The 109188-nt window shown below is 70.9% G+C and carries 118 protein-coding genes, 1 tRNA gene and 3 pseudogenes (2 of these 122 only partly in view); 73 read left to right on the forward strand and 49 right to left on the reverse strand.

Going from position 1 to position 109188, the window contains the following annotated elements:
* Positions 1-516: the 3' portion of a DNA polymerase III subunit delta gene (holA, locus tag ABFJ78_RS15970; protein WP_436387122.1), read on the forward strand. It extends 459 nt beyond the left edge of the window; 516 of the gene's 975 nt are visible here — the last part of the coding sequence; its start codon lies beyond the left edge, outside the window; the stop codon is at positions 514-516.
* A gap of 57 nt (positions 517-573) precedes the next feature.
* Here holA and rpsT read toward each other — a convergent pair whose 3' ends face one another.
* On the reverse strand, positions 574-834 hold the full coding sequence (gene rpsT / locus ABFJ78_RS15975; RefSeq protein ID WP_013228460.1) for a 30S ribosomal protein S20: 261 nt from the start codon (positions 832-834) through the stop codon (positions 574-576).
* Between the two features lie 340 nt (positions 835-1174).
* Here rpsT and ABFJ78_RS15980 point away from each other — a divergent pair, with 340 nt between their 5' ends.
* Both ABFJ78_RS15980 and ABFJ78_RS15985 read left to right on the forward strand, forming a co-directional pair.
* On the forward strand, positions 1175-2038 hold the full coding sequence (locus tag ABFJ78_RS15980; RefSeq protein ID WP_436387123.1) for a DMT family transporter: 864 nt from the start codon (positions 1175-1177) through the stop codon (positions 2036-2038).
* A 23-nt stretch (positions 2039-2061) separates the two neighbouring features.
* The gene (locus ABFJ78_RS15985; RefSeq protein ID WP_436387124.1) at positions 2062-2436 is read left to right on the forward strand and encodes a VOC family protein; all 375 of its coding nucleotides are present in this window, start codon (positions 2062-2064) and stop codon (positions 2434-2436) included.
* On the opposite strand, the gene ABFJ78_RS15990 is transcribed toward ABFJ78_RS15985, so the two are convergent.
* Positions 2433-3053, reverse strand: coding sequence for a class I SAM-dependent methyltransferase (locus ABFJ78_RS15990; protein WP_436387125.1), 621 nt, complete (start codon positions 3051-3053; stop codon positions 2433-2435). The two genes, ABFJ78_RS15985 and ABFJ78_RS15990, sit on opposite strands and share 4 nt — an antisense overlap.
* A gap of 115 nt (positions 3054-3168) precedes the next feature.
* Here ABFJ78_RS15990 and lepA point away from each other — a divergent pair, with 115 nt between their 5' ends.
* Together lepA and ABFJ78_RS16000 are read left to right on the forward strand one after the other, a co-directional pair.
* Positions 3169-5010, forward strand: coding sequence for a translation elongation factor 4 (lepA, locus tag ABFJ78_RS15995; RefSeq protein ID WP_436387126.1), 1842 nt, complete (start codon positions 3169-3171; stop codon positions 5008-5010).
* 132 nt (positions 5011-5142) lie between these two features.
* Positions 5143-5712: a Uma2 family endonuclease gene (locus ABFJ78_RS16000; RefSeq protein ID WP_436387127.1), complete on the forward strand. Its 570-nt coding sequence runs from the start codon at positions 5143-5145 to the stop codon at positions 5710-5712.
* A 111-nt stretch (positions 5713-5823) separates the two neighbouring features.
* On the opposite strand, the gene ABFJ78_RS16005 is transcribed toward ABFJ78_RS16000, so the two are convergent.
* Both ABFJ78_RS16005 and ABFJ78_RS16010 read right to left on the reverse strand, forming a co-directional pair.
* The gene (locus tag ABFJ78_RS16005) at positions 5824-6399 is read right to left on the reverse strand and encodes a PH domain-containing protein (RefSeq protein WP_436387128.1); all 576 of its coding nucleotides are present in this window, start codon (positions 6397-6399) and stop codon (positions 5824-5826) included.
* A 26-nt stretch (positions 6400-6425) separates the two neighbouring features.
* Positions 6426-6872: a pyridoxamine 5'-phosphate oxidase gene (locus ABFJ78_RS16010; RefSeq protein ID WP_436387129.1), complete on the reverse strand. Its 447-nt coding sequence runs from the start codon at positions 6870-6872 to the stop codon at positions 6426-6428.
* 218 nt (positions 6873-7090) lie between these two features.
* On the opposite strand from ABFJ78_RS16010, the gene ABFJ78_RS16015 reads away from it, so the two are divergent.
* Positions 7091-10204 carry an NACHT domain-containing protein gene (locus ABFJ78_RS16015; RefSeq protein ID WP_436387130.1) on the forward strand — a complete coding sequence of 1038 codons (3114 nt, stop codon included), beginning with the start codon at positions 7091-7093 and terminating at the stop codon, positions 10202-10204.
* A 46-nt stretch (positions 10205-10250) separates the two neighbouring features.
* Here the strand turns inward: ABFJ78_RS16015 and ABFJ78_RS16020 are convergent, their stop codons facing one another.
* Positions 10251-12023 (reverse strand): family 20 glycosylhydrolase, encoded by a 1773-nt coding sequence (locus ABFJ78_RS16020; protein WP_436387131.1) that lies wholly within the window; start codon positions 12021-12023, stop codon positions 10251-10253.
* A gap of 108 nt (positions 12024-12131) precedes the next feature.
* Here ABFJ78_RS16020 and ABFJ78_RS16025 point away from each other — a divergent pair, with 108 nt between their 5' ends.
* From ABFJ78_RS16025 to ABFJ78_RS16035, 3 genes are read left to right on the forward strand one after another with little or no spacing between them, the layout of a single operon-like run.
* On the forward strand, positions 12132-12641 hold the full coding sequence (locus ABFJ78_RS16025; RefSeq protein WP_436387132.1) for a MarR family winged helix-turn-helix transcriptional regulator: 510 nt from the start codon (positions 12132-12134) through the stop codon (positions 12639-12641).
* Between the two features lie 51 nt (positions 12642-12692).
* Positions 12693-13049: a nuclear transport factor 2 family protein gene (locus ABFJ78_RS16030; protein ID WP_436387133.1), complete on the forward strand. Its 357-nt coding sequence runs from the start codon at positions 12693-12695 to the stop codon at positions 13047-13049.
* Between the two features lie 17 nt (positions 13050-13066).
* Positions 13067-14116 (forward strand): nitronate monooxygenase, encoded by a 1050-nt coding sequence (locus tag ABFJ78_RS16035; RefSeq protein WP_436387134.1) that lies wholly within the window; start codon positions 13067-13069, stop codon positions 14114-14116.
* Here the strand turns inward: ABFJ78_RS16035 and ABFJ78_RS16040 are convergent.
* The 3 genes from ABFJ78_RS16040 to ABFJ78_RS16050 form a co-directional block, all read right to left on the reverse strand.
* Positions 14113-15543, reverse strand: a complete 1431-nt coding sequence (locus ABFJ78_RS16040; protein ID WP_436387135.1) for an amino acid permease — start codon at positions 15541-15543, stop codon at positions 14113-14115. The two genes, ABFJ78_RS16035 and ABFJ78_RS16040, sit on opposite strands and share 4 nt — an antisense overlap.
* A 90-nt stretch (positions 15544-15633) precedes the next feature.
* The gene (locus ABFJ78_RS16045) at positions 15634-16677 is read right to left on the reverse strand and encodes an alpha/beta fold hydrolase (protein WP_436387136.1); all 1044 of its coding nucleotides are present in this window, start codon (positions 16675-16677) and stop codon (positions 15634-15636) included.
* 137 nt (positions 16678-16814) lie between these two features.
* A complete protein-coding gene (locus ABFJ78_RS16050; protein WP_436387137.1) occupies positions 16815-17780 on the reverse strand; it encodes a quinone oxidoreductase family protein in 966 nt (321 codons plus the stop codon).
* Between the two features lie 59 nt (positions 17781-17839).
* Between ABFJ78_RS16050 and ABFJ78_RS16055 the strand changes: the two genes are divergently transcribed.
* From ABFJ78_RS16055 to ABFJ78_RS16065, 3 genes are read left to right on the forward strand one after another with little or no spacing between them, the layout of a single operon-like run.
* Positions 17840-18043, forward strand: a complete 204-nt coding sequence (locus tag ABFJ78_RS16055) for a hypothetical protein (protein WP_086676857.1) — start codon at positions 17840-17842, stop codon at positions 18041-18043.
* 11 nt (positions 18044-18054) lie between these two features.
* Positions 18055-18519, forward strand: coding sequence for a ribonuclease domain-containing protein (locus ABFJ78_RS16060; protein ID WP_436387138.1), 465 nt, complete (start codon positions 18055-18057; stop codon positions 18517-18519).
* Positions 18516-18884, forward strand: coding sequence for a barstar family protein (locus tag ABFJ78_RS16065; RefSeq protein WP_436387139.1), 369 nt, complete (start codon positions 18516-18518; stop codon positions 18882-18884). Before ABFJ78_RS16060 ends, ABFJ78_RS16065 begins: the two co-directional genes overlap by 4 nt.
* Here the strand turns inward: ABFJ78_RS16065 and ABFJ78_RS16070 are convergent.
* Positions 18859-19836 (reverse strand): Lrp/AsnC family transcriptional regulator, encoded by a 978-nt coding sequence (locus ABFJ78_RS16070; RefSeq protein WP_436387140.1) that lies wholly within the window; start codon positions 19834-19836, stop codon positions 18859-18861. The two genes, ABFJ78_RS16065 and ABFJ78_RS16070, sit on opposite strands and share 26 nt — an antisense overlap.
* A 102-nt stretch (positions 19837-19938) precedes the next feature.
* Here ABFJ78_RS16070 and ABFJ78_RS16075 point away from each other — a divergent pair, with 102 nt between their 5' ends.
* Entirely contained in the window at positions 19939-21216 is a 1278-nt protein-coding gene (locus ABFJ78_RS16075) for an MFS transporter (protein WP_436387141.1), read from the forward strand.
* 145 nt (positions 21217-21361) lie between these two features.
* On the opposite strand, the gene ABFJ78_RS16080 is transcribed toward ABFJ78_RS16075, so the two are convergent.
* From ABFJ78_RS16080 to ABFJ78_RS16125, 10 genes are all read right to left on the reverse strand, one after another.
* Complete coding sequence (locus ABFJ78_RS16080) at positions 21362-22129, reverse strand: enoyl-CoA hydratase family protein (RefSeq protein WP_436387142.1); 768 nt, start codon at positions 22127-22129, stop codon at positions 21362-21364.
* 85 nt (positions 22130-22214) lie between these two features.
* Positions 22215-22844, reverse strand: coding sequence for a cyclase (locus ABFJ78_RS16085; protein ID WP_436387143.1), 630 nt, complete (start codon positions 22842-22844; stop codon positions 22215-22217).
* Between the two features lie 163 nt (positions 22845-23007).
* Positions 23008-23745, reverse strand: coding sequence for a sirohydrochlorin chelatase (locus ABFJ78_RS16090; RefSeq protein WP_436387144.1), 738 nt, complete (start codon positions 23743-23745; stop codon positions 23008-23010).
* A complete protein-coding gene (locus ABFJ78_RS16095; RefSeq protein ID WP_436387145.1) occupies positions 23742-25004 on the reverse strand; it encodes a sulfate adenylyltransferase subunit 1 in 1263 nt (420 codons plus the stop codon). Before ABFJ78_RS16095 ends, ABFJ78_RS16090 begins: the two co-directional genes overlap by 4 nt.
* On the reverse strand, positions 25004-25924 hold the full coding sequence (cysD, locus tag ABFJ78_RS16100; protein ID WP_436387146.1) for a sulfate adenylyltransferase subunit CysD: 921 nt from the start codon (positions 25922-25924) through the stop codon (positions 25004-25006). The genes ABFJ78_RS16095 and cysD overlap by 1 nt, the downstream gene beginning before the upstream one ends.
* Before the next feature lie 11 nt (positions 25925-25935).
* Positions 25936-26631, reverse strand: coding sequence for a phosphoadenylyl-sulfate reductase (locus ABFJ78_RS16105; protein WP_436387147.1), 696 nt, complete (start codon positions 26629-26631; stop codon positions 25936-25938).
* Positions 26628-26777, reverse strand: a complete 150-nt coding sequence (locus tag ABFJ78_RS16110; RefSeq protein WP_400876472.1) for an Insertion element protein — start codon at positions 26775-26777, stop codon at positions 26628-26630. The genes ABFJ78_RS16105 and ABFJ78_RS16110 overlap by 4 nt, the downstream gene beginning before the upstream one ends.
* A 34-nt stretch (positions 26778-26811) precedes the next feature.
* Complete coding sequence (locus ABFJ78_RS16115; RefSeq protein ID WP_436387148.1) at positions 26812-28506, reverse strand: nitrite/sulfite reductase; 1695 nt, start codon at positions 28504-28506, stop codon at positions 26812-26814.
* Positions 28507-28612: 106 nt separating this feature from the next.
* Positions 28613-28723 carry a putative leader peptide gene (locus ABFJ78_RS16120; protein WP_352252756.1) on the reverse strand — a complete coding sequence of 37 codons (111 nt, stop codon included), beginning with the start codon at positions 28721-28723 and terminating at the stop codon, positions 28613-28615.
* Positions 28724-28760: 37 nt separating this feature from the next.
* The gene (locus tag ABFJ78_RS16125; RefSeq protein ID WP_436387149.1) at positions 28761-29336 is read right to left on the reverse strand and encodes a TetR/AcrR family transcriptional regulator; all 576 of its coding nucleotides are present in this window, start codon (positions 29334-29336) and stop codon (positions 28761-28763) included.
* A 76-nt stretch (positions 29337-29412) separates the two neighbouring features.
* Between ABFJ78_RS16125 and ABFJ78_RS16130 the strand changes: the two genes are divergently transcribed.
* The 3 genes from ABFJ78_RS16130 to ABFJ78_RS16140 all read left to right on the forward strand — a co-directional run bounded on the left by ABFJ78_RS16130 (position 29413) and on the right by ABFJ78_RS16140 (position 32025).
* Positions 29413-29829: a VOC family protein gene (locus ABFJ78_RS16130; protein WP_436387150.1), complete on the forward strand. Its 417-nt coding sequence runs from the start codon at positions 29413-29415 to the stop codon at positions 29827-29829.
* A 14-nt stretch (positions 29830-29843) separates the two neighbouring features.
* A complete protein-coding gene (hemW, locus tag ABFJ78_RS16135) occupies positions 29844-31043 on the forward strand; it encodes a radical SAM family heme chaperone HemW (protein ID WP_436387151.1) in 1200 nt (399 codons plus the stop codon).
* Positions 31044-31104: 61 nt separating this feature from the next.
* On the forward strand, positions 31105-32025 hold the full coding sequence (locus tag ABFJ78_RS16140) for an NADP-dependent oxidoreductase (protein ID WP_436387152.1): 921 nt from the start codon (positions 31105-31107) through the stop codon (positions 32023-32025).
* A gap of 156 nt (positions 32026-32181) precedes the next feature.
* Here the strand turns inward: ABFJ78_RS16140 and ABFJ78_RS16145 are convergent, their stop codons facing one another.
* Complete coding sequence (locus tag ABFJ78_RS16145; protein WP_436387790.1) at positions 32182-32799, reverse strand: TetR/AcrR family transcriptional regulator; 618 nt, start codon at positions 32797-32799, stop codon at positions 32182-32184.
* A gap of 171 nt (positions 32800-32970) precedes the next feature.
* On the opposite strand from ABFJ78_RS16145, the gene ABFJ78_RS16150 reads away from it, so the two are divergent.
* From ABFJ78_RS16150 to ABFJ78_RS16165, 4 genes are all read left to right on the forward strand, one after another.
* Positions 32971-33381, forward strand: coding sequence for an SgcJ/EcaC family oxidoreductase (locus tag ABFJ78_RS16150; protein WP_436387153.1), 411 nt, complete (start codon positions 32971-32973; stop codon positions 33379-33381).
* The gene (locus ABFJ78_RS16155) at positions 33378-33713 is read left to right on the forward strand and encodes a hypothetical protein (RefSeq protein ID WP_436387154.1); all 336 of its coding nucleotides are present in this window, start codon (positions 33378-33380) and stop codon (positions 33711-33713) included. Before ABFJ78_RS16150 ends, ABFJ78_RS16155 begins: the two co-directional genes overlap by 4 nt.
* A gap of 67 nt (positions 33714-33780) precedes the next feature.
* Positions 33781-34593: a siderophore-interacting protein gene (locus ABFJ78_RS16160; RefSeq protein WP_436387155.1), complete on the forward strand. Its 813-nt coding sequence runs from the start codon at positions 33781-33783 to the stop codon at positions 34591-34593.
* A gap of 9 nt (positions 34594-34602) precedes the next feature.
* Entirely contained in the window at positions 34603-35826 is a 1224-nt protein-coding gene (locus tag ABFJ78_RS16165) for a serine hydrolase domain-containing protein (RefSeq protein WP_436387156.1), read from the forward strand.
* 74 nt (positions 35827-35900) lie between these two features.
* Here the strand turns inward: ABFJ78_RS16165 and ABFJ78_RS16170 are convergent, their stop codons facing one another.
* On the reverse strand, positions 35901-36479 hold the full coding sequence (locus tag ABFJ78_RS16170; RefSeq protein ID WP_436387157.1) for an N-acetyltransferase family protein: 579 nt from the start codon (positions 36477-36479) through the stop codon (positions 35901-35903).
* Positions 36480-36567: 88 nt separating this feature from the next.
* Between ABFJ78_RS16170 and ABFJ78_RS16175 the strand changes: the two genes are divergently transcribed.
* Both ABFJ78_RS16175 and ABFJ78_RS16180 read left to right on the forward strand, forming a co-directional pair.
* Complete coding sequence (locus tag ABFJ78_RS16175; RefSeq protein ID WP_436387158.1) at positions 36568-37821, forward strand: styrene monooxygenase/indole monooxygenase family protein; 1254 nt, start codon at positions 36568-36570, stop codon at positions 37819-37821.
* Positions 37818-38105 (forward strand): DUF4342 domain-containing protein, encoded by a 288-nt coding sequence (locus ABFJ78_RS16180; RefSeq protein WP_436387159.1) that lies wholly within the window; start codon positions 37818-37820, stop codon positions 38103-38105. Before ABFJ78_RS16175 ends, ABFJ78_RS16180 begins: the two co-directional genes overlap by 4 nt.
* A gap of 42 nt (positions 38106-38147) precedes the next feature.
* Here ABFJ78_RS16180 and ABFJ78_RS16185 read toward each other — a convergent pair whose 3' ends face one another.
* The 5 genes from ABFJ78_RS16185 to ABFJ78_RS16205 form a co-directional block, all read right to left on the reverse strand.
* Positions 38148-39593 carry an alpha/beta hydrolase gene (locus ABFJ78_RS16185; protein ID WP_436387160.1) on the reverse strand — a complete coding sequence of 482 codons (1446 nt, stop codon included), beginning with the start codon at positions 39591-39593 and terminating at the stop codon, positions 38148-38150.
* A gap of 80 nt (positions 39594-39673) precedes the next feature.
* Positions 39674-40672 (reverse strand): TIGR03842 family LLM class F420-dependent oxidoreductase, encoded by a 999-nt coding sequence (locus ABFJ78_RS16190; RefSeq protein WP_436387161.1) that lies wholly within the window; start codon positions 40670-40672, stop codon positions 39674-39676.
* Positions 40673-40681: 9 nt separating this feature from the next.
* On the reverse strand, positions 40682-42064 hold the full coding sequence (gene hydA, locus ABFJ78_RS16195; protein ID WP_436387162.1) for a dihydropyrimidinase: 1383 nt from the start codon (positions 42062-42064) through the stop codon (positions 40682-40684).
* Positions 42064-42846 carry a nitrilase-related carbon-nitrogen hydrolase gene (locus ABFJ78_RS16200; protein WP_436387791.1) on the reverse strand — a complete coding sequence of 261 codons (783 nt, stop codon included), beginning with the start codon at positions 42844-42846 and terminating at the stop codon, positions 42064-42066. Before ABFJ78_RS16200 ends, hydA begins: the two co-directional genes overlap by 1 nt.
* Positions 42847-42856: 10 nt before the next feature.
* Positions 42857-44410 (reverse strand): NCS1 family nucleobase:cation symporter-1, encoded by a 1554-nt coding sequence (locus ABFJ78_RS16205; protein WP_436387163.1) that lies wholly within the window; start codon positions 44408-44410, stop codon positions 42857-42859.
* 220 nt (positions 44411-44630) lie between these two features.
* Here ABFJ78_RS16205 and ABFJ78_RS16210 point away from each other — a divergent pair, with 220 nt between their 5' ends.
* The 3 genes from ABFJ78_RS16210 to ABFJ78_RS16220 all read left to right on the forward strand — a co-directional run bounded on the left by ABFJ78_RS16210 (position 44631) and on the right by ABFJ78_RS16220 (position 48422).
* The gene (locus ABFJ78_RS16210; protein ID WP_436387164.1) at positions 44631-45323 is read left to right on the forward strand and encodes a response regulator transcription factor; all 693 of its coding nucleotides are present in this window, start codon (positions 44631-44633) and stop codon (positions 45321-45323) included.
* A complete protein-coding gene (locus ABFJ78_RS16215) occupies positions 45320-46300 on the forward strand; it encodes a HAMP domain-containing sensor histidine kinase (RefSeq protein ID WP_436387165.1) in 981 nt (326 codons plus the stop codon). Before ABFJ78_RS16210 ends, ABFJ78_RS16215 begins: the two co-directional genes overlap by 4 nt.
* Before the next feature lie 673 nt (positions 46301-46973).
* On the forward strand, positions 46974-48422 hold the full coding sequence (locus ABFJ78_RS16220; RefSeq protein WP_436387166.1) for a DUF4153 domain-containing protein: 1449 nt from the start codon (positions 46974-46976) through the stop codon (positions 48420-48422).
* 24 nt (positions 48423-48446) lie between these two features.
* Here the strand turns inward: ABFJ78_RS16220 and ABFJ78_RS16225 are convergent, their stop codons facing one another.
* From ABFJ78_RS16225 to ABFJ78_RS16245, 5 genes and pseudogenes are all read right to left on the reverse strand, one after another.
* Positions 48447-48668, reverse strand: coding sequence for a DUF397 domain-containing protein (locus tag ABFJ78_RS16225; protein ID WP_436387167.1), 222 nt, complete (start codon positions 48666-48668; stop codon positions 48447-48449).
* Positions 48669-48920, reverse strand: coding sequence for a Scr1 family TA system antitoxin-like transcriptional regulator (locus ABFJ78_RS16230; RefSeq protein ID WP_436387168.1), 252 nt, complete (start codon positions 48918-48920; stop codon positions 48669-48671). It lies immediately after the preceding gene.
* Positions 48898-49488: pseudogene (locus tag ABFJ78_RS16235) on the reverse strand (helix-turn-helix domain-containing protein); the annotation flags it as partial. The pseudogene ABFJ78_RS16235 and the gene ABFJ78_RS16230, both read right to left, overlap by 23 nt.
* A 69-nt stretch (positions 49489-49557) precedes the next feature.
* Positions 49558-49890: an SSI family serine proteinase inhibitor gene (locus ABFJ78_RS16240; protein WP_436387169.1), complete on the reverse strand. Its 333-nt coding sequence runs from the start codon at positions 49888-49890 to the stop codon at positions 49558-49560.
* Between the two features lie 58 nt (positions 49891-49948).
* On the reverse strand, positions 49949-51583 hold the full coding sequence (locus ABFJ78_RS16245; protein ID WP_436387170.1) for a PucR family transcriptional regulator: 1635 nt from the start codon (positions 51581-51583) through the stop codon (positions 49949-49951).
* 134 nt (positions 51584-51717) lie between these two features.
* On the opposite strand from ABFJ78_RS16245, the gene ABFJ78_RS16250 reads away from it, so the two are divergent.
* Both ABFJ78_RS16250 and ABFJ78_RS16255 read left to right on the forward strand, forming a co-directional pair.
* On the forward strand, positions 51718-53214 hold the full coding sequence (locus ABFJ78_RS16250) for a CoA-acylating methylmalonate-semialdehyde dehydrogenase (protein WP_436387171.1): 1497 nt from the start codon (positions 51718-51720) through the stop codon (positions 53212-53214).
* A gap of 68 nt (positions 53215-53282) precedes the next feature.
* Complete coding sequence (locus tag ABFJ78_RS16255) at positions 53283-54134, forward strand: aldo/keto reductase (RefSeq protein WP_436387172.1); 852 nt, start codon at positions 53283-53285, stop codon at positions 54132-54134.
* Here the strand turns inward: ABFJ78_RS16255 and ABFJ78_RS16260 are convergent.
* Genes ABFJ78_RS16260 through ABFJ78_RS16275 form a run of 4 tightly spaced genes read right to left on the reverse strand, consistent with a single transcriptional unit; the run spans position 54131 to position 56521 of the window.
* On the reverse strand, positions 54131-54625 hold the full coding sequence (locus tag ABFJ78_RS16260; RefSeq protein ID WP_436387173.1) for a hypothetical protein: 495 nt from the start codon (positions 54623-54625) through the stop codon (positions 54131-54133). The genes ABFJ78_RS16255 and ABFJ78_RS16260 overlap by 4 nt on opposite strands.
* Entirely contained in the window at positions 54622-55815 is a 1194-nt protein-coding gene (locus ABFJ78_RS16265) for a hypothetical protein (RefSeq protein ID WP_436387174.1), read from the reverse strand. Before ABFJ78_RS16265 ends, ABFJ78_RS16260 begins: the two co-directional genes overlap by 4 nt.
* Positions 55812-56129 carry a type VII secretion target gene (locus ABFJ78_RS16270; protein ID WP_436387175.1) on the reverse strand — a complete coding sequence of 106 codons (318 nt, stop codon included), beginning with the start codon at positions 56127-56129 and terminating at the stop codon, positions 55812-55814. Before ABFJ78_RS16270 ends, ABFJ78_RS16265 begins: the two co-directional genes overlap by 4 nt.
* A complete protein-coding gene (locus ABFJ78_RS16275; protein ID WP_436387176.1) occupies positions 56129-56521 on the reverse strand; it encodes a YbaB/EbfC family nucleoid-associated protein in 393 nt (130 codons plus the stop codon). The genes ABFJ78_RS16270 and ABFJ78_RS16275 overlap by 1 nt, the downstream gene beginning before the upstream one ends.
* A 368-nt stretch (positions 56522-56889) precedes the next feature.
* On the opposite strand from ABFJ78_RS16275, the gene hrcA reads away from it, so the two are divergent.
* The 19 genes from hrcA to ABFJ78_RS16370 all read left to right on the forward strand — a co-directional run bounded on the left by hrcA (position 56890) and on the right by ABFJ78_RS16370 (position 71837).
* On the forward strand, positions 56890-57915 hold the full coding sequence (gene hrcA / locus ABFJ78_RS16280) for a heat-inducible transcriptional repressor HrcA (protein ID WP_372666713.1): 1026 nt from the start codon (positions 56890-56892) through the stop codon (positions 57913-57915).
* 31 nt (positions 57916-57946) lie between these two features.
* Positions 57947-59110 carry a molecular chaperone DnaJ gene (dnaJ, locus tag ABFJ78_RS16285; protein ID WP_436387177.1) on the forward strand — a complete coding sequence of 388 codons (1164 nt, stop codon included), beginning with the start codon at positions 57947-57949 and terminating at the stop codon, positions 59108-59110.
* A 2-nt stretch (positions 59111-59112) separates the two neighbouring features.
* Positions 59113-59865, forward strand: coding sequence for a 16S rRNA (uracil(1498)-N(3))-methyltransferase (locus tag ABFJ78_RS16290; protein WP_436387178.1), 753 nt, complete (start codon positions 59113-59115; stop codon positions 59863-59865).
* 405 nt (positions 59866-60270) lie between these two features.
* The gene (locus ABFJ78_RS16295; RefSeq protein ID WP_436387179.1) at positions 60271-60633 is read left to right on the forward strand and encodes a histidine triad nucleotide-binding protein; all 363 of its coding nucleotides are present in this window, start codon (positions 60271-60273) and stop codon (positions 60631-60633) included.
* 86 nt (positions 60634-60719) lie between these two features.
* Positions 60720-61793, forward strand: a complete 1074-nt coding sequence (locus ABFJ78_RS16300) for a PhoH family protein (RefSeq protein WP_436387180.1) — start codon at positions 60720-60722, stop codon at positions 61791-61793.
* Positions 61790-62350: an rRNA maturation RNase YbeY gene (ybeY, locus tag ABFJ78_RS16305; RefSeq protein WP_436387181.1), complete on the forward strand. Its 561-nt coding sequence runs from the start codon at positions 61790-61792 to the stop codon at positions 62348-62350. Before ABFJ78_RS16300 ends, ybeY begins: the two co-directional genes overlap by 4 nt.
* Positions 62351-62359: 9 nt before the next feature.
* Complete coding sequence (locus ABFJ78_RS16310; RefSeq protein ID WP_436387182.1) at positions 62360-63706, forward strand: hemolysin family protein; 1347 nt, start codon at positions 62360-62362, stop codon at positions 63704-63706.
* Positions 63699-64037, forward strand: a complete 339-nt coding sequence (locus ABFJ78_RS16315) for a cytidine deaminase (protein ID WP_436387183.1) — start codon at positions 63699-63701, stop codon at positions 64035-64037. Before ABFJ78_RS16310 ends, ABFJ78_RS16315 begins: the two co-directional genes overlap by 8 nt.
* On the forward strand, positions 64034-64930 hold the full coding sequence (gene era / locus ABFJ78_RS16320) for a GTPase Era (protein ID WP_436387184.1): 897 nt from the start codon (positions 64034-64036) through the stop codon (positions 64928-64930). The genes ABFJ78_RS16315 and era overlap by 4 nt, the downstream gene beginning before the upstream one ends.
* Before the next feature lies 1 nt (position 64931).
* Positions 64932-65237, forward strand: coding sequence for a CD225/dispanin family protein (locus ABFJ78_RS16325; protein ID WP_436387185.1), 306 nt, complete (start codon positions 64932-64934; stop codon positions 65235-65237).
* 29 nt (positions 65238-65266) lie between these two features.
* Positions 65267-65581, forward strand: a complete 315-nt coding sequence (locus ABFJ78_RS16330; RefSeq protein WP_436387186.1) for a CD225/dispanin family protein — start codon at positions 65267-65269, stop codon at positions 65579-65581.
* Positions 65578-66027 (forward strand): DUF2752 domain-containing protein, encoded by a 450-nt coding sequence (locus ABFJ78_RS16335; protein ID WP_436387187.1) that lies wholly within the window; start codon positions 65578-65580, stop codon positions 66025-66027. The genes ABFJ78_RS16330 and ABFJ78_RS16335 overlap by 4 nt, the downstream gene beginning before the upstream one ends.
* 184 nt (positions 66028-66211) lie before the next feature.
* On the forward strand, positions 66212-67243 hold the full coding sequence (locus ABFJ78_RS16340) for an RDD family protein (protein ID WP_436387188.1): 1032 nt from the start codon (positions 66212-66214) through the stop codon (positions 67241-67243).
* Positions 67244-67312: 69 nt separating this feature from the next.
* The gene (locus tag ABFJ78_RS16345; protein ID WP_436387189.1) at positions 67313-67777 is read left to right on the forward strand and encodes a CD225/dispanin family protein; all 465 of its coding nucleotides are present in this window, start codon (positions 67313-67315) and stop codon (positions 67775-67777) included.
* A 61-nt stretch (positions 67778-67838) separates the two neighbouring features.
* Positions 67839-68642, forward strand: coding sequence for a DNA repair protein RecO (recO, locus tag ABFJ78_RS16350; RefSeq protein ID WP_436387190.1), 804 nt, complete (start codon positions 67839-67841; stop codon positions 68640-68642).
* 49 nt (positions 68643-68691) lie between these two features.
* Entirely contained in the window at positions 68692-69507 is an 816-nt protein-coding gene (locus tag ABFJ78_RS16355; protein ID WP_436387191.1) for an isoprenyl transferase, read from the forward strand.
* Positions 69504-69929 (forward strand): YbjN domain-containing protein, encoded by a 426-nt coding sequence (locus ABFJ78_RS16360; RefSeq protein WP_436387192.1) that lies wholly within the window; start codon positions 69504-69506, stop codon positions 69927-69929. Before ABFJ78_RS16355 ends, ABFJ78_RS16360 begins: the two co-directional genes overlap by 4 nt.
* Positions 69930-70047: 118 nt before the next feature.
* On the forward strand, positions 70048-71049 hold the full coding sequence (locus tag ABFJ78_RS16365) for a permease (RefSeq protein WP_436387193.1): 1002 nt from the start codon (positions 70048-70050) through the stop codon (positions 71047-71049).
* Positions 71046-71837: a TIGR03943 family putative permease subunit gene (locus ABFJ78_RS16370; protein WP_436387194.1), complete on the forward strand. Its 792-nt coding sequence runs from the start codon at positions 71046-71048 to the stop codon at positions 71835-71837. The genes ABFJ78_RS16365 and ABFJ78_RS16370 overlap by 4 nt, the downstream gene beginning before the upstream one ends.
* Positions 71838-72091: 254 nt before the next feature.
* Here ABFJ78_RS16370 and ABFJ78_RS16375 read toward each other — a convergent pair whose 3' ends face one another.
* Together ABFJ78_RS16375 and ABFJ78_RS16380 are read right to left on the reverse strand one after the other, a co-directional pair.
* On the reverse strand, positions 72092-72505 hold the full coding sequence (locus ABFJ78_RS16375) for a Fur family transcriptional regulator (protein ID WP_364456119.1): 414 nt from the start codon (positions 72503-72505) through the stop codon (positions 72092-72094).
* Positions 72505-72867: an ArsR/SmtB family transcription factor gene (locus tag ABFJ78_RS16380; protein WP_436387195.1), complete on the reverse strand. Its 363-nt coding sequence runs from the start codon at positions 72865-72867 to the stop codon at positions 72505-72507. The genes ABFJ78_RS16375 and ABFJ78_RS16380 overlap by 1 nt, the downstream gene beginning before the upstream one ends.
* A gap of 268 nt (positions 72868-73135) precedes the next feature.
* Here ABFJ78_RS16380 and ABFJ78_RS16385 point away from each other — a divergent pair, with 268 nt between their 5' ends.
* The 12 genes from ABFJ78_RS16385 (at position 73136) to ABFJ78_RS16440 (ending at position 86217) form a co-directional block, all read left to right on the forward strand.
* A complete protein-coding gene (locus tag ABFJ78_RS16385; RefSeq protein WP_436387196.1) occupies positions 73136-74221 on the forward strand; it encodes a hypothetical protein in 1086 nt (361 codons plus the stop codon).
* Positions 74222-74860, forward strand: coding sequence for a class F sortase (locus ABFJ78_RS16390; RefSeq protein WP_436387197.1), 639 nt, complete (start codon positions 74222-74224; stop codon positions 74858-74860).
* A 158-nt stretch (positions 74861-75018) separates the two neighbouring features.
* Positions 75019-75666: a class F sortase gene (locus tag ABFJ78_RS16395; RefSeq protein ID WP_436387198.1), complete on the forward strand. Its 648-nt coding sequence runs from the start codon at positions 75019-75021 to the stop codon at positions 75664-75666.
* An 83-nt stretch (positions 75667-75749) separates the two neighbouring features.
* Positions 75750-77138 (forward strand): glycine--tRNA ligase, encoded by a 1389-nt coding sequence (locus ABFJ78_RS16400; RefSeq protein ID WP_400904644.1) that lies wholly within the window; start codon positions 75750-75752, stop codon positions 77136-77138.
* 94 nt (positions 77139-77232) lie between these two features.
* Complete coding sequence (locus ABFJ78_RS16405) at positions 77233-78165, forward strand: ABC transporter ATP-binding protein (protein ID WP_436387199.1); 933 nt, start codon at positions 77233-77235, stop codon at positions 78163-78165.
* Positions 78162-78902: an ABC transporter permease gene (locus ABFJ78_RS16410; protein ID WP_436387200.1), complete on the forward strand. Its 741-nt coding sequence runs from the start codon at positions 78162-78164 to the stop codon at positions 78900-78902. The genes ABFJ78_RS16405 and ABFJ78_RS16410 overlap by 4 nt, the downstream gene beginning before the upstream one ends.
* A 17-nt stretch (positions 78903-78919) precedes the next feature.
* Positions 78920-80125 (forward strand): sensor histidine kinase, encoded by a 1206-nt coding sequence (locus ABFJ78_RS16415; RefSeq protein ID WP_436387201.1) that lies wholly within the window; start codon positions 78920-78922, stop codon positions 80123-80125.
* Positions 80122-80727, forward strand: coding sequence for a response regulator transcription factor (locus ABFJ78_RS16420; RefSeq protein WP_436387202.1), 606 nt, complete (start codon positions 80122-80124; stop codon positions 80725-80727). Before ABFJ78_RS16415 ends, ABFJ78_RS16420 begins: the two co-directional genes overlap by 4 nt.
* Positions 80728-80751: 24 nt before the next feature.
* Entirely contained in the window at positions 80752-81405 is a 654-nt protein-coding gene (locus ABFJ78_RS16425; RefSeq protein ID WP_436387203.1) for a YdcF family protein, read from the forward strand.
* Between the two features lie 33 nt (positions 81406-81438).
* Entirely contained in the window at positions 81439-82713 is a 1275-nt protein-coding gene (locus tag ABFJ78_RS16430; RefSeq protein WP_436387204.1) for a deoxyguanosinetriphosphate triphosphohydrolase, read from the forward strand.
* A 604-nt stretch (positions 82714-83317) separates the two neighbouring features.
* Positions 83318-84409: a serpin family protein gene (locus ABFJ78_RS16435; protein WP_436387205.1), complete on the forward strand. Its 1092-nt coding sequence runs from the start codon at positions 83318-83320 to the stop codon at positions 84407-84409.
* Positions 84406-86217 carry a glycosyl transferase gene (locus ABFJ78_RS16440; RefSeq protein WP_436387206.1) on the forward strand — a complete coding sequence of 604 codons (1812 nt, stop codon included), beginning with the start codon at positions 84406-84408 and terminating at the stop codon, positions 86215-86217. The genes ABFJ78_RS16435 and ABFJ78_RS16440 overlap by 4 nt, the downstream gene beginning before the upstream one ends.
* Here the strand turns inward: ABFJ78_RS16440 and ABFJ78_RS16445 are convergent, their stop codons facing one another.
* The gene (locus tag ABFJ78_RS16445; protein WP_436387207.1) at positions 86218-86904 is read right to left on the reverse strand and encodes an alpha/beta fold hydrolase; all 687 of its coding nucleotides are present in this window, start codon (positions 86902-86904) and stop codon (positions 86218-86220) included. It lies immediately after the preceding gene.
* 49 nt (positions 86905-86953) lie between these two features.
* Between ABFJ78_RS16445 and ABFJ78_RS16450 the strand changes: the two genes are divergently transcribed.
* Positions 86954-87493, forward strand: coding sequence for a DinB family protein (locus ABFJ78_RS16450; RefSeq protein WP_436387208.1), 540 nt, complete (start codon positions 86954-86956; stop codon positions 87491-87493).
* An 87-nt stretch (positions 87494-87580) separates the two neighbouring features.
* Here the strand turns inward: ABFJ78_RS16450 and ABFJ78_RS16455 are convergent, their stop codons facing one another.
* Genes ABFJ78_RS16455 through ABFJ78_RS16465 form a run of 3 tightly spaced genes read right to left on the reverse strand, consistent with a single transcriptional unit; the run spans position 87581 to position 88938 of the window.
* Positions 87581-87958: a VOC family protein gene (locus tag ABFJ78_RS16455; RefSeq protein WP_436387209.1), complete on the reverse strand. Its 378-nt coding sequence runs from the start codon at positions 87956-87958 to the stop codon at positions 87581-87583.
* 4 nt (positions 87959-87962) lie between these two features.
* Positions 87963-88304, reverse strand: a complete 342-nt coding sequence (locus ABFJ78_RS16460) for a VOC family protein (protein WP_436387210.1) — start codon at positions 88302-88304, stop codon at positions 87963-87965.
* A 31-nt stretch (positions 88305-88335) separates the two neighbouring features.
* Positions 88336-88938, reverse strand: coding sequence for a TetR/AcrR family transcriptional regulator (locus tag ABFJ78_RS16465; protein WP_436387211.1), 603 nt, complete (start codon positions 88936-88938; stop codon positions 88336-88338).
* A 101-nt stretch (positions 88939-89039) separates the two neighbouring features.
* On the opposite strand from ABFJ78_RS16465, the gene ABFJ78_RS16470 reads away from it, so the two are divergent.
* The gene (locus ABFJ78_RS16470; protein WP_436387212.1) at positions 89040-89723 is read left to right on the forward strand and encodes a carboxymuconolactone decarboxylase family protein; all 684 of its coding nucleotides are present in this window, start codon (positions 89040-89042) and stop codon (positions 89721-89723) included.
* On the opposite strand, the gene ABFJ78_RS16475 is transcribed toward ABFJ78_RS16470, so the two are convergent.
* Positions 89720-90172, reverse strand: coding sequence for a MarR family winged helix-turn-helix transcriptional regulator (locus tag ABFJ78_RS16475; RefSeq protein ID WP_436387213.1), 453 nt, complete (start codon positions 90170-90172; stop codon positions 89720-89722). The two genes, ABFJ78_RS16470 and ABFJ78_RS16475, sit on opposite strands and share 4 nt — an antisense overlap.
* 24 nt (positions 90173-90196) lie before the next feature.
* Between ABFJ78_RS16475 and ABFJ78_RS16480 the strand changes: the two genes are divergently transcribed.
* From ABFJ78_RS16480 to ABFJ78_RS16490, 3 genes are all read left to right on the forward strand, one after another.
* Positions 90197-91555 carry an MFS transporter gene (locus tag ABFJ78_RS16480; protein WP_436387214.1) on the forward strand — a complete coding sequence of 453 codons (1359 nt, stop codon included), beginning with the start codon at positions 90197-90199 and terminating at the stop codon, positions 91553-91555.
* A gap of 21 nt (positions 91556-91576) precedes the next feature.
* The gene (locus ABFJ78_RS16485) at positions 91577-92143 is read left to right on the forward strand and encodes a carboxymuconolactone decarboxylase family protein (RefSeq protein WP_436387215.1); all 567 of its coding nucleotides are present in this window, start codon (positions 91577-91579) and stop codon (positions 92141-92143) included.
* Between the two features lie 63 nt (positions 92144-92206).
* A complete protein-coding gene (locus ABFJ78_RS16490) occupies positions 92207-92977 on the forward strand; it encodes a hypothetical protein (RefSeq protein WP_436387216.1) in 771 nt (256 codons plus the stop codon).
* Here the strand turns inward: ABFJ78_RS16490 and ABFJ78_RS16495 are convergent.
* Positions 92949-93902: a sigma-70 family RNA polymerase sigma factor gene (locus tag ABFJ78_RS16495; protein WP_436387217.1), complete on the reverse strand. Its 954-nt coding sequence runs from the start codon at positions 93900-93902 to the stop codon at positions 92949-92951. The two genes, ABFJ78_RS16490 and ABFJ78_RS16495, sit on opposite strands and share 29 nt — an antisense overlap.
* A 32-nt stretch (positions 93903-93934) precedes the next feature.
* On the opposite strand from ABFJ78_RS16495, the gene dnaG reads away from it, so the two are divergent.
* From dnaG to ABFJ78_RS16510, 3 genes are read left to right on the forward strand one after another with little or no spacing between them, the layout of a single operon-like run.
* Positions 93935-95851, forward strand: coding sequence for a DNA primase (gene dnaG, locus ABFJ78_RS16500; RefSeq protein WP_436387218.1), 1917 nt, complete (start codon positions 93935-93937; stop codon positions 95849-95851).
* A 1-nt stretch (position 95852) separates the two neighbouring features.
* Positions 95853-96374 (forward strand): hypothetical protein, encoded by a 522-nt coding sequence (locus ABFJ78_RS16505; protein ID WP_436387219.1) that lies wholly within the window; start codon positions 95853-95855, stop codon positions 96372-96374.
* 48 nt (positions 96375-96422) lie between these two features.
* On the forward strand, positions 96423-97184 hold the full coding sequence (locus ABFJ78_RS16510) for a trans-aconitate 2-methyltransferase (protein WP_436387220.1): 762 nt from the start codon (positions 96423-96425) through the stop codon (positions 97182-97184).
* On the opposite strand, the gene ABFJ78_RS16515 is transcribed toward ABFJ78_RS16510, so the two are convergent.
* Entirely contained in the window at positions 97181-97351 is a 171-nt protein-coding gene (locus tag ABFJ78_RS16515) for a hypothetical protein (protein ID WP_166641722.1), read from the reverse strand. The genes ABFJ78_RS16510 and ABFJ78_RS16515 overlap by 4 nt on opposite strands.
* Positions 97352-97518: 167 nt before the next feature.
* On the opposite strand from ABFJ78_RS16515, the gene ABFJ78_RS16520 reads away from it, so the two are divergent.
* From ABFJ78_RS16520 to ABFJ78_RS16530, 3 genes are all read left to right on the forward strand, one after another.
* Positions 97519-97591 (forward strand) — tRNA-Asn (locus tag ABFJ78_RS16520).
* A gap of 600 nt (positions 97592-98191) precedes the next feature.
* Positions 98192-99016, forward strand: a complete 825-nt coding sequence (locus tag ABFJ78_RS16525) for a hypothetical protein (RefSeq protein ID WP_436387221.1) — start codon at positions 98192-98194, stop codon at positions 99014-99016.
* Positions 99009-100274, forward strand: a complete 1266-nt coding sequence (locus ABFJ78_RS16530; RefSeq protein ID WP_436387222.1) for a helix-turn-helix domain-containing protein — start codon at positions 99009-99011, stop codon at positions 100272-100274. Before ABFJ78_RS16525 ends, ABFJ78_RS16530 begins: the two co-directional genes overlap by 8 nt.
* A gap of 618 nt (positions 100275-100892) precedes the next feature.
* On the opposite strand, the gene ABFJ78_RS16535 is transcribed toward ABFJ78_RS16530, so the two are convergent.
* Both ABFJ78_RS16535 and ABFJ78_RS16540 read right to left on the reverse strand, forming a co-directional pair.
* Positions 100893-102623 (reverse strand): DUF4209 domain-containing protein, encoded by a 1731-nt coding sequence (locus ABFJ78_RS16535; RefSeq protein WP_436387223.1) that lies wholly within the window; start codon positions 102621-102623, stop codon positions 100893-100895.
* A gap of 159 nt (positions 102624-102782) precedes the next feature.
* Positions 102783-103196 (reverse strand): ArsR/SmtB family transcription factor, encoded by a 414-nt coding sequence (locus tag ABFJ78_RS16540; RefSeq protein WP_436387224.1) that lies wholly within the window; start codon positions 103194-103196, stop codon positions 102783-102785.
* Between the two features lie 131 nt (positions 103197-103327).
* Between ABFJ78_RS16540 and ABFJ78_RS16545 the strand changes: the two genes are divergently transcribed.
* Genes ABFJ78_RS16545 through ABFJ78_RS16560 form a run of 4 tightly spaced genes read left to right on the forward strand, consistent with a single transcriptional unit; the run spans position 103328 to position 106578 of the window.
* Complete coding sequence (locus ABFJ78_RS16545; protein ID WP_436387225.1) at positions 103328-103975, forward strand: low molecular weight phosphatase family protein; 648 nt, start codon at positions 103328-103330, stop codon at positions 103973-103975.
* A gap of 20 nt (positions 103976-103995) precedes the next feature.
* Positions 103996-104400, forward strand: coding sequence for an arsenate reductase ArsC (locus ABFJ78_RS16550; RefSeq protein WP_436387226.1), 405 nt, complete (start codon positions 103996-103998; stop codon positions 104398-104400).
* A gap of 34 nt (positions 104401-104434) precedes the next feature.
* Positions 104435-105529 carry an ACR3 family arsenite efflux transporter gene (gene arsB / locus ABFJ78_RS16555; RefSeq protein ID WP_436387227.1) on the forward strand — a complete coding sequence of 365 codons (1095 nt, stop codon included), beginning with the start codon at positions 104435-104437 and terminating at the stop codon, positions 105527-105529.
* Entirely contained in the window at positions 105526-106578 is a 1053-nt protein-coding gene (locus tag ABFJ78_RS16560) for an ArsO family NAD(P)H-dependent flavin-containing monooxygenase (protein WP_436387228.1), read from the forward strand. Before arsB ends, ABFJ78_RS16560 begins: the two co-directional genes overlap by 4 nt.
* 10 nt (positions 106579-106588) lie before the next feature.
* Here the strand turns inward: ABFJ78_RS16560 and ABFJ78_RS16565 are convergent, their stop codons facing one another.
* The 3 genes and pseudogenes from ABFJ78_RS16565 to ABFJ78_RS16575 form a co-directional block, all read right to left on the reverse strand.
* A complete protein-coding gene (locus tag ABFJ78_RS16565) occupies positions 106589-107014 on the reverse strand; it encodes a hypothetical protein (RefSeq protein WP_436387229.1) in 426 nt (141 codons plus the stop codon).
* An 880-nt stretch (positions 107015-107894) separates the two neighbouring features.
* Positions 107895-108104, reverse strand: a pseudogene (locus ABFJ78_RS16570) (NAD(P)-binding domain-containing protein); the annotation flags it as partial.
* A pseudogene (locus tag ABFJ78_RS16575) lies at positions 108101-109188 on the reverse strand (MFS transporter); it runs 132 nt beyond the window's last position. The pseudogenes ABFJ78_RS16575 and ABFJ78_RS16570, both read right to left, overlap by 4 nt.

The following is a 109188-nucleotide window of genomic DNA, read 5'->3' on the forward strand; positions in this document are numbered from 1 at the left end:
GACCCGGCGGGGGTCGCGGCCCTGATCGACGCGGTGGGCTCCGACCTGCGTGAACTCTCCTCGGCGGCGAGCCAGCTGGTCGCCGACACGGGCGGGACGGTCGACGCCGACGCCGTCCGCCGCTACCACCGCGGGCGCGCCGACGTGACGGGTTTCGCGGTCGCGGAGAAGGCGGTGAGCGGCGACCGGTCGGCGGCGCTGGAGTCGCTGCGCTGGGCGATGCAGCTGGGCGTCCCGCACGTCCTGGTGGCGGACGCACTGGCCGACGCCGTCCGCACGATCGCCCGGGTCTCGGGCGCGGGCCGCGGCAACCCGAACCAGCTGGCCGGCGAGCTGGGCATGCCGCCGTGGAAGATTCGCAAGGCCCAGGGCCAGTCGCGAGGCTGGAACCAGGACGGGCTGGCCACGGCGATGCGCGTGGTGGCGCGCCTGAACGCGGAGGTCAAGGGCGTGGCGGCCGATCCGGGCTACGCGCTCGAGCGCGCGGTCCTGGAGGTGGCGGCCGCCAAGGGCTGACCCCGGACATGAGGAAGGCCCCGGCCGAAGCCGGGGCCTTCCCAGAAATCAACCAGCTCAGAGCGCGTTGACGCGCTTCGCGAGCGCCGACTTCTTGTTGGCGGCCTGGTTGGCGTGGATGACGCCCTTCGAGACGGCCTTGTCCAGCTTCTGGGCGGCGTCGCGCTGCAGCTCGACGGCCTTGGCCTTGTCGCCGGCCTCGGCGGCTTCGCGGACCTTGCGGATCGCGGTCTTCACCGAGGACCGGATCGCCTGGTTGCGCTGACGCGCCTTCTCGTTCGTCGTGATGCGCTTGATCTGCGACTTGATGTTGGCCATAGGGCAACTCCTGTTTCACTCGGTGAGATCGCCGCCGCGCTGAAGTGGCCCCGCGGAAAGCGGGTTTCCTCCATGACGGAATGCCGCACGGGCAGCGAGCGACCACTTTAACAGCCGGGCCGCGGGCGGCCGGAGCCGGGAGTACCGTGGGCGGCGGCAGTGCCTAGGGTTCCGTCACCGGTCCGCACTCCGCCCGCGAAAGCGCAGCTCGACACAACCAGGACCGGTGGGCCTGGTCCGAGCGGCACCATCGGCGGGCCCGGACGGCCGGTCGTTCATCTGACGGGGCAAAAGCCTGGAGGACCCGGTTTTCGCGCGCGCGAAAACCCGAAGGGGTCCCATGAACGCCACCGCCCTGTCCCTCGTCCTCGTCGCGGCCGTCGTGCACGCCGTCTGGAACCTGGCCGCCAAGCGGATCTCCTCCGGCGGCACCCAGTTCGTCTGGCTCTACTACACCGTCGGCGCCGTCGTGCTGCTGCCGGTCACGGTCGTCCAGCTCGTCGTCGAACCCGACCGTCCACAGTGGAGCTGGCTGCTCGCCGCGGTCGTCACCTCGGTGCTGCACATCGCCTACGGCATCGTCCTGCAGCGCGGGTACCGCGTCGGCGACCTGTCCGTCGTCTACCCGGTCGCGCGGGGCACCGGGCCGCTGCTGTCGGTGCTGGCCGCCGTGCTGGTGCTCGGCGAACGGCCCGGCTGGCTCGGCCTGCTCGGCGCGTTCCTGGTCGTCGCCGGCGTGCTGGTGATCAGCACCGGCCGCAAGGCGGAAGACCCCCAGGCGGTGAAGGCGGGGATCTTCTACGGCCTGCTGACCGGCGCCGTCATCGCCGGCTACACCCTCTGGGACGCGCACTCGGTGACCGGCCTCGGCGTGCCGCCGGTCGTCTACTTCGGCCTCGGCTCGATCCTGCAGAGCCTGATGCTCGTGCCCAGCGCGCTGGCCGGGCGTGTCGAAGTCGGCCGGGTCTGGCGCGTGCACCGCCGGGAAGTGCTGCTCGTCGGGCTGCTGTCGCCGGTCGCCTACATCCTCGTGCTGTTCGCCCTCACGATGGCGCCGGTCAGCCTGGTCGCGCCGGCGCGGGAGCTGAGCATCGTGCTCGGCGGCCTCGCCGCGTGGCTGGTGCTGGGCGAGAGCGACGCCGTCCGGCGGCTCGCCGGGTCGGTGATCGTGCTGTCCGGCATCGCCGCGATTGCGGCCGCCTGAGCGCGTCCGGTAGGGATGGTCGGATGGAAGTCCTGAAGAGCAGGCTGATCGTCCGTCCGCGCGACGTCGACGCGACGACGGCGTTCTACCGCGACACCCTCGGCCTGGCCGTGGAGCGCGAGTTCCCCGGCGGCACCGTGTTCTTCCTCGGCCACGGCTCGCTGGAGGTTTCCGGCCGGGGCGAGACGGGTACGTCGCCCGACCTGGTGCTCTGGCTGCAGGTCCGGGACCTCGCCGGGACGCTGGCCGATCTGAAGGCGCGGGGCCTGGAGCCGGTGCGGGACGCCCAGCGCGAGCCCTGGGGCCTCGACGAGGCCTGGATCGCCGACCCGGACGGCACGCGCATCGTGCTGGTCGAGGTGCCCGAGGGCCACCCGATCCGCACGGACACCCGCTAGGCGGGCTTGACGGCGCGCAACTGCGCGGCCAGCGCCGCGAAGCCGGGCGGGTCCCAGGTCCAGGTCTGCAGGTCGGCGAAGCCCGCTGCGGCGGCTTCGTCAGCCAGGACGTGCCTGCTGACAGGCAGCCACTTCTCGTGCGCGGACAGCAGCAGCCGCCCGCCGGGGCGCAGCACCCGGAACAGCTCGGCGAACCCGGCCGCGCGGTCGTCCCAGAGCATGACGTTGTTCACGCTCAGCACGACGTCGACGGAGCCATCGGGCTCGCCGGTGCGCGCCGCCGAGCCTTCGCGCAGCTCGGCGCGGTCGCCGCAACGCTCGTGGCACAGCGCGAGCATCTCGGGGGAGGGGTCGACGCCGATGGTGCGCCCGGCCAGCCGCGCGGCGGCGGCCAGGCCGACGCCGGGTCCGGGCCCGACGACCAGGGCGGTCTCGTCCGGCTCGATCTTCGCCAGGTCGACGACACGGTGTTCGGTGGCGGCGTTGCCCCGCGCCATCACCCAGCCGCCGAGGCGGCCGAGCGCGCCGGAGGGGTGACCGAACGTCCGGTCGAGGACGTGGGCGAAGCCGCTGGTCTCCGGCTGGGGAGGGGGTGCCGGCTGGTGCGAAGTGCTCATACTTCGAGGGCACCACGGATCGCGGAAGCCCGCATCGGGGATGACCCCCACCCGCACCCGGAGGGCCATGGGAACATAGAGGTGGCCATCCCCGACTTTCCGAGGACTCATTCGAGTGACGACGTTCGCCGACACCACCTTCACGCCTCCGGAGCTCATCCGGAACTTCTGCATCATCGCGCACATCGACCACGGCAAGTCCACCCTGGCCGACCGCATGCTGCAGCTCACCGGCGTCGTGGAAGAGCGGGCCATGCGCGCTCAGTACCTCGACCGGATGGACATCGAACGCGAGCGCGGCATCACGATCAAGGCGCAGAACGTCCGGCTGCCCTGGCAGGTCGACGGGCAGGACCACGTCCTGCACATGATCGACACCCCCGGCCACGTCGACTTCACCTACGAAGTGTCCCGGGCGCTGGAGGCGTGCGAAGGCGCGATCCTGCTGGTCGACGCCGCGCAGGGGATCGAGGCCCAGACGCTGGCCAACCTCTACCTCGCCCTGGAGAACAACCTCCAGATCATCCCGGTCCTCAACAAGATCGACCTGCCGTCGGCCGACCCCGACAAGTACGCGGGTGAGCTGGCCCACATCATCGGCTGCGAGCCCGACGACGTGCTGCGGGTCTCGGCCAAGACCGGCATGGGCGTCGGCGAGCTGCTCGACGAGGTCGTGAAGACGGTCCCGGCACCGCAGGGCGACGCCGACGCGCCGGCCCGGGCGATGATCTTCGACTCGGTGTACGACACCTACCGCGGCGTCGTCACCTACATCCGTGTCGTCGACGGCAAGATCACGCCGCGCGAGAAGATCAAGATGATGTCGACCGGCGCCACGCACGAACTGCTCGAGGTCGGCATCATCTCGCCGGAACCCAAGCCCAGCAAGGGACTCGGCGTCGGCGAGGTCGGCTACCTGATCACCGGCGTGAAGGACGTCCGGCAGTCGAAGGTCGGCGACACCGTGACGTCCGAGCGCCACGGCGCGAAGGAAGCGCTGGCGGGCTACCGCGAGCCGAAGCCGATGGTCTACTCCGGGCTGTACCCGGTGGACGGCTCCGACTACCCCGAGCTGCGCGAGGCGCTGGACAAGCTCCAGCTCAACGACGCCGCGCTCGACTACGAGCCGGAGACGTCGGTGGCGCTGGGCTTCGGCTTCCGCTGCGGCTTCCTCGGCCTGCTGCACCTGGAGATCACGCGCGACCGGCTCGAGCGCGAGTTCGGCCTCGACCTGATCTCGACGGCGCCGAACGTCATCTACCGGGTGGTGCTCGAAGACCGCAGCGAGGTCGTCGTGACGAACCCGTCGGACTGGCCGACCGGGCTGAAGATCGCCGAGGTGCACGAGCCGGTGTCGAAGGTGAGCATCCTCGCGCCGTCGGAGTTCGTCGGCACGATCATGGAGCTGTGCCAGACGAAGCGCGGCACCTTGCTCGGCATGGACTACCTGTCCGAGGACCGCGTCGAGCTGCGCTACAACATCCCGCTCGCGGAAATCATCTTTGACTTCTTCGACACGCTGAAGTCGCGTACGCGCGGCTACGCGTCCCTCGATTACGAAGAGGCCGGCGAGCAGATCGCGGACCTGGTCAAGGTGGACATCCTGCTGCAGGGCGAAACGGTGGACGCGTTCTCGGCGATCGTCCACAAGGACGCGGCGTACGGCTACGGGAACCGGATGGCGACCCGGCTGCGCGAGCTGATCCCGCGCCAGCAGTTCGAGGTCCCGATCCAGGCGGCGGTCGGTTCCCGGATCATCGCCCGCGAAACGATCCGCGCGATCCGCAAGGACGTTTTGGCCAAGTGCTACGGCGGTGACATCTCGCGGAAGCGCAAGCTGCTGGAGAAGCAGAAGGAGGGCAAGAAGCGGATGAAGACCGTCGGCCGGGTCGAGGTTCCGCAGGAGGCCTTCGTCGCCGCTCTGTCCACTGAGGACTCGGGCAAGAACAAGAAGTAACTGTTCCATTGATGTGACACCGGCGCCCATATTCACGCGGAGGTGTGAATATGGGCGCCGAACCGGTGTTCGAGGCCGTTCTTGTCGGTGCTGTCTGGTTCGCTCTGGTGTGAAGAGCGAAAGGAGGGCACCATGACTCTCATGATGGACTTCCAGTATCCGGCCGGGTCGGGCCCCATGACGGTGCGCGACCTGGAGGGGATGCCGGATGACGGCCGAAGACACGAACTCATCGACGGGGCGCTGCTCGTGACGCCGGCGCCCGGGTTCGGCCACCAGAAGATCGCCTACCGCCTCTACGGCGTGCTGGAAGCGGCTTGCCCACCCGGACTCGATGTCGTCGGGGCGCCGTTCGCGGTGCACCACGGCGACCGGACCGAACTGCAGCCCGACGTCCTGGTCGGGTGCACCGAGGACTTCACCGCGAAGGATCTCCCGGCGGCCCCGGTGCTGGCGGTCGAAGTGCTGTCGCCGAGCACGGCGATCCATGACCTCAACACGAAGAAGGCGGTCTACGAGCGGCTCGGGACGGGAAGCTACTGGGTGATCGACCCGCAGGAACCCGCGCTCACGGTGTTCGAGCTTGATGCAGACGGCTGCTACCAGCAGGTGGCCAAGGCCGCGGGGAACGAGGTCTGCGAACTCGAGCGGCCGTTCCCGGTGCGGATCGTGCCGAGGGAACTGCTGGGCCGGCTCGGCTGAGGTCAGCCTGGTTCAGCCTCGCGTGACGGAGGCGAGTGGCCCGGCCGGCCTCGGCAGCGCTGTTCAGCGTGGGTCGCGGGATCGAGGTCCGGCTGCTCGGCTACCCCTCGGTCAGCGGATCCGAGGCGTCCCTCGCAGCTGGGCGTGCAGTTGCCGGTGCCGCAGCTCCTTCCGGAGCCGCTCGACCACCGCGTCGAACAGGGCTGGGTCGAGGATCGCCGTCTGCTCGAACTGGCGCCTTTGCGGCGGAGCCGGCTGCAGCCGGCCGCGGGGTGCGTAGCGCTGCACCGAACTCTCGATGCCCCCACCGGTGACCAGGTCGAGCCAGAGCGCGTCGCGCAAGTGACCGTCGCCGAAACGGGCCGAGCGGCGGACCGTCACGTCGGCGATCTGTGACCACGGCACCACCCGGGTGCTCAGTGTGCCCGCCGGCAGGCGGAGGCCTTCGTCGCCGATGGTCAGGTCGCGGAGGCTCGCGAAGCCGCGCTTCAGCTCGCGAGCCCGGGACACGCGGAACCCGACGATCGCGAGGAGCACGGACGCCGCGTAAGCGCCGCCGATCAGCCACGGCGACAGACCGCGCAGGACGCCGAAGGCGAGCGCCGCCCCGAAGCCGGCGTCGGCGACGACGAGCAGGCCGATCAGGATCTTGACCGGCGTGCTCACACGGGGCGGGGACTCGGGCAACGGGTCGACTCCTCGGGCCGGGCGGGTCAGGGATTGCCGATTATCCGGTCCGCCGTCACGAAGACCGCGACCCGCCGCTCTTCGGCCATCACGCGGTCGTACTCGTCCCAGTCGTCGTGGGTGCCGGTCGCGGCGATGAAGACGTCGCGCAGGAGCTTCGGCAGGCCCGCCGGGTCGAAGGCGGGGTCGGGATCGTCGGGCCCGATGAGGTGGGTGGCGCCGGTGACGGAGACCCAGTTCCACCCGCGCCGGAAGGTCAGGGTGGCATGCCCGGCCCGCCGCAGCAGCGCGAGCTTGTGTGCCCGCCCGACGGCGACGTACGCGACCCCCGGAGCCCCGGTCACCGGGTCTTCGAGCACACCGGCGTTGACCACGGAGGAATGAACGGTGCCATCACCCCGCGTCGTGGCGACGGTGGCCAGGCCGTTCTCCCGCAGCGACAGCGCGCGCACCTGCTCCAGATCAACGCTCATGCCGCAATCTAACCCGCCGGACGAACCGGGTGTTCCGGATTCACCACACGAAACCGGCTGATCACCCTCCGTGCGAGCCGGCGAGCTCACGCTAAAGGTTGTCGCAAGATCGCATCGCTGAGCCAGGTCCGGTAGTGCCTTCGGGTGAGCGTCGGGCCGGCGCGTTGCGTCGCCCAGCCGGTTGGCGATCTCCTGGTCCGATACCGAGGAGGGGGACCATGGCCCGGGGTTTGTGCTTTCGCGACGCCGTTCGCTTGCTGGGCGGCGCGGACAGCAGAACGGTCGCTGCGCTCGACAGGCTCGCCGGAGGCGCGCTTCTCACCGCGACAGCCGGTGGCGTGGACTTCGCCCTCAGCCTGTTCGACCCCAAAGCCGAGCTCGCTCGCCTGAGCGGTGCTCTAGTCTCGAACCTGCGCGATCGCATGAGCGGACTCGGCCGGGCCGACCGGAGCCATCGGCTGGTGGCCGCGCACTCCGTCGTCGTGCTGGCGTCGTTCTTCGAGGTCTTGTCCGAGATCAAGCTGCCTCCGGAACTGCGTGACCTCCGGCTCGACCGAGCCGACCAGTTGCGTGTGGCACTCGACGAGCCGACCACGTCGCAACGACTGCGGTTCCTGCTCGCCGCGGTCGTCAAGGACGACATCCCGGTGCCCGCGCCGCACCGGCCGTACGAGTCGGTGCTCGAAGGCCTGGCGCACTACTACCGCCAGCTGGGAAGCCGGACGCAGACCTTCCTGGCCGGTCTTGCCGGCTGGGATCGCATGGACGAGACCGAGCGCGCGCGATTCGACCGGAAGCTCGGCGAGCTGGGTGCAGGGGCGGTGGCCCGGTACGAGGCGCACTACCGCCGGCTGGCCGCGGAGTTCCCCGAGTTCGCGTTCTGGGCCGGTCTGCTCGACCACCAGGCGACCCGGGCGGCGGTCCGGGACCTCGGCGCGGGGCTGGTGGGGCTGGAGCGAGCCCTCACCGAGCTCGTGCACGGACCGCCGGTGGCGCACCCGTTGCGGCTGGCACACCGCGACGCCCTCGACCGGCCGATGATCTCGGTCAGGGATGTCCCGGCCGGGTTGCGGATCCCGGAGCTGGGGGACGCGTACGTGACGCCGCGCTTCCGCGTGGCCGAGGTCGGGGTGTCCGATCCGGTGGCCTCCGAGCGCTGGTGGCTGGACCGCGACGTGCGTGCCGACCTGCCGGCATTCCTCGTCGGCCACCTCACCGCGCCTCAGGCGGTCCGGGCGCCTCTGCTCGTGCTGGGCCAGCCGGGCGCCGGGAAGTCGGTGCTCACCCAGGTGCTCGCGGCGCGGCTTGCGACGACTGAATACCTCGTGGTGCGAGTCGTCCTCCGCGAGGTGCGTGTGGAGGCTGACCTGCAGACCCACATCGAAGACGCAGTGCGGGCCGCGACCGGTGAGGACGCCGGCTGGCCTGCCTTGACCCGCGAGGCGGGTGGCGCGCTCCCGGTCGTCCTGCTCGACGGCTTCGACGAACTGCTCCAGGCGACGGGCGCGAGCCAGTCCGACTACCTGGAGCGGGTCGCCGACTTCCAACGTCGCGAGGCCGCGGTCGGTCGACCGGTGGTGGTGATCGTGACCAGCCGGACCGCCGTCGCGGACCGGGCACGCCCCGCCGACGGAATGATCGCCGTACGGCTCGAACCGTTCGACACCGAGCAGGTCGAGCAGTGGCTCGGAGTGTGGAACCGCGGCAATGAGGACTACTTCTCCGCGAACGGGTTGTGCCCTCTCACCGCGGACGTCGTCGCGCCCCACGCCGACCTCGCCGGGCAGCCGCTGATGTTGTTCATGCTGGCGCTCTACGACGCCGACCAGAATTCGCTGCAACACCACGACGTCGCGCTCGGACAGGCCGAGCTGTACGAGCAGCTGCTGGCCCGATTCGCCGCGCGGGAGGTGCTCAAGTCCGGTGGCGGGCTGACCCCCGCCGAGTTCGAGCGGGCCACCGACCGGGAGCTGCTGCGGTTGTCGGTCGCCGCGTTCGCGATGTTCAACCGGACTCGGCAGTGGGTCACCGAAGTGGAGCTGGACGCCGACTTGGCGGCTCTGCTCACGGCGCCGCAGCAGCGCGCGACGGGATTGCGGGCCGAGCTCACCGCGGCCCAGTTGATGTTCGGCCGGTTCTACTTCATCCACGAAACCCAGGCCGTCCAGGACGACCAGCGGTTGCGCACCTACGAATTCCTCCACGCGACCTTCGGCGAGTACCTGGTCGCTCGCCTCGTCACGGAAGAGCTGCGTGACCTGACTGCCGCTGCCCGGACAGTGGGGCACCGCGGCCGCCCCGGGGTGCTGGACGATTCCTTCCTCCACGCGCTGCTTTCGTTCGCTCCCCTGGTCATGCGGGAGACCACGATCTCGTTCATCGGTGAGCGGCTGGCCGCTGTGCCCGAGGTGGATCGCGCGGTTCTGCGCGAATTGCTGCTCTCCTTGGTGCGGCAAGCGCTCCAGTCGCGACACTCCGACGCCTTCGCCGACTACCGGCCGAGGCCGGCGACCCAGCCGGAGCGGCACGCGGCGTATTCGGTGAACCTGACCGTCCTGCTCGTCCTCGCGAGTGGCCGGCTTCCCGTCGACGACTTGTTCCCGGACGCCACCGAGCCGGTCGACGCGTGGCGCCGGCTGACGCTGCTGTGGCGGTCGCAGTTACCGGGGGAGGGCTGGAAGGAGCTCATCCACCTGTTCACGGTGGAGCGTGCGTGGCGGGACGGCCGGCGCACGGCGGACATCGTCCCGATGCGGTCGGCGGATGCCACCTGGCACCCGGACACCTACTGGACGTACGGCCGGTACCCGCCGGGACACCCGATGCGCCCGGTCGAGCAGGCCGACAGGCTGGGCTGGTTCGAGGGCACCTACGGCTACCTCCGCAACCAGGGACGGTTCCACTGCGAGGCCGACGACGACGTCGTCGTGCACGCGCTGGACCCGTTCCACCCGCACCTGCGAGCGGCCGTCTTCACCTTCCACCACATCGCCGGCTGGGCCAGGCCGTTGTCGGGAGCTCGTGCGCTGATCGACTTCTGGATGGCGGCGACGAGTCCCGGCGACACCGCCGCCTTGACCCGGGCTTTCACGGTGGCCTGGGAGTTCGCGAGGCGCGGCTTCGCCCCTAGCGACACCGACCAGCGACACACCTATCGCGTTCACGTGCTGCACCTGCTGGCCCTGATCGCCGACCGAGTCCCAGCCGAATGGCTCGCGGCGCAGCTGCCCGGGATCCGGGAGGCGGCGGCACGGGAGGCGAAGGAAAACGACAGCCGCCTTTCGGCGTTGCTCGACGAGGTGGGTATGGACGACCTCGTCGAGTACGGATGAGGAGCGTCGAGGCCGGGCCCGTCCGTAGCCAGGCCCGGCCCTCACCTCAGCAGGCGCCGTTGTCGGTCCACACTCCCCACTGGCCCGTTGTTCCCGGCTCCTCGCCCTGCGTCCACCACTTCGCCGTCCACTTGTGGCCGTTGTGCGACACCACGTTCCCGCCCGTGTACACCTGCGAAGCACTCCAAGCCGGGTCCGCGCACGTTCCCGGGTTCGTCGTCCCGCCCGTGTCCCACGCGACCTGCGAAGACCGGTAGAAGTTGATCCCCTGGGCCACCCACCGCGGGGCCTGCGCGCCCAGGCGGGTGCGGAATGCCGTCCAGTCGTGGGTCGACCACGGGGACCAGCCCAGCTCCGCGTGTGCTGCCAAGCGGGGGAACGCCAGGTACTCGATGTCCGCCGGCGTGACCACCGTTTCCGTCCACAGCGGGGACTCCACGCCGCGGACCGCCGACTCGCCGACGCCCGACAAGTACGCTCCCGGGTTCCAGCCGTACGCGTCCTGGACCTCGATGTAGCCCGCCCACGACAGGCCGATCGGGGTCGAGCTGTTGTACTTCTGGTCCACGTACGCCTTGTTCGCCGGTGACAGGATCACCTTGCTGCCGCGGGAAACCGCGTTCGCCACCCCCGGATCCGACGTCGACGTCCCCCAGAACTGCGGGGTCGCCGAAGCCGGCAACGTCGCCTTCGCGATGTCGTGCCAGCCCACCACCGACTTGCCCGTCGCCGCCACCAGGGGCAGCACCTTGTTCACGAACGTCAAGTAGTCGGACTGGGGAGTCGCCGATGCCTCGTCGCCGCCGATGTGCAGGTACGGGCCCGGGGTCAGCGCCGCCAGTTCGCGCAGCACGTCCGCGATGAACGTGTACGTGATGTCCTTCGAGATGCACAGCGAGCTGTAGCCGACCGCCGTGTCCGTGCGCAGCGCCGGGGCCACCCCGTTGCAGTTCAGCTCCGCGTACGACGCCAGCGCCGCGTTCACGTGACCCGGCATGTCGATCTCCGGGATCACCGTGATGTGCCGCGAAGCCGCGTAGTTCACGATGTCCGTGTACTGCGCCTTCGTGTAGTAGCCGCCCGCGCCGCCGCCGACCTGGGTGCTGCCGCCGTACGTCGTCAGGCGGGGCCAGCTGTCGATCTGGATGCGCCAGCCCTGGTCGTCGGCCAGGTGCAGGTGCAGGCTGTTGATCTTGTACTGGGCGAGCTCGTCGATGTACCGCTTCACCGTCGACACCGGGTGGAAGTGCCGGGCGACGTCGAGCATCGCGCCGCGGTAGCCGAAGCGCGGGTAGTCCACGATCGTCGCGCCCGGGACGCTCCACGGTCCTGGCTGGGCCGACGAGCTCTCCACGCGGCCCGGCAACATCTGCCGCAGCGTCTGGACGCCGGCGAACAGCCCGTCGGCTGTCGTGGCCCGCACGGTCACCGAAGACGCCGTCGACACCAGCTGATAGCCCTGCGCGCCGACGGACGCGGGCGCGCCGCTGAGCAGCAGCGCCACGCTGTCGGCCGGCACGGACGCCGGGGCGTCGGACACCGGCAGCGCGAACCCGGTCGACGGCCGCAGCACGCCGGCGAGGTAGTCGCCGACCTGCCTGGCCGGTGCCGACCCGGCTTCGGTGACGATCTTCGTCGTCGGCACCAGCGGGAAGGCGACGCCGGCCGCCGGGGTCACCGAGACCGGCACCGGCACGATCGACTGCAGCGCGGGCGTGGCCGCCGCGGCCGGGGTGAGCTGGGCGGCCGTGGCACTGGCGCCGACCAGCGCCACCAAGGCGAGCGCGCGGGCGAGCCGGCGCGCCAAGGGTGTCTTCACCGGGGGACCTCCTGGCGGGAAGGGCGCGACATCGCCGTCGCACCTGCCCGGATCGTCGCATTTCCGGAGGAGATGGTCTAGACCAAGCTGGGTGGTTAAGCTCGCGCGGTGACGCAGGAGTTCGCGCCGGGGTCGCCGTTCGCGCTGCTTTCGAGCGCCGAGACGGCCACCTGGTACGCCTACATGAAGGTCCACCTCCGCCTGGAGTACGAGCTGAACCGGCAACTGCGCGCCGACAGCGGGATCTCGCTCGCGGACTACCACGTGCTGGTCGCGCTGACGAGCGCGTCCGGCGGCCGGATGCGGATCACCGACCTGGCGATCCGCATCGGCTGGGAGCGCAGCCGGCTGTCGCACCACCTGAAGCGGATGCGTGAACGTGGCCTGGTCACGACCGGCGTCAGTCCCGAGGATCGGCGCGCCACCGACGTGGCGCTGTCCGCCGAGGGCTGGGAGGCGTTGCGCCGGGCCGCGCCGGACCACGTCGGCTTCGTGCGCAAGGCGTTCCTCGACGCGCTCGAACCCGGCGAAAAAGCCCAGCTGGCTTCCCTGCTGGAGCGGGTCTACGACGCGCTCGTCGAGCACGGCACCCTGCCCCGGCCGGACGATCACCCCTGACACTTGCGTGACATGTCACGTAATATGGCGCCGGACCTAGGAGGGTGCGGCATGGCGACGGTGGCCGAACTGATGCGGGCGAACCTGCTCGACGTCTTCAACGAGCGCGACGACGAGCGGCGCGCGAAAGCGATCGCGGCGACCTACGCGGCCGACGTCGAGTTCGCCGATCCCGAAGGGACCGTGACCGGGCAGCAAGCCCTGAACGCCAAGGCCAAGGGGCTCCTGGAGCAGTCGCCGGGGTTCGTGTTCGCGCCGGACGGCCCGGTGCTGGTCAACCACGACCTGGGGCACCTCGCCTGGGCGCTGGGCCCGAAAGGCGCGCCGCCGGTGGTGCGGGGGATCGACGTCGCGCTCGTCAAGGACGGGCTCATCACGAAGCTCTACACGATGTTGCTGCCCGCCTGAGTACTACGCTCGGTGGCATGTTCGACGAGCTGACGTTCCCGGTCGTCGCCGCGCCGATGGCGGGCGGTCCCACCACTCCGGAGCTGGTCGCCGCGGTGACCGAGGCCGGCGGCTTCGGCTTCCTCGGCGCCGGGATGCTCACCCCGGCGGCGCTCGCCGCGCAGATCGACCGCACCCGCGAGCTGACCGGCCGGGACTTCGGCGTCAACCTCTTCGTCCCGCAGCCGGACACCGGTGCCGACGTCTCCGCGCACCGCGAACGGCTCGAAGCCTTCGCCCGCGAGTACGACGTCGAGCTCGGCGAACCGAAGTGGGACGACGACGCGTACCCCGCGAAGCTGGACGTCGTCCTCGAGAAGCGGGTCCCGATGGTGTCGTTCACCTTCGGCCCGCCCTCGCCGTCGGACGTGGTGCGCCTGAAGGAGGCCGGCAGCACGGTCGTCGTCACGGTGACCACGCCGGAGGCCGCGCAGCGGGCCGCGGACCTCGGCGCCGACGCGCTCGTCCTGCAGGGCTTCGAAGCGGGCGGGCACCGGAGCCTGTTCACCGACGACCCGCGCCTGCCCGGCGGCGGCGCCGAATACGGCGTCCTCGCGCTGCTGCGCCTGGTCGCCGCCCGCACCGACCTGCCGTTGATCGCCGCCGGCGGCCTGGTGCACGGCGCGGACGTCGCCGCCGTGCTCGCCGCCGGGGCGGTCGCGGCCCAGCTGGGCACCGTCTTCCTGCGCGCCGACGAAGCCGGCACGTCGGAGGCCCACCGCAAGGCCCTGGCCCTCGCCGAGCGCGAGACGGCGTTCACCCGTGCCTTCAGCGGACGCCCGGCGCGGGGGCTGGTCAACAAGTTCATGGACGCGCTGTCCGAGGGCGCGCCCGCGGCGTACCCGCAGCTCAACCACCTCGCGGGCCCGGTGCGCAAGGCGTCGGCGAAAGCCGGTGACCCGGAAGCGATCTCGCTGTGGGCGGGCCAGACCTACCCGCTCGCCTACGACGCCTCGGCCGCCGTCATCCTCGAGCGGCTGAAGGTCGAGGCGCGCGAAGCCGCCGCGCGCCTCGACCGGATCCGCTAGCGGTTCAGGAGCGAGTGCCGCTTGCTGTAGAGGAAGTAGACGGCCAGGCCGATGACGAACCAGACGGCGAACCGCAGCCAGGTCGCCGGCTGCAGGAACGTGATCAGCCAGATCGAGAACACGACGCCGATCGCGGGCACCACCGGCATCCCCGGCGTCTTGAACGTCCGGTTCAGGTTCGGCTGCTTGTAGCGCAGCACGATCACCGCGACGCACACGACGACGAACGCCAGCAGGATGCCGATGTTCGTCAGCTCGGCCGCCTCGCCGATCGGCAGGACGCCGGCGATGACCGCGGACGCGCCGCCGAGGATCCACGTCATCCGGCTCGGCACCTGGCGCTTCTCGTTCGTCTTGCCGAACCACGGCGGCAGCAGGCCGTCCCGGCTCATCGAGTAGCCGACGCGGGTGGCGCCCATCAGGAACGTGAACAGCACGGTGAGGATGCCGATGATCGCGCCGATCGCGATCACCGTGGCCAGCCCGGACAGGCCGACCGACTTGAACGCCGTCGAGAAGCCGCTCTTCGGGTCGATCTCGGTGTACTTCTGCATGCCGGTCAGCACCAGGCAGGCCAGCACGTACAGCACCATCGAAATGGCGAGCGAGTAGATGATCGCCTTCGGCATGTGCCGTTGCGCGTCCTTCGACTCCTCCGCGGCGGTGCTCATGGCGTCGTAACCGAAGACCGCGAAGAAGACCGTCGCCGCGCCGGTCACCGCGCCGCCGAAGCCGGCCGGGGCGAACGGCGTGTAGTTGCCGGTCTTGACGTAGAAGAACCCGACCAGGATGACCACCAGCACGATCAGGACCTTGATCCCGACCATCGCCGTCTCGAACCGGGCGGCGCTGCGGATGCCGCGGTTGAGCAGGTACGCGATCAGCAGGCACAGCAGCGCGGCGAACAGGTCGACCTTGTGGCCCGGCCCGGTGCCGGGCGCGCCGAGCATCCACGCGGGCAGGTCGAGGCCGAGCTGGCCGAGCAGGAAGCTGAAGTAACCGGAGATGCCGATCGCCACCACCGACACGATCGCGGTGTACTCGAGCAGCAGGTCCCAGCCGATGAACCAGCCGACGATCTCGCCGAGCACCGCGTAGCCGTAGGTGTAGGCCGAACCGGCCTTCGGGATCAGGCCCGCGAACTCGGCGTAGGAAAACGCGGCCGCGGCGCTCGCGACGCCGGCGATGAGGAACGAGATCAGCACGGCGGGGCCGACACCGGGGATGCCCGCCGAGTCGTCGCCGTGCGCGACGCTGCCCGCGAGGGCGAAGATCCCGGCGCCGATGATGCCGCCGATGCCGATGGCGGTCAGCTGCCACAGGCCCAGGGTGCGTTTCAGGCCACCGCTTTCCGAGGTGTCCTGGATCTGGTCGATCGGCTTGCGCCGGAAGATGCCGGAGCTGGAGCCCAGGCTTGGAGAGGACATCTTCGTCTCCCGAACGTCGGTGGACGGCCCGGATCACGGACCCAACGGGGGAACCTACCGCCAACTCCGCGTGAAGACAGTGTGAGCCGCTCAGCCCGCCGCGGTGTCCTCGCTCACGGCCGCGGTTGCCGTCGCCGCGGCGCGCTTGGCCTGGGTGGTCCGTACCGCGCTCGCCGCGAAGTAGGTGAGCAGCTCGGCGATCTCCACCGGGTCGTCCAGCTGCGGGCAGTGCCCCCAGTCCTCGCGGACGAGCAGCCTGCTGTGCGGCACCAGCGTGTGCAACTGCCGCCCGGACGCCGCCGTGACGAGCTTGTCCTTGCCGCACGCGACGACCAGCAGCGGCACCTTCACCGACTCGAGGCGGTAGGCGTCGGCGAGCTCGGCGACCAGCTGCCGGGCCTGCTCGAGGCGGCTCTTGGTCGAGCGGTAGTCGGGGAACAGCGCGGTGAAGCGCTGCACCTGCACAGCGTCGGCGACGCTCGAGTCGGCGTACAGCAGCCGCGGGACGACCTGCTCGGCGACCTTGCGCACCAGGAAACCGGGTACCGGGACCGGCAGCGCGGAATACAGCCGCAGCGGCAATGGGTAGCGCGCGACCGTCCGGATCAGCCACGAGTCGACGAACCCGGGCGCCGCGATCGAGACGACACCCGAGATCGGCAGCCGGCTGTTTTGGGCCGCGCGCAGGCTCATCGTGCCGCCGAGGGAGTTCCCGGCCAGCACGACCGAGCCGAGCACGGCCTGTTCGCGCACGACGGCGGTGGTGAACGCGTCGAGCTGGGGCAGCATCGGGCCGGGCCGCAGCGGCTGCGCGTCGCCGAACCCGGGCAGATCGACCGCGACCGCCGGAATCCCGGCGGCCGCGAGCTGCTCCAGGGCGGGGCGCCACGTGTCGGCGCTGTCGCAGTAGCCGTGCAGCAGCACCAACCGCGGTGCCGACGGCTTGACGTGCGGCGTGGCCGCCCGGCGGCGCAGGGAACGACGGGGGAGTTCCGGGTCCGGAGTGGTTTCGCCGACTTCCAGGACGCGGGTGCGGACGCCGGCGTAGCGCCGGAAGGAGACCCGGATCGGGTCCGGGTCGCTGCTGGACCGGCCGCCCGGTCCAGCCGAGGCGGGCCGCTTCGTTGCGGTCATACCTCAAGATTACCTTGCGACCATTGGGTTTTGGTCGAATTCAGGTGCTAACGACCAGATCTCGAACTGAGTACGTTAAAGATTCACCAGATGCCGAGCCGGGCGGAACAAGCCGATCCGCCCAGCTCAGCGGGGGTCTAGCGGGTGAAGACGATCTTGCCGGCGGTGTCGCCGTCGAGCATGGCCTGGAACCCCTTAGGGGCCTCGGCGAAGGGCAGTTCGGCCCCGATCTGCGGCCGCACCCCGGTCAGGTCGAGGTAGGCGAGCAGGTCCGCGAGCTCGTCGCGGGTGCCCATCGTCGAGCCGGAGACGCGCAGCTGGAGGAAGAAGACGCGCTGCAGCTCCGCGCCCGCGTCCGGGCCGCTGGTCGAGCCGGAGACGACGATGATGCCGCCCGGCTTGAGGGATTTGACCGAATGCGACCAGGTTGCCTTGCCCACGGTCTCGAACACGGCGTCGACGCGCTCGGGCAGCCGCGCGCCCGACTCGAACGTCTGGTGCGCGCCGAGGCTCGAAGCGAGCGCGCGCTTCTCCTCGGTACGGCCGGTCACCCAGACCCGGAACCCGGCCGCGCGGCCGAGCTGCACCAGCGCCGTCGAGACGCCGCCGGAGGCCCCCTGCACGAGCATCGTCTGGCCGGGCCGCAGCCCGGACTTCACGAAGAGCATCCGGTAGGCGGTCAGCCAGGCCGTGCCCATGGTCGCGGCTTCGGCGAAGCTGAGCGCCTCGGGCTTCGGGACGACGTTGCGGGCCGGGACGATCACCTGGTCGGCGAAGGTGCCCTGGTGCTTCTCGGTGAGCAGGGTCCGCTTCGGGTCGAGGGTGTCGTCGCCCTGCCAGCCCGGCGCGTTGATCACGGAGTGGATGACGACCTCGGAGCCGTCGTCGAGGGTCCCCGCGCCGTCGCAGCCGAGGATCATCGGGAACTGCTCGGGCTTGATGCCGACCCCCCGCAGCGTCCAGAGGTCGTGCATGTTGAGGCTGGCCGCCTTGACGTGCACGCGGACCCAGCCGTCCGGCACGTCGGGTTCGGGTCGCTCGCCCACGACGAGCGAGTCCAGCGGGCTTTCGGCGTTGGGTTCCTGCGCGTACACGGCGAACATGCCTCGCAACGTACCGCCCCTGAAGCGCGGCGGCAGTAGAGCGCGCGTAGGCTCACACCGTGTTCAACGGGCTTGCCGACTGGTGGGACGGGGTCGAGCTGTGGCTCGCCCAGGCCTGGTTCCCGGTCCAGTTCGTGCTGGTCATGGTGGTCGTCGTGCCGCTGTGCCTGGCCGCCGCGTGGGTGCTCGACAAGCTGGTCGGGCTGTTCGCCCGCCGGCTCGCTCCCGGGCGTGACGACGACCGCTCCGACACCCCGTCCTAGGCTGGCGCACCATGTTCAACCGAAGGCGGATCACCGCCGCCCTGATCGGGCTCCTCGTGCTGGTGCTGGGGGGCTGGCTGGTCAAGGACGTCGTCAGCGACGGCTCCCCGGCGTCCCCGGGCACCTCGTCCAGTCCGTCGGCGAGCGCGCCGGCCAAGGGCGGCGCGGCCGTGCCGGGCGCGGACTCCGGGCTGCCGGTCAAGGGCCTCTCGACGCTGCCGCCGCAGGCTTCCGACACGTGGCAGCTGATCGAAAAGGGCGGGCCGTACCCGTACCCGCGCAACGACGACGTCGTGTTCGAAAACCGCGAGAAGCGGTTGCCCGGCAAGAAGTCCGGCTACTACCACGAGTACACCGTGAAGACGCCCGGCAGCGCCGACCGCGGCGCGCGGCGGCTGATCACGGGGCAGGCGCACGAGTTGTACTACACGGGCGACCACTACGCGTCGTTCGTCGTCGTGGACCCGGCCCGATGAGCGCCTCGGAGCAGGCGAAGGCCGCCGCGGAAGCAGCCTTCGCGAGGGGCGCGTACCCGCACCTGGTGAACTCGCAGCCGACCGTCGACAAGGCGAGCACGCTGACGGCGTTCGCCGAGGCACTGTCCTTTCCGGACTACTTCGGCCACAACCTCGACGCGCTGTACGACTGCCTGACCGACCTGTCCTGGCTGCCGCCGGGGGAGCACGTGCTGATCTGGCCGGGCTCGGAAGCGTTGCGCAAGGCCGAACCCAAGACGTACCTGGCGATCCGCAGCGTGCTTTCGGACGCGCAGCGCGCGCTCGGGCCGAGCGGCCGCAGCGCCGGTTCGTGGCGGCTCACGGTCGTGCTGCCGGACGCCTGAGCGGCGTCCCCGCGCGTTTGACCGTGCGGTTCACCGGCGCGCTTTCGAGGGTCTGCACGCCATGGATTCCGGCGACGCGGTCGGTGAGGTAGCGGTAGAGGTCGCCGCCGTCGCGGCAGTTCACCATCGCTGTCAGGTTGGTGGTGCCGGTGGTGGCGACGGCGAACGACGTCTCCGGGTGGCTCGCCAGCGCCGCGCCCGCCTCGGCCAGGTTCGCCGGCGAGACGGTGAGCCACAGCCGCGTTTCGGACCGGAACCCGAGCCGGGCCGGCGAGACGTCGAGGTGGTAGGTCAGCGTGCCGTGCCGCCGCAGCACGTCCATCCGGCGCCGCACGGTGGAGTCGGACCAGCCGGTCGCCTTCGCCAGCGCGGTGTAGCTCGCCCGGCCGTCGAGGGCCAGCGCGTCGAGGAGTGGCTGGTCTTCCGGTTCCGGGGGGAGGCCGGCGCAGTCGGGCTTCGGCGGCCGCAGCCGGTCGATCTGCCCGGGGGACAGGCAGTGCAGCCCGCTCCAGCCGTCCGGGAGCGCGAACGTGTGCAGCAGTTCGTGCGCGGAGACGGCGGTGACGCGGTTGGCGCGCGGCAGCTTGTGCGGCAGGAGGTCGTCGCGCCCGGCCGTGTCCGGCGCGTGGACGGTGCACGAGATCTCGGTGCCGCCGGAGAGCAGGTGGACCCAGGAGACGTCGGGCCGGTCGGCGAGCGCGTCCGCGACGGCGGCTCCGGCGTCGGGGGTCGTGCGCAGGCGAAGCGTCCAGGTCGTGTAGCCGGCTTCGCCGCCGCTGACCGCGCCGGTGATGCGGAGGACGCCGGCGGTCCGCAGCCGCTGGTAGCGCCGGGCGACGGTGTTCTCGGAGACGCCGAGGACCTCGCCGAGCGTCCGCATCGGCGCGCGGCCGTCGAGCTGCAGCGCGTGGAGCAGGCCGCGGTCGACGTCGTCCAGCATGACGGTTTCCATGCGCGCAGCGTATTCGATGACGGTATCCGGCGGAATCTGTCTTGTTTCTGGTGGCGATCGGCGTCGTGACCGCACCCTTCGGGGCACACGAAGGGAGTTTCGATGCGCAAGTGGTGGCCGTTGGCCGCGGTCTGTGCGGGGTCGTTCCTGTTCCTGCTGGACACCACCGTCGTGACGGTGGCGCTGCCCCGGATCGGTGCCGACCTGTCGGCGTCGGTGGAGCAGCTGCAGTGGGTGCCCGACGTCTACACGCTCGTCCTGGCGGTGCTGATGCTCGCCGTGGGTTCGCTCGCGGACCGCTGGGGGCCGCGGCGGGTGTTCCTCGCGGGGTTGGCGGTGTTCGGGTTGGCGTCCTTGGCCTGCGGGTTCGCCGGAGACATCGGGACGCTGATCGCGGCGCGCGGAGCGCAGGCGATCGGCGGCGCGGCGTTGGCGGTGACGGGGTTCGCGTTGCTGGCTGCCTGTTACGAGGGGCGGGCGCGAGGCACCGCGATCAGCGTGTTCTTCGCGGTGAACGGCCTCGGTGCGGCGGCGGGTCCGGTGGTCGGCGGCCTGCTGACCGAGTACTTCGGGTGGGCGGCGATCTTCTTCGTCACCGTGCCGTTGGCTTTGCTCACCGGGGTGTTCGCCGCGTTCGTGGTCGGGAGTGACACCCCGGTTCGGCGTGGCCGGTTCGACGTCGCGGGCGCGGTGTGGTTCGCGGTGTTCGCCGCGAGCCTGGTGCACGGGCTGACCTCGGGCGGCTCAGTGCCGATGCTGGGGATTTCGGTGATCGCCTTCGCGGGGTTCGTCGTGGTGGAACGGCGGCGGGCGGAACCATTGCTGGAGCTGGGGTTGTTCCGGGACGGCGGGTTCACGGCGCTGGTCGCGTGCGCGGCGGCGTCGACGTTGACCTTCGCGGCGCTGGTGTACGTGTCGCTGTGGCTGGCGCTTTCGCTGTCGCCGGTCGAGGCCGGGCTCGCGATGGCGCCGCTGGCCGTGGCGTCGTTCTTGACGTCGACGTTCCTCGGGAAGGTGCTGCACCGGATCCCGGCGCGGGTCCTGCTGGGCACCGGGGTGGTGCTGGGTGCGCTCGGCTGCGTGGTGCTGCTGGTCGCCGGGATTCCGATCGGCCTGGCGGTGACCGGTGTGGGCGTGGGGATCGCGGGCCCGTCGATGGGCGCGGCGGTCGCGGTCGCGGCCCCGCCGGGACGGGCCGGCATGGCCGCGGGGATCCTCACGACCACCCGGCAGTTCGGCCAGACGCTGGGGGTGGCGGTGCTCGGGATCGCTTACCAGGCCGGGGGTTTGACGCCGGTGTACGTGGTCGCCGCGGCGTGCGGCGGGGTGACGGGCCTGCTCGCGCTGATCCCGCGCAAGCAGTCCCGAGTCCCGGCGTGACCCAAGCGCCCCAATGTGGCCTTCGGTGCTCCACCGATGCCCCCGCCGCCGCCCTCAACGGAGGCGCTTCGCGCCGCAGTGCTGATTCAACGCACCGAAGGCCGCCTTGGGTGCGTCAGACGCAACCAAGGCCGCCTTGGGGCGCCTAGTCCTGCGGGACCCAGTTCGGCTTGCGCTTCTGGGCGAAGGCGAGGATGCCCTCCTGGCCTTCCTCACTGGCGAAGAACTTGGCCGACAGCCCCAGCATCTCCTCGAAGCCGTCCGACGGGGTGGCCGGGCGGGGGCGGCTCAGCAGCGCCTTCGTCTCGGCCAGGGCCTTCGGGCCGCCCGCCGCCAGCGCCTTCACGAACCGCGTGACTTCGGCGTCCAAATCGGACGTCGCCGAGTTCAGCAGGCCGATCTCCACCGCGCGGCGGGCGTCGAACGTGTCGCCCGTCAGGAACAGCTCGTGCGCCGCTCGCGGGTTCAGGCGCGGCAGGACCGTCAAGGAGATCACCGCCGGGACCACGCCGATGCGGACCTCGGAGAAGGCAAACGTCGCTTCCGGCACCGCCACCGCGATGTCGCACGCCGCCACCATGCCGATGCCGCCCGCGCGCGCCGGACCGGCCAGGCGCGCGACGACCGGCTTCGGGCTCGTCCACAGCTGCTCGAGGATCTTCGGGAACTCGTTCACGCCCTGGTCGCCCGCGCCGGCGCCGCGGGCCTCCTTGAGGTCCATCCCCGCGCAGAAGACCGGGCCCGTGTGGGTCAGCACGATCACGCGCACGGCGTCGTCCGAAGCGGCGCCGGCCAGCGCGGACGACAGCTCGCGGCGTAGCTGGGCCGAAAGCGCGTTGCGGTTGTGCGGGGAGTCCAGGGTGATCGTGGCGGTGCCGCCCACCACGTCGTAGTGCACCAGTTCGTCAGCCATGCCGACACAATTGCACATCCGTGGCGCGCGGCCGGTGTTGCGCGGGCCACCCCACGGGCGGGAACCCGCGGGGTGGCCCGGGCGGTCAGCCGATGGTCGTCGTGGTGAAGACCGGGCTGGGGTTGGGGAAGCACGCCGTCGGCGCCGTGATGTCGCCGATGATCGTGCTCGCCACCGCCTTGAACGTCAGGCCCGGGTCGCTGTAGCTCGTCCCGGACAGCTTCGTCTCGATCGTGCCCGACTGGCCCGCGGTCAGGTGCGCTGTGATGGTCGGCAGCTCGAAGGTCGCGCCGCCGGCGATCGGGCCGGGGAAGCTCAGGGTCGCGACGCCGTTCGCGACCGCGATGGTGGGTGCGGTGCTGCCGAGGCCGGAGCCGCCGGTCAGATCCGCGCCGACGTAGGTCGAGTTGGCCGGGATCGGGAACTTCAGCGCGAAGGTGTTGATGTTCTTGACCTTGTTCCCGCTGACGTCGCTCGGGACCGTGTTCGGCGCGGGATCGATGACGACGTCGAACGCGCCGCCGGGCGCGACCGTGGCGGGCGCCGTGACGTCGGTGTCCTGGTTCAGCGACACCTGCTGCGGCCCGACGATCGGGGCGTCGGCCTGGCAGTCGAAGGTGACGGTGGTGGCCGCCTGCGCCGGAGCGGCGAGGGCGATCGGGAGGGCGGCGGCCGCGGCCAGAACGCCCAGCTTGGAAAGGTGAAGAGCTTTCATCTGTATCCACCTACCTGCGGTTTCAAGAGGGGAGGGAGAAAGCTGCGCAGCGCTTAGATAGTTACCGGCAAGTTAACTAGCGCGTCAAGGATTTACCGTTCCCATACGCGCAGGGTGACGCTAAATGTGAATAAGACTCGCCTTTTGGCGGTGTTGCCGGAGGTCAGGCGTACTGGCGGAGCAGTCCGCTCACCGCGGTGGCGTACCGGCTGATGACGACGTCGGCGACGCGCGGGTCGTCGGCGAGGGGCGAGGCGATGAACGCCCCCGGATCCGCCTCACGGGCGAGCCGCGCGATCCGGTCCGGCAGCAGCCCCGGCGCGAGGAACCACGACGCCACGACCAGGTGCCGCACTCCGCGTGCACGCAACCGGTCGGCAGCCGCCGGAATATCCGGCTGGGTAGCCGAAGCGAACGCCTCGCTCACCGGGACGCCCAGCCGCTCTTCCCAGCGTCCCGCCAATGAAGCGACCACCGCGTTCGCCGACGCGTTGGACGAGCCGACCGCGCTCAGCAGCACACCCATCCCACGCCGGCGTGGCGCGGCAGCCAGCCGGTCCAGGGCCACCGCCTCCAGCGCCGGGTCCGCACCCAGCACGTCCGACACCTCGACGCGGAAGCCCGGGCACTCGGAAACGACCTGGTCGATCAGCGCCGGCAGGTCGACCCGTGCGTGGAACGCGCTGCCCAGCAGCAACGGCACCACGACCGCGGTCCGGTGCCCGGCGGCGTACAGCCCCCGCAGCACGTCCGTGACGAGCGGCGTCGAAAGATCCAAAAAGGACTCGTGCACTGACAGCCCCGGAGCCTGCGCGCGCACGACGTCGACGAGGGCCCGCACGGTCGAAGCCGAGCGGGGATCGCGACTGCCGTGCGCGACGGCGACCAGGGGCGGCGTCACGAGAAGCGCTCACCCACCAGGCCCGCGGCCAGCGTGTCGCCGTCCTTCGGGTCGATCACCAGGAACGCGCCCGTGCGCGGGCTGACGCCGTAGTCGTCGACGCCCAGCTCTTCGGCCAGCCGCAGTGTCACGCGGCCGATGTCGTTGAGCTCCAGCGAAGCCGGGTCGTCCACACTGGACAGCGTCTGCTCGTCGAACCGCGCGTGCAGCTCGCCGACCAGTGCCTGGACCGTGCGGGTGCCGTGCTTGACCAGCACCCGCGCCCCTTCCTTCAACGGCTTCGACGACAGCCAGCACAGCGTGCCGGTGATCTCGTCGGTGACCCGCGGCGGCGCGTCCGCCGCGGCGATCAGGTCGCCGCGGGAGATGTCGATGTCGTCGGCCAGCAGCAGCGTCACCGACGTCCCGGCGCCGGCCTCGTCCAGGGGACCGTCGGCGGTGTCGATGCGCTCGACGCGGCTGCGGATCCCTTGCGGCAGCACCACGATCTCGTCGCCAGGGCGGACCGTCCCCGCGGCGATCTGGCCCGCGTAGCCGCGGTAGTCCGGGTATTCCGCCGTCCGCGGGCGGATCACGTACTGCACCGGGAACCGCAGCGCCGAGTCGTGCGGGTCGGGCGCGACCGGCACGTCCTCCAGGTGCTCCAGCAGGCTCGGGCCGGAGTACCACGGCGTCCGCTCCGAGCGCGTCGCGACGTTGTCGCCCTCCAGCGCGGACACGGGGATTGCCAGCACGGACCCGCGCGCATAACCCAGCGAGAGCGCGTGCGCGGCGAACTCCTCGGCGATCACGGTGAACGTGGCCTCGTCGTAGTCGACCAGGTCGATCTTGTTCACCGCCAGCACCAGCTGCGGCACGCCCAGCAGCGCCAGCACGGCCGCGTGCCGCCGGGTCTGCTCGATCACGCCCTTGCGCGCGTCGACCAGCAGCACGGCCAGCTGCGCGGTGGACGCGCCGGTCACCGTGTTGCGCGTGTACTGCACGTGCCCCGGCGTGTCGGCCAGCACGAACGACCGCTTCGGCGTGGCGAAGTACCGGTACGCGACGTCGATGGTGATGCCCTGCTCACGCTCCGAGCGCAGGCCGTCGACGAGCAGCGACAGGTCCGGAGTGGACAGTCCCTTGTCGACGGACGCGCGCGTGACGGCGTCGAGCTGGTCGGCGAGCACCGACTTCGTGTCGTAGAGCAGCCGGCCGACCAAAGTCGACTTTCCGTCGTCCACGCTCCCGGCCGTGGCCAAGCGAAGCAGCGAGCTCATCAGAAGTACCCCTCACGCTTGCGGTCTTCCATGGCCGCCTCGGACATCCGGTCGTCGGCGCGGGTCGCACCGCGCTCGGTCAGCCGTGACGCCGACACCTCGGCGATCACGTCCTCGACGGTGGTGGCGGTGGATTCGATCGCGCCGGTGCACGACCCGTCGCCGACCGTCCGGTACCGGACCGTCAGTTCGCGGACTTCTTCACCGGGCCGCGGGCCGCCCCACGGGCCTTCCGCCAGCAGCATCCCGTCGCGCAGGTAGACCTCGCGCCGGTGCGCGTAGTAGATCGACGGCAGCTCGACCTTCTCGCGGGCGATGTAGTTCCAGACGTCGGCCTCTGTCCAGTTGGACAGCGGGAAGACGCGGACCTGCTCGCCCGGGCGGTGCCGTCCGTTGTAGAGGTTCCACAGCTCGGGCCGCTGCCGGCGCGGCTCCCACTGGCCGAAAGCGTTGCGGAGGCTGAAGATCCGCTCCTTCGCCCGGGCGCGCTCCTCGTCACGGCGGCCGCCGCCGAACACGGCGTCGAACTTGTTCTCCGCGATCGTGTCGAGCAACGGCGTGGTCTGCAACGGGTTCCGCATGCCGTCGGCGCGCTCTTCCAGGCGCCCGTCGTCGATCCAGTCCTGGACCTTCGCGACGACCAGGCGCAGGCCGTGGCGCTCGACGACGCGGTCGCGGAACTCGATGACCTCGTCGAAGTTGTGCCCGGTGTCGACGTGCAGCAGCGGGAACGGCACCGGCGCCGGCCAGAACGCCTTGATCGCCAGGTGCAGCAGCAGCGTCGAATCCTTGCCGCCGGAGAACAGGATCACCGGGCGGTCGAACTCGCCTGCCACCTCCCGGAAGATGTGGATGGCCTCGGACTCCAAGGCCGCGAGATTGTCCTGCGCCGCATCCGTAGCGGGCTCCAAGGTCGTCATGCGTCCCTTCCTCAGCCGTGCAGTCCGCACTCGGTCTTGCTCTGGCCCGCCCACCGGCCGCTGCGCGGGTCCTGGCCCGGCTCCACGCGGGCCGTGCAGGGCGCGCAGCCGATCGACAGGTAGCCGATCGACACCAGCGGGTTCTCGAGGATCCCGTGCTCGCGGATGTAGCCGTTGAACTCGTCGTCGGTCCACGCCGCGATCGGGTTGACCTTCACCAGGCCGTTGCGGTCGTCCCAGGTGACGATCGGGGTGTTCGCGCGGGTCGGCGCGTCGACCCGGCGGACGCCGGTGATCCACGCCGAGTAGTTCGCCAGGGTCTTGCGCAGGGGCACGACCTTGCGCAGGTTGCAGCACAGCGTGGCGTCGCGGTCGTGCAGCTTCGCGCCGTACTCCGCGTCCTGCTCGGCGACGCTCCGCTCGGCCTGGGCGTTCACGATCTTCACGTCCGGGTAGACCGTCTGCACGGCGTCGCGCGTGCCGAGGGTCTCCGGGAAGTGGTAGCCGGTCTCCAGGAAGAGGACGTCCACATCGGACTTCACTTTGGTGGCGAGGTCGATCAGGACGGCGTCCTGCATGTTGGACGCGACGATGAAGTCGTCGCCGAACGTCTCGACGGTCCAGCGGATCGCCTCGTCGGCGGTCGCGTCGGCGAGTTCTTTCGACGCGCGCTCGGCAAGGGTCTTGTAGTCGGCAGTGGCGGTCATCGGGACACCTCCGGAAGGGACAGTCCGAGGAACTTGACCGAGAAAACCCGGCGACAGGCGGAACACAGCCAGCCGCCGTTCTCTTCCGGCCGCAGGTCCTCGTCGCCGCAATAGGGGCAGTAGTACGGCGTCGCGCGCTCTGTCATTGGCGCCTCCGCGGGAGGGAGTACGTCGGCGCGGTCATTGCAGCGCGCTTTCCTCGGCGCGCGCGGCCCACTGCGGGAACCGTTCGCCGGGTTCGCGCCCGGCCACGTAGTTGCGCACGACCCGCTCGACGTACCCGGTCAGCTCACCCGAAGTCACCTTGTGGCCGCGCAGCTTCCGGCCGAACCCGGCGTCGAGGCCGAGCCCGCCGCCGAGGTGCACCTGGAAGCCTTCGACCTGGTTGCCGTCGGCGTCGGTGACGATCTGGCCCTTGAGGCCGATGTCGGCGGTCTGGATCCGCGCGCAGGAGTTGGGGCAGCCGTTGAGGTGCACGGTGACCGGCGTGTCGAGCCCGTCCTGGATGTCCGCGAGGGACTTCTCCAGGTCCGCGACGAGCTGCTGCGCGCGGGCCTTCGTCTCGACGATGGCGAGCTTGCAGAACTCCAGCCCGGTGCAGGCCATCACGCCGCGCCGCCACGGCGACGGCTTCGTCTCCAGCCCGATCTCGGCCAGCTCGGCCTCGAGCGCCGGGACCTGGGCCTCGGCGACGTCGAGCACGACGATCTTCTGCAGCGGGGTGAGCCGCACCCGGGTCGACCCGGCCCGCTCGGCGGCCTTCGCGACAGCGACGAGCGTGCCGCCGCTGGCGCGGCCGGCGATCGGCGCCGCGCCGACGTAGAAGTTGCCGTCGACCTGCGGGTGCACCCCGACGTGGTCGACCGGCAGGGCGGGGTTCTCCGGCGGCGGGCCGTCGATCAGCTCGCGCTTGAGGTACTCGTCCTGCAGCACCTGCCGGAACTTCTCCGCGCCCCAGTCCTTGACCAGGAACTTGATCCGGGCCCGGGAGCGCAGCCGCCGGTAGCCGTAGTCGCGGAAGATCGAGATGACGCCTTCCCAGACGTCGGGCACCTCGTCGCGCGGCACCCAGGCCCCGAGGCGCTGCCCGAGCATCGGGTTGGTCGACAGGCCACCGCCGACCCAGACGTCGAAGCCGGGGCCGTGCTCGGGGTGGTTCACCCCGACGAACGCGACGTCGTGGATCTCGTGCGCCACGTCGGGGAGACCGGAGATCGCGGTCTTGAACTTGCGCGGCAGGTTCGCGAACTCCGGCTTGCCGATGTAGCGGCGCTTGATTTCGTCCAGCGCCGGCGTGCCGTCGATGACCTCGTCGGCCGAGATGCCGGCGACCGGCGAGCCGAGCATGACGCGCGGGCTGTCGCCGCACGCCTCCATCGTGGTCATGCCGGCGTTCTCGAGCTTCTGCCAGATCGTCGGGACGTCTTCGATCCGGATCCAGTGGTACTGGATGTTCTGCCGGTCGGTGATGTCGGCGGTGTCGCGCGCGTACGCCTGCGAGATCTCGCCGAGCACGGTGAGCTGCTCGGTGGTCAGCGCGCCGCCGTCGAGCCGGACCCGCAGCATGAAGTAGCGGTCGTCGAGCTCTTCGGGCTCCAGCGTCGCGGTGCGGCCGCCGTCGATCCCCGGCTTGCGCTGGGTGTAGAGGCCGAACCAGCGGAACCGGCCGCGCAGGTCGCCCGGGTCGATCGCGTCGAACCCGCGGTGGGCGTAGATGTTCTCGATCCGCGCCCGCACGTTGAGCGGGTGGTCGTCCTTCTTCGACCGCTCGTTCGGGTTCAGCGGCTCCCGGTAACCGAGCGCCCACTGCCCCTCGCCGCGCTTCTGCTTGGCGCGCGCGGGGCGGGCGGGGGTCTGACGCGTGGGCGTGGCCATGGCGGCGTCCTCCGAGAGGCTTTCGTGGCAGCGGAGGACCACCGGCTCGCGGGTGTCCTCCGGCGCCGGCTGTCCAGAATTCGTGGCAGGTGGTGGCGATCGGGAGTCAGCGAACGGGTACGCAGAGGGCGCTGGCGACCCGCAGGAGGTCGACGTGGCGGCGCGCCACGAGGAGAACACCGGCATGAGTCACGGCGTCAGCGTGCCACGCGTCCACAATGTGGTCCAGGCCTGCCCGAATGGTGGGAGAAGGGTCACTCGCCTGGGAGAATGCGGTCGACCAGCAGGCTCACGACCTGCGCGTCCGAGTACCCGGAGAACGCTTCGGGCAATGTCAACCGCTCGACGGTCAGGCCGGTCAGGGCCAAGTAGAGCAGCAGAACCTCGTCGCGTCCGCCCGGCAGCCCGGCGGCTTCGTGGAAGCCCAGGCTGATCTCGAAGCTCTCCTTCACGGTCGCCGTCAACGCCGCCGCCAGCTCCGGCCGCCGGTTCGCCTCCAGCCGCAGTTCGAGCAGGGCGAGGTAGGAGCTGCGGCGGGTGGTCAGCCGCGTCATCAGGTCGCCGAGCAGCGCGGCGACCCGGGCGGTCGACGGCTCTTCCGCCCGCGGGGCGGCCATGACTTCGTCGGGAGCCGACAGCCGGACGTGCACGCGGTCGCCGGCCTCGGCCAGCAGCTGGTCGCGGCTGCGGAAGTAGTTGGACGTCGTCCCCGGCGGCACACCGGCCTCCGCGTCCACCGCCCGGTAGGTGAGCCCCCGTGCGCCGTCCCGGGCCAGCACCTCGATCGCCGCGTCGGTCAGGGCCGTCCGCCGTTCGGTGTTCTGCCGCACCGAATCCTCCTTGCCCGATTAAATCACTACAGATAGAGTACTACAGACAGAGTGGTTCGATGGAGAGGAACTGGGGATGCAGGTCAAGGGGTTCGGGGCGGGATACCTGGTCGACGACGTCGCCGCGACCACCCGCTTCTACGCGGACGTGATCGGCCTGGTGGTCACCGTGGAACTGGACTGGTTCGCCAGCGTCAACGCCGGCGCGCCCGGCTACGAGATCAGCTTCGTCCAGCGCGGCCACGAGTCGGTGCCCGCGGGCTACCGGGCCGCGGACACCGCCGGGCTGATGTTCGGGCTCGTCGTCGAAGACGCGGCCGCGGAGGCGAAGCGGCTGGAAGAAGCGGGTGTGGAACTGGTCACGCCGGTCGTCGACGAGGCCTACGGGCAGCGGCACTTCTACGTCGCCGATCCGAACGGCGTGCTGCTGGACGTCATCGAGATGATCCCCGTCGACCCGGAGTGGGCGGCGGCGAACACCCCGGCTTCGTAGGGGACAATCGGGGTATGCCCGATTCCTCGACCGACCTCACGCTGCCCGAAAGCGCGCTCAAGGGCGTCGGCAGCCGGCCGTTCGGGGTCTACGTGCACGTCCCGTTCTGCGCGACGCGCTGCGGCTACTGCGACTTCAACACCTACACCGCGGGCGAGCTCGACTCCGGCTCGTCGCCGCAGTCCTGGCTCGACGGGCTGCGGCGCGAGCTGGAGCTGGCCGCGCGCGTGCTGGTCGTGCCGCCCGCCGCCGAAACCGTGTTCGTCGGCGGCGGCACGCCGTCGCTGCTCGGCGCCGACGGTCTGGCCTCGGTGCTCGACGCCGTCCGCGACGTCTTCGGGCTCGCCCCGGGCGCCGAGGTGACGACGGAGTCGAACCCGGAATCGACGTCGCCGGAGTTCTTCGCCGGCATCCGCGAAGCCGGCTACACGCGCGTCTCGCTCGGCATGCAGTCCGCGGCGCCGCACGTGCTGAAGATCCTCGACCGCGTGCACACCCCGGGCCGGCCGGGCCAGGCCGCCGCCGAGGCCCGCGCGGCCGGGTTCGAGCACGTGAACCTCGACGTGATCTACGGCACGCCGGGCGAGCGTCCCGACGACTTGCTCGCGACGCTCGACGCCGTGCTGGCCGCCGGGGTCGACCACGTCTCGGCGTACGCGCTGATCGTCGAGGAGGGCACCGCGCTGGCCCGCCGCGTCCGCCGCGGCGAGCTGCCCGCGCCGGACGACGACGTGCTGGCCGCGGACTACGAGATGATCGACGCGACGCTGTCGGCGGCCGGGCTGCGCTGGTACGAGGTGTCGAACTGGGCGGCGTCCGACGCTGCCCGCTGCCGCCACAACCTCGGCTACTGGCGCGGCGACGACTGGTGGGGCGCCGGTCCGGGCGCGCACAGCCACGTCGGCGGGGTGCGCTGGTGGAACGTCAAGCACCCGTCCCGCTACGCGGCGCTGCTGGCCGCCGGCGACTCGCCCGCGGGCGGGCGCGAGGTGCTCACCGACGACGACCAGCACCTCGAGCGGATCATGCTCGAACTGCGCGTCGCGGAAGGACTTCCGCTGGACGTGCTCGACGAGCCCGGGCTCGCCGAAGCCCGCGCCGCCGCGGCCGAGGGCCTGCTCGATCCGTCCGCTTTGGACACCCGCGGCCGCGCCGTCCTGACCGACCGCGGCCGGCTGCTGGCCGACGGCGTCGTCCGGCGCCTTGCGGGCTGACGGGAATTAAAACCGGCCGCCCGGTCGTTGCTTGTATCGAGCAACGACTTTAGGAGGCCCCATGGCGCGCGCGATCAGGTTCGACGAGTACGGCGACGTGGAGGTCCTCCGGGTCGAGGACGTGCCGCGGCAGGCACCGGGACGGGGGCAGGTGCTCGTCGAGGTCCGCGCCGCCGGGATCAACCCGGGCGAGGCAGCGATCCGGCGGGGGCTCCTGCACGAGCGCTTCCCGGCGACGTTCCCGTCCGGGCAGGGCAGTGACTTCGCGGGCGTCGTCGCGGAACTCGGCGACGGCGTCGAGGAGATCGCCGTCGGCGACGAGGTGATCGGCTTCGTGCACACGCGCTCCAGCCACGCCGACTACGTCGTGGCGGAGGCTTCGGACCTCACGCCGAAGCCGGACGACGTGTCGTGGGAAGTCGCGGGCGCGTTGTTCGTCGCGGGTACGACGGCCTACGCGGCGACGGCCGCGGTGTGCCCGCGCGAGGGCGACACGGTGGTCGTCTCGGGTGCGGCCGGCGGCGTCGGATCGCTGGCCGCCCAGCTGGCGCTGCTCGCCGGCGCCAAGGTGATCGGCCTGGCAGGTCCCGCGAACCACGCGTGGCTGCACGAGCTCGGTGTCATCCCGGTGGCCTACGGCGACGGTGTGCTGGAGCGGATCAAGGAAGCCGCACCGGACGGCGTGCACGCGTTCGTCGACACCTTCGGTTCGGGCTATGTGGAACTGGCCCTGCACCTGGGGATCCACCCCGGCCGGATCGACACGATCATCGATTTCGAGGCGGCCGCGAAGTACAACGTGAAGACCGAGGGGAACATGGCGGGCGCGTCGGCCGAGGTGCTGCGCGAGCTGAGTTTGCTGGTGGGCAAGGGATTGCTGGAGGTCCCGATCGCGCGGGTTTATCCGTTGGCCGAGGTTCGTGAGGCTTACCGCGAGCTGGAGCAGCGGCACACGCGCGGCAAGATCGTCCTGCGGCCGTAGGCGTCAGCTGAAGGAGAACCGCGCTGCGGCTTCGGCGGGCGTTGCGGCCTGGGCGCGCCCGGGGACGTCGTGCACGGCGGTCGCGCCCTCGGACCACAACCCAGGTCGGCGAGGCCGGTGGGCCGACGAGGACCACGAGTCCCGGTCGCACCCGGATCACCGGTTCTTCGCCGCCAGCACCTTCAAGCCGGCGAGGTAGGTGTCGAGGGCGAACTCGAGGCGTTCGGTGGCCGTCTCGGCGGAGAAGAACTCGCCGATCCGCAGCATGTTCGGGAACGCGTCCGCGGGCAGTGAGCGCATGTACGCCACCATCTGCTCGCCGCGCTTCGCGGTCTCCGCTTCGTCGATGTCGCCCCAGGTCCAGCCGCTCGCTTCGTACGCGTACGCCTTGGCGTAGAGCGCCAGGGCGTCGCCCGCGAAGGTCGCCTGCTTGAGCGTCAAGCCGCCCGCGCGCAGCAGTGCGAGCATCGCCTCGCCCTGCCGCAACGAGCTCGGCGTGACCGGCACGGCGACGTCCCACGCCACCCGGGCGATGCCGGGGTGCGCGACCATCACCCGGATCTGGCCGCGGACGAGGTCCTTGACCTGGTCGTCCCAGCGCGCCGGGTCCGGGTCGGGGATCGGCGCCTCGGCGAGCACGGCGTCGAGCATCAGCTCCGCCAGCTCGTCCTTGTTGGCCACGTGCGCGTAGAGCGACGCCGGCCCCGTCTCCAGCTCCTGCGCGACCCGCCGCATGGTGACGGCGTCGAGGCCCTCCTTCGCCAGGACTGCCAGCGCCGTCTTCACGACGAGCTCCTGGGAGAGCGCGGGTTTCGCGGCGCGCCGGCGCGGGGCGCTGCGCCACGGGGGCGGGGGAACGGTCACGCGAACACTGTACTTGACGCGAACAGTGTTCGTATGTAGAACGGTGTTCGTCAAACGAACAGCGTTCGTGAAGGGGATCTCATGACCACCGCGGAAACCGAAGTCCGGGCCGTGCTCGGACGTCTCACCGAAGCCTGGAACGCCGGCGACGCCACCGCGTACGGCCGGCTCTTCACCGAAGACGCGGACTACGTGACGTTCTTCGGCCTCAACTTCCCCGGCCGCGAGGCGATCGAAAGCTCGCACCGCGCTCTCTTCGAAGGGCCGCTGAAAGGCTCCAAGCTGACCGGGCAGCTCGGCGCGGCGGCGAAGGTGCGGTTCGTCCGGCCCGACGTCGCCGTGGTCGTCGTCGGCGGTGGCTCGTCGCTGACCGGCGCGGACACCACCGACGAGGGGCGCGAATCGACTGTCAGCTTCGTGCTCGTCGAGGAGGACGGCGAGTGGCTGATCACGGCGTTCCAGAACACACGCGTCTCGGATCCGCGCGGGTGAAAGCGCTTGCGGAGGTGTCGGGGGTCGTCGCGCGGCCGCCCGGCGAGGTGTTCGAGGCGCTGCGGCGGCGGGTGACCGGGGGCGGCCACCCGATGCGGACGGAGGTCGATCGCGAGCGCGGGTTCCTCGCGGTCCAGGGTGGCTGGTGGTACCGCGGCGAATACCGCGTCACGCCGGATCCGGCCGGTGCGCGCGTCGAGCATCGCGTGGTCAACGCGGCCACTCGGGGGCGCTGGGGTGTCCCGCTCGCCAACCGGTTCTTCGTCGGGTTCCGCGCGCGGACGTCTGTCGCTTTTGCCCGGATGCTCGAGGAACTGGCGACATCCGAGTAGGCAGCGGGCAGCTCCGGCGCGTACGGTTGCTTAGGTAAGCCTTAGTAGCTGAGCGAGGAGTTGGCCGATGGCCGAAGCACCCCGGCGGTCCGGACGGCCCGCGGTGAAACTGCGCGTGCTGCGCACCGAGCGGCTGACCCCGCACATGATCCGGATCGTCGCGGGCGGCGAGGGCATCGCCGATTTCCGGCCCAACGCGTTCACCGACGCCTACGTCAAGGTGCTGTTCAAGGTGCCGGGCGTCGAGTACCCCGAGCCGTTCGACGTCCAGGAGTGCCGGGCGACCCTGCCGCGGGAGCACTGGCCGCGGATGCGGTCGTACACGGTCCGGGCGTTCGACCCGCAGGCCGGCGAGCTGACCTTCGACTTCGTCCACCACGGCGACGAGGGCATCGCCGGCCCGTGGGCGGCGGCCGCCCGGGTGGGGGACGAGCTGCTGCTGTCCGGCACCGGTGGCGCGTACGCGCCGGGCGACGAGGCCGACTGGCACCTGCTGGCCGGGGACGAAAGCGCGTTGCCCGCCATCGCGGCGTCCCTCGAGGCGCTGCCGGCGGGCGTCCCGGCGCACGCCGTGATCCTGGTCGAGAACGCCGACGAGGAGCAGGCGCTGGTCACGAAGGCCGACGCGCAGATCACGTGGCTGCACCGGTCGGCCGGCGGTGACGTCGCCGAGGCGGTGCGCTCGCTGCCGTGGCGCGACGGCGTCGTCCAGGCGTTCGTGCACGGCGAGGCGGGCTTCGTCCGCGACCTGCGGCGCTACCTGCTCGACGAGCGCGGCGTGCGGCGCGAGCTGCTGTCGATCTCCGGGTACTGGCGCCTCGGCAAGAACGACGAAGCCTGGCGTGAGGAGAAGGCGGCCGAACGGGCCCGCGAGAAGTAACCTCGCCGCATGGCGAACCTCAAGGTGGACGTCGACCCGGCCGAAGCCGGATTCGACGCGGACCGGCTGTCCCGGATCGACGCGCACTTCGACCGGTACGTCGAGAACGGACGGTTGCCGGGCTGGCTCGCGGTGGTGAGCAGGCACGGCCGGATCGTGCACCTCGGCAGCGGCGGGTACAGCGACGTCGAAGCCGGCACCCCGGTGGAGACCGACACGCTGTGGCGGATCTTCTCGATGACGAAGCCGATCACGTCGGTCGCGGCGATGATGCTGGCCGAAGAAGGTCTGCTGGAGCTGGACGACCCGATCTCGCGCTGGCTGCCGGAGTTCGCGTCACCGCGGGTGTACGTCAAGGGGTCGGCGCTGGCGCCCCTGACCGAGCCGGCGGTCGCGCCGATCCGCGTGTGGCACCTGCTGACGCACACGGCGGGCCTGACGTACGGCTTCCACCACGGCCACCCGGTGGACGCGATCTACCGTTCGGCGGGCTTCGAGTGGGGAACGCCGCCGGGCCTGGACCTGGCCGCGTGTTCCGAGCGGTGGGCCTCGTTGCCGCTGGTGTTCCAGCCGGGAGCGGAGTGGAACTACTCGGTGGCGACGGACGTCCTCGGGCGGCTGGTCGAGGTGGTTTCCGGCCTTCCGCTGGACGAGTTCTTCGCGTCGCGGATCTTCACGCCGCTGGGGATGACGGACACGGGGTTCGTGGCTTCTTCGCCTTCGCGGTTGGCTGCTCTTTATGTGCCGTCGGCGGACGGGCTGGTCCGGAACGACGCGTTCGGCCGGCTGGGGCAGTCCCGCCCGGACTGCCTGTCCGGAGGCGGCGGCCTGGTGTCGTCGGCTGCGGACTATTGGCGTTTCACGGAGATGTTGCTGCGCGGAGGGGCGTTGGACGACGTCCGGCTGCTGTCGCCGCGGACGGTGTCGCTGATGGCTTCGAACCACTTGCCCGGGCACGTGGATCTGGAGCAGTTCGGGCGGCCGTTGTTCGCGGAGATGCCGTTCGACGGGCACGGGTTCGGGTTGGGGTTCTCGGTGCTGGAGGACCCGGTGAAGGCCCGGACGTTGTCATCGGCGGGGGAGTTCGCTTGGGGCGGGGCGGCTTCGACGGCTTTCTGGGTGGATCCGGACGAGGATTTGACCGTGGGGTTCTATACGCAGCTGTTGCCGTCGAGTACTTATCGGCTGCGGTCGCAGTTGCGGCAGCTGGTCTACCAGGCGCTGGTGGACTGAGCGGGTTCCGGCGGCCGCACGGTGGCTCGATCGCGTCCTTGTGCTTGCGGATCTTCGGGGCGAGGGCCGGTCTGCTACGGACTCGGCTTGAAGAACGAAAAACTCCGCTCCGGTCTGGCGGCCCCGTGCGGCGCCTCCGGGTGGTCCCGGAGCTGGACCTCCGCCTCGGCCACCCCCTCCGCGATCACCCTGCGCCCGCGGGCGTAGTCCAGCAGCTCCGCCACCGGGCGGTTGTCCGCCGAATACACCGCCGTGAACCTCTCGAACCCGCGCTCCAACGCCGCCAACCCCAGCATGTGGAGCAACGCCGATGCCAGCCCCACCCGGCGCCACGCCGGGGCCACCGCTATCGCCACCTCCGCCATCCGCCGGCCCGTTGCCTCGTAGCGGGCGACCGCCACTCCCGGACCCTCCAGCGAACGGGCCACCAGGGCGAACCGGCGCTCGTAGTCCAGCACCGTCAGCCGCTCCAACAGGCGGGGTGTCACTCTCGGGGCCGAGCCGCAGAACCGGCGGCGGAGCGTCTCCGGGTCCGCGTTCCGGATCGCTTCGCCCAGCTCCGGGGCGTCCTGCGGGGTCAGCGGGCGGACGCGCACCCGGCGGCCGTCGCGGAGGAGGAGCGTGCGGTCGAATCCCTTCGGCGGTTCCGTCACCGGCCCACCCTAGCGGCCGCCCGATCGGGCAGGGCCGGTTCGCGGAAATCGAGTACGTTGGCAGCAAAGGGTTTCCGAGGGGGCGGCCATGCGGCGGATCGGGATCGTCGGAGCGGGGCAGGCAGGGCTCGTCCTCGGCATCGGGCTGCGGCAACGCGGCTACGACGTCACGGTCTTCGCCGAGCGCCCGGCGGAAGCCGTGCGCGAAGGGCGGCTCGTCTCCAACCAGTGCCTGTTCGACCCCGCTCTCCAGCGCGAACGCGCGCTCGGCATCAACTTCTGGGAAGCACCGCCGATCCGCGAAGTCGCCTTCGCCGCCGCCGGCGAGGGCGCCGAACCCGCCATTTCCTGGCGCGTCGGGCTCGACCGGCCGGCCCAGTCGGTCGACCAGCGCGTCAAGGTCGCCGACTGGATGACCGAGTTCGGGCGCCTCGGCGGTGACCTGCGCATCCGCCGCGTCACCCCGGCCGACCTCGACGACTGCGCCCGCGAGTTCGAGCTGCTCGTCGTCGCCGCCGGGCGGGGGCCGCAGTTCGACGCGCTCTTCCCGCGCGACGACGCCCGCTCGCCCTATCGCGAACCGCAGCGGGCGATCGGCATCCTCTACGTCGCCGGCGCGCTCGACGCCGTCCCCGGCCTCACCTTCGGCATGGCCCCGGTCGGCGAGTTCTTCCTGCTGCCGGTGCTTTCGGTGCACGGCCCGGTGCACGGCATCGGCTTCTTCGGCCTGCCCGGCGGCCCGATGGACGTCTGGGACGACGTCGCCGACGTCGACCAGCACTACGAGACCGCCCGCAAGCTGCTGCGCACGCAGTACCCCTGGCAGGCGACGCTGCTGGACAACGCTCGTCCCGTGGCGCCCACCGAGATGCTGCACGGCCGGATCACGCCGATCGTGCGGCACCCGGTGGGCACGCTGCCGTCGGGGGCGAAGGTCCTCGCGATGGGCGACACCGCGGTGACCAACGACCCGGTCGGCGGCCAGGGCGCGAACATGGCCGCCCGCGCCGCCCGGGCGTACCAGGAGGCCATCGTCGATCGCGGCGACCGGCCGTTCGACGAGGAGTTCATGCACGACGCCTTCGCCCGCTACTGGCACCACGCCCGGCACGCGACGCGCTTCAACAACGACCTCTTGGCCCCACCGCCGGACCACGTCCTCGCGACTTTGGCCGCCGCCCAGCGGGTGCCCGAGGTGGCGCACCGCTTCGCGCACCTCTTCGAGAACCCGGCCGACTACGAAGGCTGGCTGGGCGATCCCGAAGCGGCGATGGCCTACCTGCAGGCGACGGCTCCGCGCAGACTCGGGAAGCAGCCCCATCCGGAGGAGGAACGAACATGACGGCCGACAAACCGACGACGAAGCGGGCCGAACGGTTCCGCGGCCAGGCCCTGGTCGCGCGGGTCAAGGAACTCATCCACCAAGGCAATGTCCGGCGGATCCGGGTCAAGAACGACGAAGGCCACACGGTGCTGGAGATCCCGGTCACGGCCGGTGTCGTGGCCGCGATCGCCGCCCCGGTGGTCACCGCGGTCGGGGCGATCGCCGCGCTGGCCAAGGAATGGACCATCGAAGTCGACCATCTGGCAACCCCCGAGAAGCCCGAAGAGGGCACGGGCGACTGACCGGACGGTGGCCGGGCCGTCCCCGGCCACCGCGGTCCGGCGTCAGCCGAAGGGTCCGGCGTCCGGGGCGCAGAGCGTGCCGCGGGCGGGTACCGAACCTGTGCCGAAGTACCGGTCGAGCCACGCGTCCACGCACGCGCTCTTGCCGCGCGAACCGTGGCCGTACGTGTCGAGGCTCAGCAGGCGCGCGTTGGCCAGCAGCTTCTCGGTCCGCTGGGCTCCGGCGTACGGCGTTTCCAGGTCGCCCCGGCGGTTGGCGAGCAGCAGGATCGGCGCCGTCGGGCGGTTCCACGGGCCCGCGTACCGGCCGGGGTCCGAGACGTCCCACGTGGCGCAGGGAAGCGTCTTGTAGACGTCGTAGGGGCCGAAGCCCCGGCCGACCTGGTCGGCGCGCTGCGCGTAGTCCCACCAGACCGCCGGATCGCGCGGGTTCGCCGCGTCCGAGCACAGGGTCGCGCCGCCGCCCAGCAGGGAGTCGACGTCCGGCGGCCCGCCCGCCGACGCCGGCGCGCGGGCCGCCGGGTCCGCCAGTGCCTGCAGGAACGCCGCCAGCTGCGGCGCGGCCCGCGCGTCGGTCAGGTAGTCGTGGATTTGGGCGATCGCGCTCTGGTAGGTCACGACGAGCTGCTTGCCGGTCGTGTCGGTTACCGTGATCGGGCCGGCATCCAGCCGGTCCAGGATCGCGTCGTAGTCGAAGGTGCAGCGCGACGCGCAAGCGTCCAAAAAGGACTGGATCGAGCGTGGGCCGTCTTCGTAGCCGCGCAGGCGGTAGCTCATCGGGCCGGAGCCGGTCGACCAGCGTACCGGGTCGTCGACGGCGTCGAGCGCCAGCGAGCCTACTCGGCCGGGGAACAGGTTGGCGTACGTCTCGCCGAGGTAGGTGCCGTACGACTTCCCGTAGTACCGCAGTTTTGGCTCGCCGAACGCCGCTCGCAGCCGGTCGAGGTCACGCGCGATCGTCCCGGTCGACAGGTGGTTCGCCAACGGGCCGGCGTTCTGTTCGCAAAGATCGGTGACCGTGTGAGTGTCCGCGATCTGCCGCTGTTCGGCCTCGCGCGTCAGCGGGAACGTGCCGAGCGCGCGTTGCAGCACCTCGAGCTGCGATGGATCGGTGAAGCAGTGGATCTTCGAGCTGGCGCCGACGCCGCGGGGATCGAACCCGACGAGGTCGAACCGCTCGTGCAGGAAAGGCGTCAACGCGGGCGCGTAGCGGCCGGACGAGCCCGGGCCGCCCGGGTTGTAGAAGATCGTGCCCAGCTTGTGGGCCCGGTCGGTGGCGGGCAACCGGGCCACTGCGATGCGGACGGTACCCGCCGATGGGTCCTGGTAGGACAGTGGCACGTCCAGGTGGCCGCATTCGTAGCCGGTCGGACAGGAGGCTTCCCAGACGATCCGGGCGGGGCTCGCCGCGGCCACGGGGGCGAGGGCGCCCACCGCGAGCGCGGCGGCCCCCAGCGCCGTCGCCGTGCGGAGTTTCCGAGAGGTCATGTCAAGATCGTCCCGCCCCGGACCCGGTGGGCGCATTGGGGTAGACCACCGAATCCGGGGTGGGGTAAACCGCAATTCGCTCAGGTGGTGAGCTTCGGGATGACCTGCGCCCCGTAGGACGCCAGCGTCGCCTCGCGGTCGTCGTGCATCAGGTACAGCGAGAACTGGTCCACGCCCAGCTCCGCCAGTTCCTGCAGCCGCTCCACGTGCGCGGATGCCGGGCCGAGCAGGCAGAACCGGTCGACGATCTCGTCCGGGACGAACTCCGTCGACGGGTTGCCCGCCTTGCCGTGGTGGCTGTAGTCGTACCCCTCCCGTTCGCGGATGTAGTCGGTCAGCTCGCGCGGCACCGCACCCGACGAGCCGTACCGCGCGACCAGGTCGGCGACGTGGTTGCCGACCATCCCGCCGAACCAGCGCAGCTGTTCGCGCTGGTGCGGCAGGTCGTCGCCGACGTACGCCGGCGCCGCGACGCAGATCGTGATGCCGCCCGGGTCGCGGCCGGCCGCTCGCGCGGCGTCGTGGACCGCGCCGATCGTCCAGCGCGCGATCGCCGGGTCGGCGCACTGGAGGATGAAGCCGTCGGCGTGCTCGCCGACCGTCTGCAGCGCCTTCGGCCCGTACCCGGCCATCCACATCTCGAGCCGCCCGTTGCGGATCCACGGGATCTGCACGGTCTTCTCGTTCATCTCCACCGCGCGGCCCTCGGCGAGATCCTTGACCACGCGCATGCAGTCGCGCACGGTGGCCAAAGTGGACGGTGGCTTGCCGACGACCCGGTGCGCGGAGTCGCCGCGGCCGATGCCGCAGACGGTCCGGTTGCCGTACATGTCGTTGAGCGTGGCGAAGGTCGACGCCAGCACCGACCAGTCGCGCGTGCCCGGGCTGGTCACCATCGGCCCGACGATGAGGGACGACGTCGCCGCCAGCACGGCCGAGTAGATGACGAACGGTTCCTGCCACAGCACGCAGGAGTCGAACGTCCAGCCGTACCGGAACCCGGCGTCCTCGGCGTCCTTCATCAGCCGCACGACGTCCCGCGCCGGTGGGTCGGTCTGCAGCACGATCCCGAAGTCCATCGCGCGCTCCTAGTTGAGGTACTGGTTGAGCGAGCGGGACAGGAACTTGCCGTGTGACGTCGACCCGGTGAACCCGTCCGGCGACACCACAACGCGCCCACGTGACAGTACCGTGTGCACCCGACCGGTGATCTCGAATCCCTCGTACGCCGAGTAGTCGACGTTCATGTGGTGCGTCTCGGCCGAGAGTGTCTGCTTGGCCGCAGGGTCGTAGATCACGATGTCCGCGTCCGAGCCCGCCGCGATGACGCCCTTGCGCGGGTACAGCCCGAACATCCGCGCCGGCGTCGCCGAGCACGTCTCGACCCAGCGGCCGAGTGTCAGCTCACCGGCGACGACGCCCTGGTGCAGCAGGTCCATCCGGTGCTCGACACCCGGCATCCCGTTCGGGATGGCCCGGAAGTCCCCGCGCCCCAGTTCCTTCTGGTCCTTGAAGCAGAAGGGGCAGTGATCGGTGGACACCACGGACAGGTCGTTCGTCCGCAGCCCGCGCCACAGGTCCGCCTGGTGCGACTTCTCCCGCAGCGGCGGCGAGGCGACGTACTTCGCGCCTTCGAAGTCCGGCTTCGCCAAGTCCTCAATGGACAGGTAGAGGTACTGCGGGCACGTCTCCGCGAAGACGTTCTGACCGTCGTCGCGCGCCTCCGCGACGGCCGCAAGCGCTTGCGACGCCGACAGGTGCACGATGTACAACGGCGATCCGGTGACCTTCGCGAGCTGGATCGCCCGCGACGTCGCTTCTCCTTCCAGTTCCGGTGGCCGCGTGAGGCCGTGTTGTACGGGGTCGATGTTGCCCGCGGCGAACGCCTGCGCCGCCAGCTGGTCGATCGCGATGCCGTTTTCCGCGTGCATCATGATCGTAGCGCCGATTTCGCGGGCTTTCTGCATCGCGAGCAGGATTTCCCCGTCCGTGGAGTAGAACACCCCCGGGTACGCCATGAACATCTTGAAGCTGCCGACGCCGCCGTCGACGCAGGCTTCCATCTCCTTCAGCGACTGGTCGTTGACGTCGGAGACGATCATGTGGAAGCCGTAGTCGATCGCGCAGTTGCCGTCGGCCTTGGCGTGCCACTTGTCCAAAGTGGACAGCAGTGACGTGCCTTTGGCCTGCACGGCGAAGTCGATGATCGTGGTCGTGCCGCCCCACGCCGCCGCCGTGGTCCCGGTCGAGAACGTGTCGACCGAGTGGGTGCCGCCGAACGGCATTTCCATGTGCGTGTGGGCGTCGATGCCGCCGGGCAGCACGTACTTGCGGGTGGCGTCGATCGTCTCGTCGCCGGTCAGCGTCCCGGGCGCCCCGACGGCGGCGATGGTCTCGCCGTCGACGAGGACGTCCGCGAGCAGCGCGCCCGACGGCGAAACGACCTGGCCACCCTTGATCAGCGTGCTCATCAGGCCTCCGCGAGCGGGCCGTAGGTGTCCGGGCGGCGGTCGCGGTAGAACGCCCACGTGTTCCGGACCTCTTCGAGCAACGAGAGGTCGAGGTCGCGCACGACGACCTCGTCGTCGGTGTCGGACGCGGCGTCGCCGACCAGCTGCCCGCGCGGGTCGACGAAGTACGTCTGGCCGTAGAAGTCGTTGTCGCCCAGCGGTTCCACGCCGACCCGGTTGATCGCGCCGACGAAGTACTCGTTCGCCACCGCGGCCGCCGGCTGCTCCAGCTTCCACAGGTACTGCGACAGGCTGCGGCTCGTCGCCGACGGGTTGAACACGATCTTCGCCCCGGCCAGGCCGAGCGCGCGCCAGCCCTCCGGGAAGTGCCGCTCGTAGCAGATGTAGACGCCGATGCGGCCCACGGCCGTGTCGAACACCGGGTAGCCGAGGTTGCCGGGGCGGAAGTAGAACTTCTCCCAGAACCCCTTGACCTGCGGGATGTGGTTCTTGCGGTACTTGCCGAGGTACGTGCCGTCGGCGTCGATCACCGCGGCGGTGTTGTAGTAGACGCCGGGCTGCTCGACCTCGTACATCGGCACGATCAGCACGACGCCGTGGCGCTGGGCCACCTCCTGCATGAGCCGGGTCGTCGGCCCGTCGGGGATGGCCTCGGTGTAGGAGTAGTAGTCGGCGTCCTGCACCTGGCAGAAGTACGGCCCGTAGAACAGTTCCTGGAGGCAGACGACCTGGGCGCCCTGCGAAGCGGCGGTGGCGATGTGGTCGACCGCCGCCTTGATCATGGACTCCTTGTCACCCGTCCACCGCTGCTGGATCAGGCCGGCTCGAACCACGCTCACTGATTTCCTCCTTCGTTGCGGGACGGGACAGGACGGCGAAGACGACGAACGCGCCGACCAGGCCGACCACCCAGTTGTAGTCGTAAAGCGGCTTGAGGAACGGGATCAGCCCGGCGTCGGGGAACGGCCCGCCGTAGGCGCCACCGACGGCCAACACGGCTCCCACCAGCGTCGCGACCAGCGCGCGCCAGTTCCAGCCGCCGCTGAACCAATACACCCCATCGGGTGTGTAGAGGTCCTTCAGCCGCAGCTTCGTGCGGTTGATGACCCAGTAGCCGGCGACGAGCACGCCGGCGACCGCGCCGAGCAGGCCGCCGTAGAAGCCGAGCCAGGCGAAGATGTAGATGTTCGGGTCGGAGTAGAGCCGCCACGGCTGGATCAGGATGCCGATGACGCCGGTGATCCCGCCGCCGATCGCGAACGTGATCCGCTTCGGGAACGCGTTCGAGAAGTCGTAGGACGGGCTGACGACGTTGGCCGCCAGGTTGGCCGAGATCGTGGCCAGCACCAGCGCGACCAGCGCGACGACGACCACGACGGGACTGTCGAACCGGTCGGCCAGCTGCGCCGGGTCCCAGATGTCCTTGCCATAGAGCACCTGGCCTCCGGAGGTGGTCAGGATGGCGACGATGGCGATGAACGTCATCGTCGTCGGCAGGCCGAGGATCTGGCCGCGGACCTGCTTGCGCTGGCTGCCGCCGAAGCGGGTGAAGTCCGGCATGTTCAGCGACAGCGTCGACCAGAACGCGATCATCGCCATCAGGGCCGGCGCGAACACCTTCCAGAAGTCCGGGCCCCAGCCGAGCTTGCCGCCGTCGGACAGGATCGGGCCGAGGCCGCCCGCCTTGACCAGCACGTACCCGAGCATGATCAGGAAGCCGACGGACACCAGCGGCGCCGTCCAGTTCTCGAACCGGCGGACCGCCTCCATGCCGCGCCAGATGATGAGCATCTGGCCGATCCAGAAGACCACGAAGGACAGCCAGAGCGTCCAGTGCTGCCCGGCGACGACGGCGGAGTCGCGCCACCACGAGCCGAGCAGGCGGCCGAGGATGACGTAGATGGCCTCGCCGCCGACCCACGTCTGGATGCCGAACCACCCGCACGCGATGAACGCGCGCAGCAGCGCTGCGAGGTTGGCGCCGCGCAGGCCGTAGAACGCGCGGGCGAACACCGGGAACGGGATGCCGTACTTCGTGCCGGCGTGGCTGTTGAGCAGCATCGGCGCGAGCACGACGAGGTTGCCGATCGTGATCGTGATCAGCGCCTGCACCCAGTTCATGCCGAGCGCGATCAGCGACGCGGCCAGGGCGTAGCTGGGGATGTTGTGCGCCATCCCCATCCAGAGCGCGAAGTAGTTGTAGGTGGTCCAGGTCCGTTTTTCGACGGGGACGGGGGCCAGTTCCTCGTTGAAGAACCGGCTGCCTTCGAGAGACGGGACGTCGGCGGGGTCGAGCTCGACCCGGCCGTCGTCGTGCACGCGCTGGTCTGCGGGTGTCGGCGCCATTGCGGAATCCTGCGCGCCTGGTCAGCGCCGGGGCAACGGCAGTCTGTTCACTCTTCGCTGATCAGGAGTGCAGTCTGTCGATTGCGCGAACGGGCTCGGGGATGCATGACCTGCGTCACACATCTCGCCGCAACGAACCGGCAAAGCGGGTGAAACGTCTCCACAGGATCTTCACAGTTCACGCGAACCGTCTCCACCGGGGGTGCTTAAGGTCGTGGCCATGGAACCGGGAGTGCGGCGGGTGCTGGTCGTCGAGGACGACGTCACGATCGCCGCGTCGATCGCGGCCCGGCTGCGGGCCGAGGGCTTCACCGTGGACGTCGCCCACGACGGGCCGGCGGCGGTCTCGGCCGAGGCGTCCGGGGAGCCGGACCTGGTGGTGCTGGACGTCATGCTGCCGGGGTTCGACGGCTTGGAGGTCTGCCGCCGGATCCAGGGCCGCCGTCCGGTGCCGGTGCTCATGCTGACCGCGCGCGCCGACGAGACGGACATGCTGGTCGGGCTGGGGGTCGGCGCGGACGACTACCTCACGAAGCCGTTCTCGATGCGGGTGCTGACCGCGCGGGTGCACGCGCTGCTGCGGCGGGTCGAGCGCTCCTCGTCGGTGGTGGGCACGCGGATCGTGCTGGGTGACCTCGAGATCGACGTCGACCAGCGGCGGGTCGCCCGGGCGGGCGTCGCGGCGCAGCTGACGCCGATCGAATTCGACCTGCTGGTGCACTTCGCGCGGCGGCCGCGGGTGGTGCAGCCGCGGGAACGGCTGCTGTCGGAGGTGTGGGACTGGGACGTCCACAGCACGTCCGCGGGCACGCGGGCGGTGGACAGCCACATCAAGGCGCTGCGGCGGAAGCTCGGCGCCGACCTGATCCGGACCGTGCACGGCGTCGGCTACGCGTTGGAGGCGGGATCGTGAACCTCGTGCCGCGGCCGCTGGACCGGATCCGGTCGATCAAGCTGAAGCTGGCGATCCTGATGGTGGCGTCCGGCGGCGTCGCGTTCGCGTTCTTCAACTGGCAGATCGGCTGGCTGCCACCGAAGACGACGATCACGGCGATGGTGCTGGCGCTGGTGCTGTCGCAGGTGCTGGCCCACGGGATGACGCGGCCGCTGCGCGAGATGACGGCGGCGGCGCGCGCGATGGCGAAGGGCGACTACACGCGCCGGATCCGCGCGACCACGCGGGACGAGGTGGGGTCGCTGGCGTCCGCGTTCAACCAGATGGCGGGCGACCTCGGGGACGCGGACCGGCAGCGGCGCGAGCTGATCGCGAACGTGTCCCACGAGCTGCGGACGCCGATCACGGCGTTGAGCGGGGTGCTGGAGAACCTGGTCGACGGGGTCGAAGATCCCGATCCCGCCACGTTGAAGACGGCGCTGCAGCAAACCGAGCGCCTGGCGACCCTGGTGGACGAGCTGTTAGACCTGTCGCGGCTCGACGCGGGGGCGATTCCGCTGCACAAGACGTCGTTTCCGCTTTCGTCGCTGCTTTCCTCGGCGGTCTCCGAGGCGGCTTTGGTGCGCGGGGTGACTTTCTCGGTGTCGGTTTCGCCGCCGGACGCCGTGGTGGTGGCGGACCGCGGGCGGCTGTTCCAGGTGGTGGCGAACCTGCTGGAGAACGCGGCCCGCCACGGTCCGGCGGGCGGGTCGGTCGAGGTGCTCGCCGAGGTCCGGCCGGGCGAGGTGCGCATCGACGTGTGCGACGAGGGACCGGGCATCGCGCCGGCCGACCGGGTGCGGGTGTTCGAGCGGTTCACGCGGGGGGAGCGTTCTTCGGGTGGCGGGACCGGGTTGGGGTTGGCGATCGCCCGGTGGGCTGTGGAGCTGCACGGGGGGACGATCGAGGCCGTGGGGGCCGGGAGCCGGATCCGGGTGACGTTGCCGACGGGGTAAGCCGGGTCGGGCTCGGCGCGACGACATGAACGACCCGTTCCTGTCGCCAGATGACATGAACGGGTCGTTCATGAGCTTCCGACTGGGTGCCGGGTGTCTTGAATGAGTCATTCAGGACCTGCGGTGACTTGAATGAGTCATTCAAGACGGTGGGCGCGGCGGGGATGAGGCGGCCGGTGCCGGCACGGCCTTGATGAACCACTCGCGACCGTCCGAATCGGCCGCGACCATTTGCTAATGCGAACGAGAGTTGAGGACGATGCCGAAGAGCAGGATCGGTCAGCCGGGCGCGGAAAAGGGCGTACCGCGGGGTAAGCGGCCGGCGGGAGGTGATCGAGGGGTCGGCGGGGCTGCGGGGGTGGCGGCCGGGCGGGAGTCGTGGGGCGGCAGGACTCCAGCGGTGGCGCGAGCCGGGCAGGGAGCGGTGGGCGGCGCGCCGTCGGCTGATGGTGGGGGCTCGCCGGCGGGGAGGGGTGCGGGAGAGGCGGCGCGAGCTGGGCAGGCGGCGGTGGGCGTGGCGCCGTCGGCGGGTGACGGTGAGGGCTCGCCGGCGGGAGGGGCGGCGCGAGTCGGGCAGACAGTGGCGGGTGGGGCGCAGTCGGCGGGTGGCGGCGGGGGCTCGCCGGCGGTCTCGGGCGTCGCTGCCGGTGGGACTCGCGCCGGTGGGGTTGCCGTGGCTGCTCCGCCCGTTCTCCTGCGGCCCCTTCCGCCGCCGAAATCCGCCGTCGTCCCGTTGCCGCCCGCCGTTCTTCCGGCTGCCGGCCTCGCCGGGATCGGTGCGGCTCTCGTGCTGCCCGTCGACCGGCCCGGGGTCGGGTGGCTGCTCGCCGGGCTGGCCGTGACCGCCGCCGTCTTCGTCGCCGATCGGCGGTCGCGGGGTGGGCCCGGCTCCTTCACCCGGGGCAGTGCCGGGTGGGCCTTCCTTGCCCTCGCGCTGCTCGGGATGGGAGCCGTGCGGGCGTCCGGGTGGCTGTTCGTCCTCTGCGTGCTCGGCGCCGCCGTTGCCGGGTCGCTGGCCGTCGTCGGGAAGCGGACCGTCAATTCCGTCTTCTACGACATGCTCGCCGTCCCGCTCGAAGCCTTGAAAGCCGTTCCGTGGGTCGGGCGCGGGGTAGGACGCTTCGCCGCCCGGCGCGACGGCGTCGCCCGCCGTATCGCCCTCGCCGTGCTCGCCGCGGCCGCGCTCGTCGCCGTCTTCGTGCCGCTGCTCGCCAGTGCCGATGCCGCCTTCGCCGCCGTGGTCAGCGCCGTCGTTCCGGATCTCAGCGTCGAGGTGCTCGTGCGGTGGTGTTGGGTCTTCGCCGTCGCCGCGCTGCTCGTCGCCGGGGCCTGCTACTTCCTCGCCGCACCAGCGCCTCGCGCGCCCGGAGAACGTCCACATCGGACTAAATATGGTCTGGAGTGGACAGTTCCGCTCGTCGTTCTCGTCGTGTTGTTCAGCGTTTTCGTCGGCGTCCGGCTGGTCGTCCTGTTCGGGGGCACCGAGTACGTCCTGCGGACGAGCAACCTGACGTCCGCCGAGTACGCGCGCGGCGGCTTCTGGCAGCTGTGCGCCGTCACCGTGCTGACCCTGGGCATCGTCGCGGCGGCGCTGCGGTGGGCGCCGAACGTCACCAAGGCCGACCGGCTCCGGCAGCGCGTCCTGCTCGGGGCGCTGAGCGCGCTCAGCCTGGTGCTCGTGGGGTCGGCGTTGAGTCGCATGTGGACGTACCAGGAGGCGTACGGGTTCACCGTCCTGCGGCTGCTCGTCGAGGTCTGCGAACTGTGGTTCGGCGCGGTGTTCGTGCTGGTGTGCGCGTCGCTGGTCAAGCTGCGTTCGGCGTGGCTGCCCCGCGCGGCGATCGGCACCGCGGCCGGCGCGCTGCTGGTGCTCGCCGTCCTCGACCCCGAACGGCTGATCGCCGACGCCAACCTCGACCGCGCCGCCGCCGGCAAACCCCTGGACCACCGGTACCTGGCGGGGTTCTCGACCGACGTGGTCCCAGTGGTGTCGGCCCGGCTGCCGGAGCCGCTGCGGACGTGCGTGCTGCGCGAGGTCCTCGCCGGGGATTCCCCGGACGGCTGGCCGGCGTGGAACCTCAGCCGGTCGAGCGCCCGCGAGGTGACGCTCGGCACCTGCTGAACCACCGGCGCGCGCGGTGCGTGGTTAAAAGCAATGCGCGGAAGCCACCGGGCCGTCGTGGGGGCGGCCCGGCGGCTTCCGCGCGCCAAGCCGGGTCACGAAGGCCTCCCACGATCGGGTGGTGACGGAGAGTGTGCCGCCGGCCGGGTCCTTGCTGTCGCGGATCTGCGACAGGCCGGCGAACCGCACCTCGACACAGTTTCCTTCGGGATCTTCGCCGCTGTAAGAGGACTTTCGCCAGGTCACTCAAGCCTCCAGTTCGGTGATCACCCCCTGGATGAGCTGTTGTGAAGCCGGCTCGCTCAAGGCCAGGGCGGACAGGGTCTCGGCTGCGGCGCGGTAGCCGGCCAGGTGATCGCGATGGTAGAGGTAGCCACTGCCGCGGTACAGCTCCAGAAAGACGATGGGCGGCAGATCTTCGAAGTCGAAGATGACGAAGGGGCTGTAGAGCCCGGGGGTGGTAGCCGCACCCGGCCGGAACGATGCGAGCGGACACATTGCGGTGGTGGGGCGGCGTGAGCAAGTGCCCGAGCTGCTCGCTCATCACCTCGCGGCCGCCGATGTTCTGCCGCAGCGCGGTCTCGCCGATCAAGACCCGGTACGGCAAGGCGTTCCGGCCGGTCAGCAGTTCGCGACGGGCGAGCCTGCTGATGACGTTTTGCTCGACCTCGGTCTTCGGGCGCGCGGTGGCCGCGAAGATGGCTCTCATGTACGCCGGGGTCTGCAGCAGTCCGGGAATCAGGCCCGGCGCCCACTCGAACATGGCGGCTGCGGTCCGCTCGTACTCGGTGAAGGTCGCCGGGGCGAGCCAGTTGAGTTCGTCGGCGTTGCGGGCCAGGTCGAACAACCGCGCACGCTCGGCCGGTTCGACGCGGAGCACGGCGAGGATCGTCGCGACCTCTTCGATCTTGGGTACGCGTTTCCCGCGTTCCCAGTTCGAGATCTCCTGCGGGGAGAGCGAAGTGAGCCGGGCGAGTTCTCGGACCCCGAGCTTTCGCGCCAGCCGAGCCTTTTTCATGCCGAAGCCCAAAGCCCGGGCCCGGGGCGTGGCGAATGGCGGTGACATGGGCACAGCCTGCCCACGCGCAGGCCGTGCCCGGTCGGGCGACCAACCGTTTCCTGTAGCGGAACAGCGTCAGAACGCGAAGACATCGTCCGAATCGCGGTCCGCCTCGCACCGGTTCGCGTACGTCGTCCGGAACGACACCGGCTTGCCGTGCCACGTGCCGACCGCCGTCACGTCCACCGGGGCGTAGATCAGCGTGCACATCTGGTGGCGCGCCTGGATCCGCGAGAAGTCGCCGCCCGCGCCGGTCAGTACCGCGCATGCCTTGTCGTGCTTGGGGTGCGTGCCGCCCGCGGGGTCGCACGTCAGGACCACCGAAGCGATCCGGTTGGCCGTGTCGTGGGTGGTGAGCTGCAGCGTCGACGCCGGCGGCTGCGCGGGCGCGAGGCAGCTCAAGCTCATCAAGCAGGCTGCGAAGGGGAGTAGGGCCATATCGGTTCCATCGGCAGCCCGGGGCCGATCACTGTGCTCCACGTCCGGGTGAGTCTTCCTCGCTCGACCGGGTGATGTCCCCGGCCAACAGCGCGACGTAGAGCGAGAGCATCGACTCCGGGTCCTCCAGCCGGACGCCGAGGACCTGCTCGATGCGGGCCAGCTGCTGGTAGTACGCCGTCCGGGAGGTGTGCGCCGCCGCGGCCGCCGCCGACTTGTTGCCGCCCTGCTCGCAGTAGTGCCGCAACGCCTGCACCAGCCGGCTGCCCGTCGCCGCGTCGCGCTGCAGCAGCGGGCCCAGTTCTCGGTGGGCGAACGCCGTCACGCGCTCGTCGCCCGCCAGGAGGTGCAACAAGCCGCGCAACCGCACGTCCGACAGCCGGTGCAGCACCCGGTCCGTCCCGGCGCCCAACGCGGCCGCCGCGACCTGGCCGGCTTCCAGCAACGTCCGGCCCGCCTCGGCCGGCGAAAGCACCGTCGTGCCGACCGCGAGCACCCCCGGCGCGCTGCCGCGGGCCTCGTGGACGTCGGTCGCGAGCCGGTGCAGCACGGTGTCGGCATTCGCTTCCGGCGACAGCGCGATCAACGCCCGTACGCCCAGCTCGTCGGTCGCCACCAGCGCCGACACCTTCGCGCGGCGCGCCGCCAGCACCGTCGCTTCGGCCAGTTCGCGCAGCACCGGCGGCGTGGACAGCGCGGGCCGGTTACCGGTCAGCCGGGGCCGGACCGCCAGCCCGACCAGCTGCCGCCCGGCCAGGGGCACGGCCAGCGCCGACGCCCGGGCCAGCAGCTCCGCCGACGGCGCCGGCGACGCGAGCAGCTCGTTGAGCACCGCGCGGTGGGCCTGGCGCTCCAAGCCGTCGGAATCCTTGGCGACCAGCCGGTGCACGGCCAGCGCGGACGCGGCCCGCTCGGCGACCACCCGGTGGCGGTGCGGCGGCTGGTCGGCGCAGACGACGACGAGCCGCCCCCAGTCGTGCCCGCGCGCGCCGACGACGGTCACCAGCCAGCCCGAACCCGCGTGGTACCCGGTCCGCTCGCCGAGCTGCACCACCCGCGACCGCGACGGCCAGCCGGTGAGCAGCTCGGCCGGGTCGGTGCCGGCCGCGTCGTAGGCGAGGACCTCGTGCGACAGCGTCTCCAGCACGACCGGCTGCTCGGTCAGCCGCGCGACCTCGCCCAGGACGACGCCGGGTTCGGCGCCCGCGACCGTCAGCGCGGTGAAGGTCTCGTGGACGCGCTCGGCGGCGCGCAGCTCGGCGACCTGGGCGTCGACGATCTGGCCGTTGACCGCTTCGGTGACGCTGACGTACCGCGTCTCGCGCGAGAGCGTCACCAGCGGCAGGCCGTGCTTCTCGGCCGCGTCGACGAGCGCGGCGGGCAGCTTGTCGCTCCAGTGCCGGACCAGCTCGATCACCAGGCCGGCGGCGCCGACCCCGGCCAGGTCGGCGACGTAGCGGGCGAGGGCCGGGCCGTCGTCGGGCAGCGCGACCCCGGTCGTCAGGACCAGCTCGCCGCCGCGCAGCAGGTGCGCGATGTCGGCGACCTCGGCGACGTGCGCCCAGCGGACCGGGGCGTCGAGCCCGGCCGTGCCGGCGACGACGTGCGGACGGCCCTGGCGCAGCACCGGCAGCGCGAGCACCTCGGCGACGGTCGGGTACATGGCTCCTCGCGGTCTGATCGGCAGGGACAGACTGTACGGCCGGGACGGTGAGTCCGTACACGTTGTCGATGGCGTTGGCGTGGCGCCCGCCCGGAGACTCGCAGGAGATGTCCCCGAGCGAAGGAGCGCGCGCCGTGACCGACCGCATCAGCCACTGGATCGACGGCAAGCCGTTCACCGGGACCGCCGAGCGCTCGGGCGAGGTGTTCGACCCCGCGACCGGGCAGGTCCGGGCGCACGTCGACTTCGCGGGCGACGCCGAGGTCGAAGCCGCCGTCGCCGCGGCCAAGGCGGCGCTGCCGGGCTGGCGCGGGACGTCACTGGCCGGCCGGACGCGGGTGCTGTTCGCCTTCCGTGAGCTGCTGGCGGCGCGCAAGCACGAGCTGGCGAAGATCGTCACCAGCGAGCACGGCAAGGTCGAGTCCGACGCGGCGGGCGAGGTCGCGCGGGCGATCGAGAACGTCGAGTACGCCTGCGGCGCGGCGCAACTGCTCAAGGGCGGGTTCAGCGAGAACGCGTCCACCGGCGTCGACGTCTACTCGATCGCGCAGCCGCTCGGCGTGGTCGGCGTGATCTCGCCGTTCAACTTCCCGGCCATGGTGCCACTGTGGTTCGTCCCGAACGCGCTGGCCTGCGGGAACACCGTCGTGCTCAAGCCGAGCGAGAAGGACCCGTCGGCCGCGGTGTTCATCGCCGAGCTGCTCGCCGAGGCCGGGCTGCCCGCGGGCGCGCTCAACGTCCTGCACGGCGACAAGGTGGCGGTGGACGGCCTGCTCTCGCACTCCGACGTCAAGGCGATCTCGTTCGTCGGGTCGACGCCGATCGCGCGCTACGTCTATGAAACCGGCACCCGGCACGGCAAGCGCGTCCAGGCGCTCGGCGGCGCGAAGAACCACATGGTCGTATTGCCGGACGCGGACCTCGACCTGGCCGCCGACGCCGCGGTGTCGGCCGGGTTCGGCTCGGCGGGGGAGCGCTGCATGGCGGTGTCGGTGGTCGTCGCGGTCGACCCGATCGGCGACGACCTCGTCGCAAAGATCACCGAGCGGATGTCCCGGTTGCGCGTCGGCGACGGCCGCGATCCTGCTTCGGAAATGGGGCCGCTGGTCACGAAGGCGCACCACGCGCGGGTGGCATCCTATGTGGACGCAGGGGTTTCCGAGGGTGCTTCGCTGGTGGTGGACGGCCGCGGGATCGAGGTTTCCGGTTCCTCGGAGGGGTTCTGGCTCGGCCCGACGCTGTTCGACCACGTCCGCACGGACATGTCGATCTACACCGACGAGATCTTCGGCCCGGTGCTGTCGGTCGCGCGGACGGCGTCGTACGACGACGCGCTGGAGCTGATCAACGCGAACCCGTACGGCAACGGGGTCGCGATCTTCACCGGCGACGGCTCCTCGGCGCGGCGGTTCCAGAACGAGGTCGAGGTCGGGATGGTCGGGGTGAACGTCCCGATCCCCGTGCCGGTCGGGTACTACTCGTTCGGGGGCTGGAAGGACTCGCTGTTCGGGGACAGCCACGCTTACGGGCCGGAGGGGTTCCACTTCTTCACGCGGACGAAGGTCGTGACGTCGCGGTGGCCGGACCGGTCGCACGCGGGCGTGAACCTCGGCTTCCCGCGCAACTCCTGAGCCGGGGAATCGTCCGCGGGTCCGCCGGGTTGGCACCTGGGGACCCTCGGACGACGTTAGGAAGACCAATGAGCGCGAAGAACTCCGGCACTTTCACCATCGGCGGCGACCTCCCGGTCACCCGGCTCGGGTACGGTGCCATGCAGCTCACCGGGCCGGGGGTGTGGGGTGATCCCAAGGACCCCGAGGAGGCCGTGCGCGTGCTGCGGCGCGCGGTGGAGCTGGGTGTCAACCTGATCGACACGGCCGACGCCTACGGCCCGTTCGTCGCCGACCTGCTCATCAAGAAGGCGCTGCACCCGTACGCCGACGACCTGGTCATCGCGACCAAGGCCGGCTTCACCCGGCAGGGGCCGAACCAGTGGATCGCGGTCGGCCGGCCCGAGTACCTGCGCCAGCAGGTGGAGCTGAGCCTGCGTCACCTCGGCCTCGACCGGATCGACCTCCTCCAGCTGCACCGCATCGACCCGAAGGTGCCCGTGGCCGAGCAGGTCGGTGAGCTGAAGAAGCTGCAGGACGAGGGCAAGATCCGGCACATCGGCCTGTCCGAGGTCGACGTGGACGACCTCGTCGAAGCGCAGAAGACCGCGGAGATCGTGTCGGTGCAGAACCTGTTCAACCTGGCCAAGCGCGACGCCGAGCCGCTGCTGGAGCACGCCACCGAGCACGGCATCGCGTTCATCCCGTGGTTCCCGCTGGCCACGGGCGCGCTGGCCGGGCCGGACAGCCCCCTGACCGCGCTCGCGAAGGAGCACGACGCCTCACCGTCGCAGCTCGCGCTCGCGTGGCTGCTCAAGCGTTCGCCCGTCGTGCTGCCGATCCCGGGGACCTCGTCGGTCGCGCACCTGGAGGACAACGTCGCCGCCGCGGACATCGAGCTGACCGACGCCGAGTTCGACGCTCTGAGCAAAGCGCTCTAAGCCGGGAGGACGTTGATCAGCAGCTTGGACCGCGGCGCGATCAGGACGGTGTTGACCCGGTCCGGCCGGATCCGCTCTCGAAGCTCGCGCTCCAGGGGGTAGGTCCGGCCGGCGGCCCGGAGACTGAACGACTCGAGGCTCTTGAACCCCTCCGGGCTGCGGTGCAGGCCGATCGGGTACTCGTCGGTGAGGCGTGCGCTGTCGAAGTCGTGCGTCCAGCCCGTGACCGCGGTCAGCCGGCCGTCGAACGCGTCGGCGAGCCGGCGCCAGCAGACGTACGCGAACCAGCCGGTGATCGCCAGGAGCGGGACGACCGTGCCCAGCACTTCGCCTGCGGTTTCCGCCACGGTCGCGATGCCCACGGTGGCCACGAGCGCGGCGAGTCCCGCCACCGCGGCGAACCAGAAGTTCAGGTCGAGCAGCTTGCCGCGCTGCGACGGGTGGAGCCGGCCGGTGCGGTTGGCCGGCTCCACCTCGGGCCGGTCGCTCACTCGCTTTCGCCTTCGGGGTGTTCCTCCTCGTAGGCCTCCGTCGCCTCGTGGTACCGGTCGTACTGCTCGTTTTCCTGGCGGCGGCCTTCGGTCGCCACGCCGACGGAGTCGGCGGTGTTCCAGTGCACCTTCTCGTTCGGGTCGAGGACCTTGTGCTGGTTCAGCACGCTGCGGCCCTCCTCCGAGTACTTGCCCGGTCCTTCCAGCCTCTCGCGGCCCGGGACGTGTTCCTTGGCGGCGTCGCTCCAGCCCTTCGCCGTCTCCTCCGCCGACTTCGCCTCCCGGCCCGCCTGCTTCAGCTCGTTGGCCTTCCGCTCGATGCCCGCGGCCGTGTCGACGCTCTTGTCCACGATCTTGTCGACGCCCTTACCCACCTTCTTCAGCGCGTTCGCCGCGCCCTCGAGCGCCGCCTTCGACTTGCCCGCGCCCTTCGCCAGGCTCTCCAGCTTCTCGACGACCTTCGCGATGCGCGTGCTGATCTTCTCCGCGAGCACCCCGCCCTCGACGACCGTGTCCGCGATGAACGCCGCGACCGTGCCGCCGAAGGTGCACCAGGACGCCGCCAGCGCGGCCACGGCCTTGACGATCAGCTCGCCCACGAACGACGAGATCATGTCGCGGATCAGCCCGCGCTCGGTGCCGACCAGCGCGGCGCCGACGTTCATCGCGGTCGACGCGTCCCCGGCGTGCGACGCCGCGCCGCGCAGGACGCTCACGTAGCTCTCCGCCGTCCGTTGGTAGGCCTCGGCCGAGCCGCAGTCGCTGAAGGACTGCTGGACCTTCTTCGCCTGCCGCTCGTAGCTCTCGGCCGTCTCGGTCAGCTGCTTGGAGATGTTCGTCCAGGTCACGGCCTTGGCGGTGACCGCCTCGGGCTTGCCGGCGAGCTTGTCGAGGCCATCCTTGAGGAAGCTGATGTGCTCGATCAGCCAGCCGACCCCGGCACTGGCGAGGGTGCCGAGCGGGTCCATCGCCGCGCCGAGCAGGTCGAGGGCGTCCGTGCCGACGTCCATGGCGAGGTTGCCCCAGTCGCCGGTGCGGGCGTCGGTGAGCGTCGACGCGGCGTCGCTGAAGATGCCGGCGCCGCCGGTCTGGGCGTTGAGGTTGTCCAGCTCACCTTTCGAGCCGTCGCCCATGCCGCTCCAGAAGCCGCCCGGCGACTCGGCCGTCGCGACCAGCGAGTTCTCGGTCATGCGGGCAGCTCCTTGCCGATGCCCTCGATCAGGCACTTCGTCGTCTGTTCGTGCTCTCGGAACGCCGTGTGCGCGGTCTTGACGCGGTCCGCGACGTCGTGGCCGGCCTCGACGGCCGCGCTCAGGAAGCTGTCGGCGGTGTCCACCCAGGCCTGGATCGGCAGGGCGAACACCTGCCCGACCAGCCCGAACGCGTCGAAGTCGAGCGCCTGCGCGCTGCCGGCGGCGTCGGCGGCCTGCTGCACCTTGCCGGCTATCTCCCGGATCTCGTCCTCGTGGCCGCCGAGGACGTCGAAGTCGACCTTCATCGCCATCAGAGCCCCCGGCGCAGGATCGGGCCGCCGAAGTCGTCGTCGGCGGGCGGATTCCGGCGTGGTTCCCGGCGCTGTTCTTCGGCCGCGAGTTCGGGTTCGGGAATCTGTTCCCGGAGGAATTCCATCGCGTCGCTGTCGGCGCCGATGACCGGCGCCATGACGGCGGTCAGCTGCCGGGCGGCGTCGAGCTGGGCGCGTTTGGCGGTCGCCAGGACGGCCTGGGCGAGCCGGGCGCGCGGCAGCTCGTCCGCGCGCGGGCCGAAGGTGAGTTCCTGCAGCGCACCGCTGGTGTTGACGGTGACCGTGACGGCCCCGTCGGCACTCGTGGCGGACGCCGAGACGCGCTCGAGCCGCGCCTTCGCCTCGGCCGCGCGGCGGACGATTTCGGGCATTCCGGCCGAAGCGGGTTCAATTCGGTTCACGGCGACCTCGGAAGTCGGGGAAGGGCATGCGGATCAGAGGCAGCAAACCGCTTTTCGGTTCCCGGCTCAAGCCGGGAATTCATTTCGAGAACAGCGCATGGGAATTTGTTTGCCCGTCCTTTACCCGGCGTCGCGACCGGCCCGGGGCTCGCGGCTGACGTGAATGACTCATTCATGTCGCCAGGCGACATGAATGAGTCATTCACGTCGTTCGGAGCGGCGCCGCCGGGTGCCGGCCGGCTCGAGTGGCATCGCGCCGGACCGCCCCGGGTTGAGCACGACCGGCTCAGGCTTCCGTAAACTCGGGGTGAGCAGCGAGCGAGGTAGGTGAGGAACCGGTGGCCAACGCGGATGAGCGCCGCTTCGAAGTGCTGCGCGCCATCGTCGCCGACTACGTGTCCAACCAGGAGCCCGTCGGGTCCAAGGCGATCGTCGAACGGCACAACCTCGGCGTGTCCAGCGCCACCGTGCGCAACGACATGGCCACCCTCGAGGAAGAGGGCTACATCACCCAGCCGCACACCAGCGCCGGCCGCGTGCCGACCGACAAGGGCTACCGCCTCTTCGTCGACCGGCTCTCGGAGATCAAGCCCCTGAGCACCGCCGAACGCAAGGCCATCACCACCTTCCTCGACAGCGGCACCGACCTCGACGACGTCCTCAAGCGCTCGGTCCGGCTGCTCGCGCAGCTGACCCGGCAGGTCGCCGTCGTCCAGTACCCGATGCTGACCAACGCCAAGGTGCGCCACCTCGAAGTGGTGCCGCTCACCCCGGCGCGGCTGATGCTGGTGCTGATCACCGACAACGGCCGCGTCGACCAGCGCACGGTCGACCTCGGCGATGTCGTGACCGAAGAGGACGTCGCCCGGCTGCGGACCGTGCTCAACACGGCCATGTCCGGACGGCGGCTCAACGACGCCGCCGCGCGCGTGGCCGAGCTGCCCGACCAGGCGCCGGGCGAGCTGCGGGACGCGCTGATCCGCGTCACGACCGTGCTGGTCGAGTCGCTGGCCGAGCACCCCGAAGAACGCCTGGTCCTCGGCGGGACCGCGAACCTCACGCGCAACGTCGCCGACTTCCCGGGCTCGCTGCGCCAGGTCCTCGAAGCCCTCGAGGAGCAGGTGGTCGTGCTCAAGCTGCTGGCCGCCGCGCGCAACCCCGGTGCGATCACGGTGCGCATCGGTGAGGAAAATGAAGACGAGCAGATGCGCAGCACCTCGGTCGTCTCGATCGGCTACGGCCGCGACGACGTGGTGCTCGGCGGCATGGGGGTGGTCGGCCCGACCCGGATGGACTACCCCGGCACGATCGCCGCGGTGCGCGCGGTCGCCAACTACGTGGGGCAGATCCTGCACGGCCGCTGAGCCGGGCAGAGCAGAAGGAGAAGCGAAGACGGTGGCGAGGGACTACTACGGCATCCTCGGGGTGGCGAAGAACGCGAGCGATCAGGAGATCAAGCGCGCGTACCGGAAGCTGGCCAGGGAGCTGCACCCCGACGTCAACCCGTCGGAAGACGCCCAGCACAAGTTCGGCGAGGTCACCACGGCCTACGAGGTGCTGTCGGACCCGCAGAAGCGCAAGATCGTCGACCTCGGCGGCGACCCGATGGACAACGGCGCGCGCGGCGGGGGCGGCGGCGACCCCTTCGCCGGCTTCGGCGGTCTCGGCGACATCATGGACGCCTTCTTCGGCGCGGCCGGCGGAGGCGGTGGGCGCGGGCGTGGACCCCGCAGCCGCGTCCAGCCCGGCTCCGACGCGCTGATCCGGCTCGGCCTGTCGCTCGAGGAGTGCGCCACCGGGGTGGACAAGGAGATCGCCGTCGACACGGCGATCGTCTGCGACCTCTGCCGCGGCGCCGGCACCAGCGAGGGCACCTCGGTCAAGACGTGCGACACGTGCGGCGGCGCCGGCGAGGTCCAGTCCGTCCAGCGGTCGTTCCTCGGCCAGGTCGTCACCGCCCGCCCGTGCCCGGTCTGCCGCGGCTTCGGCGAGGTCATCCCCGACCCCTGCCGCCAGTGCGGCGGCGACGGCCGCATCCGCGCCCGCCGCAACGTCACCGCGAAGATCCCGCCGGGCGTCGGCGACGGCATGCGCATCCGGCTGTCCGGCCAGGGCGAGGTCGGCCCCGGCGGCGGCCCGGCGGGCGACCTCTACGTCGAGATCGACGAGACCCCGCACGAGGTCTTCGTCCGGCAGGGCCACGACCTGCACTGCAACTTCCGCATCCCGATGACCACCGCCGCCCTCGGCGCCACGGTGCCCATCGCGACGCTGGTCGACGGCGACTACGAGCTCGACATCGAACCCGGCACCCAGCCCAACGCCGAGCTCGTCCTCACCGGCAAGGGCATGCCGCGGCTGCGGTCCTCCGGGCGCGTCGACGGCCGCGGCGACCTGCACGTCCACATCGACGTCCAGGTGCCGACCAAGCTCGACGACGCCCAGCGCGAGCTGCTCGTCGAACTGGCCCAGCAGCGCGGCGAAGAAGCCCCGACGCTGTCGTCGAACGGCAAGCACGGCGGCCTGTTCTCCAAGCTGCGCGCCAAGAACCACCGCTGACCGTGCCCGACACCACCCTGCCGGTCTTCCTCGCGTCGTCCGTGCCCGCTTCCGGGCGCACGGTGCTCGACGGCGAGGAAGCCCGGCACGCGGCCACCGTCCGCCGCCTGCGCGCGGGGGAGCGGCTCGTGCTCTCCGACGGCGCGGGCGCGATGGCCCGCTGCGTCGTCGAAGCCGTCCAGCCCGGCCGGGACGCCGCGCTCACGCTGGCGGTCGAGGAAAGCTGGACCGAGGACCCGCCCGCCTTGCGTGTCGTCGTCGCCCAGGCCCTCGCGAAGGGTGACCGCGGCGAGCTGGCGGTCGAGCTGGCCACCGAGGCCGGCGTCGACGCGATCGTCCCCTGGCGCGCGGCCCGCAGCGTCGCCAAGTGGGAGGACGGTGCCCGCGGCGACAAGGCCCTCGGCCGCTGGCGCGCCACGGCTCGGTCCGCCGCCAAACAGGCCCGCCGCGCCCACGTCCCCGACGTCACCGAGGCCGTCAGCACGCGCGAGCTCGCCGGGCTCGTGGCCACGATGTCCCTGGCCATCGTGCTCGAATCCGACGTCCCCGACCGCCTCACCGACCTCGACCTCCCCGACACCGGCGACGTCCTCCTCGTCGTCGGCCCCGAGGGCGGCATCACCGACGACGAGCTCCACACCCTGCGCGAAGCGGGCGCCCGGCCCGTCCGGCTGGGCACGACGGTGCTGCGCACGTCCACCGCGGCCGCGGTGGCCCTCGGCGCGCTGGGCGCCCTGACCACCCGGTGGCGGTGAAAAGATCACCGGAAAAAAGAAGCCTGATTTTGCGCCGAGTTATGGCGCGATCACACTCCGACCCGTTACTCTCGTTTACTAACGCACCACACACCGTTCCGGATCGTCTAGCACTGTCACGGACCGGTTTGGACTGGCGCGCCACTGGGAAGCACAGACTCCGCCGGGCACCTCCCCCCTCGGTCCGGCGGCCGCCGCGGACGCGGTAGATCGACCCCCAGGGTCTACCGCTCCGCGGCCCCCTCCCTCGCTTCGCTTCGGTCGTGGGCCGCTTCGCGTTCGTTGTGTTCTCTGGGGGGCAAACCCCCCAGACCCCCAGCCGGGGGCGAGCCCCCGGACCCCCCGCGGCTTTCGTGCGGTGTCTGTTGGGTGCCGCGGCTTGCGTCGTCGGTAGGGTCTCTCTCCATGAGTGAGGACGAGACCCTCTTCGAGCGGATCATTGCCGGGGAGATTCCTGCTGATGTCGTCTACCAGGATGACTCCACCTTTGCCTTCCGGGATATTCGGCCTCAGGCGAAGGTTCACGTCCTTGTCGTGCCCAAGACCCGGTATCGGAACCTGGGCGAGCTGGCCGCCGGGGATCCTGAGCTGCTGAGCCGGGTGGTGGCCACCTGCCGGAAGGTTGCCGAGCTCGAGGGTATTCTCGAGTCCGGGTATCGCGTGGTCTTCAACACCGACTCCGATGCCGGGCAGACCGTCTTCCACGTTCATGCCCACGTTCTCGGGGGTGAGCCCCTCGGCCTCTTCGGGGCTCCTCAGGAGGACTAGGGAAACCGGCCTGCGTCTTGTCGGTGGGTGCCAGTAGCATCGGTGGGGTCCGTTCTCCCTCACCGAGAAAGCAGGCCTGAGGCCACGTGGCCGGAACCGTACCGGGTGGTGCCGCCCGACCCGATGTCCCCGGGGACGTCGCCAAGACCGAGGATGCCTCCGTTCAGGCTGCGCAGTCCCGGTTCCCCATCCCAGATGCCGCCGCCCTCAGCCTGCTCGGCTCGCGCGACGAAAACCTCCGGGTCGCCGAGGAACTCCTGGCCGCGGACGTGCACGTCCGCGGCAACGAGGTCACCCTGACCGGCACCCCCGCCGACGTCGCCTTCGCCGAACGCGTCTTCGCCGAGCTCGTGCAGCTCGCCGGCGGGGGCCAGCAGGTCGGCCCCGACACCGTGCGCCGCACCATCGGCATGCTCTCCACCGGGGACGCGTCGCCCGCCGAGGTCCTCAGCCTCAACATCGTCTCCCGTCGCGGCAAGACCATCCGGCCCAAGACGCTCAACCAGAAGCGCTACGTCGACGCCATCGACAAGCACACCGTCGTCTTCGGCATCGGCCCCGCCGGCACCGGCAAGACCTACCTCGCCATGGCGAAGGCCGTCCAGGCCCTCCAGGCCAAGCAGGTCACCCGCATCGTGCTGACCCGCCCCGCCGTCGAAGCCGGCGAGCGCCTCGGCTACCTGCCCGGCACCCTGAACGAAAAGATCGACCCGTACCTGCGGCCGCTCTACGACGCGCTGCACGACATGGTCGAGCCCGAGTCGATTCCGCGGCTCATGCAGGCCGGCACGATCGAGATCGCGCCGCTGGCCTACATGCGCGGCCGGACGCTCAACGACGCCTTCATCATCCTCGACGAGGCCCAGAACACCACGCCCGAGCAGATGAAGATGTTCCTCACCCGGCTCGGCTTCGGCTCCAAGATCGTCGTCACCGGCGACGTCACCCAGGTCGACCTGCCCAGCGGCCAGCGCAGCGGCCTCCGCGTCGTCCGCGACATCCTCCACGGCGTCGAAGACCTCCACTTCGCCGAACTGACCAGCCAGGACGTCGTCCGGCACCGGCTCGTCGCGAACATCGTCGACGCCTACGAGAAGTGGCAGGCCGTGCAGGACGCGCAGGAACAGCAGGGCAACGGCTGGAAGGGCACCCGGCGGTGAGCATCGAGATCGCCAACGAGTCCGGCGTCGACGTCGAGGAGACCTCCATCGTCTCGGCCGCCCGCTACGCCCTCGACAAGATGGAGGTCAGCCCGCTCGCCGAGCTGTCCATCCTGCTGGTCACCCTCGACGTCATGGAAGACCTCCACGAACGCTGGATGGACCTCCCCGGCCCCACCGACGTCATGGCCTTCCCGATGGACGAGCTCGACTCGAGCCGCCGCCCCGACGCGCCCGACGCGTCCCCGGCGCTGCTCGGCGACATCGTGCTCTGCCCGGCGTTCGCCAAGGACCAGGCCAAGACCGCGGGCCACGCCCTGATCGACGAGCTGCACCTGCTCACCGTGCACGGCTGCCTCCACCTCCTCGGCTACGACCACGCCGAACCCGCCGAGGAACGCGAGATGTTCGCCCTCCAGAAGCGGATCCTCGGCGAGTACCAGGACGCCGTCGCCGCGCTGGAGAAGCAGAACGCCCAGCGCAACACCGACGACCGCGTCCTCGGCATCGCCGGGCTCGACGCCACGGCCGAACCAGCCGCCGGGGAAACGCCCTAGGCGTCAGCCATGGTCCAGCTCCTCTTCGCGATCGCGCTCGTGCTCCTCGCGGGCGTGTTCGCCGCGGCCGACGCCGCCATCAGCACCGTCTCGCAAGCCCGGGCCGACGGCCTCGCCCGGCTCGGGCTGCCCGGCGCCCGCCAGCTCTCCGCCGTCGTCGCCGAACGCCGCCGGCACATCAACCTGCTGCTCCTGCTGCGCCTTGGCTGCGAACTCACGGCCACCGTCCTCGTCACGGTGTTCGTGGGCACCCGCCTGGCGCCGCTCGGCGTGGCAGTGCTCGTCGCCGCCGTCGTGATGGTCGTCGTCAGCTACGTCCTCATCGGCGTCGGCCCCCGCACCCTCGGCCGCCAGCACCCGTACCGCATCGGCCGCTACGTCGCCGGGCCGGTCCGCGTCCTCGGCTCGGTCCTCGGTCCGCTGTCCCGGCTGCTCATCCTCATCGGTAACGCCATCACCCCCGGCCAGGGCTTCCGCGAAGGCCCGTTCACCTCCGAAGTCGAGCTGCGCGAGCTGGTCGACATCGCCCAGGAACGCGGCGTCGTCGAGGACTCCGAGCGCGAGATGATCCACTCGGTGTTCGAGCTCGGCGACACCGTCGCCCGCGAGGTCATGGTGCCGCGCACCGAGATCGTCTGGATCGAGCGCACGAAGACGGTCCGCCAGGCCCTCGCGCTGGCGCTGCGCACCGGCTTCACCCGGCTCCCGGTGATCGACGAGTCCGTCGACGACATCGTCGGCGTCGTCAACATCAAGGACCTCATGGCCGGGTACATGGACCCGGACGGCGCGAGCACCATCGTCAGCACGCTGATGAACGAGGCCTCCTTCGTCCCCGACTCGAAACGGCTCGACGAGCTGCTCAAGGAGATGCAGCGCTCGCACAACCACATGGCGATCGCCGTCGACGAGTACGGCGGCACCGCCGGCCTGCTCACCATCGAAGACGTCATCGAGGAGATCGTCGGCGAGATCACCGACGAGTCCGACGCCGACGAGCGCCCCGAGGTCGAGGAACTGGCCGACGGCGCCGTCCGCGTGTCGTCCCGGATGAGCGTCGACGACCTGGGCGAGCTCTTCGGCATCGACCTCGAAGACCACGACGTGGAGACCGTGGGCGGGCTGCTCGCGGAACGACTGGGTAGGGTCCCGCTGCCGGGGGCCGAAGCCGAGGTCGCCGGCCTTCGGCTGTTCGCCGAAGGAGGCAAGGACCGGCGCGGCCGCATGCGGATCACCACCGTGGTCGTCCACCCGGCCGACGCCGAGGCGATGACCGACCCGGCCGACCGCACGACCCGGCGCCGCACGCGCCTGCCCCACCCCGACGAACGCGACAGGAGCGTCGAACATGCCTGACCTCGAGGCGGAGGACCAGAAGCTGGTCGTCCTCGCCCGGTCCTCGCGCGCCCGCATCCAGGCCCCCGAAGGCGCCGCGGTCCGCGACACCGACGGCCGCACCTACGCCGCGGGCACGGTCGACCAGCCGTCGTTCAAGCTCACCGCGCTCCAGGCCGCGGTCGCCGCCGCGCTCTCCAGCGGCGCCGAAGGCATCGAAGCCGCTGCCGTCGTCAGCGAAGAAGGCCTGCTCAAGGGCGCTTCCGTGCAAGCGGTCCGCGACATCGCGAGGTACGCCCCGATCATCCTCGCCGCCCCGGACGGCACGGTTCTCGAGGTGCTCGAGCGATGACGGAACACCGCTCCGGCTTCGCGTGCTTCGTCGGCCGCCCCAACGCCGGCAAGTCGACGCTCACCAACGCCCTCGTCGGCACCAAGGTCGCGATCACCTCCAGCAAGCCGCAGACCACGCGCCACGCGATCCGCGGCATCGTGCACCGCGAGGACGCCCAGCTCGTCCTCATCGACACGCCCGGCCTGCACCGCCCGCGCACCCTGCTCGGCGAGCGGCTCAACGACATCGTGCACACCACCTGGTCCGAAGTGGACGTCGTCGGCTTCTGCGTGCCGGCGAACGAGAAGATCGGGCCCGGCGACAAGTTCATCGCCGCCGAGCTGCAGAAGATCGCCAAGCGCACGCCCGTCATCGGGATCGTCACCAAGACCGACCTCGTCCAGCCCCAGCAGGTCGCCGAGCAGCTGCTCGCGCTGCAGGAGGTGATGGAGTTCGCCGAGCTGATCCCGGTGTCGGCCGTGGACGGGTTCCAGGTCGGCGCGCTCGCGGACCTGCTCGTCGGCAAGCTCCCCGAGGGCCCGCAGCTCTACCCGGGCGGCGAGCTCACCGACGAACCGGAGCAGACGCTGGTCGCCGAGCTGATCCGCGAGGCGGCGCTGGAAGGCGTCCGCGACGAGCTGCCGCACTCGATCGCCGTCACCGTCGAGGAGATGCTGCCCCGCGAAGGCCGCGACGACCTCATCGACGTGCACGCGTTCCTCTACGTGGAGCGGCCCAGCCAGAAGGGCATCATCCTCGGGCACAAGGGCGAGCGGCTGCGCGAGGTCGGCGCCGCCGCCCGCAAGAACATCGAGGCGCTGCTCGGCTCGAAGGTCTACCTCGACCTGCACATCAAGGTCGCCAAGGAATGGCAGCGCGACCCCCGCCAGCTGCGCCGGCTCGGGTTCTGACGTGGCCGGGCAGCCGCGGCCGCCGGCCGACTACAACCCCGGGCCCCCGCCCGCGAGCAACCTGGTCTGGGGGATCGTCAGCGCGATCCTGTGCTGCCTCCCGTTCGGCGCGCTCTCGATCTACCAGGCCGCCAAGGTCGAAAAGCTGTGGGCGCAGGGCGATCCGGAGGCCGCGCACGAAGCGGCCCGCGACGCGCGGCGGTGGGCGATCGTCGCCGCCGTCGCCGGCGCCGTCCTGTGGGTCGCGGCGATCGTGACCGTCGTGCTGCTCTTCGGAACGCTGACCGACGACACCGCGTCGAACTGACGCAGGCTCGGCGGCAGGAGGCGATCCCGGTGTACCAGCAGTACCCGCCCTACGGCTGGGGACCCCACTACGGACCGCCGCCGGACAACAACATGGTCTGGGCGATCCTGTCGACGGTGATGTGCTGCATGCCGTTGGGTATCGTCTCCATCGTGAAGGCGAGCCAGGTCAACTCCCTGTGGTTCCAGGGCTTCCACGTCGAAGCGCACCGGGCCGCCGACGAAGCCCGCAAGTGGGCGATGTGGTCGGCGATCTCCTTCTCCGTGCTGATCGGGCTCTACCTGGCGGTCGTTTTCGCCCTGATCGCCTTCGTCGGCGTCTCCGCCTGGACGCTGGTGCCATGACGACCGTCTACACGGGATACCCGGCCCGCGGCGCCAAAGCGAAGCTGCGCGCCCTCGGCGCCCCGATGGCCGTCGTCGGCGGGCTCGGCGCGTGCTGCGTGGCCGTCTGGATCGGCGACCCCACCACGCCCGGCGGCTGGCTCCCGATCTGCCCGACCAAGGCGCTGTTCGGCATCGACTGCCCCGGCTGCGGCGGCATGCGGATGGCCTACAGCCTGATGCACGGCGACCTTCCCGCGGCCCTGCACTACAACGCCGTGTCGCTCGTCTTCGTCCTCCTCTTCGTCTGGAGCACGATCGCCTGGACCGTCGGGCGGCTGCGCGGCCGCTGGGTGAACAGCTGGCTGCACTGGCGCTGGACCCCGCTGACCGCCGGTGTCGTGTTCGCCGTCTGGTTCGTGCTCCGCAACCTGCCGTTCGCCCCGTTCACCAGCCTGCACGTCTGAATCGGACGGACGGGAACCGCTTCGCCACGCTGCGCGTCGGAGACTCGTACCGTTCACCCGGACAGTGGATGCCTGGGCAGCGCGGCCGCAGGTGAACCGAGTACGCTCCCGCGGACCAGTGCCGTATTGCCGGCGCGGTCCCGCGCGGAGTGCGTGGTGGAGTGACCAGCGAGGGGGAGACCCAATGACCGATCCCTACGGTCAGCCGTCCTTCGGGCAGCAGCAGCCCGGCGGCCAGCAACCGTTCGGACAACCGCAGCCCGGTCAGGCGCCGCCGCCGTACGGGCAGCCCGCGCCCTTCGGCCAACCGGCGCCGTTCGGCCAGCCGGGTACCCCCTTCGGCGCACCGCAAAACTACGCGAACTGGGGCCAGCGCGCCCTGGGCTGGCTCATCGACATGGGCCCGCTCGCCCTGCTGTACCTGGTCTTCGGCGCCGTTGCGCTGACCGGGAAGGTCGGGATCCTGCAGATCGTCGTCATCCTCGGCACGCTCGCGTGGATCGGCTGGGCGATCTTCAACCGCTGGATCCAGCAGGGCAACACCGGCCAGTCCCTCGGCAAGCGCGTCGCGAAGATCAAGCTCGTCAGCGAGGCGACCGGGCAGCCGATCGGCGCCGGCATGGCGTTCGTGCGCGACCTCGCCCACTTCGTCGACGGCGTCATCTGCTACGTCGGCTGGCTCTGGCCGTTGTGGGACGACAAGTCCCAGACCCTCGCCGACAAGATCATCGGTACCGTCGTCGTCAACGCCGACCCGGCCGGCGGCTACGGCCAGCCCGGCGCCCAGCCCTTCGCCGGCGGTTACCCGCCCGCGGGGCAGCAGCCCGGTCAGCCCGGTCAGTTCGGCCAGCCGCCGTCCGGCGGGTTCGCGCCGCAGCCGCCGCAGCCGGGTGGCTTCGGCCAGCCCACGCCGGGTGGTTTCCCGCAGCAGCAACCGGCTTCCGGTGGTTTCCCGCAGACGCCCCAGCCGGGCGGCTTCGATCAGCCGCCGGGCCGGCCGCTCGCCCCGCCGCCGGGCGGGTCCGCCTTCGACGAGGTCGAGCGCACCCAGATGCTCCGCCCGGACTCCGCCGGGGGCGGCGGATCCGCGTTCGACGAGCAGGCCGAGCGGACGCAGATGCTGCGTCCGGAAGGCCAGGGCGACGCCGGGGAGACCCAGAAGATCCAACCGGGCCAGTTCGGCCAGCCGCCGACCGACCAGCCGCCGCACCACTGAGGCACGCCTTTTTCACACCACCGCCGGGGTGACCCGGCGGACGTTCACGAATAGTTGGGGTACCAGTTCATGACCAATCCCTACGGCCAGCAGCAGCCGCCCTACGGCCAGCAGCCTCAGTCCGGCGGGTTCCCGCAGCAGCAGCCCGGTTACGGCACGCCGTCGGGCGGGATGCCCGCGCCCTACGGCCAGCCCGCGCCGTACGGCCAGCCGCCGTCCGGCGGCTTCGGCGCGCCCGGCTACGGCATGCCCGGCGGCGGCGACATCAACGCCATCAAGGACTACAAGGGCTGGGCGATCGCCTCGCTCTTCCTGGGCGGCCTGATCCTCGGCATCTTCGCGATCATGAAGTCGAACGAGGTCGGCACGTACAAGATGCAGGGCAACTACATGATGGCGGAGCAGGCGTCGCGCACCACCAAGACGCTCTGCCTGATCTCCACCATCCTGGGCAGCATCGGCTGCGTCGTGGCGATCATCGCGATCATCGTCTCGGCGGTGGCCGTCAGCACCTGCTACGGCTACTACTGCTGACACCGGCTTTTTCCGCGGGGCGCTCCACCCCGGCATCACCCCGAAGTGGGACGATGTCGGGGTGGTGAACCTCTACCGCGACACCGGGGTGGTGTTGCGCACGCACAAGCTGGGTGAGGCCGACCGGATCGTCACCCTGCTGACCCGGCGGCACGGCAAGGTCCGCGCCGTCGCGAAGGGCGTGCGGCGCACCTCGTCGCGGTTCGGGGCCCGGCTGGAGCCGTTCGGCCACGTCGACGTGCAGTTCTACACCGGCCGCACGCTCGACGTCATCACCCAGGTCGAGACCGTCGACGCGTTCCAGCTGCCGCTGGTCGCCGACTACCAGCGCTACACCGCGGCCAGCGCGATCGCCGAGACCGCGGACCGGCTCTCGGCCGAAGAGGGCGAGCCGGTGCTCAAGCTCTACCTCCTCGTCTGCGGCGCGCTGCGGTCGCTCGCGGCCGGTGAACGCGACCCGTCGCTCGTGCTCGACGCCTTCTTCCTCCGCGCGATGTCCTACGAAGGCTGGGCGCCCGCGCTCACCGAGTGCGCCCGCTGCGGCCTGCCCGGCCCGCACGTCGCGTTCAGCGTCCCCGCCGGCGGCTCGATGTGCCCGGACTGCCGCGTCCCGGGGTCCGTGCACCCCGCGCCCGAGGTCCTGGACCTGCTCACGGCCCTGCTGCACGGCGAGTGGACGATGGCCGAGTCGACCCTGCCCGGCACCCGCCGCGACGCGAGCGGCCTGGTCGCGGCCCACCTGCAGTGGCATCTGGAGCGTCAGCTCCGGTCCCTTCCCCTGGTCGAGCGACGCGCCCGGGAGTCGGCGGTGACATCCGCGGCTTCGCCCCGCGGCGGGCGGACCCCCGAGGGACAGGCACTGTAAGGGCAGTAGGGTCGGGCTGACCGGTTTCACCCATCCAGGGAGGCTCGCAGTGCTGCGCAGGGGACGCGAGAGCAAGGCGTCGCGGTACGAGCTGCGGGCCCCGGATCCGCACCCGTCCGGCGCGAAGCCGCCGGAAATCCCGCGCGAGCTGGTCCCGAAGCACGTCGCGCTGGTCATGGACGGCAACGGCCGCTGGGCCAACCAGCGCGGCCTGCCGCGGATCGAAGGCCACAAGCGCGGTGAAGCGGTGATGATCGACGTCGCCAGCGGGGCCGTCGAGCTCGGCGTCAAGTGGCTCTCGGTGTACGCGTTTTCGACCGAAAACTGGAAGCGCAGCCCCGAAGAGGTGCGGTTCCTGATGGGCTTCAACCGCGACACCATCCGCCGCCAGGTCGACTACCTCGGCTCGATCGGCGTGCGCATCCGGTGGGCCGGGCGGCGGCCGAAGCTGTGGGCGTCGGTGATCAAGGAGCTGCAGGCGGCCGAGGAGAAGACCAAGCACAACACGGCGCTGAACATGACGATGTGCGTCAACTACGGCGGCCGCGCGGAGCTGGGTGACGCGATGCAGCGGATCGCCCGGGACGTCGCCGACGGCAAGCTGAACCCGGACAAGGTCACCGAGAAGACCATCGGCAAGTACCTGTACCAGCCGGACATGCCCGACGTGGACCTGTTCCTGCGGCCCTCGGGCGAGCAGCGGACGTCGAACTTCCTGCTGTGGCAGTCGGCCTATGCCGAGATGGTCTACCAGGACACGCTGTTCCCTGACTTCGACCGGACGCACCTGTGGCGCGCCTGCCTGGAGTTCGCGAAGCGGGACCGCCGCTTCGGCGGCGCGGTCGACCAGGCGGCTTCGTCGTGAGCGCGACCGAGGCGGCGGAGACCGCGGAACTGCTGACGCAGGCGAAGGACGCGCTCGAGCGGTACCTCGAGGTGCGCGTCGACGACGACGGCGCGCTGACGTTCTCCCACGGCGACGTCCCCTGCGTGATCCAGGCGACCCGGCTCGGCGAGGGCCTCACCGTCCTGTCGCTGACCTGCGTGGTCGGCTGGGACCTGCCGGACCGCCCGGACCTGTCGGTCGCGGTCGCCGAGCGGGCGGGCCAAGGGCTCTTCGGCACGCTCGGCGTCGGGCATTCGGACGGCGGGCTCGACGTGACTCTGCGGTACGCGTTCCCGGCGGCGGGCCTGGACGCGGCGGCGCTCGGGACGTTGCTGATGCTGGTCGTGTCGACGGCGTCGCAGCTGCGGACCGATCTGCCGGGGATCGCGCCCGGCGAATAACCCACACGGGGCTTTTCGGCGCCGCGAAAGGTAAATTCCGGTCGGAAAACGGCCTTTTCCGACCGTTCGCGGATGTGCGGTGCTCTCGGTGTCGGACCCGGCTGGCATCATCGCCGTCGTGAACATCGTTTCCGACACGCCCCGGCGCACCCGCCGGTTCCGGATCAGCTCGGTCGAGGTGCTGTGCGCGGTCCTGCTGGTCGCGATCCTCGGCCAGGGCTGGCTGCAGCAGGCCTTCGACGTGCCCGCGCTGCGCACGGGCTCGACGGTGTTCGTCGCCGTCTGCGTGCAGGCGCTGCCGTTCCTCGTGCTGGGCGTGTTGATCAGCGGGGCCATCGCCGCGTTCGTGCCGGCCCGGGTGCTGGAGAAGGTGCTGCCCAGGCGGGCCGGGGCGGCGGTCGGCGTGGCGGGGCTGGCCGGCGTCGCGCTGCCGGGGTGTGAATGCGCTTCGGTGCCGGTGGCGCGCCGGCTGATGGGCCAGGGCGTGGCCCCGGCGGCGGCGTTGACGTTCCTGCTGGCGGCGCCGGCGGTGAACCCGGTGGTCCTGGTGGCGACGGCGGTGGCGTTCCCGGGCAAGCCGGAGATGGTGCTGGCGCGCTTCGCCGGTTCGCTGGCGACGGCGATGGTGATGGGCTGGCTGTGGGCCCGCTGGGGCAAGCTGGAGTGGATCACCGAACGCGCCTTGCGGCGGTTGCCGGAGGTCGCGAGCGGGCAGCGGTGGCGGGTGTTCGCGGAGACGGCCCGCACCGACCTGGTCGAGGCCGGCGGCTTCCTGGTGCTGGGGGCGCTGATCTCGTCGGCGCTGAACGTGCTGGTGCCGGCGCGCTGGTTCGGGGTGCTGGGCGACCAGCTGGTGCTGGGCATCGTGGTGATGGCGGTGCTGGCGGTGGTCCTGGCGCTGTGCAGCGAGGCGGACGCGTTCGTCGCGGCTTCGCTGACGGCGCTGCCGCTGCTGCCGAAGCTGGTGTTCCTGGTGGTCGGGCCGGCGGTGGACGTGAAGCTGTTCGCGTTGCAGGCGGGGACGTTCGGGAAGTCGTTCGCGGTCCGGTTCGCGCCGGTGACGTTCGTGGTGGCGGCGGCGTGCGCGGTGGCGGCCGGACTGGCGGTGGGGCTGGCGTGAAGCGCGAGACGCAGAACATCCTGCTGGTGCTGCTGGGCGGCGCACTGGTGAAGATCGCGGTCAACGGCGACTACCTGCGGTACGTGAAGCCGGCGCAGCAGCCGTGGATCGTCGCGGGCGGGGCGGTGATGGTGGTGCTGGGCGCGGTGGCGATCGTGCGCGATCTGCTTGCGGCGCGGGCGAAAGCGGCCGCCGTCCCCGAGCCGGGCGCGCCTTCCGGCCACGACTCGGGCCTTGACCACGGCGGGCCCGGCACGGCCGGCCATGACCACGCGGGCCACGCCCACCCGGCGCGGTCGGCGTGGCTGCTGCTGGTTCCGGTGCTGGCGGTCTTCCTCGTCGCACCACCGGCCCTGGGCGCCGACTCGGTGATCCGCACCGAGGCCCGGGTCCCGTCGAGCGCGGCCGCGGCCAACGCCGCCGCGTTCCCGCCCCTGCCGGCCGGGAACGTCGTGCCGCTGTCGGTCAACGAGTTCGTCAGCCGAGCGGGCTGGGACGCCTCGGGCACCCTCGACGGCCGCACGATCTCGCTGACCGGCTTCGTCGTGCACACGGGCGGCAACACGCTGCTGGCCCGCCTGGTGATCAGCTGCTGCGCGGCGGACGCGTTCCCGGTGACGGTCCACCTCCGCGGCGGCGAAGCCGACCACCTTCCCAGCGACGCGTGGATCCAGGTGACGGGCCAGGTCGTCCCGGGCACGGCCACGAAGAACAACAGCTACACGCCGGACTTCACGCTGGCCTCGCTCTCGACCGTCCCCGCGCCGAAGGACCCGTATGAGTACTGACCGCGAGCACGGCACCGCTCGCCGGCGTGACCGCGCTGCCGAAGGCCTGAATGAGTCATTCAGGCCTTCGGGTCCCTTGACCGCCGTCGCCAGGACAGGGGTCGTGAGTGGTAATTAGGGTTCTAGCCCTAATTACCAGTCACGACAGCTACGGCAGACCACCTGGCCGCGATCTGCGCGATCCCGACTTCGGTGGATCCAGGTGGGAGGTCCTGAATGAGTCATTCAAGACCGTTCCGCCGGCCGACCGGGACTCAGTGCTCGGCGCAGGTCCCGGTGATCTCCACCGTGTGGGAGATCTGCGAAAAGCCGTGCTCCGCCGCGATCTTCTCCGCCCAGCGCTCCACCGCCGGCCCCTCGACCTCCACCGTGCGGCCGCACAGGCGGCACACCAGGTGATGATGGTGGTGCGCCGAACACCGGCGATAAATGGCCTCGCCCGAATCCGTGCGCAGCACGTCGATCTCGCCGGCCTCCGACAGCGACTGCAGCGTGCGGTACACCGTCGTCAAGCCGATGCCGTCGCCGCGTTTGCGCAGCTCGTCGTGCAGTTCCTGGGCCGAACGGAAGTCGTCGATCCTGCTCAGCAGCTCGACGACCGCCGCCCGCTGGCGGGTCGATCGGCGGCCGGGCACCGGGGCCTGGCTGCGCGGCGCGGCGGCGTTCATCACTTTCCTTCCTGCACGTGCGCGACGGCGTCGACGACGATGTGGGCCAGGTGGTCGTCGGCGAGCCGGTAGACGACCTCGCGGCCGCGACGCTCGCCCTGGACCACCCCGGCCGTCTTCAGCACCCGCAGGTGCTGGCTGATCAGCGGCTGCGCGACGTCGAGGGCGTCCACCAGCTCGTGCACGCACCGGTCGGCCGCGCGCAGCTGCAGCACGATCGCGATCCGGACCGGCGCCGCCAGCGCGCGCAGCAGGTCGCCCGCGTCCGTCAGGACCGACGCGGGCGGGTGCGCCGGTGCCGCGGCCGCCGGGGCGCACTTCGCGAGCCCCGGCTCGGCGTCACTCCCGGTCACCGTGGCCATTCCCGCCTCCACCCTCGTCGCCGCGACATGAATTCCGTAGTCATTGCCGATAACGGCACGGCCCATCCTAGTGTTCCCCCGGACGGGCTCCCGTTCCGTCACCTCGCCTGCGGACTACGGCCGGTCGTACTACCCCGTTCGGGTGAGTTCGTGGGATATTGGCTCTTCGGCTTCGCATGTCGTGGCGGACGGTGCAAGGTTGTCGCGGAGCGTTTCGTCGCTTCTCGTACGCTGGCGACCCGCCCGAGAGCAGACGCAGTGGGGAGACATGACCCGTTTCGTGACGAAAGCAGCCGTCCTGACGGCGGTCCTCTTCCCGCTGGCCGGCACCGGGGTCGCCGGGGCGCAGAGCCAGGCCGTCGACGAGAAGACCGGCCCTGTCTCCTTCGCCAACATCGCGTCGGTCCGGATCGGCGGCGAGGGCCAGCGCGGCGGCGCCCTGATCACCGAGACCCAGCGCTCGCCGCTGCTGCCCGGGCAGTCCAAGCTCGGCACCGACCGGGTCACGGTGCCCAAGGACGACGGCGAGCGCGCCACCTTCGGCGGGCACTACCAGATCGACCTCGGCCGCTACAGCGGCGGCAACCCGTACCCGGCGGGCGTCACGAGCCGGGACCACAACGTCGTCGCCGCGCTGCAGGCGACCACCGTGCCCACCGCCGTCGCGGAGACGAACTACGCGCTGCGCGACACCTGGCAGGGCGGCGCGAAGCCGTCCGACAACACCGTGCTGGTGCTCGAAGGCGCGAAGACGTCGGTGGACTGCACCGCGCCGGGCAAGCTCACCGGCACGTCGGCGGTGAACCGGCTGTGGGTGCGCCAGAGCGGCGGGTTCGGCATCGTCCCGATGCCCGGCGGCACCGCGGGCCTCGAGCTGAAGAACCTGCGGCTCGGCCCGCCCGGCGACATCACGAACGCCAGCAAGGACACCACCGTCTCCGACCTGCGGCTGACCCGCGTCGCCGCGTTCGACCAGCTGATCCGCCAGGACGGCTGGCGCGGTGGCGACTACACCGCCGTGGCGGGCTGGCGCGTCGAGATCACCACGCACGTCAAGGACGCGACCGGCGCCGCGCTGCAGGACGTGCGGACGAACATCGTGCTCGGCGGGGTCAGCTGCTCGGTGCCGAAGGGCTTCGTCGCGAAGGCCGCGGGCAGCACCGGCGGCGGCACGGGCGCGACGCAGGCCCCGGTGCCGACGCAGGTCCCGGCCGGCTACCTGGGCGCGGCCGCGCCGGACACCGGCGGGGACGGCTCGCGCGTCCCGCTCGGCATCGGCCTGCTGTTCGGCGGGGTGTTCTTCGCGGCGGTCGCGCTGCTGCTCGGCAGGCGGCGCAAGACCGGGACGGACTAGGTGCTGCGCACCGGGCTGGCCGCCGTCTCGGCGGCGCTGGCCGTGGCCGCGTTCGCGGCCGGGGTCATCGTGCTGACCTGGCTCCCGCCCACGGCCACGCAGGCCGCCGCGCCGCCGCCCGGCTCGCTGCCGGGGGAGAACGCGGCGCCGGCCGTCCTGCCCGCGGACAGCGAGTCCGCCGCGCAGCAGCGCCCGGGCACGGTCCGGCTGCCCGACGGCGCGACCGCCCGCCTGGTCCGCACGGAACTCACCGACCGCGGCGTGCTGCCGATCCCGCGCGGCCTGGGCGACGCGGCCTGGTGGGGCGCGAAGCTGGGCGCGGCGCAGGGAGCGGCGCTGCTGTCCGGGCACGTGAACTGGGAGGGGCAGCGGGGCCCGTTCGACGAGCTGTGGCGCATGCGCGACGGCGACGAGGTGAGCGTGGTCGACGCCCGCGGCGGCCGCTGGGTGTACCGGGTGGACGACGTGGTGACGCTGCCGAAGGAGTCGCTGCCGGAGCAGGCCGCGAAGTGGTTCGCCCAGACCGGCCCGCACCGGCTGGTCCTGGTCACCTGCGGCGGCGACTACGTGGGCGGCACCGAGGGCTACGACGAGAACCGCCTGGTCACGGCCCGGCTGGTGACGCGCCCGGCGGGCTGACCACGGCCCTCCCGCACAGCCCGGACGTCATGAAAGAGTCGTTCACCGCGTCCGGCGTCCTGAACGAGTCGTTCATGACGTCCGCAGTCCGGTGCAACCTCCCGCACCCGCCACCGCATGTGAACCTTCGCAAACGGCACGACCAGCGAAGGAGCAGCATGCAGGAGCGGAACCCGGCGGAGAAGAACGGCTCCGGCCGCTGGTGGATCGTCGGGGTCGCCGGCGCCTTCGTGGTCGCGGCGCTCGTCGCCACCCTGCTCATCTTCACCGGAAAGGATGAACCCGCCGGCGCGAACGGCACCACCACCTCCGCCGCCCCCACCGCGGTCGCGGAGCAGCCCGCCAAAACCGACACCGGCCGGGCACCCGCCACCCTCGCCCTCCCCGGCGGCGGCACCGCGAAGCTCGTCCAGGAAGACCTCGACGCCAGCGGTGCCCTCAAGATCCCCGAAGGCCTCGACGAAGCCGCCTGGTGGGGCGCGAAGCTCGGTGCGGACCACGGTGTCGCCCTCCTCTCCGGGCACGTCAACTGGAAGGGCAAGAAGGGCCCGTTCAATGAACTTTGGCAGGTCAAGCAGGGTCAGGAGGTCAAGCTGACCGACGCCGCCGGCGGCGCCTGGGTGTACAAGGTCGACGCCACCGAGACCATCCACAAGTCGGAGCTCGCCGGGCGCTCGGAGCAGCTGTTCGACCCCGACGGCCCGCACAAGCTGCTGCTCGTCACCTGCGGTGGCGAGTACGTCGGCGGGAGCGAGGGCTACGAGGACAACCGGGTCGTGACGGCGTCGCTGGTGACCCGGCCCTAGCCTGCGCGAAAAGGGCTCGGCCCCGGCGGATACCCTGGACGTTCCAGTCGATAACCGTCCCCGCAAGCTTCCCGGAGCGTGGAGTGCCCACGAACACCATCGATACCGTAGTCAGCCTGTGCAAGCGCCGTGGTTTCGTCTTCCCCAGCGGGGAGATCTACGGCGGTACCCGCTCGGCGTGGGACTACGGACCGCTCGGGGTCGAACTCAAGGACAACATCAAGCGCCAGTGGTGGAAGACCGTGGTCCAGGGCCGCGACGACGTCGTCGGCCTCGACTCCTCGGTCATCCTGCCGCGCCAGGTGTGGGTGGCTTCGGGGCACGTCAACGTGTTCACCGACCCGCTGATCGAGTGCCTTTCGTGCCACAAGCGGTTCCGCGCCGACCAGCTCGCCGAGGAGTACGAGGCGCGCAGCGGCAAGCAGACGTCCGAGGACGACCTGTCCGACGTGCCGTGCCCGAACTGCGGCACGCGCGGCGAGTACACCGCGCCGCGGGACTTCAACATGATGCTGAAGACCTACCTCGGCCCGGTGGAGTCCGAAGAGGGCCTGCACTACCTCCGCCCGGAGACCGCGCAGGGCATCTTCGTCAACTTCTCGAACGTCCAGACGACGTCGCGGATGAAGCCGCCGTTCGGCATCGGCCAGATCGGCAAGTCGTTCCGCAACGAGATCACGCCGGGCAACTTCATCTTCCGGACGCGCGAGTTCGAGCAGATGGAGATGGAGTTCTTCGTCGAGCCGGGCGAGGACGAGAGCTGGCACCAGTACTGGATCGACGAGCGCACGAAGTGGTACACCGACCTCGGCATCAAGGCCGAGAACCTGCGCCACTTCGAGCACCCGAAGGAAAAGCTCTCGCACTACGCGAAGCGGACCGTCGACATCGAGTACCGCTTCGCGTTCAACGCGGGCCAGGAGTGGGGCGAGCTGGAAGGCATCGCCAACCGCACCGACTTCGACCTGACCACGCACTCGAACCACTCGGGTCAGGACCTGTCGTACTTCGACCCGACGTCGAAGCAGCGGTACCGCCCGTTCGTCATCGAGCCGGCGGCCGGTGTCGGCCGGTCGATGATGGCGTTCCTGATCGACGCCTACTACGAGGAAGAGGTGCCGAACGCCAAGGGCGGCACCGACAAGCGCGTGGTGCTGAAGCTCGACCCGCGGCTGGCGCCGTTCAAGGCCGCGGTGCTGCCGCTGTCGCGCAACGCCGACCTCACGCCGAAGGCGAAGGCCGTCGCCGAGCTGCTGCGCAAGCACTGGAACGTCGACTTCGACGACGCCGGCTCGATCGGCAAGCGCTACCGCCGGCACGAGGAGATCGGCACGCCGTACTGCGTGACGGTCGACTTCGACAGCCTCGAGGACAACGCCGTCACGGTCCGCGACCGCGACACCATGGCGCAGGAGCGCGTCGCGATCGACAAGCTGGAGGCGTACCTCGCCGGGCGCCTGATCGGCTGCTGATCCACCCGGGGCCCGGGTACCCCTGACACCTGTCACGGTCAGTTCGTGACGCACGGTCTGGGGACCCGGGCTTCGTGCGCGGCAGCCTGGGGGCATGCGAGAAACAGACACCCAGGCGGTGGCGGCGGGGGCCGCGGTCCACCTCACCGGCCTGCGCAAGCACTACGGCGACGTGCACGCGGTCGACGGCGTCGACCTCACGATCGCCCCGGGCGAAGTGGTCGCCCTGCTCGGCCCCAACGGCGCCGGCAAGTCCACCACCGTCGACATGATCCTCGGCCTGACCACGCCCGGCGCCGGCGACGTCCGCGTGTTCGGGCGCAAGCCGATCGACGCCGTCCGCGCCGGCCTGATCGGCGCGATGCTGCAGGGTGGCGCCCTGATGGACGACCTGACCGTCGCGGAGACCGTCGGCATGGTCGCGGCGCTGCACCGCAAGCCGCTGCCGGTCGCCGAGGCCCTGCGCGCCGCCGGGATCGAGGAGCTGGCCGGCCGCCGCGCGAACAAGCTCTCCGGCGGCCAGAAGCAGCGCGTGCGCTTCGCCGTCGCCCTGGTCAGCGATCCCGACCTGCTGATCCTCGACGAGCCGACCGCCGCGATGGACGTCGGCACCCGCCGGGAGTTCTGGCAGTCGATGTACGCGTTCACCGAGTCCGGCCGCACGGTCCTGTTCGCCACGCACTACCTCGAAGAGGCCGAGGAGTTCGCCGACCGGGTGGTGCTGATGCGGCGCGGCCGGGTCGTGGCCGACGGGAGCGTCGCCGAGGTCCGCGCGCTGGCCGGCGGCCGGACGCTGCGGGCCGCCGTCCCGGGCGCCACCGACGCCGTCATCGCGGCGCTGCCCGGCGTCAAGGAGTTCGAGCTGCGCGGCGACCGCGTCGCGATCTCCAGCGGCGACTCCGACGCGACGCTCTGGGCGCTCAAGGCCGCCGTCCCGGCCGTGCACGACGTCGAGATCGGGGCCGTCGGCCTCGAAGGCGCCTTCCTCTCCCTGACCGCCGACGAAACCGCGGAGCCCGTCCGATGAACACCACCTACCTGCTCACCGAGATCCGCCGGAACTTCCGGGCGCCGCGGTTCCTGATCTTCGTCGTCGCGTTCCCGGTGCTGATGTTCCTGTTGCAGGCCAACGTCTTCACGAAGGCGGACGCGCCCGACCACGCCGCGATCGCCGCCGTGATCATGATCAACATGATGACGTTCGGGACGTTCGCCGCGGCGACGAACAGCGGGGCCCGGCTCGCCCTGGAACGCGCGCTCGGCTGGCAGCGGCAGCTGCGCCTGACCCCGCTGACCGGCACCGGCTACCTGGCGGGCAAGGGCATCTCCGGGATGCTCGTGGGGCTGCCCGCGCTGATCCTGGTGCCACTGCTGGCGGTGGCGGTCGAGGGCGTGCACCTCGACGCCGCGGGCTGGGTGCGGATCTTCGCCGGCGTCTGGCTCGGCACGATCCCGCTGGTCCTGCTCGGGCTGCTGCTCGGCCAGTTCGGCACGCCCGATTCGATGCAGCCGGTCAACATGATCGTCACCCTCGGCATGGGTTTCCTCGGCGGCCTGTGGATCCCGATCGAGTCGATGCCGGGCTGGATGCACGACGTCGCCCAGCTCATGCCGACGTACTGGGTGCTGCAGGTCGCGCGACCGGCCGTGACCAGCGACATGGTGGTCTCGCTGCCGACGGCCGCCGGCGTGCTCGGGGCGTGGGCGGTCGTGCTCGGAGCACTGGTGATCAGGCGTTACCGTAAGGACAGCGCCCGGGTCTGAGGGGCCGGAGGGGACAGATGGCCGAGGACGACGTGAACCAGCGGTTCGGGCTGGGCAACCACGCCACGTGGTGGGAGGACCCGCCGCCCAACCGCGGCAGGAGCGGCCCGGACAAGTTCCGGTGGCCGTTCCTGTCGATCGTGTTCACCCTGCCCTACCTCATCCCGGTGACGAAGAAGCTGCTGGCCGTCGACCGGGTGACGCCCGGGGTCGTGGTGCTGTGGGTGCTCGTCTACGGCGTCGCGATCTCCTACGCGCTCTTCCCGGTGGCGTTCGACCGCGGCCGCCCATTCCGCTTCGCCTACAGCGGGTGGATGCTCGTCCTGGGGCTCGCCGTGGTCGCCACGACGCACGCCAACCCGTTCGTCCTGCTCTACGGCACCGCCGCGCTGGTGTTCCTGCTGCCGCTGGCGTGGGTGGTGCTCCTCGACGGCGCGGCGCTGCTGGTCGCTGCGGGGATCCTGCTGCTGGACGGCCGGTTCGCCGACAACTGGGGTGACCTGGTCACCGTCGGGTCGGTGACGATGGCGATGTTCTTCATGTCCAGCCTGGTCCGGGCGGTCCGGCGGCTGCAGCAGGCCAACGAGGAGATCGCGACGCTCGCCGTGGCGAACGAACGCGAGCGCGTCGCCCGCGACCTGCACGACCTGCTCGGGCACAGCCTCACCACGATCACCGTCAAGGCGGGGCTGGCCCGGCGGGTGCTGGAGAGCTCGGGGGACATCCCGCGGGCGGTCGAGGAGATCCGCGAGGTCGAGGGCCTCACCCGCAGCGCGCTGTCCGACGTCCGCGCCACCGTCTCGGAGTACCGGGAGGTGTCGTTGTCGGCCGAGATCGTCGGCGCCCGGGCCGCGTTGCGGGCCGCGGAGATCGACGCCGACCTGCCGCACGCCGTCGACAACGTCCGGCCGGAGTTCCAGACGACCTTCGGGTACGTGCTGCGCGAGGCCGTCACGAACGTGCTGCGGCACTCCGGCGCCAAGCAGGTGAAGGTCCGGCTGGGCGGCACCTGGCTGGAGGTCGAGGACGACGGCACGGCCACCGAGGTCGTCCCGGGGAACGGCCTGCGCGGGCTCACCGAGCGGCTCGACGCGGTCGGGGGCACCCTGCGGGCCTCGGCGCGGCCCGGGGGAGGATTGCTGGTGCGGGCCGAGATCCCGCAGCCGGAACCCCGCGCGGCCGCCCCGGCCGTGCGCGCCGAACCCGCGGGAGGACTCGCTTGATCCGGGTGTTGCTGGCCGACGACCAGGCCATGGTGCGCGGTGCGCTGGCGACCGTGCTGGGCCTCGAGAACGACATCGAGGTGGTCGGGCAGGTCGGCTCCGGCGACGAGGTGGTGGCCGCCGCGCGCGAGGCCAAGCCCGACGTCGCCCTGCTCGACGTGCAGATGCCGGGCAAGGACGGGCTCGAAGCGGCGGCCGACCTGCGGGCCGCGCTTCCGTCGTGCCGGGTGATCATCTGCACGACGTTCGGGCGGCCCGGCTACCTGGCCCGCGCGATGGCGGCGGGCGCGGCCGGGTTCGTCGTCAAGGACGCCCCGCCCGAGCAGCTCGTCGAAGCGGTCCGCCGAGTCCACAGTGGACTCCGGGTGGTGGACCCGGCGCTGGCCGCCGAGTCGCTGGCCACCGGCGCCAGCCCGCTCACCGCGCGCGAGCGGGACGTGTTGCGGGAAGCCAAGGACGGCAGCACGGTGGCCGACGTCGCGCGCGCGGTGCACCTGTCCGAAGGGACTGTGCGCAACCACCTGTCCGCCGCGATCGGCAAGACCGGAGCCCGGACGCGGGCCGAAGCCGTGCGTGTCGCGGAGGAGCGTGGCTGGCTCTGAGCCGCTTCTGAAAGAATGGGCCGGGTGGGTACCGCTGAACGCACCAAACCGTCGCTCGCGAGCTGGGCCCGCCGGATCGCCTTCGGCACGGTCCTCGTGCTGCTCGCGCTGGTCGGCGGCACGGCGTTCCGCGTCTGGCAGGTCGCGCGCGAGAACGACCGCACGCCCGCCGACGTCATCGTGGTGCTGGGCGCGGCGCAGTACAACGGCAAGCCGTCGGACATCTACGCGGCGCGGCTGGTCAAGGCGAAGCAGCTCTACGACGCGGGCGTCGCGAAGACGATCGTCACCGCCGGCGGCAAGAAGGCCGAGGACAACTTCACCGAGGCGCGGGCCGGCCAGCTCTGGCTGACCCGGCACGGCGTGCCGTCCGCCGCGACCTTGGCCGTGGGGGAGGGCAGCGACACGCTGCGCAGCCTCCGCGCGGTCGCGGAGCAGGTCCAGGGGCGAGGCTGGCACTCGGCGGTGCTGGTCAGCGATCCGTGGCACTCGTTCCGGGCTCGCACGATGGCCGACGACCTGGGCCTGGACGCCTGGACCGCGCCGACGCACAGCGGGCCGATCGTGCAGGAGCGCGTCACGCAGGTCCGCTACATCGTCCGCGAGACCGGCGCGCTGCTGTACTACCGGCTGACGAAGACCCCGGCCGACGACCTGTTCGCCACGTTCCTGGGCTGAGTTTTTGTCGGTGGGCCCGTTTAGGCTGGTCGGGTGGACTACACCGAGCACGACACCGCCCGCCTGCTGCCGGAGCCGGCGAAGGGCGCGGCGCTGCCCGGCACGCGCGCGGACGGGCGCAGCGCGTTCTCCCGCGACCGGGCCCGCGTGCTGCACTCGGCGGCGCTGCGGCGGCTCGCCGGCAAGACCCAGGTGGTCGGGCCGGGGGAGGGCGCCGAGGTCACCGGCGTCCCGCGGACGCGGCTGACGCACTCCCTGGAGGTCGCGCAGATCGGCCGGGGGATCGCCGACGAGCTGGGCGCGGACCCGGACCTGGCCGACACGGCGGGGCTGGCGCACGACATCGGGCACCCGCCGTTCGGGCACAACGGCGAGCGCGCGCTCGACGAGGTCGCGGCCGCGTGCGGCGGCTTCGAAGGCAACGCGCAGACGCTGCGGATCCTCACGCGGCTGGAGCCGAAGCTGCTCTCCGCCGAAGGTGACCCGGTGGGGCTCAACCTGACGCGCGCGTGCCTGGACGCGACCACGAAGTACCCGTGGCCGCGCAAACCGGGCCAGGCGAAGTACGGCGTGTACGGCGACGACGTCCCGGTGTTCACGTGGTTCCGTTCCGGGGCGCCGGCGGAGCAGACCTGCCTGGAAAGCCAGATCATGGACTGGGCGGACGACGTCGCGTACTCGGTGCACGACGTCGAGGACGGCGTGCTGGCCGGCCGGATCAAGCTGCGCGTGCTGGCCCACCCGGACGAGCGCGCGGCGGTCGCCGAGGCGGCGGCGAAGCACTTCTCGTCGCTGTCGGTGTCCACTTTGGAGGATGCGGCGGCGGAGCTGCTGGCGTTGCCGGTGGTGGCGGAACTGGCCTCGGCGGAACCGGACGGCTCCCCGGGCGCGCAGGTGGCGTTGAAGAGACTGACGAGCGAACTGGTCGGCCGCTTCACGACGGCGGCGGTCAGCAGCACGCGCGCGGAGTTCGGCGAGGGGCCGCTGGGGAGATACCGGGCGAAGCTGTGCGTCCCGGACCAGGTGGCGGCCGAGGTGGCGCTGCTGAAGGCGCTGGCGTTGCGGTACGTGATGAGCGACCGCCGCCGGCTGGCGATGCAGGAGGGGCAGCGGGAGCTGCTGGTGGAGCTGGTCCACGCCTTGGCGCGGCGGGCTCCGGAGTCGCTGGACCCGTTGTTCGTGCCGGCCTGGGAGTCCGCGCGGGACGACGCCGGGTTGCTGCGGGTGGTGATCGACCAGGTTGCGTCGTTGACGGACGCGCAGGCCCACGCGTGGCATTCGTGGCATGTGACCCGCCACCACCGCTGAGAGGGCGGGCGGCCTGGGGATGAGGCTGGGCGGGCGGCCGGGGGTGGCTGCCGCGGTGGGAGGCCCGGGGCGATGCGGTACGGAGGTTCGCTCGCCGCCGCAGCCGGCCTGCCGCGGTGCGGCCGGGCCGAGCTGAGCCGGGCCGGGCTGAGCTGGGCCGGGCCGGGCCGGGCCGGGCTGAGCTGAGCTGGGCCGGGCCGGGCCGGGCCGGGCTGAGCTGAGCTGAGCCGGGCTGGGCCGAGCTGGGCCGGGCCGGGCCGAGCCGGGCCGGGCCGGGCCGGGCCGGGCCGGGCTGAGCTGGGCCGGGCCGGGCCGGGCTGAGCTGGGCCGGGCCGGGCCGGGCTGAGCTGAGCTGGGCCGGGCCGGGCTGAGCCGAGCCGAGCCGAGGCCGGCCGAGCAGGGGCGAGCCGAGCCTGACTGCGAGCAGCTGCGCCGCGGCAAGCGCGCCGGCCCGGTCGTGGACCGGCGCTTGCCCTGGTCCGGACCTGGTCGCGCGGTGGTCCTAGCACCCGGCTGTGCGGTCGGCCGTGGGGGATTTGTCACCCTTGGGCGGAGTTCCGCGTGGCCGCCCGGTGGGGTCGGCCGTTCCGGTACTCTCGCCCGCATGGCCACGGACAGCCACCTCCGGTTCGCCCTCGCCGTCCACCGGGCCCTCGGCGCCGAGGGCGGGAACTCCTGTTTCTCCCCCTACTCGGTGGCCAGTGCCCTGACCTTGGCCGCGCGCGCCGCCAAGGGACCGACCCGGGATGAGCTCGTCGCGCTGGTCGGAGATCCCGGCCGGCAGACCGTCCTGCTGCGCGAAGCCGCCGAACTGGTCGAAGAGAGCCGCGGCGAACAAGCCGAACTCGCCGTCTCCAACACCCTGTGGGCCGACGACCGGCTCCCGCTCGAAGACTCCTTCAAGGCCGCGCTCTCCGAGTGGCCCGGCGCCGCCGTCTCGAGCGCGCCCTTCGAAAAAGATCCCGAAGGCGCGCGCGCCCTGGTCAACGCCGATGTCGAGCGCACCACGCGAGGCCTCATCCCGCAGCTGCTGCCGCCCGGTTCGATCGACCGGGACGTCGCCGCCGTGCTCGTCAACGCGCTCTACCTCAAAGCCGCGTGGAAGCTGCCGTTCCGCGAAGCCAACACCTCTGACCTCCCCTTCCACGCGCCGTCCGGCACGCGGGACGTTCCGACCATGTCGCTCAGCGAGCGCGTCGGCTACGCGCACGCCGCCGGCTGGCAGGCCGTGCAGCTGGTCGCCGCGGGCGGACTGCAGGCCGTCGTGCTGCTGCCGGACGGCGACCTCGCCGACGCCGAGGCCGCCCTCGACCAGGCCGCGCTGACCAGCCTGCTCGGCCAGGTCAAGGTCAAGCCGGTCGAGCTCGCGCTGCCCAAGATCTCGCTCGATGTCCCCAGCTCGCTCACCGGCGTGCTGCGCGGCCTCGGCGTCCGCACGATGTTCAGCGACGAGGCCGACCTGAGCGGGCTCTCCCCGGACCCGCGGCTCACCGTGTCCGAGGTGCTGCACCAGGCCGTGCTGCGGGTGGACGAACAAGGCTTCGAGGGCGCCGCGGCGACCGCGCTCACCATGCGCCTCACCTCGATGATCATCGACGAACCGGTCACCGTGACGGTGGACCGGCCGTTCCTGCTGCTGGTCCGGCACGCCGGCACCGGGGCTCTCCACTTCTTCGCCAGGGTGGTCGAACCGTGAGCTTGAAGTCCGAAGCCGTCCCCGAACTCGTTCCGCCCGCACCTGAACCACCCGAAGGCCCGAAGCGCTGGGCGTGGCAGGACTCCGCCATCGCCGGGGGCTTCCTGCTTTTCACGATCCTGCTCTACAACGGGCTCTGGTTCGACCTCAAGCGCGGCTACCTCTGGAACGGTGCCGCCGACCAGAGCCAGTGGGAGTGGTACTCGACGGTCGTCGCGAAGTCTGTCCTGCACTTCCAGAACCCGTTCACCACGGACCTGCAGAACTACCCGCTCGGCGTCAACATGGCGGCCAACGCGGCGATGTTCGGCCTCAACATCCCGCTCGCCCCGATCACCCTGACCTTCGGCGCCACGCTGACGTGGGCGATCGTGCTCACCGCCGGCCTCGCCGGCACCGCGACCGGCTGGTACTGGGTCTTCTCGCGCCACCTCGTGCCGAACCGGACGGCGGCCGCGATCGGTGGTGCCTTCTGCGGCTTCGCGCCGCCGATGATCTCGCACGGCAACGCGCACCCGAACTTCGTCGTGCTGTTCGTGCTGCCGTTCATCGCGCTCAAGACGATCCAGATCGCGCACGGCGAACGGCCGGTCCGCAACGGCGTCTGGCTCGGGCTGCTCGTCGCGTGGCAGATCCTGCTCGGCGAAGAACCCCTGGCCATCTTCGCGCTCACCTTCATCGTGTTCGCCGTCGCGTACCTGATCCCGCACCGCGCGGAGATCCGCGGCATGCTGGCGCCGCTGGGCAAGGGGATCGGCATCGGCGCGGTCGTCGCGCTGCTGATCGCCGGATTCCCGTTGTACTGGCAGTTCTTCGGCCCGCAGAGCTTCCACTCGCTGCTGCACGGATCGGCGGGCAACGACACGGCGGCGTTCACCCGCTTCGCGACGCAGTCGATCGCCGGCGCGCCGGAGGCGGCCGCGGACGTGTCGATGAACCGCACCGAAGAGAACGCGTTCTTCGGCTGGCCGCTGATCGTGCTGATGGTCATGCTGACGATCTGGCTGTGGCGCGACGTCGTTTCGCGCGCGCTGGCGATCACGATGTACGTGATGGCCCTCCTCTCGCTGGGCATCGAAATCACGGTCGCGCACGACGACACCGGCATCCCCGGGCCGTGGAAGTGGCTGGGGCAGCTGCCGCTGCTGGACTCGCTGCTCGAGTCCCGGCTCGCGATGGGCTGCATCCCGGTGGTCGGCGGGCTCCTGGCGATCGCGACGCACCGCGTGTGGACGGCGGCGGCCGAACAACCGGAATCCCTCGAAGGCCGGCAACGGTTCCCCCTGAAGATGGTCTGGATCGGCGCGGTGGTGGCGGTGCTGCTGCCGATCGCGCCGACGGAGCTGGTGACGCACGAACGCCCGCTGTCGCCGCCCTTCTTCGCCGACGGTATCTGGCGCCAGTACGTCGGCCCGGGTGGTTCGCTGGTGCCGGTCCCGCTGCCGAGCACGGGCGAGGCCGAGCCGTTGCACTGGCAGGTCGACGCGGGCCTCGGTTACCCGATGCCGGAGGGGTACTTCGTCGGCCCGACCTCGCCGACCGACCGCCGCGGCCGCTACGGCGCCGTGCCGTTGCCGACGTCGGACCTGTTCGCCGAGGTGGAGAAGACGGGACAGGCCGCGGACGTCACCGAAGCCGACCGCACCCAGGCCCTGGCCGACCTGCGCTACTGGAAGGCCGACGTGCTCGTGGTCGGGCCGCGGCAGAACCAGGAAGCGTTGAAGTCCACTGTGGAGCTCCTCCTTCGGAAGCCGGCGGAGTTCGTCGGCGGGGTGTGGATCTGGGACGTGCGTCCGCTGACGCCGTGATCACGCCTTCGCGGCGGCGAGCAGGATCGTGGTCAGCTCCTCCGGTCGCGAAAACATCGGCCAGTGCCCGGTGTCCAGCTCCACCAGCTCCCAGCGGTCGCTTTCCAGCAGCTTCACGACGTCCGGGCTCGGCGTTTCCCCGTCGAGCAGGCACTTGACGTAGGTCGCCGGGAGCTCGCCCAGCGGACGCGCGAGCTCGGCCGGCTCGGTCAGCGACGCGGCCGGGTGCGGGGTCGAGCCCTCGACGATCCGGGCGATCTCGGCGTCGGAAAGCCCTTGGCCCGCATAGTCTTCCGCGGTCAGCGGTGGCCAGAAGCCGCGCTCGGTGAGCGCCGCGACCTGCGCCTCGGACCAGACGGAGGTGAACGACTCCCCGTCCGTGGGCACGTTCGAGTCGACGAACACCACGCGCCGCAGCCGGTCGCCGATCCGCTCGGCCGCCTGCCCGGCGGGGATGCCGGAGTAGCTGTGCCCGACCACCACGACGTCCCGCAAGTCGCCTCGCGAGACGACGTCGACGATGTCCCGAACGTGCCTTTGCTGTCCCGCGGGCATTCCGCGTTTCTCGGCGACGCCGGACAACGTCACCGCATGCGCGCCGTGACCCGCTTCGCGCAACCCCGGGACCACGTCGTCCCACGCCCACGAACCGAGCCAAGCGCCTGCCACCAAAACGAATTCGGCCATGCCGGAAACCTAGCGGAGGGGTCCGACAATTTCGGTAGAGTCGGCGTCCGTGACCTCAGTGGACGACCAGGGGCGGACCGAGCCGCCCGTCGACGGCGACGAAGCCGCGATCCTGCTCGGCTTCCTCGACTTCCACCGCGACACCCTGGCGTGGAAGTGCGCCGGGCTGGGCGAGGCGGCCCTGCGCGCGACGCACCCACCGGCCACGCTGACGCTGGGCGGGCTGCTCAAGCACCTCGCGTACGTCGAGGACTACTGGTTCTCCTGCGTCCTGTTCGACCGCGAGCCGGCGCCGCCGTGGAACAGCGTCGACTGGCGCGAAAACCCGGACTGGGACTGGGATTCCGCGGCGCAGGACTCACCGGAGCAGCTTCGCGAGCTCTGGGCGGCGGCGGTCGCGCGGTCCCGCGAGCGGTACGCGGAGGCGCTGGCGAACGGCGATCTTTCGCAGCCCTCGAAGCACACGCGGGGGGACGGGACGTCGCCGAGCCTGCGCTGGATCCTGGTCCACATGATCGAGGAGTACAGCCGCCACAACGGCCACGCCGACCTCATCCGCGAGTCGATCGACGGCAGCACCGGGGAGTAGCTCAGCGGCTCCCGCATGGCGAGCCCGAGGACGTGCGTTCCGGTGCTGTCCGGGCGCCGCCCCGTGGCGCGTTACGGCCTGGCGAAATCAGCCGACGAAGAGGCAGAACGGGTGGCCCGCCGGATCCGCGTAGACGCGCAGCGGTTCTTCCGGGTCGTCCGCGTTGTCGGCCAGCAACCGCGCGCCCAGGGCGATCGCTCGCTCGTGCTGCTCGTCCAGCTCAGCGCGCGTCGCCACGGTGAGGTCGAGGTGCAGCATCTGCGGCCGCGGGCCGGACGGCCAAGTCGGCGGCGGCAGCGACGGAACCCGCTGGAACGCCAGGCGCGGGACGCCGGTCGTGTCGAGCAGGACCGCCCAGTCGTCCGGGTCGCCCGGGCGGATCCTGAACCCCAGCAACCGCCGGTAGAACTCGGCCAGCGCCTGGGCGTCCGTCGCGTCGAGGACGACCTGGCGCAGCCGCGGCACGCGCTCACCCACGGCGGTGCGCGATCTGGAAGACGTTGCCGAACGGGTCGCGGACCATCGCGCGGCGGTCGCCGTACGGCGTGTTCGCCGGTGGCTCGAGGCTCGTCGCGCCGCAGTCGAGGGCCCGGCGGTACGTCGCGTCCGCGTCGGGGACGTACACGTGGAGGAACGCGGGGAACAGCGCGCGTTCCCCTTCGGCCGACACCATGACGAGCGAGTCGCCGATGCGGATCTCCGCGGGCCGCCCGCTTTCCACCTCGCCGGTGGCGCCGAACACCGACCGCAGGAACGCGACGGCGGCGACGAGGTCGCGCACCACCATCCGGGGGATCACCGTCTGGGTCATACCGGCTCACCCAAGCCGGTTGCCCGGCTGATCACAAGTCCAGGCCGACCAGCTTCACCAGGAACCGGTCGATCTGCTCGACGGCCGGCGGCCACGGCAGGTCCGGCTCGTTGATCCGCTGGGCGAGCATGCCGTTGACGGCGGTCCGCAGGTCGATCGCGACGGTCGCGGCGTCGTCGGCCGGGGCGAGGCCCGCGTCCATGCACGCCTGGACCGCCTCGGTCGTGCGGGCGACCATGACCTCCTTGAACGGCATGCCGTGGCGCCGGTGGACCGCGCTTTCATGCAGCACCTTGTAGAGCCCGGAGTGCTCGCGCGCCCACGCCGCCTGTGCCAGGATCCGGGCCCGGAGCGCGGCCGCCGGGTCCGGTGCTTCCGCCGCGGCCGTGTCGCCGGTGCCGACGAGGTCCTCGTGGCAGCGCCGCATCGCGGCCAGGACGAGCGCGTCGCGGTCCGGGAAGTGCAGGTAGACCGACGTCGCCGCGATCGACACCTCGCGCGCGACGGCCCGCAGCGAGAGCGCTTCGTCGTCGCCCAGCTCCTCGAGCATCCGGACGGCGGCCGTGACGATCTCGTCACGCAGCAGTTCGCCCTTGCCTCGGGCGTTGGGCCGGCGGCGGGTCGTCTCTTCCATCGAGGTCAGTGTAGCTGGACACCCATCGCGCTACAGGTGTAGCGTCACTTGCACTACAGCTGTAGCGCTACGTACGTTCAGTACTCTGAGGGAGCACGATCTTGACCACCACCGAAACGAACCTCGACCGCCTCGCCGCGCTCGACCCGGCGTTCGCCCAGCTGGTCGGCGCGACCGCGCGGTACGTCCGGGCGGTTCCCGAGCTGACCGACCGGGAGAAGACGTTCCTCTGCGTCACGGCCGACGTCTGCCAGGCGAGCCTCGGTATGGCGTTCAGCGCCCACGTGCGCACCGGGCTGGCCACCGGAATGTCCACATCGGACGTCCGCGAGCTGCTCCGGTTCGTCTCGTACGACTGCGGCTACCACGCCGCGACCGCGGGCATCGAGCGGATCACCGAGCTGGAAGCGGAGCTGGGCATCGACCCGGAGCTGACGGCGCCCGAACCGGTGCCCGACGGCCCCAGCCCGCTGCCGGAGGAGGTGCGGACCCGGCTGAACGAGCTGGACCCGCACTTCACCGGGTTCTTCGACCTCCAGTCCCGGATGCGCGCCGGGCACGGTCCGGGCACGCTGAGCGAACGGGAGCGCGGCCTGGTCAGCCTCAGCGTCGACGTGCACTACCAGACCCTGGAAGACACGTTCCGCATCCACGTCGGACGCGCGCTCCGGGGTGGCGCGTCGCCGGAAGACGTGCGCGCGGCGCTGCGGTTCAACGCCCAGTTCGGCGTCACGCGGGCCTGGCACGCCTGGGAAGCGCTGAACGCGATCCTCGCGGAAAGCTAGCCGAGGACTTCGTCCGCGAGCCGAGTCAGGTAGTCCGCGAAACGTTCGCGATCTTCCGCGTCCCAGTGGCCCACCAGCGCCTCGAACGCTTGACGCTGGTGGGCCTGCGAAGCCGCGAGGAACTCCTTCGCGGCTTCGGTGAGCGTCAGCACCGCGCGGCGGGCGTCACGGGCCGACGTCGAGCGCACCACGAAACCGTCCCGGCCCGCTTCGGCGACCATCCGGCTGGCCACCGAACGGTCGATGCCCAGCTGGCGGGCCACGTCGGCGACCGTCACCTCGTCGCCTACCGCGCCGTCGATCGCCTGGATCACGAAGAGGTTCGGCACCGTCCACGCCGGCGGGGCGTCCGCGGCGAAGCGCTCGACGACGTCCGGGCCCCACTGGCGCGCCCAGTGCCGGACCAGGCGGAACAGGGCCGGGCCGGCATCGGAGCTTGATGCGTGCATAAGGCACGTTATAATGTGTGCTTTATGCACGCATCTCGGAACCTCGCGTTCGCCGGCCTGCTGCTCGGCATGGCCATGGCCCAGCTCGACGGCCTGATCGTCACCGCGGCCCTGCCCTCGATCGGCGCCGACCTGCACGCCCGCACCGGGCTCGTCGCCGTGACCGCCGCCGGCCTGCTCACCCTCACCGTCGCGACGCCGCTGCACGGCCGGTTCGGTGACCTCTACGGCCGCCGGGTCTCCTTCGCGGGCTCGGTCCTCGTGTTCGCCGCGGCCTCGGCGTGGTGCGCCGCCGCGCCCGGCCTCGGCTCGCTGGTCGCGGCCCGCGCGCTGCAGGGCCTGGGCGGGAGCGGCCTGATCGTCACGGCGATGAGCGCGCTCGGCGAGCTGTTCGAGCGCGACGAGCTGGTGCGCCGCCAAGGCTGGCAGACGGCGGTGTTCGCGGCCGCCACCCTCGGCGGCCCGCCGCTGGGCGGGCTGCTCGCCGCGGGGCCGGGCTGGCGCTGGATCTTCCTGGTCAACCTGCCGCTGTGCGTGCCGGCGCTGGTGCTCGGCTTGTGCGGGTTGCCCGCGAAACCCCCTCGCGCAGGCGAAAAGTTCGACGTCGGGAGCAGTCTCCTGCTCGTGGCCGCCGGGTCGGCAGTCGTCGCGCTCGGTACCGTCGACGCCCTCGCTCACAGTCCACTGTGGACGCCGATGCTGGCCGGAACCGCCGTGGCGACGGGCTTCCTGTTCGTGCGCAGGCAGCGTCGCGCGAAGAGCCCGCTGATCTCGCCGAAGGTGTTCGCGGACGCCGTCCTGGCGCGTGCGGTGCTGGTCAACGGCCTGGCGGGCGCGGCGCTCTACGGCACCTTCACCTACGTCGCGCTCGTCGCGGCGTTGGGAGCCGACGCCGCCGTGACCGGGTTGCTGCTGGTCGCGATGACCGCCGGGCAGCTCGCGTTGTCCGCCTCCTTCGCCGCGCTGGCCCGCCGGCACCCCGAAATGGCGGCGTGGGGCCGGTTCGGCTGTCTCGCCGGCACGGCCGGCCTCGCCGCGATCGCCGTCGCGGCCGCGCTGGGCGGCAGTCCGTGGCTCCTCGCGCCGGGACTGTTCGCGATCGGCGCGGCCTTCGCGGTCTGCACGTCCGCCTACACCGTCCTGGGCCAGACGCGGGCCCGGCGCGACCTCTTGGGTGTCACGCTCGGCTCGCTGACCTTCGCCCGGCAGGCCGGCGGGCTGGCCGGGGCGGCGGTGTTCGGCTGGCTCGCGCTGGCCACGACCGGCGGGCTCGGCGCCGCCGGCCTCACCGTCGTGTTCGGCGCCGCGACCGCGATCATGCTGGTGGCCTGCGTCACCGCGCCCGCTGTCACGTCTCCCGCGGCGGTCTCGTCCTCTTCGTGACCGCGAACGAAGGAGAACGCGATGCCTCGCATCCCCGCGAAGAAAACGTCCGAAGCCGGCCTCGTGCTCAAGCTGATGTACCGGTTCGCGGGCCGCCGCTACGGCGCCGTGCCCGAGCCGATGGCCGTCGCCGCCCACCACCCGGCCCTGCTCCGCACCTACGCCGTGCACGAAACGCTGGCCGAGCGCGCGTCGAAGAAGCTGCCGGCGAACGTGCGCGAGCTCGCCGTCTACCGCGTCGCCACCCGGATCGGCTGCTCGTGGTGCGTCGACTTCGGCACCATGCTGCAGAAGCACGACGGCCTGGACATCGAGCGGCTGAAGAAGATCGACGACTACGCGACCTCGCCCGCGTTCAACCGGCAGGAACGGCTCGCGATCGCCTACGCCGACGCGATGTCCGGCGAGCAGGTCACGGTCACCGACGAGCAGGTCGCCGAGCTCGAGCGCGAGTTCGGCCGCGCCGGCGTCGTGGAGCTGACCTACCAGATCGCGCTGGAGAACTCGCGCGCCCGGATGAACAGCGCGCTCGGCATCGTCGACCAGGGCTTCACCTCGGGCGACGCCTGCCGCGTCCCGCTCCCGTAGGACCCCGGGAATCGGACCCCGGGGGGACGCGCCGCCGGGGTCCGCCGCGGGACCGTTCCGCGCATGCACCTCGTCGCCAGTGAACGGATCAAGCTCTTCAGCATCGCCACGCCCTGGGTGTGCGGCCTCTTCGCGCTCGTCGCGCTGGCCTTCCCGGCCGCGCTGACGGCGCTCACCGCCACCGAGTCCCGGTTGCCGCCCACCGTCGCGAGCACCCAGTTCGGCTACCAGCTCGCGCTGGTCGCGGTGCTGCTGCTGGGCGCGCTCGCGGTGACTAGCGAGTACCACTCCGGCACGATCCACGGCACCTTCCAGGCCGTGCCCGGCCGGACGCCGGTGCTGCTGGCCAAGGCCGCGCTCGTCGCCGGCTACGGGTTCGGGATCGGCGAAGCGGCCGCGTTCGCGGCCTGGCTGGTCGCACGCGTGCTTGCCCCGGACGCCGACCTGGCGCTGGACAGCGCCGCGGACTGGACGATCGTCGCCGGCACCGGCCCGGTGTTCGCGCTGGCCGCTGTCTGCGGGGTCGGCGTCGGCCTGCTCGTGCGCCACACCGCCGGGGCGGTCGCGCTGCTCGTCGCCTACCCGCTGATGGCGGAGAACGTCGTCCAGCTGATCCCGCGGGCCGGGCACGCGATCCACCGGTGGCTGCCGCTGAACGCCGTCACGAAGTTCCTCAGCGGCACCGGCGAGGCGAACGCGGGCCGGGACGGCGGCAACGCCACGGTGCTGTCCGACTCGCCGCTGCCCCAGGCCTGGGCGCTGGCCTACTTCGGGGCCTTCGCCGCGCTGCTGCTGGCGGGCGGGATCACGCGGGCGCGTCGCCGGGACGCGTGATCCGGGACAGCTTGTCCGGGTTGACGACGTCGTAGATCGCCACGATCTTCCCGTCGCGGACGGTCATCGCCTGCACATGCTCGTCGAGGGCGAAGAAGCCGTCCTGGCCCGGCTGCGGGGCGAGGTACACGCCCAGATCGCCGTTGACGAGCACCGGCTCGCCGCGGGTGAGCACCCCGGGCGGGTACTTGGTCGTGAGGCCCACGAAGAACCGGGCGATCTTGTCCGCGCCGACGACGAGCTGGCGCGTGGTCCGGCCCTTGCCGTTCGAATCGCCGATGAGCACGACGTCCGGGGCGAGCAGCTCGGTCATCGCCCGGATGTCGCCGGCCTGCAGCGCGACGACGAACTTCTCGAGGATCTTCGCCTGGTCGTCCAGCGGCACGCGCGGTGCCGGGTCGGCGTCGGCGAGGGCCTTGCGGCCGCGGGACGCGTACTGGCGCGCGGCGTCGACCGAGACGCCGAGCGCGTCGGCGATCTCCGCGAACGGGACCGAGAAGGCGTCGTGCAGCACGAACGCGACGCGCTGCTCCGGGGTCAGCTTGTCGAGCACGACGAGCGCGGCCATCCGCAGGCCGTCGTCACGCACGGCGACTTCCAGGGGGTCTTCGCTGACCGGGCGTCCGAACGGCGTGACGACCGGCTCGGGCAGCCAGTTGCCGACGTACTTCTCGCGCTGGGCGGCGGCCGACTTCAGCCGGTCGAGGCAGATCCGGCCGACGACGGTGGTGAGCCAGCCACGCAGGTCGCGGATCGCCGCGCGGCCCGCGTCGTCGAGCCCGGCCAGCCGCAGCCAGGACTCCTGGACGGCGTCCTCGGCGTCGGCGCGGGTACCGGTGAGCCGGTAGGCGACGCCGATCAGGTGACCGCGGTGCTCGGCGAACTCCGTGGCGAGCGTGTCCTGGGCGGTGGGCGTGGAGGCCATGCCCCGAGTGTGCCGCAAACGGCAAAGCTAGAGTGGGTGACGTGGCAGGACGGATTCGGGAGAGCGACATCGCGGAGGTGCGCGAGCGGAACCGGATCGACGAGGTCGTCGGGGAGTACGTGGCACTGCGCCGCGCCGGTGGGGGCAGCCTGAAGGGCCTCTGCCCGTTCCACAACGAGAAGACCCCGTCGTTCAACGTCCGCCCGACGCACGGCACCTTCCACTGCTTCGGCTGTGGCGAGGGCGGCGACGTGATCAAGTTCATCCAGAAGATCGACCTGATCACGTTCGTGGAGGCCGTCGAGCGGCTGGCCGACCGGGTCGGCATCCGGCTCACCTACGAAGGCGGCGGCGCGACGATCCAGCGCGACCGCGGCAGCCGCAGCCGGCTGATCGAGGCGCACCGCGCCGCGCAGGAGTTCTACGCCGAGCAGCTGCTCACCGACGAGGCGCGCCCGGCGCGGGACTTCCTGTCCGAGCGGGGGTTCGACGCCGCCGCGGCGAAGACGTTCGGCTGCGGGTACGCCCCCGGCGGCTGGGACAAGCTGACGAAGTTCCTGCTCAACCGCGGCTTCGAGGTCAAGGAGCTGCTCACCGCGGGGCTGTCCAAGGAAGGCCAGCGCGGCCCGATGGACCGCTTCCACCGGCGGCTGGTCTGGCCGATCCGCGACGTGGGCAACGAGGTCGTCGGCTTCGGCGCGCGGCGGCTGTTCGACGACGACCGGATCTCGGCGAAGTACCTGAACACCGCCGAGTCGCCGATCTACAAGAAGTCCCAGGTCATGTTCGGCCTCGACCTGGCCAAGCGCGAGATCGCGAAGCGGCACCAGGTCGTCGTGGTCGAGGGCTACACCGACGTGATGGCGATGCACGCGGCGGGCGTGCCGACGGCGGTCGCGTCGTCGGGCACGGCGTTCGGCGAGGACCACATGAAGGTGCTTCGCCGGCTGATGATGGACGACGACGCCTTCCGCGGCGAAGTGATCTTCACCTTCGACGGCGACGAAGCGGGGCAAAAGGCCGCGTTGAAGGCCTTCGAAGGCGACCAGACGTTCGCCGGCCAGACGTACATCGCGGTCGCGCCGGACGGCATGGACCCGTGCGAGCTGCGCTTGGCCAAGGGCGACAGCGCGGTGAAGGACCTGGTCGCGCGGCGGACCCCGCTGTTCGAGTTCGTCATCCGCAACACGCTCAAGAACTACGACCTCGACTCGGTCGACGGCCAGGTCGCGGCGCTGCAGAAGACCGTGCCGATGGTGGCGTCGATCAAGGACCGCGCGGCTCGCGACGGCTACGCGTCGAAGCTCGCCTGGTGGGTGGGCTGGCAGGACGTCGCCCAGGTGGTCAACCGGGTCCGCGGCAGCGCGGGCGCGACCGACAAGCGCGGCGGGGCGCCGCTGCGCCAGCCCGCGCGCGGCCAGCAGGCCGCCCCGGCGGCGCCGACGCAGGATGTGGCCCGGCCGGCCCCGAAGGACCCGCGGTTCGCCGTCCAGCGCGAGGCGTTGAAGGCCGCGCTGCAGCAGCCCGCGATCGCCGGGCCGGAGTACGACGCCCTGCCGCTGGAGGCGTTCACGCACCCGGTGTACGTGGCGGTCCACGAGGCGGTGTTGAAGGCGGGCGGCGCGGGTTCCGGCCTGACCGGCCCGGCGCTGCTGGACGCGGCCGCCCCGCACTGTCCGGAAGGGACGGTCCGGCGGGTGCTGTCCGAGCTGGCCGTGGAACCGTTGCAGGCCAAGGACGAAGTCGACTCGCGGTACATCTCCTCGATCCTCGCCCGGCTCCAGGAGGGGCTCGTCGGCCGGCAGATCGCGGAGATCAAGGGGAAGCTGCAGCGGCTGTCACCGGTCGAAGCGCCGGACGACTACCGCGCGTTGTTCGGCGACCTCGTCGCGCTGGAGCAGTACAAGAAATCGCTGGGCGAGCAGGCGGCCGCCGGCGCGTGGGGCTGAGATGAGCTTCCTGCGCCGGTTGCTGGGCGACCGCACGCCGCCGGACTTCGCGGGTTCGCTGGACCCGGGTGAGGACGTCGTCGACAGCGCCCCCGTCGAGGGCGGCGGGTACCTGGTCGTGACGGCGCTGGGGCTGTGGATCCCGTCCGAAGACGGGGCGCGGCGCGTCGGCTGGCACCTCGTCGGCAAGGCGGCCTGGGCGGACGGCGTCTTCACGCTGACGGAGTCGTCCGAGGTCGGCACGGCGGGATCGGCGGTCGTGCTGGCCGACCTCCCGCCGGTGCGCTTCCGGCTGGCCGAGCCGGGCAAGGTGCCGCGCGAGGCCTACCAGCGCGTCGAGGGCTCGATCCGCTCGCGGCACCGGCAGGAGATCGGGTCCGGGGGAGCGTGGTTCGTGCAGCGCAAGGTGCCCGGCCGCGACGGCAGCGTCCTGCAGGTCCGGCCCGACCCGGGCACCGACGTCGAGCTGGTGACGGTCATCGCCGAGCAGGTCGCCGCGAAGCTGGTCAACCCCGCCGAATAGCAGTACGCTCGTACTCGGTACAGGCGTACTGTTTACTGGGAGGCGGCCGTGTGGGATCCGGACAAGTACCTCGACTACGCCGACCTGCGGGCCCGGCCGTTCTACGACCTGATCTCCCGCATCGGCGCCACGGCTCCGCGGCGCGTCGTCGACCTGGGGTGCGGGCCGGGCAACCTGACCGTCTCGCTGCGGGAACGGTGGCCTTCGGCGGTGCTGGAGTGCGGCGATAGTTCACCCGAAATGGTGACGGCCGCCCGCGCTCGAGGATTGGACGCGTCCCTGCTCGACGTCCGCGACTGGCAGCCGGCGCCGGACACCGACGTCGTCGTGTCGAACGCCGTCCTGCAATGGGTGCCCGGCCACTCCGCGTTACTGCGCCGGTGGGTCTCCGCGCTGCCGTCGGGGGCGTACCTGGCGGTGCAGGTGCCGGGCAACTTCGACGCGCCGTCACACGCGCTGACCCGCCGGCTGGCGGCGTCCCCGGCCTGGTCGTCCCGCCTGGCCGAGGTCGTCCTGCGCGAGGACGACGCGGTCTCGAGCCCGCTGGAGTACGCGAACCTCCTGGCCGACGCGGGCTGCGGCGTCGACGCCTGGGAGACGACGTACGTGCAGCCGTTGCGCGGGCCGTCGCCGGTGCTGGAGTGGATCGCGGGAACGGCGCTGCGTCCCATCCGGGCGGCCCTGCCGGACGCCGAATGGGAGCAGTTCCGCGCGGAGCTGGCCCCGCTGCTGGCCGAGGCGTACCCGACCCGCGCCGACGGGACGACGTGGTTCGAGTTCCGCAGGGTGTTCTTCGTGGCCCAGATCTAGCGGCGCACCTTCTCGCTGATCTTGGCGCGGGCGACGCCGGCGGCACCCTGGACCATCGGATGGTCGACGACCCGGCGGTAGGTGCGCACGAGCTGCTCGTACCGCCCCCGGCCTGCCTTGGCGCCCAGCACGTACCCCAGGCCTGCCCCCAGCAGGAACTTCTTCATCCGCGTCCACGCCTTCCGTCAGTAGGTCGTCCGACTGTCCATTGTCCAGGAAAACGGCCGCGAGGGGGCGGTTGCGCTAAGTGGGGGGTGGTGCGAACGGGGTTGGCGGCATGGGCTAAAGTTCTTCTCGTCGGACGGAGACGGACGGCACCGGAAGTGAGCGACATTCCCCTGTAGCTCAACTGGCAGAGCATTCGGCTGTTAACCGGAGGGTTCTTGGTTCGAGTCCAAGCGGGGGAGCAAAGCCCAGGTCACTGACCTGGGCTTTTTTGCTACCCCTGAGTAGGGCGATTTAGTGTCTATCTTGACGGTCGTCCAATGATCCATCTGTGTGGCCAGCCGCACCGTGCGTCAGCGCCGACCGAACGTGGGTCAACGGTCCGATAGCACCGTGCTGGTGCTCGGCGACGTCGCCGGTCCTGGGTGTGTCCGTGGCACGAACTTCCCGGATCTGGCTACCAATCCGTCAGAGCGTGACGGTCGACTCGGTATGGCCAGGGCCATGAAATGTGACGGCGTCGCTTGCAAGGGGCGAGGCCCTGTGTCCTGCAGGCCGGCCTGAGTCGCCACGCCAAGATCGTGGAACACGTCGTCGCGTCCCCGATCTCCAGGGGTTGATTTACGTGTGCCACCGGCGCGGTCGAACGAAGTACGTGGAGTTCGGCGGCAACGTCGGCATCCGCAGCAATCGCAGGGTGCGCCCGCAAGGGCGCGCTGCAACTGCCTTAGAACGGGCGACGGTGGAGGCGGCTTCGATGGGTGGGCAACACTTGCGTAAAAATCAAGCGGAATGGACACTCTGAGAAGATAGGCGTAAGTGTCAGGTTGCTTGGAGGACTCATGGTCCGTGCTGACGAGCCGTCCAAGTGGGCGGTGGAACAGTTCGGTGATGCTGCGCTCGACGTGGCCACCTACGTCGTCAAGGGCTTGGTTCGCGGCCAACGGAGCGCTCGGGCAGTGCAGCTCGCGGCCCGAGCCGAGGGGGCCGACGACAACTACGCGTACGGCAGTATGTGGAACGCCCGATACAAGATGGTCGTCGACCTGTTCGAGCTGGCCGATCTGCCGGGGTTCGAGATCATCAAGCCGAAGGGTGCTTCGTATCGGTTGGCGGTGGTCAACGGCCGCGTCCTGATCCCGTTCCGCCACTCCGACTCTCTGGCGAAGCCGATCAATCAAGCGAAGCTCGGTAGCCTGATTCCGCGGCGTCTCTCACGCGAGAGCGGCGTGCTGCCAGAGAACACGTTGTTCGATGAACTCGGCGATCTCCAAGCTGCCGCCGAGAGCGAGGGGGAATCTCCCAGCGTGGGGGAGGTCGCCGCCGAAGCTCGGTCGTTGGGGCTGACTGTCGTCTACATCGGTTACGTCGCAAATCCGGACAGTGACGAGATTCTCGCCGCGTGGTGGGGAACGCCGGTGTCCTTGGAAGACGACGGCAGCATGGTGTGGTTCCCGGAGCGCCTGGACTTGAGTCGTGCTGTCGAAGATTCTGCCGGGGCGGCCAGTGCCGGTCTCCATGTCGCGGGAAGCTCTGTGAGCACGCCCGGCTTCGCCCATGGCGAGGAGCCCCACCTCGCCATGGACTCGCGACTGCGCAAGGATGAGAGCCCCACCTCCGAGGTGGAGACCGACATCCCAGATCTAGCTGCCGAAGACGATGAGTGACGACGACACACGCCAGCAACACCTCTTTCCCGCTGCGAGCCGCACCCCGCGTCATGGCCGAGCATCCACGGGTGCAGCATTGCCCCTGTCCGAGGTGCACAAGCTGTTCGACGCGACCCGCCTGACCCAGGCTCGTAGCCTCGCCGGCCGTACCAAGAAGTGGCTGGCAGAAGAACTGGGCGTAACTCCTGCCGCGGTCAGCCAGTACGAGATGGGCACCAACCGTCCGCGCCCCGATATCTTGCCGCGGTTGGCGCAGGTGCTCGACGTACCGTTGGAGTTCTTCCTCGTCGGCCGGCCACATGGACGATTGGACGCCTCGGCGGCGCACTTCCGCAGCCTACGCAACACGCGCGCATACCAGCGTGCCAAGGCTGTCTCGTTCACAGAGCAGGTCTGGGAATTGGTCTATGCCCTGGAAAAACGGGTTCAGCTGCCGCCGGTCGACCTACCGGGTTTCGCCGGGGGCGAGGTCGAACCCGGCACGGCACTACCTCGGGATCCGGCTACGGCTGCCCGTGCGCTGCGCGAGGCTTGGGGTTTGGGAACCGGGCCGATAACGCACTTGATTCGACGGCTGGAAGCCCACGGCATCGTCGTCGTTACGCCTCCTCGAGACGAAGACCTCAGCACTGTGGATGCTTTCTCTACGTCGCAGCTCCCGCGTCCGGTGATCGTCTTGACCCCAAACCGGACGGACGACGTTTACCGGCATCGCTTCACGGCCGCGCATGAGTTGGCCCACCTGGTCTTGCACAGTGACACCGCGCCGGGGGACATCGCACACGAGCGGGAAGCTGACGCGTTTGCCGCGGAGTTTCTCACGCCCAAGAACTCGATTGCGCCTCAGCTTCCCAGTCGCGCAGATTTGAACAAGTTATCTGCTCTGCGCGAGGTGTGGGGAGTGTCGGTGCACTCGCTGCTCTATCGCTGCCGGGAACTCGGTCTACTGTCAGATTCGTCGGCCAGTCGTGCGTACATCCGTCTGCGCAAGCTTGACAACACCCCAGGTTTTGGCCTACCAGAACCCCTTGTGAACTTCCCTGGTGAACAGCCGGCGTTGCTCTCCAAAGGCTTCTCCTTGGCGAGCGCTCACGGCCTAACGGTAAGCGAGTTGGCGCGAGAACTCGCGTGGACCAACGTGGCGGTACGGCGGTTCATTGGCGACGCTGGGCAACGTCCGGTCCTGCGGCTGGTGACCGATGATGAATGGGCGAACGACAACAAGGAAAGCGAGCGTGCGCAAGCGGCGCGTTAGCTAGCGAACGCCGGTAAGTAGTGGCGGGTGAATGAGGCCGAAGACTACTTCGCGGCTTGAGCCGCCTCACCGGGGTGACGCGACCTGTACCGCAGGTCGCCGAATGTGATCAGCTATGCAGTGACCCCCTCACTGCCAGTGAGGTGGGCATGGCGTCCTGACCTGCGGCTTTGGCGAATCCGCAGGTCGGCTGGGGCAGTTTGGGGCAGTTGAGTGCACTTCGGCGCGGTTCTGCGCGGTTCGGGGAGGGGGTTTGCCCCAGCTGTGCCCCAGTAAAATTGGTGAGAGCGCATCGGAGAGACGTGACCGTGCGGCCGGACATATGTTGCCTGCTTCGCCCCGTCAAGTCTCAATCTGTGACCGAGAGTTCGGTACCGAACAACCCGATGGCTCGGAGACGAAGCGCTCCGCAGCAGCCAGTCGGAGGGGTTCGAGTTCAGGCTGGGGCAGAGGCACAAGTCAACAACGTGGTCCATCTTCGGGGCTGAAGCCGAGGGCTATCTAGTAGCGATTTTTCCAATCGTCCAAACGCCGGGCGCCGCGCTGCCGACGGCCCGCGTGCTCGAAGCCCTCGGCTGGGCGATGACCGCGGTCGTCCGCATGCACGGAACGGCGTGCCTATTCGGCCTCCGGCGCCGGCTGCTCGTCCGCACGTGGGACGAGCTTGGCGACGTAGAGCGCCGCCTGGAGCAGCAGCGACGCCATGGGGGCGGAAACCTCGTCGACGAACCCGTGCGCCAACTCGTTCCGCAGGTTCCACCCCGTCGGACCGGCGAGCAGTGTGGAGAGATACCTACCCCAGGACTCGTCCAGGCCGTGCTTGCTGAGCGTCGAGAGCAGAGTCCCGAGGCCGACGTACTTCCCCGGCGTGTTCTTCCGCTGGATCAGGTAGACCGGCTCGTCAATCGCCCTGGCGAGGATGCGAAGCATCTTCTCGATCTTTGGTGCGAGCAGATAGGCGCAGGCCTCGTAATCTTGGCGCCAGTACCTGGTCAACGCGTCAGCCAAGACCCGGGGCATGTCCGGCGGCAGGAAGGTCTGTTCCGCGAAGAACTCCTCGACTTCCTCGCGGATCGGGTGGTGGACGACCCCGATCTCGTGCAACGCCTTGGCGAACAGCGGCGCGTACAGCTGCATCCTGAAGACTTCTACATCGGCCAGACGCTGCTCTTCCTGGTCGTCATCGTTCTTCGGTTCCCACCGCGGGAGCCCGTCGCCGCCGATCTTCGAGTGCGGAATCATCGAGTACAGCGGGGCGTCCTTCTTGAGGGTCTCCACCTGAGCGCGGCTCTCGTCGATTAGGCCGGTCGGAGGTGTCCCCTGCTCGCCGTCCGCGAAGCGCGCGAGGCAGACGCGCCAGTCATCTCCCTGGGTGAAGTTGCCGATCCACTTGCGGATCTCCTCGTCGGGGATCTCGACGGGGACACGGAAAGTTTGCATCTCCAGGTCCTCGATGCCGATCGCCTGCAGGGCGGTGGTGGCCGCGGCGAACAGGTCGGTTTGCCCGTGGTCTCTGGCGTAGTCGACCGCCTTGGTGAGATGTCCCAGCTTTTGGAGCCCGGCCGACGCCTCTGCGGCCTTGGTCCAGATCCCGACGATCTCGCGGTCGATCCGCTCCAATGCGTCCTTGTCGCCCTTCGCGAGGCGGCGCTGCATCATCGCTGTGTCGACCTCGATGTAGGGGTCTCCGGTGTAGCGTGCTCGCGCAGCCGCCAGGAGATCGTCGACGCCCGGCGGCGGGTTCTTCTCCTCGACGAGGCGGCCGATCAGACGCAGCGACACGCCGGGCTGCCATTCAGCGCTGTCGAGGCACTCGCGGGCATTGGTGATGATCTGCTTCACCACTTCGTCCGCAAGGTCGTTGCGGTTCATCTGCCGAGCGATGTCGAGCGCGCGGGCCAGGGCGCGTACGCGGTACAGCGAACTCCAGCTTCCAGTTCCCAGCTCCAGGTACGCCCGGCAGGCTTCCTCGGCATGCTTGTGCTTGGGTTGCCTGCCAAGGGCGAAGAGTAAATCGTGCAGGCGCGCGCGAACTGCCGACGATGTGGTGGCGTCCACGACGTTCGCCCACAGCTCCGCGACGGACGTCGGCAGCTCCGTGAGGGGCGTCAGATGCGCGGCGTGGAACACGGGGTTGCTGTTCCCGCCGACGCGGTCCTGCAGGCGGTAATCGAAGGCGACCGCGATGGCGTCGACGTCCGCGGCAGCGCGCTTGTCCGTGAGCGTGGACGAGACCTCGTACCAACCACGCTTAGCGTCGGCGGCCGCGGCGTCCGCGAGCGCGGCGAGTTCCGTGATCCTCTCCGGGGAAAGATCGAAATTCGGTTCTTCCGCTGTTGCGCTGGGCATTCGGCGGATGTTACTCCCCGTTTGCCTGAGACTTCGCGCCCTTTTCCGCTCCCTAAACGGCTTTCGGCGCTTGCCCTGACGCCTGATTCTCGCCGTTCGTCTACAGCTTCGACGGTGATACCGCCGATGGCAGACATGGAGAGGGTTCGTCTGCTCACCTCAGCAGCGCTTGCTCCGCTCTTCATCCAGTAACGGCGCGGGCCGGTCCGCGAGCGGGCCGCCTTCGCGAAGCAGAGACCCGAGGGACTCAAGAGGCTCAGGGACCAGGCGGTACCAGCTCCAGGTGCCGCGGCGCTCGCGCGTGAGGATTCCGGCGGTGACGAGGACGCGCAGGTGGTGGCTCAGCGACGGCTGAGGCATGTCGAAGTCCTCGGCAAGGTCGCAAAAGCACGCTTCGCCGCCCGGTGAATGCCGGATCAGGGACACGAGCCGGATCCGGACCGGGTCGGACAGGGCCTTGAACAGCTTCGCGGCCGTCTCGGCCTCGGTGTCGCTGACGACGGCGGCGGGCTCGGCCAGCAGGAGCGTCACCGCGACCGGCTTCTGCCGGACGTGACCGTTGTGCGCGGCCATGGCTCCTCCTCGGCGGCTCGGTGTGCCCTCGGCGGTGTCGATCGTACCGCAGCTGGATTGACAAGAGTCGATCCAAGCGTCTTCAATTGCATCGGCAGACTTCGATCCAGGCCGGTTCGCGCGAGGAGCTCATGACGCACGCCACGGACGGTTTGCCCGCACGCGAGGTCGGGCTGCAGCTGGACTACATCGCCGACGAGCTCGCCGATCGCTTCCGCGGCGTCTTCGGCCGCGAAACCGTCGAGCTGTTCGTGCGCGAGACCTACGACCTGCTCGCCGAGCACGCGACGATCACCGTCCACCTGCCTGTGCTGACCGCTCGGTTCGTCCGCGAGCGGCTGGTCGACCTCGGTCGGGTCGAAGGGCTGACGCAGGTCACCGTGCCGCAGGTGCTGTTCCTCTGCGTGCACAACGTCGGCCGCTCGCAGATGGCCGCGGCGCTGCTGGACCACCACGCCTTCGGCCGGGTCGCCGTGCGCTCGGCGGGCTCGCAGCCCAAGGGCGAGATCCCGGAGATCATCACCGCCGCGCTGCGGGAGCTGCACGTCCCGCTGGAGGCCGCCTACCCGAAGCCGCTGACCGACGAGGTGCTGCGCGCCTCCGACGTCGTGGTCACGATGGGCTGCGGCGACGCGTGCGCGATCTATCCGGGTAAGCGCTACCTGGACTGGGACATCCCCGACCCCGCGGGCGAGCCGCTGTACCGGGTGCGCCAGATCCGCGACGAGATCGACCGCCACGTGCGCGGGCTGCTCGACGAGCTCAGCAACCAGCCATGACCACGCCGAAAGGAATTCCGATGGCCCGCACTCCCGAGGTGCTGTTCGTCTGCGTGCACAACGCCGGCCGCTCGCAGATGGCCGCCGCGCTGCTGCAGCACTACGCGCTCGGCCGGGTCGCCGTGCGCTCGGCCGGTTCCGAGCCGGCCGACAAGGTCAACCCCGCCGCCGCCGAAGCGTTGGCCGAGTGGGGCCTGGACATCGCCGCCGAGGTGCCGACCAAGCTGTCCACCGAGGACGTCGAAGCCTCCGATGTCGTGATCACCATGGGCTGCGGCGACACCTGTCCGATCTTCCCGGGCAAGCGCTACTTGGACTGGCCGCTGGACGACCCGGCCGGCCAGGGCGTCGACGCCGTCCGCCCGATCCGTGACGAGATCGACCGCCGCGTCCGCGGCCTGCTCGCCGGGCTCCTCGACGCCTGACCACCCCGACGACCTACCTCTGGAGGCACGGTCCGTGACCGAGACCGCCGACAAGACCGCCACCCCGGCCGACGCCGACGTCCTGCACAGACTGTCCTTCCTGGACCGCTTCCTCCCGGTGTGGATCATCGCCGCGATGGCCGTCGGGCTCGGTCTCGGCAGCGTGATCCCTGGCCTGCAGGGCGTGCTGGAGGCCGTGAAGATCGGGCAGGTGTCGCTGCCGATCGCGCTCGGCCTGCTGCTGATGATGTATCCGGTGCTGGCGAAGGTCCGTTACGACAAGCTCGACGCCGTCACCCGCGACCGGCGCACCATGGTGCTGTCGCTGGTGCTGAACTGGATCCTCGGCCCGGCGCTGATGTTCGCCCTGGCGTGGCTGCTGCTGCCGGACCTGCCGGAGTACCGGACCGGGCTGATCATCGTCGGGCTGGCCCGCTGCATCGCCATGGTGATCATCTGGAACGACCTCGCCTGCGGCGATCGGGAGGCCGCTGCGGTGCTGGTCGCGCTCAACTCGGTCTTCCAGGTGATCATGTTCGGGGTGCTGGGCTGGTTCTACCTGGACCTGCTGCCTGGCTGGCTCGGCCTGGACACGACCAGCGTCTCCTTCTCCCCGTGGGAGATCGCGCTGTCCGTCGTGATCTTCCTTGGTATTCCGCTGGCTGCGGGCTATCTGTCGCGGCGGATCGGCGAGGCGCGGAAGGGCCGCGAGTGGTACGAGGGGAAGTTCCTGCCGAAGATCGGCCCGATCGCGCTCTACGGGCTGCTGTTCACCATCGTCGTGCTGTTCGCGCTGCAGGGCGAGACGATCACCTCCCGGCCGCTGGACGTCGCCCGGATCGCGCTGCCGCTGCTGGCCTACTTCGCGATCATGTGGGGCGGCGGCTACCTGCTCGGCAAGGCCTCGGGGTTGTCCTATGCGCGGACGACGACGCTGGCGTTCACCGCGGCGGGCAACAACTTCGAGCTGGCGATCGCGGTCGCGATCGGCGTGTTCGGCGTGACCTCCGGGCAGGCGCTGGCCGGAGTGGTCGGCCCGCTGATCGAGGTCCCGGTCCTCGTTGGGCTGGTCTACGTCAGCTTGTGGCTGCGCAAGCGGTGGGTCGACAAGGCTGTGCAGCCGAAGTGAGCACGACGCAGGTAGTGGTCATCGGCGGTGGCCAGGCCGGTCTCGCCGCGGGCTACTACTTGCGCCGCGCCGGGCTCGACTTCGTCATCCTCGACGCCCAGATCCAGCCCGGCGGCGCCTGGCTGCACGGCTGGGAGTCGCTGCGGCTGTTCTCCCCGGCCCGGTTCAGCTCGCTGCCCGGCTGGCTGATGCCGCCGTATCGCGACGAGTGGTACCCGCCGGCCAGCCACGTCGTGGACTACCTCACCGCCTACGAGAAACGCTACGAGCTACCCGTGCACCGCGGCGTCACCGTCACCGCGGTCGAGACCGGCGCCGACGGCTTCACGGTCACCGCCGACACCGGCACCTGGACCGCGAAGGCCGTCATCAGCGCCACCGGGACGTGGTGGCGGCCGTTCCTGCCCGTGGTGCCGGGCAGCTTCGCCGGCCGCCAGCTGCACGCCGTCGATTACCGCGGCCCGGCCGAGTTCGCCGGCCAGCGCGTGGTCGTGGTCGGCGGCGGAAACTCCGGCGCGCAGATCGCCGCGGACCTCACCGGCGCCGCCGAGGTCACCTGGGCGACCCGCCGAGCACCCCGCTTCCTGCCCGACGAGGTCGACGGGCACGCGCTGTTCGACATCGCGACGCGCCGCCGTCAGGCACTCGACCGCGGTGCCGCCGACCCTGGCGGGGTCGCCGGGCTCGGTGACATCGTCGCGGTGCCGCCGGTGCGCCGCGCTCGCGACGCGGGCGCGCTCAACGCTCGCCCGATGTTCACCCGGCTCACGCCCGAAGGACCGCAGTGGCCGGACGGCACCACGACCGAGGCGGACGCCGTCATTTGGTGCACTGGGTTCCGACCCGAGCTCGGTCACCTCGCGCCGCTGAAGCTGCGCAGCACCGGCGGCCACGCGCGGATCGAGGGCACCCGCGCGCTCGACGTGCCCGGACTGCACCTGGTCGGCTACGGCGACTGGACCGGACCGGCCTCGGCCACCCTGATCGGCGTCGGCCGGACCGCCCGTGCCGCAGTCGCCGACATCGCCGCGCACCTGCTGGGCCGTTGACGGCACTGGCTCAGCGGAGGCTGGCGACGAATTGCTTGAGTTCCTCAGCCAGTACCGGCGAGGCGTAGGTCTTCACGACATCTTGCCGAGCTGGGCACACGTCTAAGTCCGGGCAGACGAGAGGAATCATGACCCGCAGCGTCTTGTACAGCTGCGCATGCGGCAACGTGCCGAGGATCTGCTTGATGCCGAAGGCGGATGCCGCGCTGAGGACTTCGGCGAGGAACTTCGGGCAGCCCACCAGAATCAGGCCCGCCCCCAACGGCTGCTGCGCGTATTTGGCGTAAGTACCGGGATCGAGCCCTTTCGCCACGTTGTTGAAGCAGACGCAGAGTCCGTGCTTGCGGTAGCGGAGGGAGGAAGTCCACGGGACCTTGTCGATGGCACGGTTTGCAAGCCGGGTGTAGAAGCCGTTCTCATCGAAGACATAGGCCACGACGTCGCCGGCGATGTTCGAGGGATCCCGGCTCAATGATTCCCTGGCGTGCTGGCGGCGAGTGGTCCTACGGTCGAGCTGTGGCGCGACGGCGCGAGTCGGTGGCGCCACCGGTGGAAGTGCCGCCGAGGCTCGCGGTCGCGTGCTTCGCGGTGCCGCCGGCGACGGGCTCCATGTCGGCCGGTGGACTGGTGTTCGGGCTGTGGAGCGGCGGGTGGGTGTCCGCTGGGCTCGGCGTGCACATTCCCGTCCGGCTTCCGAATCCTTGAAGTGTCGCCGGTTGCAGTACTGGCATTCGTACTGACTTGCGGGAAGTTTTCGATGCCGCGCCATCCATCCACGCTAGGAACAGCGACCTCGGCGGTCACTCGGCTATTCCGGTCCCTGATAAGGCGTCGACATCACACCCCGCGTTGTAATTCCTCCTTGTGAGTCAATGCAGATCATCCTCGTGAGTAGTTAGTCAACCGCATTGCTGTGGCACGACGAGCTGGACCGCCGAGATCAGGGTGACGGTCTCCGCGCGGTCGGCGGCGTCGGCCGGGTCTGTAGCCCGGCCGGCATCGTCATGCACATCCCGACCGCGGCCAGTCCGGCCGCGGCGTAGCGGCGGTTGTCCGACGCCATCGCGTCGGCCTGAAGAGGCATTCCGGTCTTCCGGCAGGCCTGGTCGAGCGCGGCGAGCAGTCCGTGCGCCGGTCCGCCTGCTTTTACAGCGGCGGCATCGCAGAGCGGCGCCCTTGATGTTGAGCACAACCGTGCCGGCGGGGACAGTTGGTGCGTGATGGGCCGAGCCGCGTGCTCCGGCTTCCTCGGCGTCGAGGAACGTGACCGCCAAGCCGACGCCGTCCCGGAGCGTGTCGGCGAGCAGGCGGGCGGCCTCGGGGTCGCCGGGGAAGGGCAGGTCGGGCAGGCTGCTGTAGCGGGCAGGGGAGAAGAGAGTACTACTGTCGTAGTAGTGCGGCCACGACCCGACCGGCTCGGCGCCGGCTTCGAGGACGACGGGCTGCAGGCCGTGGGTGCGCAGGGTGCGGGCGGCTGCGAGGCCGGCCTGGCCGCCGCCGATGACGATCGCGTCGTGCTCGCTCATGGTGTTCTCCCAGTTGATGTTCGAGGGGTGCTGGCCATGGCCAGAGCGGCGGCCGCGGTGTTGACCGCGGCGAGGACGAGGAAGGCGTGGGCGTAACCGCCGAGCACGCCGGCGAACGCGGCGCCTGCGAACGGGGCGAGCGCCATGGTGATGGTCATCGGCGCGGCCAGCAGGCCGTTGAGCCGTCCATAGTGGACCGCGCCCCAGCGGTCGGTGATCGCGGTGGCCTGCAACAGGGTGAACACCCCGCGCGCCATCCCGGCCACGACGGCCGCGGCGATCAGCGCGACCGCCGAGGTCAGGACCGACAGCAGCGCAGTGGTGACCGAGGTGGCCAGCAGAATGATCGCGGTGCGGCCGCGGACGCTGGTGCGCCGCGACAACGTGGCGTATCCGAGGCGGCCAGCACCTGCCCGGCGCCACCGAGCCCGAGCGCTACCGCGGCGATCCCGGGGCTGACGCCGCGTTCGGTCAGCAGCGGCACCAGGTTCACCACGACCGCGAACGCCGAGAACGTCGTCAGGCTCAGCGCGATCACCAGCACCAGGAACGCGCCGCTGCGTGCGATCCGCCGCGGATCGGCGTGCTCGACGTGCACGGCCGGCTCGGCTTCCGGCCACGGCCCCCTCAACCCCCACGCGTGCAGCGGGATGGTGATCGCCGCTAGGACGAGCGCGAGCACGAGGTAGGTGTGACGCCAGTCCAGATGCACGGCCAGCAGTGCGGTCACCGGCGCGAACACCGTGCTCGCGAGTCCGCCGGCCAGGGTGAGGACGGTCAGGGCCGAGATCCGGCGCGGGCCGTACCAGCGGGTCAGCGCGGCGAACGCCGGCGGATACAGAACTCCGCTCATCGCCGCGCCGGCCACCGCCCACGCGATGATGAACCAGGCGAGGTTCTGCGCGGTCGCCACCGCGAGCACGGCCAGGACGCCGAGCACCGAGCCGGTGGTCATCACCGCGCGGGGCCCACGCCGGTCCAGCCACCGCCCGACCGGAATCCCCGCCACCGCGGTGACGAGCTGCGCCCCGGACAGTGCGGCGACGACCGCCGTCGTCGGCCAGCCCGTGGCGCGGCTGATGTC

It is taken from the genome of Amycolatopsis sp. MEPSY49 (genome assembly GCF_051337345.1).
In the GTDB taxonomy this organism is placed as follows: Bacteria; Actinomycetota; Actinomycetes; order Mycobacteriales; family Pseudonocardiaceae; genus Amycolatopsis.

Bases quoted from the DNA above. Each gene is read 5' to 3' on its own strand.
- rpsT (WP_013228460.1), bottom strand. From the start codon at position 834: ATGGCCAACATCAAGTCGCAGATCAAGCGCATCACGACGAACGAGAAG.
- ABFJ78_RS15980 (WP_436387123.1), top strand. From the start codon at position 1,175: ATGAACGCCACCGCCCTGTCCCTCGTCCTCGTCGCGGCCGTCGTGCAC.
- ABFJ78_RS15985 (WP_436387124.1), top strand. From the start codon at position 2,062: ATGGAAGTCCTGAAGAGCAGGCTGATCGTCCGTCCGCGCGACGTCGAC.
- ABFJ78_RS15990 (WP_436387125.1), bottom strand. From the start codon at position 3,053: ATGAGCACTTCGCACCAGCCGGCACCCCCTCCCCAGCCGGAGACCAGC.
- ABFJ78_RS16000 (WP_436387127.1), top strand. From the start codon at position 5,143: ATGACTCTCATGATGGACTTCCAGTATCCGGCCGGGTCGGGCCCCATG.
- ABFJ78_RS16010 (WP_436387129.1), bottom strand. From the start codon at position 6,872: ATGAGCGTTGATCTGGAGCAGGTGCGCGCGCTGTCGCTGCGGGAGAAC.
- ABFJ78_RS16015 (WP_436387130.1), top strand. From the start codon at position 7,091: ATGGCCCGGGGTTTGTGCTTTCGCGACGCCGTTCGCTTGCTGGGCGGC.
- ABFJ78_RS16030 (WP_436387133.1), top strand. From the start codon at position 12,693: ATGGCGACGGTGGCCGAACTGATGCGGGCGAACCTGCTCGACGTCTTC.
- ABFJ78_RS16035 (WP_436387134.1), top strand. From the start codon at position 13,067: ATGTTCGACGAGCTGACGTTCCCGGTCGTCGCCGCGCCGATGGCGGGC.
- ABFJ78_RS16040 (WP_436387135.1), bottom strand. From the start codon at position 15,543: ATGTCCTCTCCAAGCCTGGGCTCCAGCTCCGGCATCTTCCGGCGCAAG.
- ABFJ78_RS16045 (WP_436387136.1), bottom strand. From the start codon at position 16,677: ATGACCGCAACGAAGCGGCCCGCCTCGGCTGGACCGGGCGGCCGGTCC.
- ABFJ78_RS16050 (WP_436387137.1), bottom strand. From the start codon at position 17,780: ATGTTCGCCGTGTACGCGCAGGAACCCAACGCCGAAAGCCCGCTGGAC.
- ABFJ78_RS16060 (WP_436387138.1), top strand. From the start codon at position 18,055: ATGTTCAACCGAAGGCGGATCACCGCCGCCCTGATCGGGCTCCTCGTG.
- ABFJ78_RS16065 (WP_436387139.1), top strand. From the start codon at position 18,516: ATGAGCGCCTCGGAGCAGGCGAAGGCCGCCGCGGAAGCAGCCTTCGCG.
- ABFJ78_RS16070 (WP_436387140.1), bottom strand. From the start codon at position 19,836: ATGGAAACCGTCATGCTGGACGACGTCGACCGCGGCCTGCTCCACGCG.
- ABFJ78_RS16075 (WP_436387141.1), top strand. From the start codon at position 19,939: ATGCGCAAGTGGTGGCCGTTGGCCGCGGTCTGTGCGGGGTCGTTCCTG.
- ABFJ78_RS16080 (WP_436387142.1), bottom strand. From the start codon at position 22,129: ATGGCTGACGAACTGGTGCACTACGACGTGGTGGGCGGCACCGCCACG.
- ABFJ78_RS16085 (WP_436387143.1), bottom strand. From the start codon at position 22,844: ATGAAAGCTCTTCACCTTTCCAAGCTGGGCGTTCTGGCCGCGGCCGCC.
- ABFJ78_RS16095 (WP_436387145.1), bottom strand. From the start codon at position 25,004: ATGAGCTCGCTGCTTCGCTTGGCCACGGCCGGGAGCGTGGACGACGGA.
- cysD (WP_436387146.1), bottom strand. From the start codon at position 25,924: ATGACGACCTTGGAGCCCGCTACGGATGCGGCGCAGGACAATCTCGCG.
- ABFJ78_RS16105 (WP_436387147.1), bottom strand. From the start codon at position 26,631: ATGACCGCCACTGCCGACTACAAGACCCTTGCCGAGCGCGCGTCGAAA.
- ABFJ78_RS16110 (WP_400876472.1), bottom strand. From the start codon at position 26,777: ATGACAGAGCGCGCGACGCCGTACTACTGCCCCTATTGCGGCGACGAG.
- ABFJ78_RS16115 (WP_436387148.1), bottom strand. From the start codon at position 28,506: ATGGCCACGCCCACGCGTCAGACCCCCGCCCGCCCCGCGCGCGCCAAG.
- ABFJ78_RS16130 (WP_436387150.1), top strand. From the start codon at position 29,413: ATGCAGGTCAAGGGGTTCGGGGCGGGATACCTGGTCGACGACGTCGCC.
- hemW (WP_436387151.1), top strand. From the start codon at position 29,844: ATGCCCGATTCCTCGACCGACCTCACGCTGCCCGAAAGCGCGCTCAAG.
- ABFJ78_RS16140 (WP_436387152.1), top strand. From the start codon at position 31,105: ATGGCGCGCGCGATCAGGTTCGACGAGTACGGCGACGTGGAGGTCCTC.
- ABFJ78_RS16150 (WP_436387153.1), top strand. From the start codon at position 32,971: ATGACCACCGCGGAAACCGAAGTCCGGGCCGTGCTCGGACGTCTCACC.
- ABFJ78_RS16160 (WP_436387155.1), top strand. From the start codon at position 33,781: ATGGCCGAAGCACCCCGGCGGTCCGGACGGCCCGCGGTGAAACTGCGC.
- ABFJ78_RS16165 (WP_436387156.1), top strand. From the start codon at position 34,603: ATGGCGAACCTCAAGGTGGACGTCGACCCGGCCGAAGCCGGATTCGAC.
- ABFJ78_RS16175 (WP_436387158.1), top strand. From the start codon at position 36,568: ATGCGGCGGATCGGGATCGTCGGAGCGGGGCAGGCAGGGCTCGTCCTC.
- ABFJ78_RS16180 (WP_436387159.1), top strand. From the start codon at position 37,818: ATGACGGCCGACAAACCGACGACGAAGCGGGCCGAACGGTTCCGCGGC.
- ABFJ78_RS16185 (WP_436387160.1), bottom strand. From the start codon at position 39,593: ATGACCTCTCGGAAACTCCGCACGGCGACGGCGCTGGGGGCCGCCGCG.
- ABFJ78_RS16190 (WP_436387161.1), bottom strand. From the start codon at position 40,672: ATGGACTTCGGGATCGTGCTGCAGACCGACCCACCGGCGCGGGACGTC.
- hydA (WP_436387162.1), bottom strand. From the start codon at position 42,064: ATGAGCACGCTGATCAAGGGTGGCCAGGTCGTTTCGCCGTCGGGCGCG.
- ABFJ78_RS16200 (WP_436387791.1), bottom strand. From the start codon at position 42,846: ATGATCAAGGCGGCGGTCGACCACATCGCCACCGCCGCTTCGCAGGGC.
- ABFJ78_RS16205 (WP_436387163.1), bottom strand. From the start codon at position 44,410: ATGGCGCCGACACCCGCAGACCAGCGCGTGCACGACGACGGCCGGGTC.
- ABFJ78_RS16210 (WP_436387164.1), top strand. From the start codon at position 44,631: ATGGAACCGGGAGTGCGGCGGGTGCTGGTCGTCGAGGACGACGTCACG.
- ABFJ78_RS16230 (WP_436387168.1), bottom strand. From the start codon at position 48,920: ATGTGTCCGCTCGCATCGTTCCGGCCGGGTGCGGCTACCACCCCCGGG.
- ABFJ78_RS16240 (WP_436387169.1), bottom strand. From the start codon at position 49,890: ATGAGCTTGAGCTGCCTCGCGCCCGCGCAGCCGCCGGCGTCGACGCTG.
- ABFJ78_RS16245 (WP_436387170.1), bottom strand. From the start codon at position 51,583: ATGTACCCGACCGTCGCCGAGGTGCTCGCGCTGCCGGTGCTGCGCCAG.
- ABFJ78_RS16255 (WP_436387172.1), top strand. From the start codon at position 53,283: ATGAGCGCGAAGAACTCCGGCACTTTCACCATCGGCGGCGACCTCCCG.
- ABFJ78_RS16265 (WP_436387174.1), bottom strand. From the start codon at position 55,815: ATGACCGAGAACTCGCTGGTCGCGACGGCCGAGTCGCCGGGCGGCTTC.
- ABFJ78_RS16270 (WP_436387175.1), bottom strand. From the start codon at position 56,129: ATGGCGATGAAGGTCGACTTCGACGTCCTCGGCGGCCACGAGGACGAG.
- ABFJ78_RS16275 (WP_436387176.1), bottom strand. From the start codon at position 56,521: ATGCCCGAAATCGTCCGCCGCGCGGCCGAGGCGAAGGCGCGGCTCGAG.
- ABFJ78_RS16295 (WP_436387179.1), top strand. From the start codon at position 60,271: ATGAGTGAGGACGAGACCCTCTTCGAGCGGATCATTGCCGGGGAGATT.
- ABFJ78_RS16310 (WP_436387182.1), top strand. From the start codon at position 62,360: ATGGTCCAGCTCCTCTTCGCGATCGCGCTCGTGCTCCTCGCGGGCGTG.
- ABFJ78_RS16315 (WP_436387183.1), top strand. From the start codon at position 63,699: ATGCCTGACCTCGAGGCGGAGGACCAGAAGCTGGTCGTCCTCGCCCGG.
- era (WP_436387184.1), top strand. From the start codon at position 64,034: ATGACGGAACACCGCTCCGGCTTCGCGTGCTTCGTCGGCCGCCCCAAC.
- ABFJ78_RS16335 (WP_436387187.1), top strand. From the start codon at position 65,578: ATGACGACCGTCTACACGGGATACCCGGCCCGCGGCGCCAAAGCGAAG.
- ABFJ78_RS16340 (WP_436387188.1), top strand. From the start codon at position 66,212: ATGACCGATCCCTACGGTCAGCCGTCCTTCGGGCAGCAGCAGCCCGGC.
- ABFJ78_RS16345 (WP_436387189.1), top strand. From the start codon at position 67,313: ATGACCAATCCCTACGGCCAGCAGCAGCCGCCCTACGGCCAGCAGCCT.
- ABFJ78_RS16375 (WP_364456119.1), bottom strand. From the start codon at position 72,505: ATGAACGCCGCCGCGCCGCGCAGCCAGGCCCCGGTGCCCGGCCGCCGA.
- ABFJ78_RS16380 (WP_436387195.1), bottom strand. From the start codon at position 72,867: ATGGCCACGGTGACCGGGAGTGACGCCGAGCCGGGGCTCGCGAAGTGC.
- ABFJ78_RS16385 (WP_436387196.1), top strand. From the start codon at position 73,136: ATGACCCGTTTCGTGACGAAAGCAGCCGTCCTGACGGCGGTCCTCTTC.
- ABFJ78_RS16395 (WP_436387198.1), top strand. From the start codon at position 75,019: ATGCAGGAGCGGAACCCGGCGGAGAAGAACGGCTCCGGCCGCTGGTGG.
- ABFJ78_RS16405 (WP_436387199.1), top strand. From the start codon at position 77,233: ATGCGAGAAACAGACACCCAGGCGGTGGCGGCGGGGGCCGCGGTCCAC.
- ABFJ78_RS16410 (WP_436387200.1), top strand. From the start codon at position 78,162: ATGAACACCACCTACCTGCTCACCGAGATCCGCCGGAACTTCCGGGCG.
- ABFJ78_RS16415 (WP_436387201.1), top strand. From the start codon at position 78,920: ATGGCCGAGGACGACGTGAACCAGCGGTTCGGGCTGGGCAACCACGCC.
- ABFJ78_RS16435 (WP_436387205.1), top strand. From the start codon at position 83,318: ATGGCCACGGACAGCCACCTCCGGTTCGCCCTCGCCGTCCACCGGGCC.
- ABFJ78_RS16445 (WP_436387207.1), bottom strand. From the start codon at position 86,904: ATGGCCGAATTCGTTTTGGTGGCAGGCGCTTGGCTCGGTTCGTGGGCG.
- ABFJ78_RS16460 (WP_436387210.1), bottom strand. From the start codon at position 88,304: ATGACCCAGACGGTGATCCCCCGGATGGTGGTGCGCGACCTCGTCGCC.
- ABFJ78_RS16465 (WP_436387211.1), bottom strand. From the start codon at position 88,938: ATGGAAGAGACGACCCGCCGCCGGCCCAACGCCCGAGGCAAGGGCGAA.
- ABFJ78_RS16475 (WP_436387213.1), bottom strand. From the start codon at position 90,172: ATGCACGCATCAAGCTCCGATGCCGGCCCGGCCCTGTTCCGCCTGGTC.
- ABFJ78_RS16480 (WP_436387214.1), top strand. From the start codon at position 90,197: ATGCACGCATCTCGGAACCTCGCGTTCGCCGGCCTGCTGCTCGGCATG.
- ABFJ78_RS16485 (WP_436387215.1), top strand. From the start codon at position 91,577: ATGCCTCGCATCCCCGCGAAGAAAACGTCCGAAGCCGGCCTCGTGCTC.
- ABFJ78_RS16490 (WP_436387216.1), top strand. From the start codon at position 92,207: ATGCACCTCGTCGCCAGTGAACGGATCAAGCTCTTCAGCATCGCCACG.
- ABFJ78_RS16495 (WP_436387217.1), bottom strand. From the start codon at position 93,902: ATGGCCTCCACGCCCACCGCCCAGGACACGCTCGCCACGGAGTTCGCC.
- ABFJ78_RS16505 (WP_436387219.1), top strand. From the start codon at position 95,853: ATGAGCTTCCTGCGCCGGTTGCTGGGCGACCGCACGCCGCCGGACTTC.
- ABFJ78_RS16515 (WP_166641722.1), bottom strand. From the start codon at position 97,351: ATGAAGAAGTTCCTGCTGGGGGCAGGCCTGGGGTACGTGCTGGGCGCC.
- ABFJ78_RS16525 (WP_436387221.1), top strand. From the start codon at position 98,192: ATGGTCCGTGCTGACGAGCCGTCCAAGTGGGCGGTGGAACAGTTCGGT.
- ABFJ78_RS16530 (WP_436387222.1), top strand. From the start codon at position 99,009: ATGAGTGACGACGACACACGCCAGCAACACCTCTTTCCCGCTGCGAGC.
- ABFJ78_RS16535 (WP_436387223.1), bottom strand. From the start codon at position 102,623: ATGCCCAGCGCAACAGCGGAAGAACCGAATTTCGATCTTTCCCCGGAG.
- ABFJ78_RS16540 (WP_436387224.1), bottom strand. From the start codon at position 103,196: ATGGCCGCGCACAACGGTCACGTCCGGCAGAAGCCGGTCGCGGTGACG.
- ABFJ78_RS16545 (WP_436387225.1), top strand. From the start codon at position 103,328: ATGACGCACGCCACGGACGGTTTGCCCGCACGCGAGGTCGGGCTGCAG.
- ABFJ78_RS16550 (WP_436387226.1), top strand. From the start codon at position 103,996: ATGGCCCGCACTCCCGAGGTGCTGTTCGTCTGCGTGCACAACGCCGGC.